107 protein-coding genes, 3 tRNA genes, 2 pseudogenes, 1 riboswitch and 4 other annotated features (1 of these 117 running past the window's edge) are annotated in these 115,343 nt (G+C 27.4%); of the genes and pseudogenes, 87 read left to right on the forward strand and 25 right to left on the reverse strand.

The genetic code is table 11. The annotated features are described in order from the left end of the window. The 3 genes and pseudogenes from DR020_RS06645 to aspS form a co-directional block, all read left to right on the forward strand. Window positions 1–432, forward strand: a pseudogene (locus DR020_RS06645) (coproporphyrinogen dehydrogenase HemZ); the annotation flags it as partial. A 19-nt stretch (window positions 433–451) separates the two neighbouring features. Continuing rightward, entirely contained in the window at window positions 452–1,699 is a 1,248-nt protein-coding gene (gene hisS / locus DR020_RS06650) for a histidine--tRNA ligase (RefSeq protein WP_112365561.1), read from the forward strand. A gap of 17 nt (window positions 1,700–1,716) precedes the next feature. Further along, on the forward strand, window positions 1,717–3,516 hold the full coding sequence (gene aspS / locus DR020_RS06655; RefSeq protein ID WP_112365562.1) for an aspartate--tRNA ligase: 1,800 nt from the start codon (window positions 1,717–1,719) through the stop codon (window positions 3,514–3,516). 19 nt (window positions 3,517–3,535) lie between these two features. On the opposite strand, the gene DR020_RS06660 is transcribed toward aspS, so the two are convergent. Together DR020_RS06660 and DR020_RS06665 are read right to left on the reverse strand one after the other, a co-directional pair. Then, a complete protein-coding gene (locus DR020_RS06660) occupies window positions 3,536–4,090 on the reverse strand; it encodes a threonine/serine exporter family protein (RefSeq protein ID WP_058992170.1) in 555 nt (184 codons plus the stop codon). Further along, a complete protein-coding gene (locus tag DR020_RS06665; RefSeq protein WP_058992168.1) occupies window positions 4,087–4,854 on the reverse strand; it encodes a threonine/serine exporter family protein in 768 nt (255 codons plus the stop codon). The genes DR020_RS06660 and DR020_RS06665 overlap by 4 nt, the downstream gene beginning before the upstream one ends. A gap of 215 nt (window positions 4,855–5,069) precedes the next feature. Here DR020_RS06665 and glyA point away from each other — a divergent pair, with 215 nt between their 5' ends. From glyA to ymfI, 3 genes are all read left to right on the forward strand, one after another. Next, entirely contained in the window at window positions 5,070–6,302 is a 1,233-nt protein-coding gene (gene glyA, locus DR020_RS06670) for a serine hydroxymethyltransferase (protein WP_112365563.1), read from the forward strand. 140 nt (window positions 6,303–6,442) lie between these two features. Continuing rightward, window positions 6,443–7,378 (forward strand): dipeptidase, encoded by a 936-nt coding sequence (locus tag DR020_RS06675; protein WP_055259222.1) that lies wholly within the window; start codon window positions 6,443–6,445, stop codon window positions 7,376–7,378. 15 nt (window positions 7,379–7,393) lie between these two features. Then, window positions 7,394–8,137 carry an elongation factor P 5-aminopentanone reductase gene (gene ymfI, locus DR020_RS06680; protein WP_112365564.1) on the forward strand — a complete coding sequence of 248 codons (744 nt, stop codon included), beginning with the start codon at window positions 7,394–7,396 and terminating at the stop codon, window positions 8,135–8,137. Between the two features lie 122 nt (window positions 8,138–8,259). On the opposite strand, the gene DR020_RS06685 is transcribed toward ymfI, so the two are convergent. Both DR020_RS06685 and DR020_RS06690 read right to left on the reverse strand, forming a co-directional pair. Next, on the reverse strand, window positions 8,260–9,774 hold the full coding sequence (locus DR020_RS06685) for a sensor histidine kinase (RefSeq protein ID WP_235804581.1): 1,515 nt from the start codon (window positions 9,772–9,774) through the stop codon (window positions 8,260–8,262). Window positions 9,775–9,776: 2 nt separating this feature from the next. Continuing rightward, on the reverse strand, window positions 9,777–10,448 hold the full coding sequence (locus DR020_RS06690; RefSeq protein WP_055259219.1) for a response regulator transcription factor: 672 nt from the start codon (window positions 10,446–10,448) through the stop codon (window positions 9,777–9,779). Between the two features lie 94 nt (window positions 10,449–10,542). Here DR020_RS06690 and DR020_RS06695 point away from each other — a divergent pair, with 94 nt between their 5' ends. From DR020_RS06695 to DR020_RS06705, 4 genes are read left to right on the forward strand one after another with little or no spacing between them, the layout of a single operon-like run. Beyond that, window positions 10,543–11,787: a M16 family metallopeptidase gene (locus DR020_RS06695; RefSeq protein WP_055259217.1), complete on the forward strand. Its 1,245-nt coding sequence runs from the start codon at window positions 10,543–10,545 to the stop codon at window positions 11,785–11,787. Window positions 11,788–11,792: 5 nt separating this feature from the next. Further along, entirely contained in the window at window positions 11,793–12,356 is a 564-nt protein-coding gene (gene recX / locus DR020_RS06700; RefSeq protein WP_265327742.1) for a recombination regulator RecX, read from the forward strand. Then, window positions 12,299–12,433 carry a RecX family transcriptional regulator gene (locus tag DR020_RS12735; RefSeq protein ID WP_265327743.1) on the forward strand — a complete coding sequence of 45 codons (135 nt, stop codon included), beginning with the start codon at window positions 12,299–12,301 and terminating at the stop codon, window positions 12,431–12,433. The genes recX and DR020_RS12735 overlap by 58 nt, the downstream gene beginning before the upstream one ends. A gap of 4 nt (window positions 12,434–12,437) precedes the next feature. Next, window positions 12,438–12,926, forward strand: a complete 489-nt coding sequence (locus DR020_RS06705) for a hypothetical protein (protein ID WP_055259213.1) — start codon at window positions 12,438–12,440, stop codon at window positions 12,924–12,926. A gap of 71 nt (window positions 12,927–12,997) precedes the next feature. Here the strand turns inward: DR020_RS06705 and DR020_RS06710 are convergent, their stop codons facing one another. Beyond that, complete coding sequence (locus DR020_RS06710) at window positions 12,998–13,351, reverse strand: tetratricopeptide repeat protein (protein ID WP_055259211.1); 354 nt, start codon at window positions 13,349–13,351, stop codon at window positions 12,998–13,000. 175 nt (window positions 13,352–13,526) lie between these two features. Then, window positions 13,527–13,751 (forward strand) — a binding site (T-box leader). A gap of 60 nt (window positions 13,752–13,811) precedes the next feature. Between DR020_RS06710 and DR020_RS06715 the strand changes: the two genes are divergently transcribed. After that, a complete protein-coding gene (locus DR020_RS06715; RefSeq protein ID WP_112365565.1) occupies window positions 13,812–16,454 on the forward strand; it encodes a valine--tRNA ligase in 2,643 nt (880 codons plus the stop codon). A gap of 71 nt (window positions 16,455–16,525) precedes the next feature. Next, complete coding sequence (locus tag DR020_RS06720; protein ID WP_112365566.1) at window positions 16,526–17,830, forward strand: bifunctional folylpolyglutamate synthase/dihydrofolate synthase; 1,305 nt, start codon at window positions 16,526–16,528, stop codon at window positions 17,828–17,830. 29 nt (window positions 17,831–17,859) lie between these two features. Here DR020_RS06720 and DR020_RS06725 read toward each other — a convergent pair whose 3' ends face one another. Both DR020_RS06725 and DR020_RS06730 read right to left on the reverse strand, forming a co-directional pair. After that, window positions 17,860–18,891, reverse strand: coding sequence for an LCP family protein (locus tag DR020_RS06725; RefSeq protein ID WP_112365567.1), 1,032 nt, complete (start codon window positions 18,889–18,891; stop codon window positions 17,860–17,862). A 106-nt stretch (window positions 18,892–18,997) separates the two neighbouring features. Continuing rightward, the gene (locus DR020_RS06730) at window positions 18,998–19,525 is read right to left on the reverse strand and encodes a DUF4364 family protein (RefSeq protein ID WP_055259203.1); all 528 of its coding nucleotides are present in this window, start codon (window positions 19,523–19,525) and stop codon (window positions 18,998–19,000) included. 98 nt (window positions 19,526–19,623) lie between these two features. Between DR020_RS06730 and DR020_RS06735 the strand changes: the two genes are divergently transcribed. Next, the gene (locus DR020_RS06735; protein WP_055259201.1) at window positions 19,624–20,382 is read left to right on the forward strand and encodes a polysaccharide deacetylase family protein; all 759 of its coding nucleotides are present in this window, start codon (window positions 19,624–19,626) and stop codon (window positions 20,380–20,382) included. Between the two features lie 146 nt (window positions 20,383–20,528). Next, entirely contained in the window at window positions 20,529–21,191 is a 663-nt protein-coding gene (locus tag DR020_RS06740) for a single-stranded DNA-binding protein (RefSeq protein ID WP_055259199.1), read from the forward strand. A gap of 49 nt (window positions 21,192–21,240) precedes the next feature. On the opposite strand, the gene dapD is transcribed toward DR020_RS06740, so the two are convergent. Then, window positions 21,241–21,951, reverse strand: coding sequence for a 2,3,4,5-tetrahydropyridine-2,6-dicarboxylate N-acetyltransferase (gene dapD, locus DR020_RS06745; RefSeq protein WP_112365569.1), 711 nt, complete (start codon window positions 21,949–21,951; stop codon window positions 21,241–21,243). A gap of 166 nt (window positions 21,952–22,117) precedes the next feature. Here dapD and DR020_RS06750 point away from each other — a divergent pair, with 166 nt between their 5' ends. Continuing rightward, window positions 22,118–22,657: a cob(I)yrinic acid a,c-diamide adenosyltransferase gene (locus tag DR020_RS06750; RefSeq protein ID WP_112365570.1), complete on the forward strand. Its 540-nt coding sequence runs from the start codon at window positions 22,118–22,120 to the stop codon at window positions 22,655–22,657. Window position 22,658: 1 nt separating this feature from the next. Continuing rightward, entirely contained in the window at window positions 22,659–23,792 is a 1,134-nt protein-coding gene (locus DR020_RS06755; RefSeq protein ID WP_112365691.1) for a pyridoxal phosphate-dependent aminotransferase, read from the forward strand. Window positions 23,793–23,862: 70 nt separating this feature from the next. Here the strand turns inward: DR020_RS06755 and dapB are convergent, their stop codons facing one another. The 3 genes from dapB to DR020_RS06770 are packed head-to-tail and all read right to left on the reverse strand — an operon-like array spanning window position 23,863 to window position 26,544. Further along, on the reverse strand, window positions 23,863–24,627 hold the full coding sequence (gene dapB / locus DR020_RS06760; RefSeq protein WP_058992146.1) for a 4-hydroxy-tetrahydrodipicolinate reductase: 765 nt from the start codon (window positions 24,625–24,627) through the stop codon (window positions 23,863–23,865). A 28-nt stretch (window positions 24,628–24,655) separates the two neighbouring features. After that, a complete protein-coding gene (gene dapA / locus DR020_RS06765) occupies window positions 24,656–25,540 on the reverse strand; it encodes a 4-hydroxy-tetrahydrodipicolinate synthase (protein WP_112365571.1) in 885 nt (294 codons plus the stop codon). A 20-nt stretch (window positions 25,541–25,560) separates the two neighbouring features. Further along, window positions 25,561–26,544, reverse strand: coding sequence for an aspartate-semialdehyde dehydrogenase (locus tag DR020_RS06770; protein WP_112365572.1), 984 nt, complete (start codon window positions 26,542–26,544; stop codon window positions 25,561–25,563). Window positions 26,545–26,798: 254 nt separating this feature from the next. Between DR020_RS06770 and DR020_RS06775 the strand changes: the two genes are divergently transcribed. From DR020_RS06775 to DR020_RS06805, 7 genes are all read left to right on the forward strand, one after another. After that, window positions 26,799–27,062 (forward strand): small, acid-soluble spore protein, alpha/beta type, encoded by a 264-nt coding sequence (locus tag DR020_RS06775; protein WP_055259189.1) that lies wholly within the window; start codon window positions 26,799–26,801, stop codon window positions 27,060–27,062. Between the two features lie 56 nt (window positions 27,063–27,118). Further along, window positions 27,119–27,859, forward strand: a complete 741-nt coding sequence (locus tag DR020_RS06780) for a class I SAM-dependent DNA methyltransferase (protein ID WP_055259188.1) — start codon at window positions 27,119–27,121, stop codon at window positions 27,857–27,859. A gap of 11 nt (window positions 27,860–27,870) precedes the next feature. Continuing rightward, window positions 27,871–28,773 (forward strand): Hsp33 family molecular chaperone HslO, encoded by a 903-nt coding sequence (gene hslO, locus DR020_RS06785; RefSeq protein WP_112365573.1) that lies wholly within the window; start codon window positions 27,871–27,873, stop codon window positions 28,771–28,773. 91 nt (window positions 28,774–28,864) lie between these two features. Further along, window positions 28,865–28,940: transfer RNA gene (locus tag DR020_RS06790), tRNA-Phe, on the forward strand. A gap of 5 nt (window positions 28,941–28,945) precedes the next feature. Then, window positions 28,946–29,020: transfer RNA gene (locus DR020_RS06795), tRNA-Gly, on the forward strand. An 8-nt stretch (window positions 29,021–29,028) separates the two neighbouring features. After that, window positions 29,029–29,103, forward strand: a tRNA-Cys gene (locus tag DR020_RS06800). Between the two features lie 130 nt (window positions 29,104–29,233). After that, complete coding sequence (locus DR020_RS06805) at window positions 29,234–29,797, forward strand: NUDIX hydrolase (protein ID WP_055259184.1); 564 nt, start codon at window positions 29,234–29,236, stop codon at window positions 29,795–29,797. Window positions 29,798–29,977: 180 nt separating this feature from the next. On the opposite strand, the gene DR020_RS06810 is transcribed toward DR020_RS06805, so the two are convergent. Next, window positions 29,978–30,685, reverse strand: a complete 708-nt coding sequence (locus DR020_RS06810) for a DUF6873 family GME fold protein (protein ID WP_055259183.1) — start codon at window positions 30,683–30,685, stop codon at window positions 29,978–29,980. Window positions 30,686–30,816: 131 nt separating this feature from the next. On the opposite strand from DR020_RS06810, the gene ytxC reads away from it, so the two are divergent. From ytxC to DR020_RS06870, 12 genes and pseudogenes are all read left to right on the forward strand, one after another. Next, window positions 30,817–31,668 (forward strand): putative sporulation protein YtxC, encoded by an 852-nt coding sequence (gene ytxC, locus DR020_RS06815; RefSeq protein ID WP_055259179.1) that lies wholly within the window; start codon window positions 30,817–30,819, stop codon window positions 31,666–31,668. A gap of 60 nt (window positions 31,669–31,728) precedes the next feature. Next, window positions 31,729–31,849, forward strand: a sequence feature (ribosomal protein L20 leader region). Window positions 31,850–31,914: 65 nt separating this feature from the next. Then, complete coding sequence (gene rpmI / locus DR020_RS06820) at window positions 31,915–32,112, forward strand: 50S ribosomal protein L35 (RefSeq protein WP_055256897.1); 198 nt, start codon at window positions 31,915–31,917, stop codon at window positions 32,110–32,112. A 27-nt stretch (window positions 32,113–32,139) separates the two neighbouring features. After that, window positions 32,140–32,499 (forward strand): 50S ribosomal protein L20, encoded by a 360-nt coding sequence (rplT, locus tag DR020_RS06825; protein WP_055259178.1) that lies wholly within the window; start codon window positions 32,140–32,142, stop codon window positions 32,497–32,499. 182 nt (window positions 32,500–32,681) lie between these two features. Then, complete coding sequence (locus DR020_RS06830) at window positions 32,682–34,025, forward strand: TrkH family potassium uptake protein (RefSeq protein ID WP_112365574.1); 1,344 nt, start codon at window positions 32,682–32,684, stop codon at window positions 34,023–34,025. An 11-nt stretch (window positions 34,026–34,036) separates the two neighbouring features. Next, a complete protein-coding gene (locus DR020_RS06835; RefSeq protein ID WP_055257346.1) occupies window positions 34,037–34,702 on the forward strand; it encodes a potassium channel family protein in 666 nt (221 codons plus the stop codon). A gap of 111 nt (window positions 34,703–34,813) precedes the next feature. Next, complete coding sequence (locus tag DR020_RS06840; RefSeq protein WP_055257345.1) at window positions 34,814–35,596, forward strand: TrmH family RNA methyltransferase; 783 nt, start codon at window positions 34,814–34,816, stop codon at window positions 35,594–35,596. 96 nt (window positions 35,597–35,692) lie between these two features. Then, window positions 35,693–35,953: a binding site (T-box leader), on the forward strand. Between the two features lie 290 nt (window positions 35,954–36,243). Continuing rightward, the gene (pheS, locus tag DR020_RS06845; protein WP_055257344.1) at window positions 36,244–37,263 is read left to right on the forward strand and encodes a phenylalanine--tRNA ligase subunit alpha; all 1,020 of its coding nucleotides are present in this window, start codon (window positions 36,244–36,246) and stop codon (window positions 37,261–37,263) included. Between the two features lie 18 nt (window positions 37,264–37,281). Continuing rightward, on the forward strand, window positions 37,282–39,660 hold the full coding sequence (gene pheT / locus DR020_RS06850) for a phenylalanine--tRNA ligase subunit beta (RefSeq protein ID WP_112365575.1): 2,379 nt from the start codon (window positions 37,282–37,284) through the stop codon (window positions 39,658–39,660). 123 nt (window positions 39,661–39,783) lie between these two features. Further along, a complete protein-coding gene (zapA, locus tag DR020_RS06855) occupies window positions 39,784–42,111 on the forward strand; it encodes a cell division protein ZapA (protein WP_112365576.1) in 2,328 nt (775 codons plus the stop codon). 126 nt (window positions 42,112–42,237) lie between these two features. Further along, window positions 42,238–43,437 (forward strand): annotated as a pseudogene (locus DR020_RS06860) (DHHA1 domain-containing protein). Window positions 43,438–43,549: 112 nt separating this feature from the next. Further along, window positions 43,550–45,898, forward strand: a complete 2,349-nt coding sequence (locus tag DR020_RS06865) for a U32 family peptidase (RefSeq protein ID WP_112365577.1) — start codon at window positions 43,550–43,552, stop codon at window positions 45,896–45,898. 25 nt (window positions 45,899–45,923) lie between these two features. Beyond that, complete coding sequence (locus DR020_RS06870; RefSeq protein WP_055257339.1) at window positions 45,924–48,284, forward strand: endonuclease MutS2; 2,361 nt, start codon at window positions 45,924–45,926, stop codon at window positions 48,282–48,284. A 141-nt stretch (window positions 48,285–48,425) separates the two neighbouring features. On the opposite strand, the gene DR020_RS06875 is transcribed toward DR020_RS06870, so the two are convergent. Continuing rightward, window positions 48,426–49,643 carry an MFS transporter gene (locus tag DR020_RS06875; protein ID WP_112365578.1) on the reverse strand — a complete coding sequence of 406 codons (1,218 nt, stop codon included), beginning with the start codon at window positions 49,641–49,643 and terminating at the stop codon, window positions 48,426–48,428. Window positions 49,644–50,003: 360 nt separating this feature from the next. Here DR020_RS06875 and DR020_RS06880 point away from each other — a divergent pair, with 360 nt between their 5' ends. The 7 genes from DR020_RS06880 to DR020_RS06910 all read left to right on the forward strand — a co-directional run bounded on the left by DR020_RS06880 (window position 50,004) and on the right by DR020_RS06910 (window position 56,559). Then, the gene (locus DR020_RS06880) at window positions 50,004–50,714 is read left to right on the forward strand and encodes an MIP/aquaporin family protein (RefSeq protein ID WP_055257337.1); all 711 of its coding nucleotides are present in this window, start codon (window positions 50,004–50,006) and stop codon (window positions 50,712–50,714) included. Window positions 50,715–50,783: 69 nt separating this feature from the next. Next, on the forward strand, window positions 50,784–51,344 hold the full coding sequence (locus tag DR020_RS06885; protein ID WP_112365579.1) for a glycerol-3-phosphate responsive antiterminator: 561 nt from the start codon (window positions 50,784–50,786) through the stop codon (window positions 51,342–51,344). 71 nt (window positions 51,345–51,415) lie between these two features. After that, complete coding sequence (glpK, locus tag DR020_RS06890) at window positions 51,416–52,915, forward strand: glycerol kinase GlpK (RefSeq protein ID WP_058992127.1); 1,500 nt, start codon at window positions 51,416–51,418, stop codon at window positions 52,913–52,915. A 189-nt stretch (window positions 52,916–53,104) separates the two neighbouring features. Beyond that, window positions 53,105–54,532, forward strand: coding sequence for an NAD(P)/FAD-dependent oxidoreductase (locus DR020_RS06895; RefSeq protein WP_112365580.1), 1,428 nt, complete (start codon window positions 53,105–53,107; stop codon window positions 54,530–54,532). 13 nt (window positions 54,533–54,545) lie between these two features. Continuing rightward, window positions 54,546–55,796: an NAD(P)/FAD-dependent oxidoreductase gene (locus tag DR020_RS06900; protein WP_112365581.1), complete on the forward strand. Its 1,251-nt coding sequence runs from the start codon at window positions 54,546–54,548 to the stop codon at window positions 55,794–55,796. A gap of 2 nt (window positions 55,797–55,798) precedes the next feature. Beyond that, a complete protein-coding gene (locus tag DR020_RS06905) occupies window positions 55,799–56,146 on the forward strand; it encodes a DUF1667 domain-containing protein (RefSeq protein ID WP_112365582.1) in 348 nt (115 codons plus the stop codon). Window positions 56,147–56,250: 104 nt separating this feature from the next. Continuing rightward, complete coding sequence (locus tag DR020_RS06910; RefSeq protein WP_058992122.1) at window positions 56,251–56,559, forward strand: rhodanese-like domain-containing protein; 309 nt, start codon at window positions 56,251–56,253, stop codon at window positions 56,557–56,559. Window positions 56,560–56,633: 74 nt separating this feature from the next. Here DR020_RS06910 and DR020_RS06915 read toward each other — a convergent pair whose 3' ends face one another. Further along, a complete protein-coding gene (locus DR020_RS06915) occupies window positions 56,634–57,026 on the reverse strand; it encodes a hypothetical protein (protein WP_058992120.1) in 393 nt (130 codons plus the stop codon). Between the two features lie 457 nt (window positions 57,027–57,483). Between DR020_RS06915 and DR020_RS06920 the strand changes: the two genes are divergently transcribed. After that, window positions 57,484–59,208 (forward strand): ferredoxin hydrogenase, encoded by a 1,725-nt coding sequence (locus tag DR020_RS06920; protein WP_055257330.1) that lies wholly within the window; start codon window positions 57,484–57,486, stop codon window positions 59,206–59,208. A gap of 58 nt (window positions 59,209–59,266) precedes the next feature. On the opposite strand, the gene crcB is transcribed toward DR020_RS06920, so the two are convergent. Then, window positions 59,267–59,647, reverse strand: coding sequence for a fluoride efflux transporter CrcB (gene crcB / locus DR020_RS06925; RefSeq protein WP_112365583.1), 381 nt, complete (start codon window positions 59,645–59,647; stop codon window positions 59,267–59,269). Window positions 59,648–59,726: 79 nt separating this feature from the next. Continuing rightward, a riboswitch (Fluoride riboswitch) is annotated at window positions 59,727–59,792 on the reverse strand. Window positions 59,793–60,083: 291 nt separating this feature from the next. Between crcB and DR020_RS06930 the strand changes: the two genes are divergently transcribed. Then, window positions 60,084–61,364, forward strand: coding sequence for an MFS transporter (locus tag DR020_RS06930; RefSeq protein ID WP_112365584.1), 1,281 nt, complete (start codon window positions 60,084–60,086; stop codon window positions 61,362–61,364). Window positions 61,365–61,444: 80 nt separating this feature from the next. Here DR020_RS06930 and DR020_RS06935 read toward each other — a convergent pair whose 3' ends face one another. Both DR020_RS06935 and DR020_RS06940 read right to left on the reverse strand, forming a co-directional pair. Further along, complete coding sequence (locus DR020_RS06935; RefSeq protein ID WP_112365585.1) at window positions 61,445–61,906, reverse strand: MarR family transcriptional regulator; 462 nt, start codon at window positions 61,904–61,906, stop codon at window positions 61,445–61,447. Window positions 61,907–62,015: 109 nt separating this feature from the next. After that, a complete protein-coding gene (locus DR020_RS06940; RefSeq protein WP_112365586.1) occupies window positions 62,016–63,692 on the reverse strand; it encodes an alpha-keto acid decarboxylase family protein in 1,677 nt (558 codons plus the stop codon). Window positions 63,693–63,923: 231 nt separating this feature from the next. Here DR020_RS06940 and DR020_RS06945 point away from each other — a divergent pair, with 231 nt between their 5' ends. After that, entirely contained in the window at window positions 63,924–64,229 is a 306-nt protein-coding gene (locus DR020_RS06945) for a DUF6483 family protein (RefSeq protein WP_055257325.1), read from the forward strand. A gap of 4 nt (window positions 64,230–64,233) precedes the next feature. Here the strand turns inward: DR020_RS06945 and DR020_RS12240 are convergent, their stop codons facing one another. The 3 genes from DR020_RS12240 to DR020_RS06960 all read right to left on the reverse strand — a co-directional run bounded on the left by DR020_RS12240 (window position 64,234) and on the right by DR020_RS06960 (window position 68,937). Next, window positions 64,234–64,647 (reverse strand): hypothetical protein, encoded by a 414-nt coding sequence (locus DR020_RS12240; RefSeq protein WP_160110453.1) that lies wholly within the window; start codon window positions 64,645–64,647, stop codon window positions 64,234–64,236. A 228-nt stretch (window positions 64,648–64,875) separates the two neighbouring features. Continuing rightward, window positions 64,876–65,898, reverse strand: coding sequence for an aspartate--ammonia ligase (asnA, locus tag DR020_RS06955; RefSeq protein ID WP_112365587.1), 1,023 nt, complete (start codon window positions 65,896–65,898; stop codon window positions 64,876–64,878). Between the two features lie 136 nt (window positions 65,899–66,034). Beyond that, window positions 66,035–66,300 (reverse strand) — a binding site (T-box leader). 63 nt (window positions 66,301–66,363) lie between these two features. After that, entirely contained in the window at window positions 66,364–68,937 is a 2,574-nt protein-coding gene (locus DR020_RS06960; RefSeq protein ID WP_112365588.1) for a YfhO family protein, read from the reverse strand. A gap of 199 nt (window positions 68,938–69,136) precedes the next feature. Here DR020_RS06960 and DR020_RS06965 point away from each other — a divergent pair, with 199 nt between their 5' ends. Next, window positions 69,137–70,003: a glycerophosphodiester phosphodiesterase family protein gene (locus tag DR020_RS06965; protein WP_112365589.1), complete on the forward strand. Its 867-nt coding sequence runs from the start codon at window positions 69,137–69,139 to the stop codon at window positions 70,001–70,003. 177 nt (window positions 70,004–70,180) lie between these two features. Beyond that, window positions 70,181–70,927, forward strand: coding sequence for a glycerophosphodiester phosphodiesterase family protein (locus tag DR020_RS06970; RefSeq protein ID WP_112365590.1), 747 nt, complete (start codon window positions 70,181–70,183; stop codon window positions 70,925–70,927). Between the two features lie 47 nt (window positions 70,928–70,974). Here DR020_RS06970 and DR020_RS06975 read toward each other — a convergent pair whose 3' ends face one another. Next, window positions 70,975–71,400 (reverse strand): hypothetical protein, encoded by a 426-nt coding sequence (locus DR020_RS06975; RefSeq protein WP_055257319.1) that lies wholly within the window; start codon window positions 71,398–71,400, stop codon window positions 70,975–70,977. Between the two features lie 175 nt (window positions 71,401–71,575). Between DR020_RS06975 and DR020_RS06980 the strand changes: the two genes are divergently transcribed. Together DR020_RS06980 and DR020_RS06985 are read left to right on the forward strand one after the other, a co-directional pair. After that, on the forward strand, window positions 71,576–72,004 hold the full coding sequence (locus DR020_RS06980) for a DUF523 domain-containing protein (RefSeq protein ID WP_058992105.1): 429 nt from the start codon (window positions 71,576–71,578) through the stop codon (window positions 72,002–72,004). A 109-nt stretch (window positions 72,005–72,113) separates the two neighbouring features. Further along, on the forward strand, window positions 72,114–73,130 hold the full coding sequence (locus DR020_RS06985; RefSeq protein WP_112365591.1) for an alpha-hydroxy-acid oxidizing protein: 1,017 nt from the start codon (window positions 72,114–72,116) through the stop codon (window positions 73,128–73,130). A 57-nt stretch (window positions 73,131–73,187) separates the two neighbouring features. On the opposite strand, the gene DR020_RS06990 is transcribed toward DR020_RS06985, so the two are convergent. Beyond that, on the reverse strand, window positions 73,188–74,033 hold the full coding sequence (locus DR020_RS06990) for a fused DSP-PTPase phosphatase/NAD kinase-like protein (RefSeq protein ID WP_112365592.1): 846 nt from the start codon (window positions 74,031–74,033) through the stop codon (window positions 73,188–73,190). A gap of 229 nt (window positions 74,034–74,262) precedes the next feature. Here DR020_RS06990 and DR020_RS06995 point away from each other — a divergent pair, with 229 nt between their 5' ends. From DR020_RS06995 to DR020_RS07005, 3 genes are all read left to right on the forward strand, one after another. Further along, window positions 74,263–75,684 carry a flotillin family protein gene (locus DR020_RS06995; RefSeq protein WP_112365593.1) on the forward strand — a complete coding sequence of 474 codons (1,422 nt, stop codon included), beginning with the start codon at window positions 74,263–74,265 and terminating at the stop codon, window positions 75,682–75,684. Between the two features lie 340 nt (window positions 75,685–76,024). Then, window positions 76,025–76,729 carry a response regulator transcription factor gene (locus DR020_RS07000; protein ID WP_112365594.1) on the forward strand — a complete coding sequence of 235 codons (705 nt, stop codon included), beginning with the start codon at window positions 76,025–76,027 and terminating at the stop codon, window positions 76,727–76,729. Continuing rightward, window positions 76,704–78,875 (forward strand): MFS domain-containing histidine kinase, encoded by a 2,172-nt coding sequence (locus DR020_RS07005; protein WP_112365595.1) that lies wholly within the window; start codon window positions 76,704–76,706, stop codon window positions 78,873–78,875. Before DR020_RS07000 ends, DR020_RS07005 begins: the two co-directional genes overlap by 26 nt. 60 nt (window positions 78,876–78,935) lie before the next feature. Here DR020_RS07005 and nudC read toward each other — a convergent pair whose 3' ends face one another. Next, window positions 78,936–79,775, reverse strand: coding sequence for an NAD(+) diphosphatase (gene nudC / locus DR020_RS07010; protein WP_055257312.1), 840 nt, complete (start codon window positions 79,773–79,775; stop codon window positions 78,936–78,938). A gap of 271 nt (window positions 79,776–80,046) precedes the next feature. Between nudC and DR020_RS07015 the strand changes: the two genes are divergently transcribed. The 7 genes from DR020_RS07015 (at window position 80,047) to DR020_RS07045 (ending at window position 86,969) form a co-directional block, all read left to right on the forward strand. Next, complete coding sequence (locus DR020_RS07015) at window positions 80,047–80,199, forward strand: zinc-ribbon domain-containing protein (RefSeq protein WP_055257311.1); 153 nt, start codon at window positions 80,047–80,049, stop codon at window positions 80,197–80,199. A gap of 129 nt (window positions 80,200–80,328) precedes the next feature. Beyond that, window positions 80,329–81,051, forward strand: coding sequence for a glycerophosphodiester phosphodiesterase (locus DR020_RS07020; protein WP_112365596.1), 723 nt, complete (start codon window positions 80,329–80,331; stop codon window positions 81,049–81,051). A 195-nt stretch (window positions 81,052–81,246) separates the two neighbouring features. Next, window positions 81,247–82,977, forward strand: a complete 1,731-nt coding sequence (locus tag DR020_RS07025) for a phospho-sugar mutase (RefSeq protein WP_112365597.1) — start codon at window positions 81,247–81,249, stop codon at window positions 82,975–82,977. A 237-nt stretch (window positions 82,978–83,214) separates the two neighbouring features. Next, complete coding sequence (locus DR020_RS07030) at window positions 83,215–84,309, forward strand: tetratricopeptide repeat protein (protein WP_112365598.1); 1,095 nt, start codon at window positions 83,215–83,217, stop codon at window positions 84,307–84,309. A gap of 20 nt (window positions 84,310–84,329) precedes the next feature. Further along, complete coding sequence (locus tag DR020_RS07035) at window positions 84,330–85,043, forward strand: WecB/TagA/CpsF family glycosyltransferase (RefSeq protein WP_112365599.1); 714 nt, start codon at window positions 84,330–84,332, stop codon at window positions 85,041–85,043. Then, window positions 85,040–86,344 (forward strand): glycosyltransferase, encoded by a 1,305-nt coding sequence (locus DR020_RS07040; RefSeq protein ID WP_112365600.1) that lies wholly within the window; start codon window positions 85,040–85,042, stop codon window positions 86,342–86,344. The genes DR020_RS07035 and DR020_RS07040 overlap by 4 nt, the downstream gene beginning before the upstream one ends. Further along, entirely contained in the window at window positions 86,313–86,969 is a 657-nt protein-coding gene (locus tag DR020_RS07045; RefSeq protein ID WP_235865675.1) for a cyclodeaminase/cyclohydrolase family protein, read from the forward strand. The genes DR020_RS07040 and DR020_RS07045 overlap by 32 nt, the downstream gene beginning before the upstream one ends. A 59-nt stretch (window positions 86,970–87,028) precedes the next feature. On the opposite strand, the gene pdaA is transcribed toward DR020_RS07045, so the two are convergent. Further along, complete coding sequence (gene pdaA / locus DR020_RS07050; RefSeq protein WP_055257306.1) at window positions 87,029–87,835, reverse strand: delta-lactam-biosynthetic de-N-acetylase; 807 nt, start codon at window positions 87,833–87,835, stop codon at window positions 87,029–87,031. A 169-nt stretch (window positions 87,836–88,004) separates the two neighbouring features. On the opposite strand from pdaA, the gene ychF reads away from it, so the two are divergent. The 20 genes from ychF to DR020_RS07145 all read left to right on the forward strand — a co-directional run bounded on the left by ychF (window position 88,005) and on the right by DR020_RS07145 (window position 107,956). After that, the gene (gene ychF, locus DR020_RS07055) at window positions 88,005–89,102 is read left to right on the forward strand and encodes a redox-regulated ATPase YchF (RefSeq protein WP_055257305.1); all 1,098 of its coding nucleotides are present in this window, start codon (window positions 88,005–88,007) and stop codon (window positions 89,100–89,102) included. A 357-nt stretch (window positions 89,103–89,459) separates the two neighbouring features. Then, window positions 89,460–90,392 (forward strand): 16S rRNA (cytosine(1402)-N(4))-methyltransferase RsmH, encoded by a 933-nt coding sequence (gene rsmH / locus DR020_RS07060; protein WP_055257304.1) that lies wholly within the window; start codon window positions 89,460–89,462, stop codon window positions 90,390–90,392. 29 nt (window positions 90,393–90,421) lie between these two features. Then, the gene (locus tag DR020_RS07065) at window positions 90,422–90,838 is read left to right on the forward strand and encodes a cell division protein FtsL (protein ID WP_112365601.1); all 417 of its coding nucleotides are present in this window, start codon (window positions 90,422–90,424) and stop codon (window positions 90,836–90,838) included. Between the two features lie 113 nt (window positions 90,839–90,951). Further along, window positions 90,952–93,153, forward strand: a complete 2,202-nt coding sequence (locus DR020_RS07070) for a stage V sporulation protein D (protein ID WP_112365602.1) — start codon at window positions 90,952–90,954, stop codon at window positions 93,151–93,153. A gap of 53 nt (window positions 93,154–93,206) precedes the next feature. Then, window positions 93,207–95,405: a stage V sporulation protein D gene (locus tag DR020_RS07075; protein WP_112365603.1), complete on the forward strand. Its 2,199-nt coding sequence runs from the start codon at window positions 93,207–93,209 to the stop codon at window positions 95,403–95,405. Between the two features lie 82 nt (window positions 95,406–95,487). Beyond that, window positions 95,488–96,951 carry a UDP-N-acetylmuramoyl-L-alanyl-D-glutamate--2,6-diaminopimelate ligase gene (locus DR020_RS07080; protein ID WP_058992076.1) on the forward strand — a complete coding sequence of 488 codons (1,464 nt, stop codon included), beginning with the start codon at window positions 95,488–95,490 and terminating at the stop codon, window positions 96,949–96,951. A gap of 12 nt (window positions 96,952–96,963) precedes the next feature. After that, complete coding sequence (locus tag DR020_RS07085) at window positions 96,964–98,325, forward strand: UDP-N-acetylmuramoyl-tripeptide--D-alanyl-D-alanine ligase (protein WP_055257300.1); 1,362 nt, start codon at window positions 96,964–96,966, stop codon at window positions 98,323–98,325. Window positions 98,326–98,371: 46 nt separating this feature from the next. After that, window positions 98,372–99,352 (forward strand): phospho-N-acetylmuramoyl-pentapeptide-transferase, encoded by a 981-nt coding sequence (gene mraY / locus DR020_RS07090; protein WP_055257299.1) that lies wholly within the window; start codon window positions 98,372–98,374, stop codon window positions 99,350–99,352. Window positions 99,353–99,380: 28 nt separating this feature from the next. Next, window positions 99,381–100,514: a putative lipid II flippase FtsW gene (gene ftsW, locus DR020_RS07095; RefSeq protein WP_112365604.1), complete on the forward strand. Its 1,134-nt coding sequence runs from the start codon at window positions 99,381–99,383 to the stop codon at window positions 100,512–100,514. Between the two features lie 103 nt (window positions 100,515–100,617). Then, window positions 100,618–101,376, forward strand: coding sequence for a cell division protein FtsQ/DivIB (locus DR020_RS07100; RefSeq protein ID WP_055257297.1), 759 nt, complete (start codon window positions 100,618–100,620; stop codon window positions 101,374–101,376). 138 nt (window positions 101,377–101,514) lie between these two features. After that, complete coding sequence (locus DR020_RS07105) at window positions 101,515–102,177, forward strand: YggS family pyridoxal phosphate-dependent enzyme (protein ID WP_112365694.1); 663 nt, start codon at window positions 101,515–101,517, stop codon at window positions 102,175–102,177. Between the two features lie 11 nt (window positions 102,178–102,188). Continuing rightward, entirely contained in the window at window positions 102,189–102,665 is a 477-nt protein-coding gene (locus DR020_RS07110; RefSeq protein ID WP_055257296.1) for a cell division protein SepF, read from the forward strand. A 2-nt stretch (window positions 102,666–102,667) separates the two neighbouring features. Further along, the gene (locus DR020_RS07115; RefSeq protein WP_055257295.1) at window positions 102,668–103,435 is read left to right on the forward strand and encodes a YlmH/Sll1252 family protein; all 768 of its coding nucleotides are present in this window, start codon (window positions 102,668–102,670) and stop codon (window positions 103,433–103,435) included. Window positions 103,436–103,450: 15 nt separating this feature from the next. Beyond that, window positions 103,451–104,080 carry a DivIVA domain-containing protein gene (locus tag DR020_RS07120; protein ID WP_055257294.1) on the forward strand — a complete coding sequence of 210 codons (630 nt, stop codon included), beginning with the start codon at window positions 103,451–103,453 and terminating at the stop codon, window positions 104,078–104,080. Window positions 104,081–104,237: 157 nt separating this feature from the next. Then, window positions 104,238–105,170 (forward strand): RluA family pseudouridine synthase, encoded by a 933-nt coding sequence (locus tag DR020_RS07125; RefSeq protein WP_112365605.1) that lies wholly within the window; start codon window positions 104,238–104,240, stop codon window positions 105,168–105,170. Further along, window positions 105,160–105,696, forward strand: coding sequence for a bifunctional pyr operon transcriptional regulator/uracil phosphoribosyltransferase PyrR (gene pyrR / locus DR020_RS07130; RefSeq protein WP_055257292.1), 537 nt, complete (start codon window positions 105,160–105,162; stop codon window positions 105,694–105,696). Before DR020_RS07125 ends, pyrR begins: the two co-directional genes overlap by 11 nt. 18 nt (window positions 105,697–105,714) lie before the next feature. Next, window positions 105,715–106,836, forward strand: coding sequence for a THUMP domain-containing class I SAM-dependent RNA methyltransferase (locus DR020_RS07135; protein WP_112365606.1), 1,122 nt, complete (start codon window positions 105,715–105,717; stop codon window positions 106,834–106,836). A 93-nt stretch (window positions 106,837–106,929) separates the two neighbouring features. Beyond that, a complete protein-coding gene (locus tag DR020_RS07140; protein ID WP_112365607.1) occupies window positions 106,930–107,361 on the forward strand; it encodes a hypothetical protein in 432 nt (143 codons plus the stop codon). 96 nt (window positions 107,362–107,457) lie between these two features. After that, window positions 107,458–107,586, forward strand: a complete 129-nt coding sequence (locus tag DR020_RS12625; protein WP_256437740.1) for a hypothetical protein — start codon at window positions 107,458–107,460, stop codon at window positions 107,584–107,586. Window positions 107,587–107,770: 184 nt separating this feature from the next. After that, window positions 107,771–107,956, forward strand: coding sequence for a hypothetical protein (locus DR020_RS07145; RefSeq protein ID WP_112365608.1), 186 nt, complete (start codon window positions 107,771–107,773; stop codon window positions 107,954–107,956). A 146-nt stretch (window positions 107,957–108,102) separates the two neighbouring features. On the opposite strand, the gene DR020_RS07150 is transcribed toward DR020_RS07145, so the two are convergent. After that, window positions 108,103–109,821, reverse strand: coding sequence for an Rqc2 family fibronectin-binding protein (locus DR020_RS07150; RefSeq protein WP_112365609.1), 1,719 nt, complete (start codon window positions 109,819–109,821; stop codon window positions 108,103–108,105). 90 nt (window positions 109,822–109,911) lie between these two features. On the opposite strand from DR020_RS07150, the gene dapF reads away from it, so the two are divergent. The 8 genes from dapF to DR020_RS07190 form a co-directional block, all read left to right on the forward strand. Further along, window positions 109,912–110,733 carry a diaminopimelate epimerase gene (gene dapF / locus DR020_RS07155; RefSeq protein WP_112365610.1) on the forward strand — a complete coding sequence of 274 codons (822 nt, stop codon included), beginning with the start codon at window positions 109,912–109,914 and terminating at the stop codon, window positions 110,731–110,733. 176 nt (window positions 110,734–110,909) lie between these two features. Then, window positions 110,910–112,292 carry a GspE/PulE family protein gene (locus DR020_RS07160; RefSeq protein WP_235865676.1) on the forward strand — a complete coding sequence of 461 codons (1,383 nt, stop codon included), beginning with the start codon at window positions 110,910–110,912 and terminating at the stop codon, window positions 112,290–112,292. Further along, window positions 112,285–113,298 (forward strand): type II secretion system F family protein, encoded by a 1,014-nt coding sequence (locus tag DR020_RS07165; RefSeq protein ID WP_160110454.1) that lies wholly within the window; start codon window positions 112,285–112,287, stop codon window positions 113,296–113,298. Before DR020_RS07160 ends, DR020_RS07165 begins: the two co-directional genes overlap by 8 nt. Then, a complete protein-coding gene (locus DR020_RS07170; protein ID WP_160110455.1) occupies window positions 113,291–113,755 on the forward strand; it encodes a prepilin-type N-terminal cleavage/methylation domain-containing protein in 465 nt (154 codons plus the stop codon). Before DR020_RS07165 ends, DR020_RS07170 begins: the two co-directional genes overlap by 8 nt. Next, window positions 113,739–114,224, forward strand: coding sequence for a hypothetical protein (locus tag DR020_RS07175; RefSeq protein ID WP_112365613.1), 486 nt, complete (start codon window positions 113,739–113,741; stop codon window positions 114,222–114,224). Before DR020_RS07170 ends, DR020_RS07175 begins: the two co-directional genes overlap by 17 nt. Then, on the forward strand, window positions 114,221–114,703 hold the full coding sequence (locus tag DR020_RS07180) for a hypothetical protein (protein ID WP_112365614.1): 483 nt from the start codon (window positions 114,221–114,223) through the stop codon (window positions 114,701–114,703). Before DR020_RS07175 ends, DR020_RS07180 begins: the two co-directional genes overlap by 4 nt. Beyond that, window positions 114,681–115,127 carry a hypothetical protein gene (locus tag DR020_RS07185; RefSeq protein ID WP_112365615.1) on the forward strand — a complete coding sequence of 149 codons (447 nt, stop codon included), beginning with the start codon at window positions 114,681–114,683 and terminating at the stop codon, window positions 115,125–115,127. Before DR020_RS07180 ends, DR020_RS07185 begins: the two co-directional genes overlap by 23 nt. Beyond that, window positions 115,117–115,343 carry the 5' portion of a hypothetical protein gene (locus tag DR020_RS07190; protein ID WP_055257281.1) on the forward strand. The gene runs 376 nt beyond the window's last position, so 227 of the gene's 603 nt are visible here — the first part of the coding sequence; the start codon lies at window positions 115,117–115,119; the stop codon falls past the right edge of the window. Before DR020_RS07185 ends, DR020_RS07190 begins: the two co-directional genes overlap by 11 nt.

The following is a 115,343-nucleotide window of genomic DNA, read 5'->3' on the forward strand; positions in this document are numbered from 1 at the left end:
GATAGTTTAACTATTCACGGAATGTCCATAAAAAGAGCATCAAGGCTTTATGAAAATCTTGTTCTTAAGAAGAGTTTAAAAATCGAGAATCAAGAGAATTTAAATATTATGTATGACATGAGTAAATCTTTATCAAAGGATTTAAATATGGAGCCATATTATATGTATAGACAAAAAAATATGGTTGGCAATATGGAAAATGTGGGTTTTTCAGTTTTAGGAAAAGAATCTGTATATAATATACAGATGATAGAAGATAGTCAAACTATAATAGCAATAGGTGCTGATGCTGTTTCAAAGGTTGTTTATCTAACTGAAGGAAAAAATCGTATAGAGAGATTTGCAAATATTAAAGATGTTAAAGAATATATAAGTAGAATAGATGATATGGTTAAAGGTAAAATAGACCTACTAAATACTTTATATAAATAAAACTTAGGAGGTAGTTTTTATGGCTATTCAAGGGCAAAAAGGTACAAAGGATATGCTACCAAGTGAAGCTTATAAATGGAATTATATAGCGGATAAATTAAGAAAGATATCAGAAGAATATGGGATTCGTGAAATAAGAACACCTATGTTTGAGGCAACAGAACTTTTTGAAAGAGGTGTTGGAGAGACTACTGATGTTGTTCAAAAAGAAATGTATACTTTTGAAGATAAAGGTGGAAGAAGTATAACACTAAAACCAGAAGGAACCGCACCAGCTGTTAGAGCTTTTATAGAACATAGTCTGTATGCTGATGCACAGCCTACAAAAATGTTTTATTTTACAGATTGTTTTAGATATGAAAAAATGCAAAAAGGAAGACTTAGACAATTTCATCAGTATGGTATTGAAGTTTTTGGATCTCAAGAAGCTTCAATAGATGCCGAAATTATATCTTTGGTTATGAGGTCATTAGATGAGTTTGGAATAAAGGGTATATCACTTAATATAAATAGTTTAGGTTGTCCAAGTTGTAGAGCAAAATATAATGAAGCATTAAAGGAATATTTAAAATCAAATTACGATGATTTATGTGAAACTTGCAAAACTAGATTTGAAAAGAATCCTATGAGGATTATAGATTGCAAAGAAAAAAAATGCAAGGAAATAGTTAAAAATGCCCCAATTATTCTAGACTTTATTTGTGATGAATGCAAAGAGCATTTTGAAAAATTAAAGAATTATTTGACTGCTATGGGAATTGAATATAATGTTGACCCTCAAATAGTTAGGGGATTAGATTATTATAGTAAAACTGTTTTTGAAGTTATAAAAGATGGCTTAACAATATGTGGTGGTGGAAGATACGACTACTTAGTTGAAGAAATAGGTGGACCCAAAACTCCTGCTATGGGATTTGGTTTAGGTTTAGAAAGACTTCTTTTAACTTTAGAAGAAGAAGGAATTAAAATAGAAGAGCCAAATAGATGTGATTTATTTATAGGTTCTATGGGAGATAATGCAAAGCTTAAAGCTATGAAACTTGCCTTTGATTTAAGAAAAGAAGGATTGAAAGTTGATATAGATCATTTAAGAAAGAGTGTAAAGGCACAAATGAAATATGCAAATAAAATAGGTGCAAGATTTACATTTGTAATTGGAGATTCTGAAATACAAGAAAATATGGTAAATGTTAAGAGAATGAGCGATGGAGAAAAATTCGAAGTTGCTTTAGATAATATAAAAAATATAGTAAATATATGTAGATAAAATAGGAGGAGTTAAAAATGGGTGAAGCTTTAAATGGACTAAAGCGTAGCATTATGTGTGGTGAAGCTAGAGAAAGTCATATAGGACAAAAAGTAACTGTAATGGGTTGGGTTCAAAGAAATAGAAATCTTGGAGGACTTCAATTCTTAGATTTAAGAGATAGAGAAGGAATACTTCAAATAGTTTTTAAAGATACTTTAAGCGAAGAAATATTAGCTAAAGCTAAGCAAATAAGACCAGAATATTGTATAGCAGTAACTGGAGAAATAGCTAAAAGAGAATCAATAAACAATAATATACCAACTGGTATAGTGGAACTTATTGCAGAAGGTGTTAAAATTTTATCTGAGTCAGAAACTCCACCAATATACATAAAGGAAGACTTAGATGCGGCAGAAAGTATAAGATTAAAATATAGATATTTAGATTTAAGAAGACCAGATATGCAAAAAATATTTGCAATAAGAAGTAAAACTACTAAGGCTATTAGAGATTATTTAGAAGAAAATAATTTCTTAGATATTGAAACACCAGTGCTTGGAAAATCAACTCCAGAAGGTGCTAGGGATTATTTAGTGCCATCAAGAAATTTTCAAGGTAAATTTTATGCACTTCCACAATCTCCACAATTATATAAGCAATTATTAATGATGTCTGGTTTTGATAGATATTATCAAATTGCTAAATGTTTTAGAGATGAGGATTTAAGAGCTAACAGACAACCAGAATTTACTCAAGTAGATATGGAGTTAAGCTTTGTTGAGGAAGATGATATTATGGCTCTTAATGAAGGATTAATTGCTTATGTATTTAAAAAAGTTGCAGGAGTAGATGTTAAACTTCCTATAAAGAGAATGAAATTTAAAGATGCCATGGAGAAGTATGGTAGTGATAAACCAGATTTAAGATTTGGAATGGAAATAACAAATATAACTCAAGATGTTAAGGATATGGATTTTGTAGTATTTAAATCTGCAATTGAAAACGGAGGAAGTGTTAGAGCTTTATGCTTAGAAAATGGAGCTTCACTTGGTAGAAAACAACTTGATAAATTGGGTGAATTTGTTAAAACTTATAAGGCTAAAGGTCTTGCATGGATGCAATTAAAACCAGAAGGAATGAAATCTTCAATAGCTAAATTTTTAACTGATGATGTTACAAATGCAATAATTAATACAATGAATGCTAAGACAGGAGATGCTATTTTAATAGTAGCTGATAAAGATTCAGTAGTATTACCAAGTCTTGGAGCATTAAGATTACATTTGGCTAAAGAGTATGATTTAATTAAAGATAAAAGTGAGTTTAATTTTACATGGGTTACAGAGTTCCCATTTTTTGAATATAGTGAAGAAGAAGAGAGATTTAAAGCTTGTCACCACCCATTTACAGCACCTATGGATGAAGATTTAGAATTTGTAGAATCTGATCCAGCTAGAGTAAGAGCTAAGGCTTATGATTTAGTTTTAAATGGTGAAGAATTAGGTGGAGGTTCAATTAGAATCCATGATACAGCTATTCAAGAAAGAATGCTTAAAGCATTAGGATTTACTAAGGAAAGAGCTTGGGAGTCATTTGGTTTCTTATTACAAGCATTAACATTTGGTGCACCACCACATGGAGGATTAGCATTTGGTTTAGACAGAATGGTAATGTTCCTTGCAGGAACTGAAAATATAAAAGATGTTATAGCATTCCCTAAAAACCAAAATGCATTCTGTTATTTAACTGAGGCTCCAAATGTAGTTGAGGAAAAACAATTAGATGAACTTGGAATTAAAGTTTCAGTAAGTGAAGAAAAGACAGTAGAAGAATAATAAAAAGACCAAGATTTAATTAATCTTGGTCTTTTTCTATAGAAATATCATTGTTATCAATAACAGCACTGTTTCTAGTTGTTATTATAATTTCATCTAATTTATCATTTAGATTTATAGTTGAGTTATTTGATGTGTTTTTTCTAGAGCGTAATATAAGTCTAGTAACAGAAGATATAAATATAACTCCAAGGGCTAATGAGCCAGCTGATAAAAGTGTAGATGAGGCTTTAGCCCAAGTAGCAGCAGCATCTCCATGAATTGCTTCATACATAGTGTAATACATGCCACCTCCTGGTACTAGTGGAATAAGAGCACATATTACAATTGTAGTTACAGGAGTTTTTAATATCCTAGCGCAAATTTCTGAATAGGTGCTAAAAACTAGTGCTGATACAAACATTGATGCAACAACAGAAAATCCAAGAAGAATTCCTCCTTCATACATAAACCAACTAATTCCACCACCAATACCTGCAAATATAAGATTTTTACCCTTTATGTTAAAAAGTATACCAAATCCCATAGTTGCTAAAAATGATGCAATAACTTCTAAAATAAATCTAATAATCATAAAGAACCTCCTAGAGCAATCCATAAGCTTAAAACAATACCAGTTCCAACTGCTATAGATATGGCAACGAAAAATGCTTCTGCGGCCCTTGTAAGCCCTGAAACTAAATCACCAGCTATAGTATCACGAATAGCATTTGTTATAGCAAGTCCAGGAACCAAAAGCATAATACCTCCAATTATTAATGTATCTAGGTTAGAACCAAAGCCAAGAGAATTAAATATAAGCGATATAAAGGCAGCGATAGCACCACCAATACAATTTATAAAAAAACCATCTATGTTAAGTTGAGCTGCTTTTTCTGTAAATAATTTTATAGCGATACCAACAAAAAAAGCTGCAATAGCATCTGTTATGTTTCCTTTAAATAAAAATGCAAAGCAACCAGCACCAACAGCTGAAGATAAAATAGTTGTGGTAAATGAATATCTTTTAATATTTTGTATTTCATTTAATTTTTCTTGTACCTCGCTAAGCGTAAAGTTATTTTTAGTTATTTGTCTAGAAAGATCATTTACAAGATGTATTTTTTGTAAGTCGATTGTTCTAGTCTTAACCCTTTTTACAAGGGTTGTAGTATATGAATTTTCATCACTTACAGATACCATAATTCCAGTTGGGGTTACAAAACTTTCAGCAAACTGAATTCCAAAGGCTGCACAGAATCTACATATGGTATCTTCAACTCTATAGGTTTCGCCACCACTTTCAAGTATTATTTGTCCAGCAAATGTAGCAACATGTAGTATTTTATTGATTTCCATTTTAACACCTCTATAAAGCCAAGAATAATAAATGTATTATAACATAGTATATATCTTTATTATAGAATAAATATAAAAATTTACATAATTATATAAAAAATAAAGGAATAATAAGATGTTATCAATAATACTATTAAGAAAATATTATGAATAAATTTATTAAATAATATGATTTTTGTTGTAATTATAGAAAAATAAATTTGAGGGGTGATTTTGTGGATTTTTCAAATGTGCAAAGAACAGATAATTTAATAAGTGAACTTATAAATAAGGAATTAAAAAGGCAACAGCAAAGTATTGAGCTTATAGCATCAGAAAATTTTACAAGTAAAGCCGTAATGGAGGCTATGGGATCATATTTAACTAACAAATATGCTGAAGGGTATCCCAATAAAAGATATTATGGAGGGTGTTCTGTTGTTGATGAAATAGAAAATATTGCTATAGAAAGAGCGAAAAAACTTTTTAATGCAGAGCATGTAAATGTACAACCTCATTCAGGATCACAGGCTAATATGGCTGTATATTTTTCAGTTTTAAAGCCAGGTGATGTAGTTTTAGGAATGGATTTAAGTAATGGTGGACATTTAACACATGGATCATCAGTAAATTTTTCAGGTAAAATATTTAATTTTGTATCTTATAAAGTTAATAAATATACAGAGGAAATTGATTATGAAGAGGTAAAGAAATTAGCATTGAAACATAGGCCTAAAATGATAGTAGCAGGAGCTAGTGCATACTCAAGAAGTATAGATTTTGAGAAATTTTCAAGCATTGCTAAGGAAATAGGTGCTTATTTAATGGTAGATATGGCTCATATTGCTGGACTTGTAGCGACAAATTTTCACAAATCTCCAGTGCCTTATGCTGATTTTGTAACTTCTACAACTCATAAAACATTAAGAGGACCAAGAGGTGGGCTTATATTGTGTAAAAAAGAATATGCAAAAGTAATAGATAAGAACATATTTCCAGGGATTCAAGGAGGCCCACTTATGCATATAATAGCAGGTAAAGCTGTGTGTTTTAAGGAAGCATTAGAGCCTGAGTTTAAGCAATATATAAATCAGGTTGTGTTAAATGCTAAAATTTTGGCTAAATCATTACAAGATTATGGATTTAAGTTGGTTTCTAATGGAACAGATAATCATTTAATATTAGTTGATTTAAATAATAAAAATATAACCGGAAAAGAAGCTGAAAATATTTTAGATAGCATAGGTATAACGGTAAATAAAAATACGGTGCCTAATGAAACTAAAAGTCCATTTATAACTAGTGGAATAAGAATAGGAACTCCTACTGTTACAACTAGAGGTTTTAAGGAAGATGATATGAGAGAAATTGCAAGCATAATAAATGATACTATAGAAAATAGAGGGAGAAATTTAAGTCAAATACAGGGTAGAGTTAATACTCTTTGCGAAAAATACCCACTTTATTAGTTAAAAAAATATTGCTTTTAGAAGAAATGAAGTAATTTTCTAAAGGCAATATTATTTTTGATAACATTAAGTCTTTAATTAAATATATTTTATTTAATGTACATATTTATAGTGTATAAATAATTTAAAAGGAATAATTTATGAAAGTTATAGATTTTCATTGTGATACAGCTTATGTTTTACTAAAAAATAAAGATAAGTCTTTAAGAGATAGTGATTTAAAAGTTAATGTAAATAGCTTAAAAAAAGGAAATTCCATTGCTCAGTTTTTTGCTTTATTTATGGATGCTAAAGAGAATAAAGATAATTTTAAAACTTGCGTTAATATGCTTAATAACTTAAAAAATGAATTTAATAAAAATAAAAATGAAATAAGCCTATGTAAAAGTTATGGTGATTATAAAAATAATAAAATGAATGGTAAAATAAGTGCTTTTTTAACTATAGAAGGAGGGGAAGCTATAGGAAATAATTTAGATAATATTAATTATTTTAAGGATTTAGGAGTATCTCTTATAACTCTTACATGGAACTATGAAAATAATATAGGATATCCTAATTGCAATGATTATTATAAAACTAGAGGTCTTAAAAAATTTGGTATAGAGGCTATTGAGAGAATGAATGATTTAGGGATTATAGTTGATGTATCGCACTTGTCAGACGGTGGATTCTTAGATGTTTTAAGATATTGTAAAAAACCATTTGTAGCATCACATTCAAATTCAAGGTATATAACAAATCATAATAGAAATCTAACAGATCCGATGATTAAATCATTAAGTAATAAAGGGGGAGTGATAGGAATAAATTTTTGTAATTCTTTTTTGGGAGATAGTAAAATTGCTAAAATAGATGATATGATAAAGCATATAGAGCATATAAAAAGAATAGGAGGGATTGATTGTATTTCTCTTGGAACAGATTTTGATGGAATTGAAAATGAAGTTGAAATAAAAAATATAGGAGAAATAGAAAAGCTTTATAATGAATTAAAGATAAGTGGATTTACTTATAATGAAATAGAAAAAATATTTTATAAAAATGCAGAAAGAATAATTAAGGATATTCTTTAAGTATTAGGAGGACATATGAACAAACTATCAGGAAAAGTAGCATATATAACAGGGGCATCAAAGGGGATTGGAGAAGCCATAGCTATAGAACTTGGAAAACTAGGTGCAAGTGTTATTGTTGGATTTAATAATGATTTAGAGGGAGCTAAAAGAGTAGTCAATAGCATAAAAGAAAATAACGGATATGCAGTAGCTTTAAAGGGAGACATTTCAAAAAGTAATGATATTTTAGATATTAAAGATTTTATAGAAAAAAAATTTGGGAAATTAGATATACTTGTGAATAATGCAGGGATATCTAATTTAGGATTATTTATGGATTACTCTCTAGACGATATTGATAATCTTATAAATGTAAACTTGACAGGAACTATGAAGCTAACAAACGCTTTATTTGATTTAATAAGAGAAGGAAAAAATCAGAGCATAATAAATATTTCTTCAATATGGGGAAATGTTGGTGCATCTTGTGAGGTTTTATATTCTGCGTCAAAAGGAGGAATAAATTTGTTTACTAAGGCTTTAGCAAAGGAAGTTGCTTCTTTAGGAATAAGGGTAAATGCAGTGGCTCCAGGGGTTATAAATACAAAAATGAACTCTTGGTTAAAAGATGAGGAAAAAAAGGATTTAGAAGATGAAATTCCATTGAATAGATTTGGAGAAACATCTGAAATCTCAAAGGTTGTAGCATTTTTATGTTCTGATGATTCTAGTTATTTAACAGGACAAATTATAACAGTAGATGGTGGTATGCTTTAAAGATATAGTTATAAAAATTAATATATTTTCTAATGTAAAATGCTGATTTTAAAAAAGTTTAAAAATTCAATTCTTGTTTAAAATCAGCCATACATTAGATGATAAAATAAATTAAATAGTCATTAATTTTGCTGTTCTAGCGTCTTTTGTAATGTGAAATAAAATTTAACTCCATTTTTAGTATTTGTAACTCCAAAGTTGCTTTTATGGAGAGTTAGTATATTTTTTACAATAGATAATCCGAGACCAAAGCTTTTGTTTGTTCTATTTCTAGATGAATCAATTCTATAAAATTGAGTCCATATTTGAGAAAGTTCATTTTCATTTATATGAGCTCCTGTGTTTTCGATAGAAAAATTCACAACAGAATCTTTCTCATAAATATCAACAATTATTTTATTTTCAGGTGGTGAATATTTTATTGCATTAGTAACAAAGTTTGATATAACCTGTTCTATCTTAAATTCATCACCAATAACTAGATAATTTGAGTTTATATTTGTTATGACTTCTAAATTATTGTTGTTTATATCAACAGAATTTTTAATCAATATTTTTTGGGTTAGTTTGCTAAGAGAAAAAGATGACAACATAATATCTGTTTTCCCATTTTCAAGTTTAGACAGTTCCAACATATCCATAACTAATTTATCCATTTTTTTTGCTTCATCTATTATTATATCAAGATAAACATCACGAGATTCATCATCAGCTATACCATCTTTAATGCCTTCTGCGTATCCTGAAATTATTCCAATAGGAGTTTTAAGTTCATGTGATACACCAGCTATAAAATCTTTTCTAAGGTTTTCAAGGCGTCTTTCCTTTTCAACTTCTTCCTTGAGTTTAGCATTTTTTATTTTCAAATCTTCTAATGCATTATAAAGATTTTGTGATAAGAAATTTAAAGTTTTTGCAAGGCTACCAATTTCATCGTCACGTTCTACAGTACATTTTTCAGAAAAATCCAAGGCACTTAATTTTTTTGCTGTTTTATTTATACTAATTAAAGGCTTTGATATAAGGTCTGAATATATATAAGATAGTATAAGCCCAAGAGCAATAACAACAATTCCTATATATTTATAAAAATCCTGTATAACTTGAGTTGCTTCAGTGATATTTTGAAAAGAAGTAACTGCAATAACTATATAAGTCTTATTATTAGAGCTTGTAAAAGGCGCCATACAAACTATATATTTTGAGTTAGTGTTTGAACTGGCTAAAACTGTTGTGAAAACTTCACTAGAGTTTAAGATACTTTTTTCATAATATGGATCATTATATAGTTGATTAAATATTTTATTTAACGTTACAGTTATTTCTGAATCAGAGTTTGTTGGATTTGCTATATATTTAACCGTACCGTCAGTTGAATATATAGCGATTTTTGAATTGTTTTGAAACTCAAAGTTATTTAATGCAGTATATAAAGCTGAAGGATCATTTATATCATTTGAATAATATGAAACAAAGGTTTTAACGCTATTTGCTAAATTTGTGCTTTTACTATTTAAATAAAATTTTTGAAAAAACATTATTTGAAATAGCATTGTAAAAATTACAATAAATAATATGGTTCCAAAACTTATTAGAAAAAGTCTTTTAGAAATACTCTTTTTCATAGTTTTTCTCATACTTATTTCACCTCAAACTTATAGCCACTTCCTCTAACTGTTGCGATATAATTTGATTTATCTAATAGTTTTTCACGAAGTCTTTTAATATTAGTATCCACAGTTCTTATATCCCCATAATAATCAAATCCCCAAACATTGTCTAAAATTTTATCACGTGAAAGGGCAATTCCTTCATTAGAAGTTAAATATATAAGAAGATCATATTCTTTTGGAGATAAATAAATTTCATTATTATTTATAGTTACTTCGTGAGATGATTTGTTTATTTTAAGTCCATTATATTCTGAAATATTCAAATCTTTAGGTGTATTAGCTCTCTTTAGTAATGCTTTAACCTTAGCTACAAGAACCTTAGCGCTAAAAGGTTTAGTTATGTAATCATCAGCACCTATTTCATAACCAAATAATTTATCCTCTTCTTGGCTTTTAGCAGTTAAAAGTATTACAGGTACGTTAGAAACTTTTCTTATAGCCTTGCAAACATTAAAACCATCTAATTTTGGCATCATAACATCCAAAACAATTAAATTTACATTATTTTGAGAAAATATATTTAAGGCTTCTTCTCCATCTGATGCTTCAAGGACAGTAAAACCATCTTTTTTTAGATAATCTCTAAGTAGAAATCTAAGTCTTACTTCATCTTCAACAATTAATATAGTATCATTCATAGTAGTACACCTCTAAAATCTTATTATTGCTTTTATTGCAACTATTATTATACAATGAAAATTAGAATTTATATAATATTTTAGGAGTGTTTTAATGAATAAATTAAAATTAGATAAAAATATCGCTCAATTACCAAATGGTATGACAGTGGTTACCATAAAAAAAGACACTATGTTAGTTGCTATAAATGTTGCTGTAAAAATTGGTTCTTTGTATGAAAAGGATGCAGAGAGGGGAATGTGTCACTTTATAGAACACATGATGTTTAAAGGAACTAAAGAAAGAAGTAATGAGGTTTTAAATGAAGAGTTAGAGTCTTTAGGAGGAGAATATAATGCGTATACTGATTATACATCTACAGTATATTCAATAAATTGTATAAATGATGAGATAGAAAATGCTATGAAACTTTTAGGAGATATGCTGATTAATTCAACTTTTCCAGAGGATGAGATAGAAAAGGAAAAGGGTGTAGTGGTTGCTGAAATTAAGTCAAGTAAGGATGATGTAGAGGAGTTTAGCCTAAATAAAACTAATGAAATAGGCTTTTCTAAATCACCTTTAAGATATGATGTAGCTGGTCTTGAAAAAACAGTAGAAAAATTTACGAAAAATAGTATAATAGAGTTTTATAATAAGTATTATACTCCAGATAATTCTGTTGTGGTTGTTGTAAGTTCTTTAGAACATAACAAAATGTTAGATATAATTTCAGATAATTTTGGAATATGGGAAGGTAAATGTCATAAGAAGATAGAAATTGTAAAAGAAAAAAATAAGCCTATAACAAGTATAACCCATAAAAAGCATATAGAACAAAGTACGATAACTTATCTTTATTCATTAGTAGATATAACAAAAGAAGATGAATTACCACTTAAAATATTAAGTCATAAATTAGGAGATAGTGATAATTCAGTGCTGTTTAGAGAGCTTCGTGAAAAAAGAGGATTTGCATATGATGTGTACAGTTATTTAGATATAGGACATGATGTAAATATAATGAATATATTTGCAGCAGTATCTAAAGAAGATTTAAAGGAGAGTCAAGATATAATAGATACATCAATATCAAATATAAAAAATGAAATTATAGATTTTGATAATAAATCTTTAGCAATAATCAAAAAGATTCATAGAACTGCTGTTATATCAACGCTTGAAGATTATAGCGACTTATGTAGCTATGCTTTAAATCAAATTTTAGAGGGGGAAGATTTAAAAGATTTAGAAAAAAGTATAGAAGAGTTGGATAAAATAACTAAAGATGATATATATAGAGTTTGCAGAAAGTATTTAAATAATCCAACAATTCACATATTAAAATCTGAAAGGTAAATTTTATGGGTAAGATTACAAAAATTGAAGTTCAAAATAAGAATAAAGAAAGAGTAAATATTTATATAGATTATAATTTTTCATTTGCCTGTGATATTGAGTTTATATATAAATTAGGAATTAAGGTAAATGATTTTTTAGATAAAAGTGATATAGATGAAGTTTTAAAAGATGATGAGTTAAAAAAATGTAAAAATTCAGCTCTTAAAATAATTGAGAAATCATATAAAAGTAAGAAGGAGATGAGAGAAAAGCTATTAGCAAAAGGATTTACAAATGATATAATAAATAGTGTTTTAAACTTTTTAGAAGAATATAAATTTATAGACGATACGAAATATGCTACTTTATATATAAAAGATAAAATTAAAAATCAAGGAAGAAATAAAATTAAATATTCTTTAATTAAAAAGGGATTAAGTGAAGATATTATAGAGGAAAATTTAGAGTGTATTGATAAGGAATATGAAAAAGAACAAGCATTAAGTATTGCTATAAAAAGATATGAGATATTAAAAAAAGAGAAGATGATAAATATAAATTATCTCAAAAACTTTTTAGATTCTTAGCTACAAAGGGGTATGATTTTGAGTGTTGTAGTGAAATTGTAAAAAAAGTTGTTAAAAGACAAGATATTTGGGAGTAGGTATATGGAAATAGTTATATTTATATTATCTGTTATTTTGTTTATATTTGTTTTAGCAGTAGAGTATAAAAAAAGATTTAACATAACAAGAATAAGAGGTAGCATTATAGAAGCACTTAATTATTTTTGCATATTTTTATCATTAATAGTTTCTTACATTATAATGAGTAATCTTAAAGAGATTGGTCAATTTATAACTTTATCTTTAGTTAGTTTAACAAGTTTAGTTAATGATTATATTTATTTTCCTTTAATATTTGCGATGATAATATTTTTCTTAATAGCATTTGCGGTTTATATTGTATTAAGGGTAATCTTAGCTTGTTTAGTTAGATTTGTAATAGGGCCAAGCTTAAATAAAATTCATCATTCACAAGAGAGAAGAACAGAAAAGTCTAAGCAAAGATTAGGCATGCTTTTAAACATTCCTAGAGCTTTATTTTATGCGTGTTTATTTTTTGTTATATTAAATGTTGTTGTGCATGTTGCATAAAAAATATGAATAAAATATATTAATTTTTATAAAGGCTGTTTTTAAATTTTATATTTTAAACAGCCTTTTAATTATTGCTTTTTAATTTTAGTTGCAATGAGCTTTATTGCTCTTTCACAGTCGGTGTCTAAATTATCTAGAGCCCAAGCTAAGTTAAAGTATCTAAGAGCTTTTATGTCATCTTTAAGCATAGAGTAGCAATAGGCTATATTAAAAAAGTATTTAGAATCTTTATGGAGTTCTAATGCTTTTTTAATCATATCGATAGCCTTTTGATAATTTTTAAGTTTTATGTAGCAAACACCAGAATTATAAAAAGCATGGTATTCACAATCTTTATTTTCAATAGCTTTTTTATAATAAGATAAAGCCTCTTTGTAATTTTCATTATTATAAAATTCATTTCCTTTTGAAAAGTAGTTCATCATATAATCCTCCAAGTTAAGCATTATATTAAAATTATTATCACTTTTACATATAATATTCATATAAATATTGTTGAAATTAACAAGTATTTTAATATAGTTTAAAAATGTAAATTGATTATAGCTATCTTGACAATGAAAATATAATATTATAATATAAACTGTAAACAATACAGAATAAACTGTGATAAAGAGAAGTAGAAATAGGAAGAGTTTTAAGAGAGAAAAACCCATAGGCTGTAAGGTTTTTTATACTTGATATTTTGAAGTAGCTTTTGAGTTTCTTTAGTGAAAAATAAAAAAGTAGCTAAAGACGGCATTTATTAGAGTCGTTATTAGTTTAAGAGCCCTTAAATATTTTAAGGGAAAAAAGGTGGTACCGCGAATCTTCGTCCTTTTATGGAGGAGGTTTTTTTTATTTTATTTGGAAATATGATAAATTTAAGGAGGAAATAACACAATGGAAGATAAAAATATCTCTACAACTTATAACCCAAAAGAATTTGAAGAAAGATTATATAATGTTTGGCAAGAAAAAAAATACTTTACTCCAAAAGTTGATAAGAGTAAAAAACCTTATACAATAATAATGCCACCACCAAATATAACTGGAAAACTTCACTTAGGGCATGCGCTTGACAATACTTTACAAGATATGCTTATAAGATTTAAGAGAATGCAAGGATATTGTACTTTATGGCTTCCAGGGGAAGACCATGCATCTATTGCAACAGAAGTTAAAGTTGAAAATGAACTTTTAAAACAAGGTCTTAATAAAAAGGAAATGGGAAGAGAAGCATTCTTAGAAAAAGTTTGGGAATGGACAGATGAGTATAGAGAAAAAATTAGAGAACAACTTAAAAAAGTTGGAGTTTCTGCTGATTTTACAAGAGAAGCTTTCACTATGGATGAAAATTTAAGCAAAGCTGTAAAGCATGTATTTGTTAAACTTTATAATGAAGGGCTTATATATCAAGGAAACAGAATAACTAACTGGTGTCCTAAGTGTCAAACAGCTCTATCTGATGCTGAAATTGAATATGCAGAAAAAGAAGGAAGCTTCTGGCATATAAAATATCCAGTTGTAGGTTCTGATGAATTTTTAGAAATCGCAACAACTAGACCAGAAACTCTTTTAGGGGATGCTGCTGTTGCTGTAAATCCTAATGATGAAAGATATAAACACTTAGTTGGTAAAATGTTAAAATTACCTTTAACAGATAGAGAAATACCAGTTGTAGCTGATGATTATGTTGATTTAGAATTTGGAACTGGTGCGGTTAAAATAACACCTGCTCATGACCCTAATGATTTCCAAGTAGGTTTAAGACATAACTTAAAACAAATAAGAATTATGGATGATGCTGGAGTTATAAATGAATTAGGTGGAAAATATCAAGGGTTGGATAGATATGAGGCAAGAAAGGCTATGGTTGCTGATTTAGAGGCTCAAGGTTTACTTGTTAAAATAAAACCTCATACACATAACGTTGGAACTCATGATAGATGCGGAACTGTTATAGAACCTATAATATCAAAACAATGGTATGTCAAAATGGATTCTTTAGCAAAACCAGCCATAGAAGTTGTTAAAAATAAAAAAACTAAGTTTGTTCCTGAAAGATTTGAAAAGATATATTTTAACTGGATGGAAAATATTCAAGATTGGTGTATATCAAGACAATTATGGTGGGGACATAGAATACCTGTTTACTACTGTCAAGATTGTGGTGAAATAATGGTATCAGAACATGATGTAACTACATGTACAAAATGTGGTTCAAGCAAAATAGAACAAGAAACAGATGTTTTAGATACTTGGTTTAGTTCTGCACTATGGCCATTTTCAACTCTTGGTTGGCCAGATAAAACAGAGGATTTAGAGTATTTTTATCCAACATCAACATTAGTTACTGGATATGATATTATATTCTTCTGGGTTGCAAGAATGATTTTCTCAGGAATACACAACATGGGAGAAACTCCATTTGACACTGTGTTAATTCATGGTATTATAAGAGATTCTCAAGGAAGAAAAATGAGTAAATCTTTAGGAAATGGTGTAGATCCACTAGAAGTTATAGATGAATATGGTGCAGATGCTTTAAGATTTATGTTGGTTACTGGAAATGCACCAGGAAATGATATAAGATATATTCCTGAAAGAGTAGAAGCTGCTAGAAACTTTGCAAACAAGATTTGGAATGCTTCAAGATTTGTTATGATGAACTTAGATAGAGATATCATGAACAAATATAAAGATTCTACAGATTATAGCTTAGCTGATAAATGGATTTTATCAAGAATGAATGGTTTGGTAAAAGAAGTTACTGAAAACATGGAAAAATATGAACTTGGAATAGCGCTTCAAAAGGTTCATGATTTCCTTTGGACAGAATTCTGTGATTATTATATAGAACTTGTTAAACCAGTTTTATATGGAGAAGATGAAAAATCTAAGGGAATAGTATTTAATGTTTTATATAAAGTTTTAAATACAGGACTTAAGCTTTTACACCCAGTAATGCCATTTATAACAGAGGAAATATATACTCACTTAAGCACAGAAACTGAATCAATAACTATAGCTTCTTGGCCAGAATATGATGAAAGTTTAGTAAATGAAAAATCTGAAAAAGATATGGAATTTATAATGGAAGCTATAAAGGCTTTAAGAAATCTAAGAGCTTCAATGAATGTTCCACCATCTAGAAAAGCTAAAATAATAGCTTATATTTCAGAAGAGGCTAAAGATGCGTTTATAAATGGTGCAGCATATTTAGAGAAGTTAGCTTCAGCATCTGAAGTAACATTTATAGATAATAAAGATAATTTAGCTGAAAATTTGGTTTCAGTAGTTGTTAAAGGTGGGGAATTATTCTTACCACTTTTAGACCTTGTAGATAGAGAAAAAGAATTAGATAGATTAAATAAAGAAAAAGATAAATTAGAAAAAGAAATAGATAGAGTAGAGAAAAAACTTTCAAATGAAAAGTTTGTAAGCAAGGCACCGGAAGCTGTTGTAAATGAAGAAAAAGCTAAAGGTGAAAAATATAAAGAAATGTTAAATGCTGTCCTAGAAAGAATAAGTGCTTTAAAATAAGTAGTTAAATATTAAAAAAATACTTCCCTACATCTTTTAAAGATGTAGGGAAATTTTATAGGAGGAATTCTATGAATTACAATGAGGCTATGGAATATATTGAAAATACAGCTAAGTTTGGAATGAATCTGGGTTTAGAGAGAATTTTAAAAATACTTGAGTATTTAGATAACCCTCAAGATAAAATAAAGTGTATTCATGTAGGTGGAACTAATGGAAAAGGATCAACTACTGCTATGATATCCTCGATTTTAATAGAAGAGGGTTATAAGGTAGGCATGTATACATCACCTTATTTAGAGGAGTTTGAAGAAAGAATTCAAGTAAATGGAGAAAATATAAAAAAGCAAGAATTAGCGTCTATAGTAACAGAGATTAAAAGTGCTATATCAAAAGTTGATGTTATAAAGTTTGGAGCTCCAACACAATTTGAAATAATAACAGCTTTAATGTTTTATTATTTTGCTAAAGAAGAAGTAGATTATGCAGTAGTTGAAGTTGGTCTTGGAGGAAGATTGGATGCAACAAATGTTATAAATCCAGTTTTAGTTGTTTTAACTTCTATAAGCTTAGATCATATGAACATACTTGGAAATACATTAAAAGAAATTGCAAGTGAAAAGGTAGAAATTATAAAAAAGGATTGTACAGTTATATCATACCCTCAACAAGAAGAAACCTTAAATGTTATAAGGTCTAAGTGTGAGGAATTAAATAATAAATTAATAGTAGTTAAAAAAGAAGATATAAGACAAGTTGTTATAGATAAAAATAATTTTACTCAAAAAATAACAGCGGATATTTTAGATGAAACTTATAGTGTAGAATTATCTCTTATAGGAGAGCATCAGATATTAAATTGTATAGTTTGTTTAAATGCTATAAAACAGTTAAAAAACAAAGGGGTAATTATTAAAGATTCTTCAATAAATAGAGGATTATCAAATGTTAAATGGATTGGAAGAATGGAAGTATTAAAAAAGAATCCATTAGTTGTTATAGATGGTGCACACAATATAGATGGCATAGAAAAATTAAGAATTAGTGTAGATAAGTATTTAAATTATAATAGACTTATTTTAATAGTTGGAATCTTAGGTGATAAAGAAGTTAGTAAGATGTTAAATGTTATAACAGATAAGGCAAGCTATGTAATAGTTACAGAACCGCATAATTATAGAGCAGAATCGTCTAGTGTTTTATATGAAAAGGTTAAGGAAAAGGGGATTGAGTGTTTTGATATAGAAGATTATGAAGAGGCTTATAAAAAAGCATTATCTTTAGGGAATGATGATGATTTAATATTAGTTTGTGGTTCTTTATATATGATTGGAGATATGAGAAAAGTTATAAGAAAGTACAAATCTTGTACTTAGAAAAAGAAAAGATAAGAAGATGAAGCTTCTTATCTTTTTTTATTACCATATTTTAAATCATATTCTTTTATTATAGATTGCATATTATTAGTGCTTGGTGTATAAAGTTTATCATTAAATATAAAATCTTTTAAGGCTTTAGATGTTTCTTTTTTATCAAAAAGTAAAACCCAACCCTTAGATGGATATAATCTTTCTTTAGAAATAGAATTTATAGGAATTTGAAGTTGCTCTATCGAAGAATTTTTAGAATAAATGGTTAACGTAGTTAAAAAATAATTTATTGCACTAGTTATGTTTATATTAGTTTTTATATAGGGAAATAAATCTTTTACAAGTTGTACTGTTTTAAAAGGAGATAAAGTTTTTATTTTAGCTAAAATTAAATTAATTAGATTTCTTTGCCTTGTAGTTCGTTCATATTCGCCATCTCCGACTTTTCTGATTCTTGCATAAGATAAAGCTTGATAGCCATTTAGAGTATATTCTCCAGAAGATAAGATTAAATCTGATGTATTTCCGCCACTATCTAAAATAAACTTATTAAGTTCTGAAACTTCATAATCGTTAATATTTGCTGTTATCCCGCCTATAGTGTCAATGATTTTCCTAAAACTGTTAAAATCAACAATAATATAATTATTGATTTTTATTCCAAAGTTATTCTCTATGGTTTCAATGGTTTTTAAAGGGCCACCATATGCAAAGGAATGATTTAGTTTTTCTTCTCCATGATTATCAATATTAACCAACATATCTCTTAGGAGTGATGTGATTTTTAGTTTTTTGTTAACATTATCTATAGTAAGAATCATTATAGAATCAGCTCTAGATGTAGTATCATAAAATCTAGCATCACTGCTTAGTAAAAGAATATTTGAAATTCCTGAAACTTCTGTAAAGGGGATTGAATCTTTATTATTTTGAACATCATAGGTATCTGAAACTACGTCATATTTAGATAAATTATTTAAATTAAAAAAAAATAAAAAAGATATAAGTAGAAATGTAAAAAAAATTAATATAGAAGAAGCTTTTGTTTTTATATTGAATTTTTTCATATGTAAAACTCCTTAGACAATAATTAATAAAATTATATATTAATATTGTTTTTAAAGAGTAAAAAAAATATACATAAACCTCCTAAAATAAAAAGGAGGTATGTATTTAAGAATTTATTAAAGCTGTTATTATTTTATTATATATTTCAGAAGAATTCTCTTTCCATTTGTTACATAAAAATTTAGCTTCTTCTTTAGATGGAACGCTTATTGTGAAATCTATGATTAAAAAATCATTTTCTTTTGCTTTTAGATTTACCAAAAATGAATTGTTATTATCTATAGTGTAATCAGAGAAAATGCTAAATTCTTTTTTTATGCTTTCTCTTTTATTATTTACGCAGTTATCTATATATTTTAATTTATTTGCTGAAATTCTATCTTTAAATAGGGATAAAACTCTATCGCCTTTTTTAGTAAGTAGAATAACTTCCTTAGAATCTTTATTTTCGTATCTAAGGAAATCAGAATTTATAAGTTCTGAAATATATTGTTGTAACATAAAATAATTTATGAAACTATTTTCTAATACAATATCAGTTAATTGAGTATTAGAAATAGGATATTTTATAGATTTTATTATGTGTAAAAGTAGCAGTTTGTTCTCCGCTAACTCTAAAGTATTATCATTCATTTTTACTCAGCCTCCATAGATACTTTTGAATAATACTCATATTATAGCATATAACTTTTACTATAATAAAGATATTTGTATTTTAGATGGGAGTAAATATGATATTTATAAGAAAAAATAAAATAATAAATATTTTACTTTTGCTTTTGGTAATTGGATTTTATACAATTTTCAAGTCAGATATAGGAATTTTTAATAGTGATATAAAATCAATGCCAATTTATAAAGTAGATACAGATAGTAAAAATATTTCTATAACCTTTGATATTAATTGGTGCGATGAAGATTATTTATATGATATTTTAGATGTTTTAGATAAGCATAATGTAAAGGCAACATTTTTTATAATGGGAAAGTGGGTTATTTATCCTGAGGGAAATTTAGAAAAGTTGCAGGAAATTTATAATAGAGGTCATGAAATTGGAAATCATAGTTATATTCATCCTAACTTTACGAATATAGATGAGCAAAGAATAAAAAATGAAATTCAAAAAACTGAAGATATAATAAATGAAGCCATAGGGATAAAAACTAATCTTTTTAGATTTCCAAGTGGAGCTTTTAATGAAAGTGCTGTAAATATTGTAGAGGGGTTAGGATATATCCCAATTCATTGGAGTTCTGATAGTGTTGATTGGAAAAATACAAGCTTAGATATAGAATATAACAGGGTGTTAAAGAGTATAGAGCAGGGAGGTATAATGCTTTTTCATAATAATGGGAAATATACTGCTCAAAATTTAGATAAACTAATTCCAAAGCTTAAATCAGATGGTTATAATTTTGTGAAAGTGGGAGAATTAATTTATAACAATAATTACATTATAGATGAAAACGGAATACAAAGAAATAAATAAAATAAATTATATAAATATCTTGAAAAGGTTGATTAAAATGTATTATAATGGAAACAGTAATCGATTTGTATTGCAATAGATAATAATAAAAAACACTTAATTTAATCTTATTTTAAACACTAATGGGGAGAGGGGTTTAAGTTAAAATGGAAAATTTAATGAAAAATAATTCAATTCATTTAGAAGGGACTTTATTATCAAAGTTAGAATTTAGTCATGAAATGTATGGGGAAAAATTCTATACTTTTGATTTAGAGGTTATGAGACTTAGCGATTCAAAAGATATATTAAGCATAACAGTTTCAGATAGATTAATAACTAATATGAGTTTAGAAATTGGAACAGAAATAATAGTAGAGGGTCAACTTAGAAGTTATAATAAATTTGTAGATGGTAGTAATAAACTTATACTTACTGTATTTGCAAGGGATATAAAGCCATGCGAGGAAAAAAGCAAAAATCCAAATGAGATTTTCTTAGATGGATATATATGCAAAGAACCTATATATAGAACTACACCATTTGGTAGAGAAATTGCTGATGTATTATTAGCTGTAAATAGAGCATATAATAAATCAGATTATATACCTACAATTGCTTGGGGAAGAAATTCTAGATTTTGTCAAACTCTAGAGGTTGGAGATAATATAAGAATATGGGGAAGACTTCAAAGTAGAGAATATCAAAAGAAAGTTTCAGATAATGAAATAGTTAAAAAAATTGCTTATGAAGTTTCAATATCTAAAATGGAAAGAGTGGTAGAACAACAAGAGCAAGAAATAGAAAATAATGAATTTGTAATTAGTTAAGTAAAAAAGCTGTAGTATATAATATATACTACAGCTTTATGTATTAAATCTATTTTCTTAAATCATCAAGGATTTCTGTTTTTCCTTTTGTTTTATCATCAACAGATTTAATTATTTTAGCTGGTGTTCCTGCAACTACAACTCCTGCTGGTACATCTTCAACAACAACAGAACCTGCTGCAACAACAGAACCCTTTCCTATTCTAACACCTTCTAATATAACAGCGTTAGCACCTATTAAAACATCATCTTCTATGATACATGGGCTTTTGCTAGGTGGTTCTAAAACTCCAGCAACAACTGCTCCAGCACCTAAGTGAACTCTTTTACCAAGTTGTCCTCTAGCACCTACAACAGCATTCATATCAACCATAGTGCTTTCACCAATTTCAGCACCTATGTTTATAACGGCTCCCATCATTATAACGGCGTTTTTACCGATAGAAACTCTATCTCTTATTATAGAACCTGGTTCTATTCTAGCATCAAATTTTAATAAATCTAACATTGGTATAGCTGAATTTCTTCTATCATTTTCTAATCTAAAGCTTTCTATTTTAGATTTGTTAGAATTTAAAAAATCTAAAATTACATCGCTTTCGCTAAATAAAACATAAGAATTGTTGCTTCCGTACCATTCTATGTTTTTTAAATCATCTTCAGAAAAAGCTCCTTTAAGATAAACTTTTACTGGAGTAGATTTTTTTACTTCTTTAATGAATCTTGCGATTTCATATGGGTCAGTGAAATTATAATCCATAAAACTTACATCCTTTCAAAAACATAATACAAAATTATTATAAACAAAAATAAACATCAATAAAAGAGTAAATATAAGAAAGGTGAAAAGTTTTTGCGAAAGTTTGGCAAAATAATGTTCAAAATAAATTTAATACTGTAAAATATTATTTAAGGAGGGGATAGTGATGGGAAATTTAGAGAAGGGATATACTCAAATCTATACTGGAAATGGAAAAGGAAAAACAACAGCAGCTATGGGTCTTGGATTTAGAGCTTGTGGAGATGGAATGATTGTTCATGTTGTACAATTTTTAAAGTCTTTTAATACAGGAGAATTAAATTCTGCTAAAATTTTAGGAGAAAATTTTAAGATATATAGATTTGAAACTCCAAAAGGTTTTACTTGGCAGCTTAGTAATGAAGAAAAAAAATTATTGCAAGAAGAAATTAAAAAAGAATATGATTTTGCTATGGAGGAGTTGTTAGGTAGAAGGTGTGATGTCTTAATATTAGATGAAATAATGGGGGTATTAAATGCAGGATTCATAAAAGAAGAAGATGTATTAAGACTTATGGATTTAAAGCCAAGTGATATGGAGCTTATTTTAACGGGAAGAAATGTTCCAGAAAAAATTTTAGAAAAGGCTGATTTAGTTACTGAGATGAAAGAAATAAAGCATTACTATAAACAAGGCGTTAATGCTAGGAAAGGAATTGAGTTTTAAAATGAATAAAAGTGTTGAAGCAATTGAAATATCAGGAATAAGAAAGTTTTTTAATAAAGTTTCTAAATATCCAAATGCAATTTCTCTAACTTTAGGTCAACCAGATTTTGATGTACCATCTAGGGTTAAGAATGCGATAATAAAAGCGGTAGAAGATGGAAAATCTAAATATACAGCTAATGCTGGTATAGTGGAACTTAGAGAAGAGATATCAAAATTTTTAAAGACTTTAGATATAAATTATGATAAAGATGAAATCATGATAACAGTAGGTGGAAGTGAAGCTCTTTTTTCTGTACTTATGGGGCTTTTAAATAAAGGGGATAAGGTTTTAGTGCCATCTATAGGTTATCCAGCTTATGAGAGTATTACAAAAATGCTAGAAGGGGAAACTGTAGTTTATAACTTAAATGACGATTTTACAATAAATATTGATAGTTTAGAAGAAGGAATAAAAAATGGAGCAAAAGTTTTAATACTTTCGTATCCAAGTAACCCGACAGGAGCTTTACTTAGCAAGGAAGATAGAGATTCATTACATAAAATTATAAAGGAAAATGATGTTACAGTAATAACAGATGAAATATATTCATCTTTATGTTTTGAGGATAATTATTATTCAGTTGCACAGTATAACGATATAAAAGATAAAATAATATATGTAAGCGGTTTTTCAAAAATGTTTTCCATGACAGGCTTAAGACTTGGGTATGTTGCGTGTAATAAAAAGTTTTTAAATGAATTTATAAAGGTTCATCAATATGGAGTATCTTGTGCACCTTCAATAGTTCAATGGGGAGCATTAGAAGGGTTAAAATATTGTTTAGATGATGTTGAAAATATGAAAAACTCTTTTAAAGAAAGAATGGAATATGTATATTTTGAACTTGTAAAAATGGGATTTGATGTTGTAAAACCTAAGGGAGCATTTTATATTTTACCTAGTATAAAAAAATTTAATATGACATCAGAAGAATTTTGTGACAGATTGTTAAGTGAGGGCGGAGTTGCTTGTGTTCCTGGAAGTGCTTTTGGAAATGGTGGAGAAGGATATATTAGAATTTCATATTGTTATAGTAAAGAGTCTTTAGAAAAAGCTCTTAAAGCTATCAAACAATTTGTAGATACCTTATAATAAAAAAGAATGTTAAACAAAAAGATATAGCTTTAAAAAATTTTATAAAGCTATATCTTTTTTTGTTATATTAAAGTTCTATATTCAAAACATCATCCATTGAATATTTTCCAGCCTTAGATACACTAGCCATATATTCGCAAGCTTTAAGAGAACCTATTGCAAAAACTTCTCTTGAAATAGCTTTGTGATTGATTTCTATAACTTCACCATCACCTGCAAATATAACTTCATGATCACCTATTATTCCGCCGCCTCTTACGGTATTAACACAAATTTCATTTTTCTCTCTTTTACCATAGCCTTCTCTTCCATAAATAAGCTTTGTTTCTTCATCTAAAGAATCTTGAATGGTATGAGCTAAATATAGTGCTGTTCCACTTGGAGAATCAACCTTTTGATTGTGATGTCTTTCCACTAATTCTATATCGAAATCTTTATATAAAACAGGGGCTATTTTCTTTAAAACTAGGTTTATTAAATTTACACCTATGCTCATATTAGCTGATTTAAATAAAGGTATTTCTTTAGAAGTTTTATCTATAAATTCTAAATCTTCTTTAGAGTAACCAGTAGAGCAAAGAACTAGAGGTTTTTTTGTTTTCTTAGAAAATTCAATTAATCCTTTAAGGGCATCTGCTCTTGAAAAATCAAGTAAAACATCATAAGAAACATTACATTCATCTAAAGTTTTAAAGATTGGATAATCTCTTTGAACTTCTGTAAAAGAATCTATACCAGCTACTATTTCTATATCTTTAAATTTAGTTTTTGCTAAGTTTGTTATAGTTGCTCCCATTTTTCCAGAACAACCATTTAAAATAACTTTAACCATTATATATTCGCCTCCTTTTTTATTTTAATTATTTTATAAGGTTATGATTTTTTAATTCTTGTTTTAAGACTTGTAAATGAGAAGGTTCCATATCGCATAAAGGAAGTCTTAAAGATCCACACTTAAATCCCATTAAGTTTGCGGCTGTTTTAACTGGAATTGGATTTGTTTCAATAAATAATGAATTAGCAAGACTTAAATATTTAAGTTGAATATCTAAAGATTCTTTAGTTTTACCATCAAAATATAATTTGCACATATCATGTGTTTCTTTAGGAATTACATTTGCTAAAACAGATATAACCCCAGCTCCTCCAAGAGATAAAACAGGAAGAATTTGATCATCATTTCCAGAATATATATCAAAATCTGTATCTTTACAAAGAGCAGCCATCTCAGCTACTTGAGATAGGTTTCCGCTAGCTTCTTTTATAGCTACAATATTTTTAAACTGCATTAATTCTTTTAAAATGCTAGGTGTTATATTCATTCCTGTTCTAGATGGAACATTATATAATATTATTGGTATGTTTACGGAATCATTAACTGCTTTAAAATGTTCTATTAGTCCTCTATTTGATGTTTTATTATAGTATGGTGTTATAACTAAAACTCCATCAACCCCAACACTTTCACACCAAGTACTCATTTCTATTGCAGCCTTTGTATTGTTTGAACCAGAACCTGCGATAACAGGTATTCTTTTATTTACTGTGTCAACTGTAAATTTTATGGCTTCCTTTCTTTCATCTAAAGTCATAGTAGAAGCTTCACCAGTTGTTCCACAAATTAATATAGCATCAGTTTTGTTCTCTATGTGCCATTCTAATATTTTTTTAAGTTCAGCAAAATTAATTCCATTTTCATCAAAGGGTGTTAATAAAGCTACACAAGAGCCTTTAAAAATTGACATAAGTTTTTCCTCCGTATCTTTTATTTAATCATAAGCTCTGCAATTTGAATTGCATTAAGTGCTGCACCTTTTCTTATATTGTCAGCAACTACCCAAATATTAAGACCGTTATCAACACTAAAATCTCTTCTAATTCTTCCAACAAATACTTCATCATGACCTGAGAATTCTAAAGGTGTAGGATATTTAAGATTAGCTGTATCATCATAAACTACAAGTCCTTTAGAAGAATTAAATAAAGAGAATATGTCTTGAAGTTCAAAAGGAGTATTAAGTTCTATATTTATACTTTCGCTATGAGCATTTAAAACTGGTACTCTAGCTGTTGTTGCAGTTATTTTTAAAGTAGAATCATGAAGTATTTTTTTTGTTTCTTCAATCATTTTAATTTCTTCTTTTGTATATCCATTATCTAAAAATACATCAATATGTGGTAGAATATTTCCAGCTATAGGATATGGGAATTTTTTAGGGGCAACCCCTTGTAAGCCTTCTTCTAAGTCTTTAATACCTTGAATACCAGCTCCTGATACTGCTTGATAAGTAGAGTAAACTATTCTTTTTATTCCATATTTATCATGAAGTGGTTTTAAAGCAACCATGGCTTGAATAGTAGAACAGTTTGGATTAGCTATTATTCCATTGTGCCATTTTATATCTTCTGGATTTACCTCTGGAACTACTAAAGGAACTTTAGGATCCATTCTCCATGCACTACTATTATCTATAACAATTGCACCTTCTTTTGCAAACGTAGGTGCAAATTTTAAACTTGTATCCCCACCTGCTGAAAATAGTGCAAAATCAATCTTCTTATTCTTTATATTTTCCTCACAAAGCTCTTCAACTATAAAATCTTGTCCTTTAAATTTCATTGTTTTACCTTGAGATTTTTTAGAAGCAAACAGAAATAATTCTTTTATTGGAAAATTCCTTTCTTCAAGTATTTCTAAAAATTTTCTTCCAACATTTCCTGTTGCCCCAACTACTGCTACGTTATACACTTTGTTACCTCCAGTTATTATAATTTTTAATATAAATGTGTTTTATTAATATTAAATAATGCTTAAATTAAAAGTACATATTATTAATATATAATATTATTATATATTAACTATAGTGCAATTTATATTTAATTATCAAGTATATATTAAATATTTTATATAAAAATGCTATTTAGTTTTAAGCTTTGAGAATAATATGTAACTAAAATTGAAATAATATATATTATTTCAATAAATAGTCAGGAGAAAAATATATGAGTAAAACACCATTAAAGAAAATAATAAAAAGTAAACTAAAGAAGCATAAAAAATTAACAGAAGCTGAGATTCTTAGAGAAAGAATGAAATATGAAATTGCACAAGAGCTTGGACTTAGTGAAAAAGTAAATGCTTTAGGATGGGGAGGACTTACAGCTGAAGAAACGGGAAGAATAGGTGGAATAATGACTAAAAGAAAAAAAGAAAGAAAAATACCAAGTAATGATGAAATACTAGGTAGAAAGAAACCCATTGACTAATAAATAAAAACTCTATAAGATTTATTTATAGAAAAATAGACTTTAGGAGTATACTTATGGAAAGTTATAAAATGATGGCTACGGTTTATGATGAACTTATAAGAGAAGATGTAAACTATGAATCTATAGCAGAGTATATTTTAGGTCTTTGTAATAAGTTTAACATAAGTTTTAGCAGTTATTTAGATTTAGCCTGTGGAACATGTAACGTAGGTTCTTATATAGGAAAAAAATTTAAAGAAAACTATTTTGTGGATTTATCTTCTGATATGCTTATAGAAGCTGACAAAAAATTAAGAGAATGTCGAATAAAAGGAAAGATAGTTTGTCAAGATATGAGTGACTTAAATTTAAATAAAACTTTTGATTTAATTACTTGTGTTTTAGATTCAACTAACTACGTTTTAGATGAGAATGATTTAACCAATTATTTTAGAGGAGTTTATAATCATTTAAACGATGATGGATTATTTGTTTTTGATATAAATTCTTATTATAAAATATCTGAAATTTTAGGAAATAATATATATAGCTATAATAGTGAGGATATATTTTATGTTTGGGAAAATATTTTCGAGGATGAAATTGTAGAGATGAATTTAAGTTTTTTTATAAAACAGCAAAATGGTCTATATAAAAGATTTGATGAGGTTCATGAAGAAAGAGGTTACAAAGATGAATTTATTGAAGAAATTTTAAGAAAAATAGGGTTTAATTTTGTAGAAAAATTTGATGGATATTCAAATCTTAAAGCCACTAATAAAAGTGAAAGAATAACTTATATAGTTAGAAAGTAGGAGGAATTTTTATGGGTGATAAAATAGTAAGAGCAACAGCAAAAGATGGAATGATAAGAATAATAGCAGCAGAAACTAGCGAATTAGTTAATGAAGGTGTGAAAGTACATGGGTGTACGCCAACAGCAGCTGCTGCACTTGGAAGAATGCTTACAGCTGGTGTTATGATGGGAGCTATGTTAAAATCAGAAAAAGAAGTTGTAACTCTTAAAATAAATGGCGGAGGAGAGGCTAAGGGAGTAATAGTTACAGCCTACTCAGATTGTACTGTAAAAGGGTATATAGGAAATCCAACAGTTGATTTGCCTCTAAACCCTAAAAATGGAAAATTGAATGTAGGAAAGGCTATTGGTAAAGATGGTACCTTAATGGTAATAAAGGATTTAGGACTTAAAGAACCATATGTAGGACAAGCTCCTATCTTTAGTGGAGAAATAGCAGAGGATTTATCATATTATTTTACGGTATCAGAACAAGTTCCATCAGCTGTAGCACTTGGAGTTTTGGTTGACAGAGATTATTCAATAAAGGTTGCTGGTGGTTTTATTATACAATTAATGCCAGGTGCAGATGAACTTTTAGGAGACCTTATAACTTACAGATTAGAAGAGTTTACATCAGTTACAGGAGAACTTGCAAAAGGGAAGACTATGGTTCAAATATTAGAGGATATATTTGATGGTATGGATTTAAAAATAAATAATGATACAGAAATTCCAAAGTATAAATGTGATTGTTCAAGAAGTAAGGTTGAAAGAGCATTAATTAGTATAGGGTATAAAGATTTAAAAGAGTTATATGATGATGGTAAGACAGAAGAATTAAAATGCCAATTTTGTAATAAGGCTTATGAGTTTACTCATGAAAATATAGGAGAACTTTTAAAAATAGCAACTCAAACTAAGAAAAATTAATATACTTTTAAAAATATTATAAAAAATATATTGACAAATAAATTTTTTATTTATATAATAATAAATATCTTCGACAAATGGAAGATATTTAGGCTCGATAGCTCAGTCGGTAGAGCAGAGGACTGAAAATCCTCGTGTCACTGGTTCGATTCCAGTTCGAGCCACCATTTTTGCGGAAGTGACTCAATGGTAGAGTGTCACCTTGCCAAGGTGAAAGTTGCGGGTTCGAGTCCCGTCTTCCGCTCCAAAAAGTATGGCGCTATAGCCAAGTGGTAAGGCAGAGGTCTGCAAAACCTTTATTCCCCAGTTCAAATCTGGGTGGCGCCTCCAAAATAAAACCTGTGAGATAATTCTTACAGGTTTTTTGTATTAACTTATAAAAATAAATATGAGAAAGAGAGGGGTAATTTACAAAAAATTGTTTAAATAAATTTAACGATTGAATTTGTAATAATATATTATGAAATTAGAAAAAATAGACAAAATAACGAACTTTAAATATTTAAACTTGTATAAATTAAAATTAAAAAATAAAAAAGGAAACCAAAAAGATTATTTTGTTGCAAGTAGGCGTGATGAGGAAGATTTAACTTGTGTGACAAAGGATCATAATAAGGCTGATGGTGTTATGATAATTCCAATAACTAAAGAAAATGAATTTGTTATAATAAAGCAGTATAGACCTGCAATAGATGGATTTATATATGAATTCCCAGCTGGTCTTGTAGATGAGGGTGAAACAGTAGAGGAAGCAAGTAGGAGAGAACTTTTTGAAGAAACGGGTTTAGAGTGTGTGTCTTTTGAATATTTGATAAAACCAAGTTATACATCAGTTGGCATGTCAGATGAAAATGTGGCTATTGTAAAAATGCTTGTAGAGGGAAGCCCAACTTCAGAAAATACAGAAGAAGATGAGGAGATAGAAATATTAAAAATCCCTGTTAAAGACTTTAAAAAATTTGCTAAAGATAATATTGTTTCAATAAAAGTTGCGATGGTAGCTGCTTTTATTGATGGTATATAGATGATTAAAAGGATGTGATTGTTCACATCCTTTTAATTTTATAGTATAAATATTTATTTTTAATTTTATTAAAATAAGGAAAATTATAAAAATGTAGTTAATTGAAAAAAGAATATATATTTATATGCTAGAGAGGTAACATTTATTACTTACTTGAGTAAAATAATACTATAATTATTGTTAAAATAAGGTTAAAATACTTCCTCTGTCTACAAGAGGTTTTTTAGATAGAAATATAGGTTTAACATCATGCTTTATCAAAAAATTTTCAATTTCTTTTCCGTATGGATGAAGATTATAGTTTCCGAAAAAAGCTATTTTATTTTCACATAAAAGCCCACAAGTGCCACCAATAAATCCATAGTTTAGATAGGGTAATGATATATCTTTTGCTGATATACCTAAAACATCTATTGGATATTTTTTAAGTTCATTATATATTCCAACATCTGAAGTTATAATAGCATTATTGCTTATAACAGCACAGGAGCATTTGGTATATCCTTGTTTTACATTTATTAAATTTTTTTCTTTAACGCTATTTAATAGGCATTCATCTGTGTATTTTAAATTATGAATAAAAAAGTCTTTTAAATTTACTGCATTTAAAGAAATATCATAAGGGTAAGTGTTTTTTAAATTTGTTTTTGCTTTTACTAGGTTTAAATTAAACTTGTTTAAAGAAGGATAGGATTTTAAATTGTTAAAGAGTTCTTCATGAGCTATTAATGTGTTATTAGACAGTATATTAAGTTGTATATCAGGATGTCCATCTATCGCTTTATATAAATTTTTAGATGGCAAAACTTTTATAATATCAAGGTTTTCAAGTGATAAGTTACTAATTTCTTCTTTAGAAATTCTATAATCTACAAAACATTTATTCATGGTCATTCTCCTATATAATTAATTATAAAAATAGTTTACTAAATATTTAAGCATTTTGTCGATTATTAAAATATTATTTTTGAATATTAGAAAAGTTTTAATACATACTAAAGGTAGAAAGGAGTGAGAGGATGCTTTTAATGAAGTTAGCTTATGAAGGTGAAGAAGCTTTTATTGATAATATACAAGAGATTAGAGAACTCTTAAAAAGTAAAGGAATAATTATTGGAATATCGGAAAGTATCGAGAAAAATACTCACTTCGTTAAAATTTTTTGCGATGATAAGGATTATAATGAAAAATTACAAAATAATATTTATTTATATATAAGTAATCTTATATATAAAACAATAATGGAGAATTTTAGAAGAAAGGAAATGCTAGAATATTTAACAGAAAATTATTTTTTCTTAAATCATGAAGAAATTATAGATATTGATAATGAAATAAATAAAATTGTATTTCAAAAAAATATTATAATGGATGAAACTTCAGTCTATTGTTTAAATAGAATTAATTCAATTGTTGAAAATATAAAAGCCTTTCTTAAAGAAACAGGTTATATAAATATAAATGGATTTATAAGATTTAGAATGAAGGCTATGATAGATACAATAGAGGAAATTATAGATAAAATTGTAGATAAATATATGGTTGAAAAAGAGTATAATGAGTTTATTAAGCTTTTAAAATATTTTGTAGATGTACAAGAATGTAAAATAGAAGAAATAGATTTAAGAATTTTGAATAATGGATTGTATGAAATAAAAAATGGTTTAGGAGAAGATGTATTTAAAGAATTTTTAAATGAAATAAAAGATAATGCTGATGAAAATACCATAAATATAGAGGATGTCATTATAAGTGGATTAATAACTAATGCACCGAGAAAGATAAAAATTTTTAACGAAGTAAAATGCAATAATAAAGAATTTTTAAGGACAATAAAGAATGTTTTTGGTGAGAGAGTTGAGGTTTATTAATAATATAACTTAAAATAACAAAATTATTTGACACAGCTTATAACTTGTGATAGAATTTTATTCGTTAAGAAGAAACAGCCGTTTCTCACCTTTCAACTTCGGTTAGTTGGGTTATTGAATTGTTTATTACGTTAAGTGTTGTAATAATAGAGGACGGCTTATGCCGTCCTTTTATTTTATAGAAGAGCAGTATTAGAAAAATCTATTAATGCTAAGAATCGTAAAGTTTGAGAGGAGGATATCACTATGCCAAAAATGAAAACTCATAGAGGTGCAGCAAAAAGATTTAAGAAAACAGGTTCAGGAAAGTTAAAGAGAGCTAAAGCTTTCAAAAGCCATATATTAACTAAGAAAAGTCAAAAGAGAAAAAGAAATTTAAGAAAAGCTGGATATGTTTCAGTAACTCAAGAAAAAACAATGAAAAAATTATTACCATACCTATAATTTATAATAAAACAGGAGGTCTAGAAAATGGCAAGAGTTAAAAGAGCGGTAAATTCTCGTAAGAATCATAAAAAAGTATTAAAACTTGCAAAAGGTTATTACGGTGGAAAAAGTAAATTATTTAAAACTGCTAACGAATCAGTAATAAGAGCATTAAGAAATGCTTACGTAGGAAGAAGATTAAAGAAGAGAGATTATAGAAGATTATGGATAGCTAGAATAAATGCAGCTACAAGAATGAATGGTCTTTCATATTCAAAATTTATGAATGGAATAAAATTAGCAGGTGTTGATATAAATAGAAAAATGCTTTCTGAAATAGCTATAAATGATGCTAAAGCATTTGCGGATTTAGTTGAATTAGCTAAGAAAAATTTAAATGCTTAATTTTATTTAAATAATGCGGAGAAATCCGCATTATTTTTTTGAGTTTATCTTCATAAATATTACATAAATTCATTTTAAATATATTTATTTAAATATAAATTATTTTATTAAAATAATGTTAAAATAATATAAAAAAGTATTTATTGTGATATAATTATTTTATTATAATTTTGGAGGAACTTATGTATATCAATGTAAGTAGAAAGATAAAATTAAGTGCTGTACAAATATTGGCTATAGGTTTTTTATCTTTAATAATAATTGGTGGAATCATATTAAGTTTGCCTATATCATCAGCTAGTGGGACAGGTACTAACATTATAGATGGTTTTTTTACATCAACTTCAGCTGTTTGTGTAACTGGGCTTATAACATTAGATACTGCTACACACTGGAATTATTTTGGAAAAACAGTTATAATAATTTTAATACAAATAGGTGGTTTAGGATTTATGTCTTTTACTACTTTATTTGCGTTAATACTTAAAAAAAAGATAAGATTAAGGGAAAGATTGGTTCTTCAAGAAGCTATGAATACCTTTGGAATACAGGGGTTAGTTAGGCTTATGAGATATATATTAATTTTTACTTTTTCTATAGAGTTTATGGGAGCTTTACTTTATGCAACTCAGTTTGTACCTCAATTTGGAGTTTTAAAGGGTATATATTATAGTGTATTTGCATCTATATCAGCTTTTTGTAATGCAGGATTTGATTTGATGGGAAACTTTTCGAGTATAACAAGTTATGCGACTAATATTACCATATTATTAAATACATCAGCTCTTATAATAATAGGAGGATTAGGGTTTGCAGTTTGGTCTGAACTTTATAGTTTTAAAAATTTAAAAAAACTATCTTTGCATACTAAGATTGTATTATTAACAACTTTCATATTGATTGTATGTGGAATGGTTTTTATATTTTTATTTGAATATAATAATTCTAAAACTATAGGTAATATGTCTATAATAGATAAATTAACCAATTCTTTTTTTGCATCAGTGACTACTAGAACAGCAGGGCTTAATTCAATACCATTAAATGATATGACTGGAGCAAGTAAATTTTTAACTATTATATTTATGTTTATAGGAGGATCACCAGGATCTACAGCAGGGGGAATAAAGACATCAACTTTAGCTATAATAGTACTTATTATTATTGCTATTATAAAGGGAAGAGAAGATACCGAAGTTTATGGAAAGAGGATATCAAAAGATACTGTACAAAAAGCAATTCTTGTATTCATGCTTGGAATTTTTATAGTTTTGGTGGTAACTTTGATTTTAACAATTACAGAGCAAGCTTCTCTTGAATCATTAATATTTGAAGCGGTATCAGCATTTGGAACAGTTGGTTTAACACTTGGAGTAACTCCACATTTAAGTATAATAGGAAAAATAGTTATAATGATAACTATGTATTTAGGAAGAGTGGGCCCTATGACAGTTGTGCTTGCTATTACAAGAAAAAAAAGGAAAAGAGATTATAGATATCCTGAAGATAAAATATTAATAGGTTAGGGGTGTATTTTTTGGCTAAAAAACAATTTGTTATAATAGGACTTGGAAGATTTGGAGCGTCAATTGCAAAGACTTTATATGCTCTTGGAAATGATGTTTTGGCTATAGATAAAAAGGAAGATTTAGTTCAAGAAATTTCAGATAGTGTAACTCATGCTATACAAATGGATGCGACAGATGAAAGTGCTCTTAGGACTTTAGGAATAAGGAATTTTGAAGTCGCAGTAGTTACAATAGGGGATAATATACAATCTAGTATAATGGCGACACTTTTAGTTAAGGAACTTGGAGTTAAATATATAATTGCTAAAGGAAATAGTGATATACATGCTAAGGTTCTTTATAAAATAGGAGCTGATAGAGTAATACTTCCAGAGAAAGATATGGGGGTTAGGGTTGCGCATAATTTAGTTTCGTCTAATATTTTAGATTATATAGAATTGTCTCCAGATTACAGTATAATAGAAATAGATAGTCCAAATGAATGGTGTAATAAAACCATGAAGGAGCTTAATTTAAGAAGCAAATATGGAATAAATGTTATAGCTATTAAGAGAAATCATGATGTTAATATCTCGCCATATGCAGATGATCAAATACAAGAGGGAGATATTATAGTAGCTATAGGTTTATCTGAAGATTTAAATAGATTAGAATTTAAAATATCATCAAAATAATAAAAAGTTTAAGGCTCTAAAATCATTATATTTAATGGCTTAGAGCTTTATTATTTTTTGCTATTAAAAATGTGATATAATTTTTTTATATGAAGAAAAGAGGAGAAAAAGTTGATAATTATAGAAAGTAAGAGTAATTCTTTATTTAAAAATTTAAAAAAACTAAAAGATAAAAAAAAATATAGAGATGAAAAAAAACAATACATAATAGAAGGATTTAGGTTTGTAAAGGAGGCTATAAAAAGTAACACCTGTTTAGAATGTGTAATATTTACGGAAGATTTTTATAAAAAAGAAAAAGAATTTATAGATTCTTTAGAAAAGTTAAATATAAAATTAGTAATAATGACAAAAATTTTGTTAGATGAAATATGTGATACTGAAAACCCACAAGGAATAATTGCTGTAGCAGAATTTAAAGATAGTGTTTTAAATTTAGGAAATATGATAATACTTATAGATAAGGTTCAAGATCCAGGAAATATGGGTACGATTATAAGGACAGCACATGCTGTTGGGGCTTCTAGTATTATAATAACTAAAGGAACAGTGGATATTTATAATGATAAAGTTTTAAGATCATCTATGGGTTCTATATTTTATATACCAATTATTGAGGATTATAATTTAGATTTAGTTAAAAAATTAAAAAATCAAGGATATAGACTTTTAGTAAGTTCACTTCAAGGAGAAAATAATTTTTTTGAAGAAGATTTAAAAGGTAAGGTTATAATAGCGGTTGGAAATGAGGGAAATGGAGTAAGTGATGAAGTTTATAATATTTCTGATGTAAAAGTTAAAATACCCATGCCTGGAAATAGCGAATCATTAAATGTAGCTATTGCAACATCTGTTATGATGTATGAAAAGTTAAGACAAGATAGTATAAAGTAGTAATATAGGTTAAAAATAATATTAAAATATGATAAATACTTGTAATATTATATATGTATTAGTATAATATTAAAATGAATAACAACTAAAATTAAAAATTAAGCGTTGATAAAGAGAGTAGCTATGAAAATCTTTTTAGGGAGAGGAAACCTAGACTGGAAGTTTTCTTAAAGAAAGTTATAGTGAAGTTCACTTTGGAGCTCTAGCTGTGAAATTTAAATTTAAGGAAATTTAACAAAAGTAGTAGCTAGCGGATTAAGCCGTTATTTAAATTAAGAGAACAAAAGATATATAAAACTTAAAATAAATGTTTTTTGTTAATTAGGGTGGTAACACGGAAAAAACCCCGTCCCTTTTGAGGATGGGGTTTTTTATGTGCTTTTTTAAAATCTACTAATTTTTAAAAGGTTGTTGATTCTAATAAAAAAATGTGTATGGTGACCTTTTAAAAAGATTTTTTAAAAATCTACAATAGATAAAGGTGGGTGAGACACACATGACAGAGATTTATGAAAATATAGTAGTTGCTGTATTTGTTGGTGGACTTGTTGCAGCATATATAGCTAATACTATAAGACTTCGTAAAATGGGAGAATAAATAAAAAAATATAATAATTTTTATATAAAATATGAAAGGAGCTTAATTTATGCAAGAGCAATTAAAAAATATAGAAAATATTGCATTAGAAGAGTTAAAATTAGCTAAAGATAGTACAACTGTAGAAAATATAAGAGTTAAGTACTTAGGGAAAAAAGGTGAATTAACAACTATTTTAAGAAGTATGGGAGGACTTTCAAAAGAAGAAAGACCTATCATGGGTAAACTTGTTAATGAAGTTAAGGCAACTTTAGAGGCTAAACTTGAAGAAGTTTTAACTCAAATTAAAATCAAAGAAAAAAATGAAAAATTAGCAAATGAAGTAATTGATATTTCAATTCCAGGAACTAAAAATCTTGTAGGTAAAAGACACCCATTAGAATTAACATTAGATAGTATGAAAGAAATATTTGTGTCTATGGGCTTTACAATAGAGGAAGGACCAGAAGTTGAAAAAGATTATTACAATTTTGAAGCTTTAAATATTCCTAAAAATCACCCAGCTAGAAGTGAACAAGATACATTCTATATAAATGATAATATAGTTTTAAGAACTCAAACATCTCCAGTTCAAGCTAGAGTTATGGAAAAGCAAGAGCCTCCAATAAAGATGATATCTCCAGGTAAGGTATTTAGATCAGATGCAGTTGATGCAACTCATTCACCAATATTCTATCAAATGGAAGGATTAGTTATAGATAAGGGAATAACTTTTGCAGATCTTAAAGGAACACTAGAATTGTTTGCTAAGAAGATGTTTGGAGACAAGGTTAAAACTAAGTTTAGACCACATCATTTCCCTTTTACAGAGCCATCTGCTGAAATGGATGCAACTTGCTTTGTATGTAACGGAAAAGGCTGTAGAGTTTGTAAGGGAGAAGGTTGGATTGAAATATTAGGTTGTGGAATGGTTCATCCTGATGTTTTAAGAAATTGTGGAATTGACCCAGAGGTTTATAGTGGATTTGCCTTTGGATTTGGTGTTGATAGAATGGTTATGCTTAAATATGGCATAGATGATATTAGATTATTATATGAAAGTGATATGAGATTTTTAAATCAATTTTAAAATATAGGAGGATAGTTTATGAAAGTACCATTTAATTGGCTTAAGGATTATGTTGATATAGATATAGATGCAAAAGATTTAGGGGATAGATTAACCCTTTCAGGTTCAAAGGTTGAGGGAGTTGAAATTGCAGGTGATACAATACAAAACGTTGTAACTTGTAAATTCGTTGAAATAGAAAAGCATCCAGATGCTGAGAGATTAAGTGTTTGTCAAGTTGATATAGGTAAGGAAGAATTATTACAAATTGTAACAGCTGCAACTAATATGAAAGTTGGAGATATAGTTCCTGTTGCACTTCATAAATCAACTTTAGCAGACGGAACAGAAATTAAAAAAGGTAAGTTAAGAGGCGTAATGTCTAATGGTATGTTTTGTTCTGAAGAAGAATTAGGAATAGCAGGAGATGAGCCAGTTCATGGTCTTATGATATTACCTCCTGATACTAAGGTTGGTATATGTATAAAAGAAGCTTTAGGGCTTAATAAGGCTATATTAGATTTTGAAATAACTTCAAATAGACCAGATTGCTTAAGTATAGTTGGTATGGCAAGAGAAACTGCTGCAACTTTAGGAACAAGTTATAAGATGCCAAATTTAAATTATACAGTTAAATCATCTGACAATATAAATAATATATTAAAAGTTGAAGTTAAAGATGATTTGTGTAGAAGATACATGGCAAGAGGAGTTAAAAATGTAAAAATAGCACCATCACCTAAATGGATGCAAGAAAAACTATTTGATGCTGGGGTAAGACCAATAAACAATATAGTAGATATAACAAATTACGTTATGTTAGAACTTGGTCAACCAATGCATGCTTTTGATAAAAGACAAATATCTTCAGGAAAAATAGTTGTTGAAAGAGCAAAAGATGGTGAAAAGTTTGTAGCTTTAGATGAAGTTGAAAGAAATTTAAATAGTGATTTTTTATGTATTAAAGATGGAGAGAATATAGTTGCTTTAGCAGGAATTATGGGTGGTTTAGATTCAGGCATAAAAGATGATACAACAGAGATTATATTTGAATCAGCAAATTTTGATGGAACTAATGTTAGAGTAAATTCTAAAAAATTAGGTTTAAGAACTGAAAGTTCATCAAGATTTGAAAAAGATATAGACCCAAATCTTGCAGCTCTTGCAATAGATAGAGCTTGTGCTTTAATTGAAGAGCTAGATTGTGGAGAAATAATAGATGGAACTATTGATATTTATAATAAAAGAAAGGAACAACATACACTAACTGTTGATTCTGTATGGGTAAATAAATTTTTAGGAACTAATTTATCTAAGGAAGAAATGAAAAGATGTTTAGATAGCCTAGACCTAAAGACAAACATAAATGGCGATAATCTTGTTATAGATGTTCCAACGTTTAGAATAGATATAAATATAAAAGAAGATATAGCAGAAGAAATAGTTAGAATATATGGATATAATAATGTTCCTGCTACTATAATAAAAACTGTAACGGAAAGAGAGCCTAAAAATAAAAAACAAATATTAGATGACTTAGTAGCAAATATTATGATAGCTTCAGGATTAAATCAATCTATTAGTTACTCTTTTATAAGTCCTAAAACTTTCGATAAAATAAATTTATCTAATGATAGTTATTTAAGGAATGTAGTTAAGATTAAAAATCCTTTAGGAGAAGACTATAGTGTAATGAGAACAACCACTCTTCCTTCAATGATGGAATCTTTAGCAAGAAACTATTCAAGGAATAATGACTTAGTTAGATTATTTGAAATAGGTAAAACATATATTCCAGATGAGGATGAAAATAATCTTCCAACTGAAAAAAATATTTTAACAATAGGTATTTATGGAGAAGCAGATTATTATGCATTAAAGGGAGTAGTTGAGAACTTGTTTGATGCTTTAGGAATAAAGAGTGCATCCTTTAAGAGAATGAGTGAAAATCCAAGTTACCACCCAGGAAAAACTGCTGAAATTGTTATAGGAAGAAATTCTTTAGGAATTTTAGGAGAAATACATCCAGATGTTGCTGAAAATTACGGAGTAGAGGTTGATTGTTATGTGGCAGAGCTTGATTTAGATAGAATATATGAGTTTGCTAAGACAGTGAAATCATATAAACCACTTCCAAAATTCCCAGCAGTAACTAGAGATATAGCTCTTTTAGTTGATGATGTTATTTTAGTTCAAGAGATAGAAAATGTTATAAAAAAATCAGGTGGAAATTTAGTTGAATCTGTAAAATTATTTGATATCTACAAAGGAGCACAAATACCAGAAGGTAAAAAGAGCATAGCTTATGCAATTATATATAGAGATCCAAGTAAAACTTTAACAGATAAAGATGTAAATAAAGTTCATGATAAAATTTTAAAATCATTAGAGCAAAAATTAAATGCACAACTTAGATAATATTAAGAGAGGGGAAACTTTAAGTTTCCCCTTTTTTCTTGTTTAAAAGCCATAGTTCACAAAGAATTATGCCTATGGTAAAATAAAGATAGTACATTTTGATAAGAGGAGTTATTAATAATTATGGTTACAAGTGTTCATGTTACAATTAATGGTTTTGAATATAATCTAAAGGGTAAAGAGAGTGAAGAATATTTAAAGCACGTTGCAAGTTTTGTAGAGGGTAAAGTTCAAGAGATAATGTCTAAAAATAAAAGTCTTACTATGGTAGGGGCTGTAACCTTAGCGGCTGTAAACATAGCGGATGAGTCTTTTAAGGGAAATAAAGAATATAATAATATTTTAGCAGAACTTGAGGAAATAGAGAGAGAAAACAAGAAGTTAAAAGAAGAGTTAGAAGAAGTAACTGAAAAATATAATAAAACAAATAGAAATTCTCCTGAATATTTAGAGGAACAAAGAAAACATGAGCTTATGAAAAAAGAATTAGAAACTCTAAAGGAAGAATTTAATAAGGCTAGTCAGCTTATATCAGAGTATGAAGTTAAGGATAAACAAAGTGAAATAACGAGAAAAGATTTAGTAGAGCTTAAAGAGGAATATAGAAAAGCTAAAGAAGTTGTTTTAAAATGTGAAAATAAAGAAAAAGAATACATAAGAATTAAAACAGAGCTTTCTGATTTTAAAGATAAATGTGAAAAATTAAATGAAAGGGTATTAGAGTTTGAGGAAAAGGAAAAATTAAATGAAATAACTAGAAATGATTATTTACAACTTAAAGAGAGATATGGAAAATCAAATAAAATAATACTCGATTATCAAACAAAACAGAGGGAAGCTAATAAAAAGCTTGTAGAATTAAAAGATAGATACGCAAAGGCTAATAAGCTTATGGCAGAGTATGTAACAAAAGAAAAACAGGCAGAGATAACTAAAAAAGATTTAGCTAACTTGAAGGAAGAATATAAAAAGCTTAATAATCGTGTAAGCGAATATGAAATAAAGGAAAAAGAGAATGAAGCTATAAAAGGTGAACTTGAAGCTTTAAAGGAACAACAATTAAAAAATAATAAACTTATAGCAGATTATGAAGCAAAAAGTAAAAAGAAAGATATGATGCTTGGACAATTAAATAAGCTTAAAGAGGATTTGAAAAAATCTCAAGATTCAATAAATGAGTATAAAGAAAAAGAAAAGAAAATGGACGAACTCTTGATTCAAATTGATTTGTTAAAAGAAGAAAACAAAAAGTCAAATAAAATTATAGAAGAATTAAAGGAAAAAGAGTTAGAGTTTAAAGAGGTTAAGGACGATTTAGATAAAGCTCAAAAGGAATATGAAGAGATAAGTAAAAAAGTATCAGAATATCAAATTAAGGAAAAAGAACATGACGTGGTTACTAAGGAGCTTGTAGATTTAAAAGAAGAATTTAAAAAAGCTCAAAGAACTATATCAAAATATGAAAATCAAGAAAAAGAGCATGATGGATTAGAAAACGAGGTTTTAGTTTTAAGAGAAGATATTGAAAATGCTAAGATGTTAATAAAAGAATATAAACTTAAAGAAGAAAAACAAGAAAATTTAGCTTATAAGTTACAAGAATTAAAGGAAAAATATGAAGATTCTAAATATCTTATAGAAGATTTGAGAAAAAAAGAGGCTGATTTTAATTCATTAAAGTTTGAAGTAAAAGATTTAGATGTTAAATATAAGGAAGCTAATGCAATAATAGCAAGATATGAGAGTCAAGAAAAAGAAAATGAATATATAAGATTAGAAGTTTCAAAATTAAGAGAAGATTATAATAGAGCCAAAAATGAAATAATAGCATATAAAAATGAGGAAGAACAAAGAAAAAGTATTGATAAAGAACTTAAGCTTTTAAAAGAAGAAAAAGAGAAATATGATGAATTAGAGAGAAAATCAAAAAATCTTACAAATGAATTGCAAAGATTAAATGAAAGATATAATATAGCTAATAAAATGGTTGAGGAGTATAGAATAAAAGAAAAACAAGAAGAGAGAAACAATAAAGTTTTAGATGAAACTAGAAATAATTATGAAAAAAAGAAAAAAGAAAATAATAAATTAAGACAAGAATTACAGGAAACAACAAATAGGTATAAAAATATTTCTAAAGAATTACAAAGATTAAAGGATAAGAATAAACGTGTAGTTAAAGATAATAACAATTTCAAAGTGTCTAATATAGATAAAAAGCAATTTGAAGATAAGGTTGATACTTTAGAAAAAGAGCTTTTGAGACAAAAAGAAATAAATAAAGGGTTGAAGTTTGACCTTCAAAGTAAAAGATATAGGGTATTAGACTTAGAAAGAAAAATTTTAAATTCTAAAGTAGAGATTATTAAAGATGCAAGATATGAAAATGCTCTTCTTTCAGAAAAAAAGATAATTGAAGAACTAAATAAAAATAAGGATGCTTTAAAATAAAAAAAGTAATTAAATGATTAAAAAATTACTTAAGGGATAGTTCATTATCCTTAAGTAATTTTTTTTTAAAAGGTACTTATAAAAAAAGGTACTTTTATGGAATAATTTTAGATATGAGGTGAAGGTATGAAAAAGCTTTATTATGAAAATCCATATATTAATGAATATAAAACTGAGATAATAGATATTAAGGAAAAAAATGAAAAATATCATGTGATTTTAGAGGAAACTATATTTTTCCCAGGAGGGGGAGGATAATTTAAAGATATTGGTTTTATAGAAAATCAGCAAGTTGTTGATGTCTATGAAGAAAATGGTGTAGTTTATCATGTTGTTGATAAGAAGCCTGCAAAAATACATAAGGTTTTCTGTAAGATAGATTGGGAGCATAGATTTTGTGGAATGCAGCAACATTTAGCGCAACATGTTTTATCTGGATGTTTTTTTACCTTATTTAATAAAAATACATTTGGATTCCACTTAGGAAAGAGTGTATCTACTGTGGATATAGAAGCTCCTTTAACTCAGGAGGATATAAGAAAAGCTGAAAAGTTAGCTAATGATATTATATTTAAGAATTTAAAAGTTAACTGTTTTTTTCCAAGCAAGCAGGAACTTAAGAAATTAAAGCTAAGGAGAGCTCTTCCAAAAACTAATGAGAAAATAAGAGTGGTTGAAATAGATGATTTGGATATAAATGCTTGTTGTGGTGTTCATCCTTTACAAACTATAGAACTTCAAATGATAAAAATTAAGGGATTTGAAAAACATAAGCAAGGTTATAGAATAGAATTTTTAGCAGGAAAAAGGGCTATAGATGATTCTTTTAAAAATGATGATTTTATAAAAGATGTATGCTCTTATTTAAAAAGTGGAGAGCAAGATGTTATAAATAGCATAAAAAAATTATCTCAAAATTTCAATGAGTTAACTAATGAAAATAGAAGACTAGTTGATGAAATAGGAGAATTTAAAGTGCGTGAAATGTTAGATAATTCCTATAAAATAGATGGTGTAACTATTGTGAAAAATATAGAATCTGATATAGAGGTTAAAAAGGCAAGTGCAATAGTTAAAAAACTTGTGGCAAATGAAAAAGTAATAGTTTTGTATGCGGTTAAAACAGATGAAAGAGTAAATATGATTTTTGCTTCATCTAAAGATATAAAAAATATAAATATGGGAGAAGTATTAAAAGATTCTATAAGTTTAGTAGACGGAAAAGGTGGAGGAAGCAAAACATTAGCACAAGGTGCAGGAAAAAATAATGGAAATTTAGAAGCTACATTAGATTATGCGGTAAGAAAGATAGAGAAATTTATATAGGGTAAAATAGCCATAGTGTATATTATGGCTATTTATATTTTATTTGTGTATAATATTTATTAGTTTATAAAAAATATACAATCTAAAATTGTATTTTAGGGGAGATAAATAAATGGAAAAAATAGAATTACTAGCTCCAGCAGGTAGTATGGATAGTTTAATTGCTGCTGTTGCAAAGGGAGCAGATGCTATATATTTAGGAGGAAGCAAGTTTTCAGCAAGAGCTTATGCTTCTAACTTTGATAATGAAGAAATGGAAAAGGCAGTAGATTATTGTCACGAATATGGCATAACTGTTTATGTAACAGTTAATACACTTTTAAAAGAAAATGAATTGCAAGAAGCAATAGATTATGTAGGATTTTTATATAAAATAGGTGTGGATGCTTTAATAATTCAAGATACAGGTCTTGTAAATAAAATAAGAGAAGAATATCCAGATTTTGAGATTCATGCATCAACTCAGCTTAGTATACATAATGGAGAGGGAGCATTATTTTTTAGGGATAATGGTTTTTTAAGAATAGTTTTATCTAGAGAACTTACTTTAGAGGAAATAAGACATATATCAAAAGATCTTAACATAGAAACTGAGATATTTGTTCATGGTGCTCTTTGTGTTAGCTATTCAGGACAATGTTTAATGAGTAGTTTAATAGGGGGAAGAAGCGGAAATAGAGGTAGATGTGCCCAAAGTTGCAGACTTCCATATACTCTAATTAGGGAGTCTGATGGCAAAGAGATTAAAGGATATTTATTAAGTCCTAAGGATACTTGTATGATAGAAAATGTGGAGGATTTAATAAAGGCAGGAACAAGTTCTTTAAAAGTTGAAGGAAGAATGAAAAGACCTGAATATGTTGCTGGAGTAACTGAAAGTTATAGAGAAGCTATTGATAATGTGTATAATAAAATAGATAAATCTCAGGAAAGTAACAAGAAAAAACTTCTTAGACTTTTTAACAGAGAGGGTTTTGCAACTGCATATCTTTATAAAAATACAGGGCATGATATGATGGCTTATAGAAATCCTAAAAATACCGGTGTGTTCTTAGGAGAAGTGTTAAAATCAGGTGAAATACTTTTAAGTGAAGATATAGCTCTTCAAGATGGCGTGACAAATGGTAATGATGGATTTACTGTAAATAAAATATTCTTAAATGGAAATGAAGTGAAAAAAGCTAAAAAGGGAAGCAAGGTTAAAGTTCTTCCAAGAAAATATAAAGCAAGTGATAAGTTATTTAAGACATTAGATAGTGAACTTTTAAATCAACTTAAAGGAGCTTATGAAAATAAATTTGAGAGAAAGATATTACTAGATGGAAAATGTACTTTTAAAGTTGGTTATCCTATCAAGCTTAGTGTTTCATATAATGGAAAAGTTTATGAAAAACAGGGTGATATAGTAGAGCCTGCTGTAAATAAACCTATTCTTAAGGAAAAGGTAGAAGATAATTTAAAAAAATCTGGAGATATAGCTTATAAGATAAATAATATTACTTTTTTAGAGTTTGAAGATGGATTTATAAGGGTATCAGCAATAAATAATTTAAGAAGAAAATTATTAGAAGAAATAAGAGCATTTGAAGTTTTAAAGTTTAAGAGAAATGAGAGAAGAAAAGAATTTAGTTGTATAAAAGATATGGACAGAGATATTCCTGGGCTTTTAGTAAACATAAATACGTATGAACAATTAAGGGCAGTTAAAGAAAAAAAAGTCGAGGCTGTAGCTTTAGATATATTTGGGAAAAATAAAGGTGCTTTGAATAAAGAATCTTTGAAAGAATTACAAGATTTTAATGGAAGAGTATATTTAAAAATACCAACTATAATTAAAGAGGAATTTGAAATTATATGTAATTTAATAAATGAGAATTTAGAAAATGTAGAAGGTATAATTACAGCTAATGCAGGAATAATAAATAGATTTAAAGATAAAACAAAAATAGTTGGGGATTATAAACTTAATATATTTAATTCAAATTCTTTAAAATTTTATAATAAGCATATAGCAGCTTCATGTATAAGTGTAGAATTGAACAGAAAAGAGATAAATTCTATGGTTAAAAAATACAATGAAGGAACGCAATTTTTAATTTATGGTAAAATAGAAGCGATGGTAAGCGAATATTGTCCAATAGGAAGTACTTTTGGAGGGAAAAATACTTTAAATGCATGTAGCAATGAATGTACAAGGAGTACCTTTATATTAAAAGATAGAGTAGGGCAAAATAATACTATAAAAACAGATATATTTTGTAGATCTCATATATTTAATACTGTTGCGATTAATTTAATTTCAGAAATAGAAGATATTAAGAGTATGGGAATAGAAAATTTTAGAATAGATTTAATTGATGAAAGTTATGAAGAGTCATTAAATGTTATAGACGCTATAAAAAATAAAAAAAGATTAGTAGGAAATTATACTAAAGGTCATTATAGAAGAGGCGTTGAGTAAGAGAAAAGGGGAATAAAAAAGTTTTATGAATGATAAAGTTTTAAGAGTTTTAGAATTTACAAAGATAAAAAATGAATTAAAACAATATGCAATAACAAAATCAGCAAAAGATATGGTTTTGAATCTTAAGCCTTATGAATCTTTTTATGATGTAGTTGAGCATCTTGAAGAAACTAATGAGGCATTAGAATTAATTACTAAAAAAGGTAATCCTCCTTTTGAAGGATTTTATGATATTAAGGATGGAATAGTTAGAGCCGAAAAGGGCGGAGTATTAAATGCTGGAACTCTTTTGAAGATAGGAAATATGCTAAGGGTTTCAAGAAGAATGTCTGAATTTTTAAATAGAAAAGAAGAAGAGGAATCTTATAAAATATTAGAAGATTTAGCGATTGGATTAGTTAGCATAAAAGGGCTTGAGAATTCAATTTCTAATGCAATAATTGGAGAAGATGAAATTTCTGATAAAGCAAGTAGTACATTATATGGTATAAGAAAAAGTTTAAAAGAAAAAAATTCATCTGTAAGAGAAAAAGTAAATGCAATAGTTAGAAGTAATTCACAATACTTGCAGGATAATCTGTATACAATGAGAGGGGATAGATATGTTATCCCTGTAAAAGCAGAATACAAGTCTCAAGTGCCAGGTCTTGTTCATGACCAAAGTTCAACTGGTGCAACTCTTTTTATAGAACCTATGAGCATTGTTAATTTAAACAATGAAATAAAAGAGCTTATGTTAAAGGAAAGGGAAGAAATTAATAGAATATTAGAGGCTTTATCTAAGGCAGTTTATGAGAATATAACAGAAATAAGCAATAACTTTAACATTTTAGTTGAGTTTGATTTTATTTTTGCAAAAGCTAAATATGGAAGTTTTATAAATGGTACTATGCCAAATGTTAATGATAAAGGAATAATAGATATTATACAAGGAAGACATCCTTTAATAGATAGAGAAAAGGTAGTATCTTCTGATATATATTTAGGAAGAGATTTTACAAGTCTAATAGTTACAGGGCCAAATACAGGTGGTAAAACAGTAACTTTAAAAACTGCTGGTCTTATTGAACTTATGGGGCTTTCAGGACTTTTAATACCTGCTATGGAGAACTCAACTATAAGCTTTTTTAAGGAGATATTTGCAGATATAGGTGATGAACAAAGTATAGAACAAAGTTTATCAACATTTTCATCTCATATGAAAAATATAGTTGAAATAATGGCAGTTGCAAATGATGAAAGTTTTGTATTATTTGATGAATTAGGTGCAGGAACTGACCCAACAGAAGGTGCAGCTCTTGCTATATCAATTTTAGAAAACTTAAGAAAAAGAGGAACAAAGTTATTAGCAACAACACATTATAGTGAACTTAAAGGTTATGCATTAAAGACTACAAATGTAGAAAATGCTTCTGTTGAATTTGATGTAGAAACTTTAAGACCAACTTATAGACTTTTAATAGGAGTGCCAGGAAAATCTAATGCCTTTGAGATATCTAAGAGGCTAGGACTTCCTGACTATGTAATAAAAGATGCGAAGGAATCTATAGATAGTGAATCTATAAAATTTGAAGATTTAATACAATCACTTCAAGATAAAAGAATAAGAGCTGAAAAAGATGCAAGAGAAAATCAAATACTAAGAAGAGAAGCTAAGGCTTTAAGAGATAAGTATAAGGAAAAACTAGATAGAATAGAAGTAGTCAGAGAAAATGCTTATTCAGAGGCAAGAAGAGAGGCTAAAGAAATTCTAAGAAATGCAAAAGAAGAATCAGATGCAATTCTTAAAAATATGAGAGAGATGGAGAGATTAGGGATAAGTAGTGATGCAAGAAGGAGGTTAGAAGAGGAGAGAAGTAAGCTTAGAGATAAGATAAATAATACTGAAAGCTCTCTTCAAAAGAAAGTAGATGATAATAAAGGAGAGGCAATAGATAATATTACTTTAGGTATGGAAGCTATGCTACCTTCGTTAAATCAAAAGGTCATAATTCTCTCAAAACCAGATGCTAAAGGAATGGTTCAAGTTCAGGCTGGAATTATGAAAATAAATGTTAAAGCAGAAGAATTAAGAAAAATAAAACAAACAAAAGAAGAGAAAAAAATTAAAAAAAGAGAAGCAAAGCTTAATGTTAAAGTTGTTCCAACATCTATTGATTTAAGGGGAATGGATTCAGAGGAGGCTTGTTATGCGGCTGATAAATATTTAGATGATGCATATGTTGGAGGTCTTGGGGAGGTTACTTTAGTTCATGGTAAAGGAACGGGAGTCCTTAGGAAAGCAATAAATGAAATGTTGAGAAAACATCCTCATGTAAAAAGTCATAGACTTGGAGAATATGGAGAAGGTGGAACAGGAGTTACTGTTGTTATATTAAAATAATGTGGGGGTTAATATAAAACAGGGATATACTATAATAAAGCTGAGGAATATCATTAAAATATAAAAAAAGAATCCTAATGAATAAGATTTTAAGTAGAAATAGAGAACTATAAATTTGACTTATAGTTCTCTATTTTTATTTTAGCAAAAACTTTTTTTAGTTCTAGATTCTTTCAAGAATGAAGGGATTATTATAACTAGAGCTATTATGCTTAAAATTAAATATGTATAACCAAATATTGATATTCCAGTATATACGCTTAAATATCCTGTGAATAAATTTAATATACTAGAAAAAATAGTTGGTACAACAACAACCTCAAATAAAAATGCAGTTGATTGTTGCTTTGTAGGAACTAATTCAGCAATTAAATTATTTTGTACTGGCATCATAATTCCAACTACTACTCCATGAACAAGCATTAAAAGTAATAAAAACATATAGTTAGGTATTGAAGCCATAAAGTACCATCTAAAACATAGAATAACCAAAGCTGTAAATGTAGCTAAGTAACTTTTTTTAGCGAATGGAAGTTTGTGAAATATAAATAAAAATACTATTTCCATAACAACCATAATAAATGGTACTGTACTTATCAAGCTAGTAGGACAACTAAGCTTTTCAAGAATAACTTGTATAGAATAATTACTTGTAGAATTACAAGTCGCCATTATTACATTTGTTGCAAATAATTGTATTAAAAATGGCTTGTTTTTTAGCAAACTAAAAAGAATTTCTTTTGCATTAATATCGTTTTTTTGCGCTTTTAAATTATTTTTTATTTGCTCTTCATTTTCTCCAGTTGTAAGCTCTGGAATAAATTGAAGTATAATAACTGTTGACAGCATTATAAAGCCACATATAAGAAGTGCGCCTGTTGTTCCCCATAAATCGATAAATACTGGAGAAATAAGACCAGAGATAGCATACCCTATAGCTCCCCATACACGAACTTTACCAAAAGGATAGCCTGTTTTCTTTTCAATAGCTAGTAGATATTCAGACATTAAACTAGTACTTGGTGCGTAAAGACAGCTTCCGGCAATGGCTATTATAAAGAATAACCAAAAATTATTAGTAAATACTAGAATAATGATAGTAAGAGCGTTAGCTATGGTTACAAGTTTAGTTAGATAGATAAGTCTTTTAGATTTATCAATAATTTTTCCCCACAAAGGTGATACTGCTAACATTACAAGAGGAGGTATACTAGATATTAATGATATTTCATCTGTTGAAAAACCTTTAACAGAACTTAGAAAAACAACAAATATACCATAATAAATACCACCAGCTAATAAGTATATAAATAAATTACTAGAGTATAGACCTATTATTTTTTTATCTTTTGCATTCATTAATCCGTCCCTTTCTTTTGTACTTAATAGTATAAATATATTACTTGTATATTTTAAGACATTTATTATGTTAATAAGTTAATTATTTATTAAGATTTTGTATATAATTAATTTTAGTATAATAGTTCATAAATTAATTATGTTAGTAATATATTTTAGTATTAAAAAAATTAATATTTTGTGTTTACTTATTAAAATATAAAAAATAATTCTTATAGACAAAATATAGTATTAGTGATAAAATTTATTTATGAAAACGAATACTCAAGTTGTGTGAAAGAGAATTAGAGTTAAGCACAAGAAAATATTTCTTGACTTAACTTTTTTTCTTTTTTTATAAAAAATAAAAGGGGGAAGTTTATGCTAGAAAAGTTTATGGCAGAGCTTATAGGAACCATGATACTTATTCTTTTAGGAGATGGGGTAGTTGCCAATGTAGTTCTTAAAAAAAACAAGGGAGAAGGTTCAGGATGGATTGTTATAACTACGGGATGGGCTTTAGCTGTTGCTATTCCAGTTTTCTTATTTGCAAACGTGAGTGGTGCACAGTTTAATCCAGCAGTCACAATAGCTTTAGCAGTAACAGGAAGTCTTCCATGGAATGAAGTATTAGTATATATAGGAGCTCAATTAATAGGGGCTTTTATAGGTGCAGTTTTAGTATTCGTATCATATTATAAGCATTTTGAAGAGACAGAAGATAAGGATTCAAAACTTGGAACATTCTGCACAATACCAGCGATAAGAAGTAAAAAATGGAATTTTATAACTGAGTTTATAGGAACATTTATACTTATGTTTGTTATAGTAGGTCTTGGAAAAGTGGACATGGTAAATGGTATATCACCTATTGCAGTAGGGCTTTTAATATGGGTGATAGGTTTATCTTTAGGTGGTCCAACTGGTTATGCAATAAATCCAGCTAGAGATTTAGCGCCAAGATTTGCACATTTTATTCTTCCTATACCAAATAAAAGAGATTCAGATTGGAGTTATGCTTGGATTCCAATAATTGCACCAATATTAGGAGGAATATGCGGAGCGATATTTTATTTACTACTATTTAAATAAATAATTTTTGAATTTATTAAAATTACAGTATTAAAGTCTTTATGAAAATGATTACAAGGAGTTAGAGTTATGATTGAATTAAAAAATATATTAGAAGAAAATCCAATAGTAGCAGCGGTTAAAAATGTTGAACAATTAGATAAGGCATTAAAAACAGATGTTAATGTTATATTTGTTCTCTTTGGAGATATTTTAAATTTAAACGAAATAAGTGACAAGATATATAAGAGCAACAAAGTAGGAATAATTCATATAGACTTGGTAGAGGGATTAACAAATAAAGAGGTATCTTTAAGATATTTAAAAAAGAATACTAAATTTAAAGGTATAATAAGTACAAAATCTCAAACTATAAAAGCAGCAAAAAAATTAGGCTTTTATGCTATACAAAGAGCTTTTATTTTAGACAGTTTATCTCTTGCAAATACTAAAACTCATTTAGTTGATGAGTGTGATGCGATAGAAATGTTGCCAGGACTTTTGTTTAAAGTTATAAAAGATTTATCCAAAACATTAAATAAACCTTTAATAGTTGGGGGGTTAATATCTGATAAAGAAGATGTTATGGAAGCTTTAAAATCAGGTGCAACATGTATATCAGCTACAAAAGAGGAATTATGGAGTATATAATTAAAAGGTATGTATAAAAAGATAAGGCAACTTTTAAAAAATATTGATTAAGATATAGAGGTGAGTGTTTTATGAAAAAATATATAGTAGCGTTAGATCAAGGTACAACAAGTTCAAGAGCAATAATTTTTGATAAAGAGCAAAACATTATAGGGATGAGTCAAAAGGAGTTTACACAAATATATCCTAAAGAAGGTTGGGTTGAACACGATCCTATGGAGATTTGGGCAACTGAGTATAGTGTACTTCAAGAAGTTTTGGCAAAATCTAATATAACCCAAGAAGATATTGCAGCAATTGGAATTACAAATCAAAGAGAAACTACGATAGTTTGGGATAAAAATACTGGGAAACCAGTTTATAATGCTATAGTTTGGCAATGTAGAAGAACAGCTCACATTTGTAATGAATTAAAAAAGCAGGGTTTAGAACAATATATAAAAGATACAACTGGATTAGTAATTGATGCTTATTTTTCAGCAACAAAAATAAAATGGATATTAGATAATGTAGAAGGTGCAAGAGAAAAGGCAAATAGAGGAGAACTTTTATTTGGAACAGTTGATTCATGGCTTGTTTGGAAGTTAACTAATGGAAAGGTTCATATAACAGATTATACAAATGCGAGTAGAACAATGCTTTATAATATAAAAGAATTAAAATGGGATGAAAAAATGTTAGAAATTTTGGATATACCAAAAAGTATGTTACCCGAGGTTAGAAATTCTTCAGAAGTGTATGGGTATGCAAATTTAGGGGTAAAAGGTGGTGTTAGAGTTCCAATAGCAGGAATAGCAGGTGATCAACAAGCAGCTCTTTTTGGACAAGCAGCTTTTAATAAAGGTGATGTAAAAAATACTTATGGTACAGGTTGCTTTCTTCTTATGAACACGGGAGAAAAGATGGTAAAGAGCAAAAATGGATTGGTCACAACGATTGCAATTGGAATGGATAATAAAGTACAATATGCTCTTGAAGGGTCTGTTTTTGTAGGTGGTGCAGTTGTACAATGGCTTAGAGATGAACTTGAAATGATATCAGATTCATCAGATACGGATTATTTTGCAACTAAAGTGGAAGATAATGGTGGAGTTTATGTGGTTCCAGCTTTTGTTGGACTTGGAGCACCTTATTGGGATATGTATGCTAGAGGTACTATAGTTGGTTTAACAAGAGGAACAAATAAGAATCATATAATAAGAGCAGCACTTGAATCTATAGCATATCAAACTAAAGATGTTTTAGATGCAATGGTTGATGAAGTTAAGGAAGATATAAAATGTATAAAAGTTGATGGTGGGGCTAGTAAAAATAAATTTTTAATGCAATTCCAATCAGACATAGTTGGTAAAAAAGTAATAAGACCTATAATAACTGAAACAACAGCACTAGGAGCAGCATATCTTGCTGGTCTTGCAGTAGGATTTTGGAAAGATAAAGATGAAATATCTAAATTTTGGTATTCATCAGAAGAGTTTAATCCAAATTTAGATGAAGAAAAGAGGGAGAAGTATTGTAAGGGGTGGAAAAAAGCAGTATATAGATCAAAAGATTGGATAGAAGAGGAATAAAACTAGATTATTAACATAAAATATGATATAATGTAAATAAGTTAATAGGTTAGTTTAATTGTGCAAGAGAAAGAGAGTCAAGCACAAAAAGGCATTTAAATATGCTTTTTTGGGTTTGGCTTTTTTTGTTTTTCCATATATTAGTGTATATTCTGATATGGATAATAAATAATTAAGGGAGAGATGGATATGTATGATGTAGTAATTATTGGAGCTGGAATTATTGGAGCTTCTATATTTAGAGAATTAACAAAATATGATTTAAGTGTTTTAACGGTGGAAAAAGAAAATGATGTGTGTATGGGTTCATCTAAAGCAAATTCAGCAATAGTTCATGCTGGGTATGATCCAAAACCTAATACATTAATGGCTAAGTATAATGTAGAAGGAAATAAAATGTTTGACAAGCTTTGTAGTGACTTATCTGTTCCTTTTAAAAGAAATGGTTCACTTATAGTAGCTTTTAATGATGAAGAGTTAGAATCTTTAAATAAACTTTATAAGAGAGGGATAGAAAATAAAGTTGAAGGATTAAAAATTTTAGACAAGCAGGAAACTTTAAATTTAGAACCTAATCTTAAAGATGATGTGAAAGGAGCGCTTTTAGCCCCAACAGGAGGAATTGTAGGTGTTTATGAACTTACAATAGCTAGTGTTGAAAATGCACTATGCAATGGGGGAGAATTAAAGTTAAATTCTAAGGTTATTAATATAGAAAAAAATAAAAATTTTGAAATCACTCTAGAGTCAGGTGAGATTATAGAAACTAAATTTGTAATAAATGCTGCTGGGGTTTATGCAGATGATATTCATAATATGATTTCTGAAGAAACATTTTCGATAGTTCCAAGAAAAGGGCAATATTATGTTCTTGATAAAAGTCAAGGTGAATTGTTTAAAAGGACTATATTTCAGTGTCCTACTAAACTTGGCAAAGGAATTTTAGTGACACCAACGGTACATGGAAACCTTTTAGTTGGTCCTGATGCTACGGATAATATGGATAAAGATAGTGTAAGTACGGAATCAGTTAACTTAGATTTAGTTAGAGAAACATCTTTAAAAACTACAAACAGAGTAAATTTTAGAGAAAGTATAAGAAATTTTTCTGGACTTAGAGCAGTTTCAAATAGAGATGATTTTATAGTTGAAGAATGTAAAGATGTATCAGGATTTTTTGATGTGGCAGGGATAAAATCGCCAGGACTTACATCAGCACCAGCAATTGCTGTAGATATTATCAAAATGCTAGAGGACAGTGGATTGCAATTAAATAAAAAAGAGAATTTTAATGAAAAGAGAGAACAAGTAAATTTTATGGAACTTTCAAGTGAAGAGAAGGATGCACTTATAAAAAAAGACAGTAGATATGGAAGAATAATATGCAGGTGTGAAAATATAACTGAAGGAGAAATTGTGGATAGTATAAATAGAACACTTGGTGCTACAACAATAGATGGAGTAAAGAGAAGGTGTAGACCAGGGTGTGGAAGATGTCAAGGAGGATTTTGTGGACCTAGAGTACAAGAAATAATAGCTAGAGAAAAAAATATGAAGATTGAAGATGTAATGTTAGATGCAAAGAATTCTTATGTTTTAGTGGGAAAAACAAAATAGGAGGTATAGGTTTATGAAATATGATTTAGTAGTGGTAGGTGGAGGACCTGCAGGTCTTGCAGCGGCTTATGAAGCTTATAATAATGGGATAGAAAATGTATTGATTATAGAAAGAGATAAGGAACTTGGTGGAATATTAAACCAATGTATTCATAATGGATTTGGACTTCATACGTTTAAAGAAGAACTTACAGGTCCTGAGTATGCTCAAAGATTTATAGATATGGTTAAAGATACAAATATAGAAATTAAATTAGATACTATGGTTTTAGATATAGAAGATAAAACTATTCATGCTGTAAATTCAAAGGATGGTTATATACAGGTAGAGGCTAAAGCTATAGTTTTGGCTATGGGTTGTAGAGAAAGAACAAGAGGAGCAATAGCTATGCCAGGAGATAGAGTATCTGGAATATTTACAGCAGGTGCAGCTCAAAGATTTATAAATATGGAAGGATATATGGTTGGAAAAAGAGTTGTTATTTTAGGTTCAGGAGATATTGGACTTATAATGGCAAGAAGAATGACATTAGAAGGAGCAAAGGTAGAAGCTGTAGTTGAACTTATGCCGTATTCTAATGGCTTAAATAGGAATATAGTTCAGTGTTTAAACGACTATAATATACCTCTTTATTTATCACATACAGTAGTAAATGTACAGGGAAATGGCAGATTAGAGAAAGTTACAATTGCAAAGGTTGATGAAAATAGAAAACCTATAGAGGGTACAGAAAAAGAATTTGATGTAGACACACTTTTATTATCTGTTGGATTAATTCCTGAAAATGAATTATCCAAAAATGCTGGGGTTGTATTGGATAAAAGAACTAATGGACTTATAGTTTCTGAAAATATGGAAACATCAAAAAATGGAATATTTGCTTGTGGAAATGTTGTACATGTTCATGACTTAGTTGATTTTGTTACAGAAGAGGCTAAAAGAGCTGGTAAAAATGCAGCGAAGTATATAAAGGGGAAAAATAGACAAGGAAGAGTCATAGAAGTTAAAAATGGTAAAAATATAAATTATACAGTTCCACAAAAAATATATGTAAATAATCTAGATGAAAATATAAATGTATTTATGAGAGTTTCTAATGTGTTTACAAATAAAATAATAGTTGTACGTGATGAAGAAAAGGTTTTACAAAGATTTAAAAGAGCACATTTAGCACCGGCTGAGATGGAGAGAATATTAATACTTAAAGATAATTTAAAAGAAGTTAATGGAGATATTGAAATTTCTTTAGAGGATGGTGAATAAATATGGAGAGAGAATTAATATGTATAGTTTGTCCTAAAGGATGTCACTTAAAGGTGGATATAAATAATGAAAATGTAACAGGAAATGGTTGCAAAAGAGGCTTTATATATGGCTTAAATGAAGTTAAGGAACCTAAAAGAATAGTAACTTCAACAGTAAAAATATATGGGATTAGTGGTAAGGTTGTTCCTGTAAAAACTGAAAAGGAAATTCCAAAAGATAAAATATTTGATATAATGAAGGAAATAAACAAAGTAGAGGTTAGACTTCCTATAAAGGTTGGACAAGTAATAATAGAAAATATTTTAGAAACCCAAGTTAATATAATAGCTACAAAATCAATAACTTAAAATGAATTAAAGGGCTTTAAAGCCCTTTTTATGTGTCTTTAATCATTGACAAAGAATTTTAGTAGTGATAAATTTTACTTAAAAACTATTAAGGAGAAGATTGAATGTTTGATAAAAAATTTGAAACAATACATGTAGATGATTTAGATGAAATAATAAATGATATAGAATTAATAGATATTAGAGAAACATATGAATATAGAGCAGGGCATATTAAGGGAGCTAAGAATATTCCAATGTCAGAGCTTTTAAAAGATACGGGGAATTATTTAAAAAAAGATAAAGAATATCATATAATATGTCAAGGTGGATCAAGAAGTAAGATGGCTTGCGATAAGTTAGCACAAGATGGGTTTAAAGTTGTTGATGTAGCAGGAGGAACTGCTTCATATTTAGGTTCTTTAGAAGTTTAAGATAATTAATTGTAATTTTAAATGAATAATAAGAAGCTGTTATAAGATAATTTTATAACAGCTTTTTTTAAATATTATTTTTCAGTTTTTTCATTTTCTAAAGTTGTTGCAACTTCTTTATTTAAATTAACATTTGAATTTTTAGAATTTAATACTCTAAATACCTTAGTGTTAATAATTCCAGCAGCGAATAAAAGTACTGCAATTCCTAAATAAGTAGCAACATAACTGCATAATTGAATAATTAAACTAGGAACTAAAGAATTGAAAACAGTATCGTATGGATAACCACTTGCTAAGTAAGTACTAAATTGGTTAACAAATATCATTAAGTAATCAACTAATGATATTATTCCAACTATAGCAACAATAATTCCTATAATATATAAGAATATTGAACTTTTAGGAGTAACTTTTTTTTTCTTTACTAGTGCTTTTGATTTTGATTTTTTGGTCTTATCAGCCATAGTATTACCTCTTTTTCTTAAATATTTTATAATTACCAGTAAAAAATAATTTTTTATTTAAAGTTATATTTTACTATGTAAATATAACACTAGTATGTGACAGTTTAGTGTTAAAATTGTATTTAAAATGAAATAAATATTGTTAAAAAGAATGATTGGTAAAATATAAATGGAGGGAATTTTATATAATGACATCGTAATTATTATATGATATAATCTTAATGGTGATTATATCATATTTTTAAAAGTTAAGTAATTAACAATAATAATGAAAATAGTGAAGAATAAATATAAATTCTAAATATTTTTTAATTATTTATATTAATGTATTAATGCGAATATTTAAGTATATTGTTGCTTATTATTTGTAATATTATGTATATTATGTATTTATATATTAAACTTATATTGAATTTGGAGTTTTATATTGTTAGGCTTATTGGAGGTACAGGTACGGATGAAAACTTTGATTATCAACGACAAGAAAATAGGATTTGAAGAAGGAAGAACCATATTACAAGTGGCTACAGCAAATGGTATACACATACCATCTCTTTGTTGTCTTGAAGATTGTAAAAATGGTGGACAATGTGGAATTTGTGTAGTTGAAATAGAAGGACAAGATAGATTAGCAAGATCCTGTTGTATAAAAGCTAAAGAAGGAATGGTAATTAAAACTGACAGTGAAAGGGTTCAAAATGAAGTAAAGTTTTTAATGACTAAACTTTTAGATAATCATGAATTCAAATGTGGTCAATGTAGAAGAAAAGAAGATTGTGAATTTTTAAAGCTTGTTATAAAGACTAAAGCTAGAGCATCAAAACCTTTTATAGTAAAGGATAAGTCAGAATATGTAGATAGTAGAAGTAAATCAATAGTTTTAGATAAAAGTAAATGTGTAAATTGTGGTAGATGTGTTGCAGCATGTAGAACAAAGTCTGGAACAAAGGTTATGAAATTCCATAAAGAAGATGGAAGAAGAATTGTAGGTCCAGATGAACTTAAGTGTTTTGATGATACTAATTGTATTTTATGTGGACAATGTATAATAGCGTGTCCAGTAGATGCCCTATCAGAAAAACCTCATATAGATAGAGTTAAGGAAGCTTTAGCAGATGAAAATAAACATGTTATAGTGGCTATAGCACCTTCTGTTAGAACAGCATTAGGTGAAAGATTAAAAATGGGTTATGGAGTAGATGTAACAGGAAAAACTTATGCCGTTTTAAGAAAGTTAGGCTTTGATAAGGTGTTTGATATAAATTTTGGTGCTGATATGACAATAATGGAAGAAGCAACAGAGCTTGTTGAAAGAATAAAAAAAGGTGGACCATTTCCAATGTTTACATCATGTTGCTCAGGTTGGGTGAGACAAGCTAGAAATTATTTCCCAGAGTTTTTAGAAAATTTATCTTCAGCTAAATCACCACAACAAGAATTTGGTGCAGCAAGTAAATCATATTATGCGACAATTTCTGGTATAAATCCTGAGAATATATTTACTGTAACTGTTATGCCATGTGTTGCTAAAAAATATGAAGCTGATATGCCTGAGATGCAAAATGATGGATTTAGAAATATAGATGCAGTAATAACAACAAGAGAATTAGCATTAATGATTAAAAATAATAAAATAGATTTTGCTAATTTGGAGGATGAAGAGGCAGATCCAGCTATGGGTGAATATACTGGTGCTGGAACTATTTTTGGAGCAACTGGTGGAGTTATGGAAGCTGCTTTAAGATCAGCTAAGGATTTTGTTGAAGGAACTGATTTAGATAAGATAGACTATAGAGAAGTAAGAGGATTAGAAGGAATAAAAGAGGCAACAGTTAATATTGGTGGAAATGATTATAATGTTGCTGTAATAAATGGTGCGGCTAATGTATTTAAATTTATGGAAAGTGATGCTTTAAGCAAAAAGCAATATCATTTTATAGAAGTTATGGCATGTCCTGGAGGATGTGTAAATGGTGGAGGACAACCACATTTAAGCTCTCATGATAGAAAGCATATGAATATAAAAACAGTTAGAGCATCAGTTCTTTATAATCAAGATAAAAATTTAGAGTATAGAAAATCTCATAAAAATAGAGCATTATTGAAAATGTATGAAACATATATGGGAGAACCAGGATGTGGAAAAGCTCATGAATTATTACACTTTAAATATACAAAATAATTTAAGTACAAATAGAGATAAAAAAGATACCTTGAATCAAGGTATCTTTTTTTTGAAATTAGATAGCAGAGGCTAAAAATTGACCAACGACTACTCCTCCAAGGCTTAAGAATAAATTAAGTGCAGCATTTAGTGATCCAAGACCAATACTACCTGCTGAAAATAATGATATTGTTTCATAAGAAAATGTTGAAAATGTAGTAAGTCCACCCATAATACCAGTTGTTATAAATAGTTTAGCATTTGGTGATACAGTTCCTTTTAGGCTTAATGTCATTACAAATCCTATTAATATAGCACCTAATATATTTACTATTAATGTGCCATAAGGAAAAGCACTACCAAAAAGTTTAACTGCGTAGTTAGATATAATATATCTAGAAGCAGCACCTAAAAATCCTCCACATCCGACTAATAGTATTAAGTATAATTTTTGCATTTATTATTCCTCCTCTGTAATTATGTAGAAAATAAAAAAACTCCTACACAAAATATTTTATCGATAATTAAATAAAATATTTTGTGTAGGAGTCATTAGCTTTAAAATAAAGCGGTTTAGGGTTAACTCCATAACCCATTAAATTATACGCTTATATGATACTATGCTTATCAATTTATGTCAATAGAATTATATTGATATGTAATTATGATGGATTTGATAATAATTTTACCAATATATTTCATAAGAAATATAATACAATTTAACTATAATATACTTATTTATGAAATTTATAAACAAATTATAAATTATCAATAAAACGTGATTAATATCACAGTTTGAAAGATTTTTGTATGATACCATCTAGTGGTAAAAGTTAATTTTTAAACAATAAAGTTAAAAAAATAACAAAATATAAAAGAAATGGAGGAAAATAATGAGTAATTATAATTTAAGAGGAAGCTCAACTAGAGGTCTTGTAGGAACGACTTTAGGGTTTTTTGTAGGATTTGCAGCAGTAGCTCTTTATGGTTCAACTGCAACTGTTTTTAAAGGTGTATTTCAAGATTTAAATCCTATATTATTGGCATTATTAGTAGCTGCACCTAACTTATCTGGTGCCCTTCTTAGAATTCCTTTTGGGGCTTGGGTTGATACAACGGGTGGAAAAAAACCGTTTATAGTATTATTTATATTATCAATTATAGGAATGTCAGGCTTATATATTCTAGTTGCTTTCTTTGGAGATAGTTTGGGTAATTATTATTCATTATTATTTATATTTGGTATATTATCAGGATGCGGTATAGCAACATTCTCAGTAGGAGCTAGTCAAACATCATATTGGTTCCCTAAAAGTAAGCAAGGTGTAGCGTTAGGCGCTTATGCTGGATTTGGTAACTTAGCTCCAGGAATATTTTCTCTTATTTTACCTATAATAGCATTACCGTTATTAGGATTATCAGGATCTTATTTAGCATGGTTAATATTTTTAATATTGGGTACAATAGCATATTGTTTTGTAGCAGAGAATGCTTGGTATTTTCAATTAATAAAAAAAGGTGTATCAAAGGAAAAAGCTAAGGAAATAGCTAATAAAGAATACGGTCAAGAGTTATTTCCAAATGATAAAGTAAGTGAAAGTTTAGTAACATCAGCAAAAACATGGAAAACATGGGCTTTAGTTATAATATATTTTGCAACTTTTGGAGGATTTTTAGCTTTAACAAGTTGGTTCCCAACTTATTGGACAAGTTTCTTTGGAACTAAAACAATTACAGCAGGTGTACTGACTGCAATGTATTCACTTTTAACTTCACTTATAAGAGTATATGGTGGAAAACTAGCAGATAAAAAAGGTGGAGAAAAGGTTACAATAATAGCATTAGTTATTGCACTTATTGGAGCAATCTTTATGACATTTGCAGGTTCTATAGGATTTGCAATAGTAGGTATTGTAATTTTAGCTATAGGAATGGGTATTGCCAACGGTGGAGTATTTAAAATAGTTCCAAATGCTGTTCCACATGCTGTAGGAGGAGCTACAGGATGGATTGGAGGTCTTGGAGCATTAGGTGGATTTATAATACCAATTGTGATGGCAAGTTTTGTGTCAGAAACTGAAGGATATTCAACAGGATTCTCTGTGTTTATAGTTCTTATGGTTATATCTATTATAATAGTAGGTGTTTTAAGCAAGGGAAAGAAAAAAGCATAGATTATATGAATTAATAAGTATTAAAAAGGTAGTATCAATTTACTTTGATACTACCTTTTTATATTGAAATATAATTATTTCTAATGTTTATATGTATTTTTTTTCCATATAGAATATCCATCTATATCAGAAGCTAATTTTTTCATAACAGTTTTCCAATTCTCTTTATATTCATCACCTAAAGAGTTAAAGATAGCATTCATTTTTTTATTTTGTACTTTTGTTAATTCGTTAGCAAGTTTAGTTCCAGAAGAGGTTAGACGAAGTTCTTTTATTCTTTGGTCTTTTTCAGATTTAGAGCTTTCGACAAGATTCATATCAATAAGTTGTTTTAAAGGGGTTTGAAGGGCTTGCTTGCTTATATCTAAAAGTTTTAAAAGTTTATTAACACTAATTCCAGGAAATTTATTTATAAAAAATAAAATCCTATGATGAGTTCTTTGTATTTTATATTTTTCTAAAATTCTATCTGGTTCGCTTGTGAATGTTTTATATCCGTAATAGAATAAAACTAATAAATCATCTAAATCATTATTATTCATTATTTTCTCCTAAAATTCACATAATAAATAATTATTAAAAGTAATATAGCCCCACTTATATGATAAATGGGGTTTATAAATTTTACAACTATTTTTGTTATTTTATATTTTAATATTGATTTTGCTTAGAAAATTTCTCTGATAAATTCTTTAATAATTTTGGTGCGTCCATTTTTCCCATAACTACTTCAACCAATACAAGTTTATCTTTTATGTTATTTATTTTGTTTAAAACAGTATCTAATTCTTTAGCACTTGTAACCTTAAATGATACACTTTTAGAAGAACCATTAAATACTTGAGGAAGTGATTTATAATCCCACATATTTATATCATTATAGTGCCTATTTGCCCCATGTATATATCTTTCAACAGTATATCCATCATTATTTATAATAAACAAAATAGGGTTTAAGTTATTGTATAGTATAGTTGATAGTTCTTGCGCAGTCAATTGGAATGATCCATCGCCTATTAAGAGAATATTACGGCGAGTTTTATCAGCTATTTGAGTTCCAAGTAGTGCACCTAAAGTGTATCCAATTGAACCCCAAAGAGGTTGTCCAACAAACATACAATTTTCCTTAAGATTTAATGTACAAGCTCCAAAAAATGAAGTTCCTTGTTCAGCCAATAGTACATCATTAGGTTTAATAAAATTATTAATCTTGTTAAAGAAAGATTTTTGAGTTAAGATTTCACTAGAATTTAATTCGTCACAAGGAACATCTTCTTCGATATTAATATTTTCCTTTTTAAAATTTCTAGATGCAACATTAGATGCTAATTTTGTTAATATGTCTTTCATGTAAATATTACTAAAGGTTTTATTATCAAGAGTTGAAAATAGTGGATGAATATTTATTATATCAATATCGTTTAGATTATGAATGAAGCTAAATCCAGCAGTAATTGAATCTGTAAGTTTTACTCCAATAAGTATAAAGCAATCAGCTTTTTCAACTATAGATTTTATGTAATCATTGCTTAAAGTTCCATTGTATGTTCCGATAAATTGGGAATGAGTTTCATCTATAACTCCTTTTCCAAGTCCTAAAGAGGCAACAGGTAAACCTGATTTTTCAATAAAATTTAAAAGTTCATTGTTTAGACCATATCTATTAACTTCAAAATCAGTTAAAATCATAGGAAATTTAGCATTATTAATTTTATTAAGTAAGTTTTCAGTGAATTTTTCTAGAGTTTTTTTATCGCTTTCAAATTTGCTAAGAGAAAGTGGAGAATCATTATCTAAAATTTCAGTACCACTAATGTCGATAGGAAGACCTATATAAACTGGCTTTTTTTCATAATAACATTTGCAAAGAATAGAATCTATCTCTTTAGAAGCTTTATCTAGGTCATCTAATATACAAGTTCCAACAGTAACTTGTTTAAAGGCTTCAGAAAAATTATTAAATATTCCTTCACCTAGAGTGTGATGAACTAGTTTTTTATTATTCATAACTGTAGTAGAAGGCATTCCGACAATTTTTATAACAGGAACATGTTCCGCATAAGAACCTGCTATTCCATTTATGGCACTAAGTTCTCCTACACCAAAAGTTGTAACTAATGCTCCCATTCCATTTATTCTTGCATAACCATCAGCTGCATAAGAAGCGTTTAATTCGTTACAATTTCCTATCCAATTTAGGTTTTCAGCATCATCTATTTGATCTAAAAATAGAAGATTATAATCACCTGGGACACCAAAGACATCTTTAATTCCTAATTCTTTTAGTCTTTTTATTAAATAATTTCCAACTGTTATTTTTTTTGTCATATTAACACCCCATTTTGTAGTTTTATGCGTTAACTTATCTTATATGCAATAAAAATAAGTTTAAATTTCATATTTTATATATTGGACAAAATTTAATTCAGTTTAAATTATAGCAATATCGATTATAATAGTCAACAATGTTGACCTAAAAATTATAATTACTATTTGAATAAAATAAAGGTTTTGTATAAAATATTTTTATGTAATAAAAATTAAAAGGAAGTGAAAAAGATGGGTCTTTTTTATAAACAAAAACAAGATAAATTCTTAGATTTTGAGAGTTTATCTGGGGATGATATGATATATATTGTTTTAAAAAAATTAGTAGCAGAGGGAAAGTTTAATGAAGGAGAAAACTTTCTTTTTGAAGAAGCTAAAAAAAATATTACACCAAGAGTTTTTAATATAGGAACTTGGTTTTATGAAACATTAAATGAGAAAGAAGATGAAGAATTATTAAAAGCAAATTTCACAAGAGAAGAAATAGAAGATGGCTTAAAAGATTTTAAAAAAATCTTTAAAGCCATGAATAAGTAAAAAGTTATTTAAGTTTTCCATCAACTGAAACAATAGATACTTTTAATGGGATATTTTTAGTGCTGTTTTCTATGGCTTTTTTCACTACATTAACCATGTTAGCACAGCATGGAACTTCCATTCGTAGAACTGTTATAGATTTTATAGTATTTTTAGTAAGTATTTCTGTAAGTTTTTCAGAATAATCAACTGCATCTAATTTAGGGCAGCCAATAAGAGTAACTTTACCCTTTATAAACTCATTATGTATGTTAGCATAAGCATATGCTGTACAATCAGCTGCGATTAAAAGATCGCAATTATCAAATTTGGGGTTTATAGTTCCTATAAGTTTAATTTGTATTGGCCATTGCATAAGAGTTGTGCTTTCAGATGGATTATTTAGTTTATTATTCATTAATGACAAATTACTGTTCATAATTAGTACTCCTTTTTTTAGTTTTTATATTTAATCAATGTAATTTCTATTTAACATGAGTTAATTATAAAACTTAAAAAAAAAAAAAACGGTAATTTAAGTTACCATTTAATTTAAGGGGTATCTAAAATAAATGTTGATTTTAGAGAGATTGAATTAAATATTAAAGTATTTTATTAATGCTTTTATTCTTTCTAAAATCAGCATTTTATAAAAGATAAATATATTTTAAAGCAGTTTAATGTTATTTTGTGAGCATTTTTCTAAAGTGAAATCATCCCAGACAGTTGCTTGAACTTCTCCGATATGTGCTTTTCTTAAGAAAAACATACATATTCTAGATTGTCCGATACCTCCACCTAATGTTTGAGGTAGCTTATCATTTAAAAGAAGACTGTGAAATTCAAGATTAGCTCTATCCTCACAATTAGCTTTTTTTAATTGAGATAAAAGAGTGCTTTTATCTACTCTTATTCCCATAGATGATAGTTCAAAAGCCTTGTCTAAAACTGGATAATAAAAAAGAATATCTCCATTTAAATTCCAATCATCATAATCAGGGCTTCTATCATCATGCTTATAACCAGATGTTAGAGTGTCTCCAATACCTATTAAAAATACAGCTTTTTTTTCTCTGCAAATAGCATTTTCTCGTTCTTTAGGTGATAAATTAGGATACATATTATAAAGTTCTTCAGTCGTTATAAATGTTATTTCTTCTGGCAATATTTTTTCTATATGGGGATAAAGTGTAGCTACATAATTTTCTGTATCTTTAAAAACTTTATATATAGCTTTAACGCTATCTTTTAAATAAGATAAATTTCTATCTTCGTTAGTTATTATTTTTTCCCAATCCCATTGGTCAACGTATATTGAATGAAGGTTATCTAAATCTTCATCACGTCTTATAGCGTTCATATCTGTATATAAGCCTTCATATGTTTTAAAATCATATCTTTTAAGCGCAAGTCTTTTCCACTTAGCTAAAGAATGAATTATTTCAACATCACTTTTGGTAGCCTTAATATCAAATAAAACAGGGCGTTCTACACCGTTTAAGTTGTCATTAAGTCCAGAACCGTATGGTAAAAATAGTGGAGCTGATACTCTAGTTAAATTTAAAGCTTTAGATAAAGAATTTTCAAAAAAATCTTTAACCTTTTTTATTGCGATTTCTGTTTCTTTTAATGATAAAGTTTGTACATAACTATCAGGAATAAATACTTTTGATGTTGTTTGTTGTTTCATAAATTATCTCCTTTAAAATGTTTAATTATTAAATCTTAAATATATTTTTATATTCTATTTATTGCAAATATAACAATAATTATGCTTTTACAATATTATTTTATGTGGAAATTAAAAAAGACCTATTCATCCTATATAATAGGACGAAAGGTCTAAAAGTTTTCCGCGGTACCACCTAAATTAGCTAAAAAGCTCTCTTAAACAATATTGAAAGAAATGTAATTATTCAATATATCTCTTTTTTAACGGTAAGACACCGTCTAAGCCTACTATCTAATGGAGAGATTTCGGTTAGAAATTCAAGGATGTTCTTCATAAAAGTTGCCTTTATGAGGCTTACACCATCCCTCACTCGCTTAAAAGGTTTATAACTTAAATTACTCTTCCCATCAATATTTTTACGTTTTAAAATTATTATATACAATATATCTTTAATAAATAAATTTGTCAATAAATTTTATAATACTAATTTTCAAAAATAATAATAATAAATAGAAGTACCAAACCTATAATACATGAAATTATCCCTAAATAAATGCCTTGAGGAACAAATTTAAGTAAAATATTTTGTGTTCCTTTTTGAAGACGAATTTCAGTTAAGTAATTGAAATTATAAGTTTTTACTTGTTTTCCGTTAATATAAGCTTTCCAACTAGTATCATAAGGAATTGATAAAAATAAAGCTTGATTATCATTTGATGCAGTTACATTTCCGCTAACTGTGGTATTAGTAACTTTTAAGTTTTGAATTTCTTGTTTTTTTAGTGTTGATATTGTTTTGTTAAATGTTTCTAAATTAAGACCATATAATTCTATACTATCAAGATTAAAATCTACATCTTGATTAAAGTCTATGGCAAGTGTCATTTCCTGACCTTTTTTTAGATATCCAAGGTCTAAAACACTCCTGCAAAAGAAACTACCATAATCACCTAGATATTTGTTGTTAGCATAAACATATGATGTTAATTTATCCGAGTTTGGAATATTTAAATAAAATTCTCCGCTGTAAGGAGCTGTATATTTTATTATAATGTTGCTTGATTTATTAGGATTTATATCCGTAACCATCTTATCATTGTATTTAGCTAGATTATTCAGTTCAAGTGAATAATTAGTAATAGGTGACATATAATTTATAAAGTTAGGATTTGAAAGATTTATTCCTTCAAAAGCATTTAAAAGTATATTATCATTTTCTAAATAATTATTAGTAAAGGTTAGGCTATTATTTAATGTATAATCGCTTACCACAAAACCTAAAGAAAGAGCATAAGGATTTTCATTTATAACTCCAACTGGGCTATTTAGTTTTATGTAAGATGACCCTAAATAATCATTAGATAAAACATATTTCATATTTAAAACAGAATCTAATAAAAGATTACTATTCCAGTGCATAAGTGTTGTATATGAGTTATCATTTTGAACACCAAAATCATTTGTTAGAAATTTGTTTAATCCTTGATTAGAAAAAGTTGTGCTTATAGATAAACCATTTGCATTAAGAGCCATACCTGTATTTAAATCAGTAGTATTTGTAGTTGTTCTAAAAAATTCATTATTATTTAGATTATTTAAATAAGAAACATCATCTCTGTACTTAATTAAATCACTGTAAGTGTCACTTTTATAAGAGCCAACTTCCCTATGTACATCAACTAAGTAGCATCTACAAGCTATAGTAGTTTCACATAAAACAGCAACAAATATAAGAGCTGAAATTATAATTATATCAGGTTTTGATAAATGGTTCTTGTTTTTATAAAGCAACAATAAAAACATATATATAATTATAAAAACAATATTTATAAGAATTATCAAGCTGTCATCATATATAAAAAATATACCAATGAGCATGCTAAGCAATATTGCACAAGATATAATGATAACTTTATTTGTTGTATATTCTATATTTATAAAAGCTTTGTACGCTATAATTAACACCACAAAAGAAAATATAAACGAGTACCTAAACATATACCAAACAGGACTATTAAAACAATGCCAAGCAAAATTTATAATAGGCGTAGAAAAACTAAGTATAAATATAGCTAGTATTATAAAGTAAGTTAATTTTTCTTTATAAGATATTTTTTTATTTAAGAAAAATGGTATTACTAAAATAAGGGGGATAAGCCCACAATAAATATTAGGAGCGCCAAAGGATATTTCATCATAAGTTCCTAAAAATAACTTTTCCGCAAATGTACTAAATCTAAAGGTATTTATAATAGGATTAGATTCAAGTCCTCCACCATTTTTAAGAGAAAAGTAAGCAGGTATTAATAAAATACAAGATATAAGTGCAGCTATTATTGCTCCTAACATAAATTTTAAAAAGTATCTAAGAAAATTCTTAAAACCTTTTTTAGATGTATCGTCTCTATTTATGTATATAGCTATAAAATATATAAAAGTAAAAATTCCTATCATATAAGATAAGTAAAAATTAGATATAAACATTATTGTTAAGAAAATAATAAAGAATCTAATTTTTTTAGTTTCTATGATTTTATGTACTCCAATTAAAATTAATGGCATAAAAATGAGTGCATCAAGCCACATAATGTTTAAAAAATATACTATTACATAGCACATAAGTGAATACATAACTGCAAACATTACAGTAAATATGTTTATATTTTTATGTACATATTTTATGTAAAGAGAGAAAGTTAATCCTTCAAAAGCTACCTTTACAAGAGTCATAACCAATAATGCAGTAGACATCATGCTACTTGGAAATAAAAGTACAATTAATGAAAATGGACTTGCTAAAAAGTAAGCAAAATTTCCTACAAAGCTTTGGCCGAGACCTATTTTCCATGTATAAAATATTTGAACAAAATTACCAGTTCTAAACATATCCTGATAACCAGTATAAAACTTAGCATATATTTTATACATATCGCCAACTAAAATACTTTCTTTACCTAAAGGGCCTATATTAGCAAAAGATAAGGCAATAAAAAGTATAATAGGAGGAATAACGAAGCTTAATAATAAATAAAGTTTTGTGTTTTTATTATTAACCATGTTTTAATCCTTTCAAGAATAATTAAATTTTTATAATAAACTATCTTTAAATTATACTTATTTATCAATAAAATTGCAAAAGAGTATGGAAAAATTCATCGAATTTTAAGAAAGAATATAAACTTATTTCATTATTAAAATTTATATAATATGTTAATAATTATAAATAATTTAGTTTGAAATTGTAGGTTAATATAATATGAGAAAAAATGTTATAAAGGTCATAAATTTTAAAAGTAAAGTTAGAAAAAAGCTATTTAAAATAGTGGCTATAATTACTTTAATATATTTTTTATTTTTTACTGTCTTTACTATAATGAGAAGAGAAGAAAAAGTGCTTTGGCTTAGAAATTGTTATTTTGCTCATAGAGGACTTTTTAACAATGATGATTTACCTGAAAATTCTATTAAAGCTTTTAAAAATGCGATAAAAAATGGTTTCGCAATAGAATTAGATGTTCAGTTTACAAAGGACAAAAAGGTTATCGTGTTTCATGATTATACATTAGAAAGACTTACAAAAGATTTAAGAAAAGTAGAAGATGTAACATATGAGGAATTAGAAAGTTTAAATCTTTTAAATAGTAAGGAAAAAATCCCACTTTTAGAAGAAGTTTTAAATATAGTAAATGGAGATGTTCCTCTTTTGATTGAAATAAAAAATTGCAGTAATATTTTAGAACTTGGGGCGAGTGTAGCTGATTTGCTTGAAAATTATAATGGAAAATATGCTATACAATCTTTTGATACATGCGTGTTAAAATGGTTTAAAGAAAATAAGGGATGTAATGTATTAACAGGGCAATTAATAGGAAAGTACACAGGGATAGAAACGTTTAGACATTGTGAGAATTTAGTTTTGGATTTTAAAAAATTTTTTTTAGAATACAAGGTGGATTTCTTATCTATAGATAGTTATGATGTAGATAATTTAGCGATAAAAATATTTAGAATTCTAAGAGTTCCTATATTGTCTTGGACAATAAGAAATAATGATGAATTAGAAAATATAAAGGATTTGGCAGATGGATATATATTTGACAGTTTTGTTCCTGTAAATAATTAAATAGAAATTTGGAATGGAGATTATTTTATTAGTAAAATAACACCATATTTAAAGTGAATTTTATGATAAAAATTATTATCAATTAAATGTTGTGATAAAATATAATTAAAAAATTTTATAAGTTTACAAATAAAATATTCTTTAGTGAATAGCACATTATATTTTAGGAGAATTAAGATGAAATTATTAAAAAAAGATATGACTTGGCTTTTAAATGGATATTTTGCGCATAGGGGATTATTTAATAAAGAATTCCCTGAAAATTCTATGGAAGCTTTTGATAATGCAATAAAATATGGATATGGAATAGAACTTGATGTCCAATTTTCAAAGGATGAAAAATTAGTAGTTTTTCATGATGATAATTTAAAACGTGTTACAGGAGATAATAGGAATGTATGTGATGTAGAGTATAGAGAACTAAAAACTTTAAAACTTAGTAATACAGAAAAAACTATTCCGCTTTTTGAAGATGTTTTAAAAAAAATAGATGGAAAGGTACCATTAATAGTTGAAATTAAGCATGGAAATCAAAGTGAAAAATTAGCAGAGGAAACATTTTTGCTTTTAAAAAAATATAAAGGTAAATATGCTATACAATCCTTTGATCCATTTATATTGAATTGGTATGTTAAAAATCAACCACAAATTATAAGGGGACAATTGTCTGCAAGTCCAAAAAATTATGTAGGATTTAAAGGATACGAAAAATTTATTTTAGCAAATCTTTTACTTGATTTTAAGAGTAAACCAGATTATATTTCTTATGAATTAAAAGGATTGCCTAATTTTATGGTATCATTTAGTAAAAAAATTTTTAAAACTCCTATACTTGTTTGGACTATTAAAAATGAAAATGAGCTTAGTAAGGCTAAGATATGTGCAGATGGTTATATATTTGATAGCTTTGTTCCTAGAAAATAGAATATATGGATTGTAAAAATAAATCACAATCCATATAGTGTAAAAAATTATTGCATAGAGTTGTTATTAGTTTGGCTAGTTATAGAATTTTCATTTTTATTTAATGAAAAGTTGTTGTCACTATGTGTAGCTGTAGGTTGTTGATGTTGGTTTGGCATAGAAGTATTTTTTATATTGTTAGTTATTGAATTATTATATTGATTTTCTTTTGAATTAAAGATTTTTTTTACTTCACTAGTAAAATCTTTAACTCCTTCGGCAGTATTACTACTAAATTCTTTAATTCCTTCTGTAATATCATGCTTAGCGGCAGAGGCACCGTTTTTTATGTGTGTCATAGCGTTAGCTGTATTATTTTTAATATTTTGAGCTGAGTTTTGCATTTGATTTTTTATTAACCTAGAGCTATCTTTTATATCTTGTTTCATGTTGTTTAGATTATTTTTTATTTCATTCATATTGTTCTTTTTCATAATTTTAAACACCCCTAAACTTATATTTTTATTTCAATGCTTATTTAAATAAACTAGAAACATTTGTTAGAAAATATAAAACTTATTTAAGATATTTAAGCATTGTGTAATAATATTTTGTGTTTATTGTATTTTTATATTCTATGTAGACATAAATTTTAAGAGGTGATAATGGATGTTTTTAGTAAGTGCTTGTCTTTTAGGGATTAATTGCAAATATAATGGTGGCAATAATAAAAATAAAAAGGTTATAGAATTTTTAAAGAATAAAAAATTTATTATGGTATGCCCTGAGGAATTAGCTGGTTTAGGCACTCCAAGAATTCCTTGTGAATTAATTCAAAAAGAGAATGGAGATATTGAAATAATAAATAAAGAAGGTAAAAATTTAACAAAAAAATTTTTAAATGGTGCTAATGAAGTATTAAAGATAGCAAAAAGTAATAATGTAAAAAAGGCTATTTTAAAAGCAAAAAGTCCTTCTTGTGGAAATGGTTTAATATATGATGGTTCCTTTACATCTACGTTAGTAGTAGGGGATGGTATAACTACTAAACTTTTAAAAGAAAATAATATAGAAGTGTTTACAGAAGATGAAATTTAAGGAATGATTAAAAAGGAAAATTATGAGTTTTATAAATAGAAAAAACTAAAATTATAATTAAATTTGATATAATAAGATTAATATTTAATAGTTTAGGAGTGGTATTAAAATGAAAGAAGAACAAATAAAAAAAGCAAGAGAATTATATAATGGAACTTGTAGAGTATGCAAAGTTTGTAATGGAGTAGCTTGTGCAGGTGAGGTTCCAGGAGTTGGTGGAAAAGGAACAGGAGATTCTTTTAAGGAAAATGTGAAGGCATTAAATGATATAAAAATAAATATGAGAGTTATACATAACGCTAAAAATCCAAATACTGAAACAGAATTGTTTGGGAAAAAAATGAGTGTACCAATATTTGCAGCTCCAATAACTGCGACATCCCTTAATATGGGAGGAATAGTTTCAGAGGAGGAATATATAATATCTGTTATTGAAGGATGTTTGGATTGTGGGATTTATCCAATGGTCGGAGATACCGCCATAGATGAATGTTTAGTTACGAATTTAGAGATATTAAAGCAACATAATGGACAAGGTATAGTATTTATTAAGCCAAGAAAAAATAATGTTATAATTGAAAAGATAAATATGTCCAAAAAAGTCAATGTTTTTGCTATGGGAATTGATATAGACGGTGCAGGGCTTTTAACTATGGCACTTCATGGGAAAGATGTAGAACCTAAAACTGTTGAAGAACTTAAAGAGCTTAAGGCAAGTACTAATGTTCCATTTATATTAAAAGGAATAATGACAGTAGAAGATGCTAAGTTTGCGGTAGAAGCTGGAATGGATGCTATTGTTGTGTCAAATCATGGAGGACGTGTTTTAGATCAAACACCTGGAACAGTTGAAGTTTTGCCTAAAATAGCTAGAGAGGTAAAAGGAAAAATTAAGATTTTAGTGGATGGAGGAATTAGAAGTGGAGTGGATGTATTAAAATGCTTAGCACTTGGAGCTGATGGCGTTTTAATAGGACGACCTTTTGTAACAGCAGCATTTGCAAATGGAAAAGAAGGGGTAAAAGAATATGTAGCCTCACTTCAAAGTGAATTGAAATCAGCTATGATACTTACAGGATGCAATACAATTTCTGAGATAGATGAAAAAGTTATATATAAAAAATAGTAAAAATAAAAGATTAATTACAGTCTTATTTTGAGATGTAATTAATCTTTTTATGTTTTATAAATTATTATTAGTAGTCCATGTAGAATAAGGAATTTTATAATTATTTTCTTTGTTTTCTTCGACGTATTTATAAAAGTTATTCAAAAATTCAGCACGCTCTTTAAGGTTTGTTAAATCTGCTCCGCCTTTTTTTATTTGATATTCTAATATTTCTTTTAATGATAAATTATCATCATTATTCATAATTTGATAAAGAACCATAAATTGGGTTGTTCTACCTATTCCGTGAGCACAATGAAAGTGAATATGTAAATTTTTCGATTTATCTTTTATAAGGCTAACAAAATTATCAACTATTTCTAAAGATGGAATACCTTCATCTTTAACAGGAAGTCTTAGATAAGTAGAGTTGGAGTTTGTTATTAAAGTTTCTTCATCAAATACAGTTTTAGATTTTATGATTTTATATATTTCGCCAGTTTTTTTATAGATAGTAACATTAGTGTTGATAGGTACAGAGGATAAGAGGATTTTTTCATTCTTTAAAACATTTGTAGTATTTAATCCACAATTTAGAATATCTGAATTGCCAAAGTAACTAAAAGCTAGGTTATTTATAAAGCCATGAGATTCCTGTCTTAAATCCACAAATAAAATATCTTTAGCATTAATATCTTTTATTATGTGATTAACTTGTTTAGGGGTAAATTGGGCACTTCCTGATATATTTAAATTTTTTATGTTCCTATAATTAGCAGGTAAACTTTTTTTAGAATCAGTATCTATTATCTTTAAAGGTTCAGATATATTATTCGTTTTAGCAAATGTAATATTGGAAAAGCAAGAAAAAAATGTTGATATTATTATAAAGGTAGATAAGTATTTTAAAAATTTTTTCATAATATTCTCCTATATAGTTTAGTATTATTGTTAGTTTTTCTTATAATGCTTTTAGATATACAAATTGTATGATTTATTAAGAATTATTTTATAAATAATATGAATTAAAATATATTTGAGATAGCTAAGAAAAACAATATTATATTTTGTTTTTAATATTTAAATATAGAAAAATATAGTTTTATATAGTATTATTGTAAATAAAGATGTGTTTTAGGGGGAGTGAATTATGGTGTATTTAGAAAAATATTTAATTTTTTTGGTACCAATAATAATTATTATAGCTTTGATTTTAGCTACATGGAAGAAAGCTCCACAGGATAAAGCTATAGTAGTAACTGGGTTAAAGAGAAGGGTTATAAGTGGAAGAGGAGGAATTGTGATTCCGTTTTTTGAGCAATGCGATAGAATATCATTAGAGAATATGAAAGTTGAAGTTAAAACTCATGAATCATTAGATAAAAATGGTGTTCCTATTGATACAGATGGTGTTGCAATAATTAAAGTAAAATCAGATACAGAAGGTGTTCTTTCAGCTGTAGAGCAATTTAATACAGGTAGAGAAAAGGAAACCATAGAAGTGATTAAAGAGACCGTTCAAGATGTTTTAGAAGGAAAGCTTAGAGAGATAGTTTCAAAAATGTCTATTGAGGAAATTTATAAGGATAGAGAGATGTTTGCAAATGAGGTAGAGGATGTTGCTAAATCAGATCTTCAAAAAATGGGTCTTGAAATTAAAACATTTACTATTAGAGATATAGATGATACAAAGGGATATTTAACAGCACTTGGAGCAAAGCAAATAGCAGAGGTTAAGAAAAATGCACCAATTGCAGAAGCGGAAGCAAGACGTGAAGAGATGGAAAAAACTGCAGAAGCTAAAAAAAGAGGAACAGAAGCTCAACTTAAAGCAGAAACTGAAATTGCAAGAGCTACTAAAGAAAAAGAATTAAAGATTCAAAGTTACAAAGAAGAAGAAAAAAAGGCACAAGCAAAAGCTGATTTCGCTTATGAAGTTGAGAAAAATACTGTTCAAAAACAAGTTATAGAGGCTCTTAAAAATGCGGAGCTTTTTGAAGAACAAAGGCAAACAGAAATAGCTAAGCAACAAGCAATTAAAAAGGAAAGAGAGCTTGAAGCAAATATTAAAAAAGTTGCAGAAGCAGAAAAATATAAGGAAGAGCAAGAAGCAGATGCTGACAGATATAAGCTTATAAAACAAGCAGAGGCGGAGGCAGAATCAATAAAGATAAAAGGATTAGCAGAGGCTGAAGCTATAAGGTTAAAAGGTGAAGCAACAGCAGATGCTATGAAAGCAGAAGCTAGTGCCATGAAAGAAAAGGCTGAAGCATATAAAATGTATGGTGAGGCAGCTATAGTTCAAATGTTGGCAGATAAGTTGCCTGAGGTTGCAAAATATATTTCAGAACCAATAGGTAAAACTGAAAAAATGATAATTATTGATAATGGAGGAGATGGAGGAGCATCAAAGATAACTAAAAATGTTACTAGTATAATATCAGAAATTCCAGAAGTTATAAATTCATTAACTGGAATAGATATGATTGACATAGTTAAAAATTTGAAAAATAATAATGTGGAAAATAGTATTGATGCAAAGGACAACATAGATTGTAAAGAAGAGATTTAAATAAAATTATAAGATAATATAAGTTAGTTAATATTTTAGTATTAGATTAATATATAATTTTAATGAAATATAGGTAAATCTTTAGAAATTCTTTAGATTTACCTATATTTTTTATTTATTATTAACGATTATTATATTAATAAGAGATATTTAAGAAGGATATTAAAGGGGTGTGATACATTTATTAAGTTTTAAAATTTCAATGTATAACTATAACATTGAAATATATTTTTAAGCATAAATAGTTAAAAGCATCTACTTCAAACATGTATAAATATGGTATTATATATTATTATGTAATTAAAGGAAATAAAAGAAAAATAATAATATGGGGGATTAAATGAATAATTATAGTGTTTTAGTAGTTGAAGATGAGAGGGATATAGCAATAGCTTTAGAAGCCTATCTTTTAAACCAAGGATATAAGGTTTTGCTTGCTCAAAATGGAGTTGAGGGACTTAAGGCGGTTAAGGAAAATGAAATACATTTAGCTATTGTTGATGTTATGATGCCTAAAATGGATGGAATAACTTTTACAATGAAGCTTAGAGAAGAGTATTATTTTCCTGTTATAATGCTATCTGCAAAATCTGAAGATATTGATAAGATAATGGGGCTTAATATAGGTGCAGATGATTATATAACTAAACCATTTAAGCCTTTAGAACTTTTAGCAAGGGTAAATTCTCAGCTAAGAAGATACTCAAGGTTTTTAAATATGGTTGAAAAAAATCAAAAGAATTCTAAATTACATGTAGTTGGTGGTTTAGAGATTAATGAAGAAACTAAGGAAGTTATTTTAGATGGAGCAAATGTAAAGGTAACACCTAGTGAATTTAAAATATTATTACTTTTAATGAAAAACATAGGTAGAGTTTTTTCATCAGATGAAATTTATGAGAGAATTTGGGAAGAAAAGGCTGTTAATACAGATACTATAATGGTTCACATAAGAAATATAAGAGAAAAGATTGAAATAAATCCGAAAAATCCAAAATATTTAAAGGTGGTATGGGGCGTTGGATACAAAATTGAGAGGCAATGATGATAAATTAAGTAAAGATAAAGAAAAAATAATAATAAATTTAGTAGTTTTAATTTTGATAGTTATTATATCTGTTGGAATATGTCTTTCTTACAATCTTATAAAAGAGATGGCAAGAAGAGAAAAATCAGAAATAAATATTTTTTCACATTATAATTTTATTCAAATGTTGGAAGAGGATAGTTATGCGTTATATTATCAATTAGAGAATAAAAAATCAGAAGAGGATAAAACTCCAAGTGATATTTTGCTTAAAAATGATTTGAGCAATGAAGGAGAATGGGAAGAGGTAAAGAATGAGGTGAATAGCAATATTTATTCATATGGAAATCGACTTCTAAATGGTATAAATAATATAGAATATTACGCCTTTCAAAAAACTGTTGATAAAGAGAATGATGAACAGATTAATGTTGTAAATAATAATGATGAATTGCAAATTTTAAATAGTAATGATGAAGATAATGAATTGTTAAAAAAATTAGATGATGAATATGATTTTTATATAGTTATGAATTATGATTCTCATGGAAATTTAAGTATACCAAAGATTAAAGGTACAGATAAATCTGAAATTTACTCTAATATTTCAAATTATACAACACATGATGGCGTGGATTATGTAAATTATATTAAGGATACCAATTTTATTTATGCAATAAAGGATATTGACAGTACAATAGCAAATTACTATGATTTAGGGAATTATTATCACTATAATTATATAACGATAATATTATGTATTGCATCAATGTTTATAGTGTTTTGTTCTCTTATAATTCCTTATAAATTTACAAAAAAATTAGTAGGAATTAAGTCAATAGTAAAAATTCCTTTTGAAATATTATTTATAGGATTTACTTGTATAATGAGCATATTTTATCTGCTAGGCAGTCAATTAGCTGTTAATACTATGCAAGGCGTATTGATTTCTATATTTCAAAATTTTTATGCTAATTATACATTTAATAGTATAATAATAGGTACGTTTAATATATTATGGTGGATGATAGGTTTTTATATTCTATTTAGTTTTGTAACTTATACCAAATTTATATTCAATACAGGACTGTTAACCTTTATAAAAGAACATACTATAGCAGTTAAAATATTTGTAGGAGTAAAAAAAATTATAGAATATGTTATTAATAATGTAGATATAAGAGAAAAAAATACTAAAAAACTTATAATAGTAGTTGTTATAAATGCTATTATTTTAAGCATAATGTCGATGTTTAGGTTCTTTGGTGTTTTTGGAATAATAATATACTCAATAATAGCATTTAGTTTTGCAAAGAGATATATAGATGATATAAATATTAAATATAATAAGCTTTTAAAATTAACAAATTCCATAGCAGATGGGAATTTAAGTGTAGAAATAGATGAAGATTTAGGAATTTTGAACCCGTTAAAGGAGCAGGTCGAAAAAATTAAAAAAGGATTTAAAAAGGCAGTAGAAAAAGAAGTTAAAAGTGAAAAAATGAAGACTGAACTTGTATCTAATGTATCACATGATTTAAAAACACCATTAACATCTATAATTACCTATGTGGATTTGTTAAAGGATAGTACTTTGGATGAGGAAAAGAAAAAGCAATATTTAGAAACTTTAGATAGAAAATCTCAAAGTTTACAGAATCTAATAGAAGATTTATTTGAAATAAGTAAAGTAAATAGCGAAAATATAAATTTAAATTTAAGTAAAGTAGATTTAGTTTATCTTATGAAACAAACACTTTTAGAATTAGATTATAAAATAAAAGAAGCAGATTTAAGGATAAAAACTAGTTTTAATAAAGATAAAATTATATATTCTTTAGATAGTCAAAAAATATTTAGAGTTTTTGAAAATCTAATAATTAATATAACTAAATATTCTTTAGAAGGGTCTAGAGTTTATATAGATATTTATGAAAGTGATAAAGATATAGAACTAACTTTAAAAAATATAGCAAAAGAAGAAATAAAGTTTAATTCTAAAGATATAATGGAGCGATTTGTAAGAGGAGATAAATCAAGAAATGCAGAGGGTACAGGTCTTGGGCTTGCAATAGCAAAGAGTTTTATCGAAGTTCAAGGTGGAACTTTTAATATAGTGTTAGACGGAGATTTATTTAAAGTTATAATAAAATTTAATAAATAATTTTATAAAGTAAAAGCTATGTTTTAATTACGATTATTTAAAGCATAGCTTTTTATAATGTTAATCAAATAATTTACCTTCAATATATTTATCTATTATTTTTCTAGCAATAGTAAATTTAGGTGGTAAAACAGGTAGATTATTTTTATCAAACCAAGCAGCATGAGATATCTCAATACCATCAACATTTATTTCACCACTAGCATATTCAGCTAAAAATCCAACCATTAATGAATTAGGAAAAGGCCAAGGTTGGCTATTTAAATATTTTATATTTTTAATTTTTATCCCTATTTCTTCAAAAACTTCACGTCTAACACAATCTTCTAAAGTTTCGTTAGAATCAACAAATCCTGCTATAAGACTATATCTATTATTATTAAATTTAGAATTGTGAGCTAATAAAAGTTTGTCATTTTTGATAACTGCAACAATAATAGCTGGAGAAATTCTTGGGTAGTCAATAAGATTGCATTCTGGACAAATTTTAGCTCTTTCATCATTTTTAAAATATGTTTTAGAACCACATCTTCCACAATAATTGCTTTTATTATCCCAATCAAGAATTTGAGATGATTTTCCAGCCATAGAAAAAGAAATATCATCTAAGTAATTACTGGCTTCTCTAAGGTTTATTTCAATTAAATTATTATTAATAGAAATATTAGAATTTAATTCTCCACAAAAATAAGAATTATTTCCTAAAGAACCTATTGGATATTTTCTGTTTAGGTAAGGAAGTAAATTTTTTATATCAAAAAAAGTAGTGAATGTTAAGGTGTTATTTTCTAAAGATTTTAAGATAAGTTTATTATCCTTAAATATAAACCATATATCGGAAGGATTGTTTTTTTCATTAAACAATATTTGGGGTTTAAATATTTCGTAATTATTTTCCATAAAAGATTATAGCAATTAAAGTAAATTGCTAAATGCACCTACCTTTCTATTTATAATATTTATTGTATAATATCTCTTAAAAAATAAAAAGTCTATAACATTAATTACAAGTATTTAAAAAAATATGTTGCATATTTTAGGTTGCTATGTTATTCTTAAGAGGCAAGGAGATACCTTGTATAATAAATTATAAAAATTTAAGGTAGATAACTAAATTTCTCCATTAAGAGAGTTTGTTCATCGAAGTAAATTTTTAAATGGAGGAATTAAAATGGCAGATAAAACAATAGTATGCAAAGATTGCGGAAAAGATTTCGTATTTACTGAAGGAGAACAAGCATTTTACAAAGAAAAAGGATTTGATAATGATCCAGTAAGATGCCCAGAATGCAGAAGAGCAAGAAAGCAACAAAATAGAAGATAGTTAATTCAGACCATCTAAAAATTAGATGGTCTTTTTTATATTAAGATTATTTTAAAAGAGAAAATATTATTATATAATTGAGTAAATCTTATTTATATAATATTAATTTAGAGAAAAGGAGAAAATTTCATGAGAATATTTGCACATAGAGGATATAGTGGGAAATATCCAGAAAATACAATGTTAGCTTTTGAAGGAGCTTTAAAACTTAATGTTAATGGCATAGAATTAGATGTACATAAGACTAAAGATGGAAAATTAGCTGCTATTCATGACGAGAGCATAGATAGAACATTTTTAGGAAATGGATTAGTTAAAGATTATGATTTAAGAGATCTTAAAAAATTAGAAAACAGGGATGAAAAATTTAGAGAGAATATAGATTCTATAATAGGAACTTTAGAAGAAGTTATACTTCTTGTAAGTTTTAAAGATGATTTTGTCTTAAATATAGAACTTAAAACAGATGTAATTCATTATAATGGAATTGAAGAAGATGTATTAGAGATGTTAGATAGCTATGATATGATAGAAAATACAATAATATCTAGCTTTAATCATGAATCATTAAAGATATGCAAAAAAATAAATAAAGATATAAAAACAGCAGCACTTTATAGTGAACCAATAGAGGATATAGTAAATTATGCAAAAGAGTTAGGAGTTTATGCAATACATCCTGATTATAAATTAGTTGATAAAAGTTTAATTAAAAAGTGTCATGAAAATAATATATTAGTAAATGCATATACAGTAAATGAAAAAGAAGATATCGAAAGACTTATAGAAGAAGGAATAGATGGAATAATTACAGATTATCCTAATATTGCTTTAGAAATTTTAAAGAAATAAGATAAAAAATATATTATTAAATTCAAAAAAATGGATTTTTGGATGATTTTTAAACTATTAAGTTTAAATTAACGTTTTCTAACAACGTTTTCTAAGTAAAAAAATATAATATTTGGAAAATAAATATTTTCAAGCATTATATTTTTGTAGTATAATGTTTTAAAAAGATATTATGTTATGAAAAGGGGAGCAAAAGTGGTGTACAGAGAAAAGTATAATGAATGGATAAGCTCAAGTACAATTTCAGAAGAAGTAAAAGAAGAATTAAGAGCGATAAAAGATGAAAAAGAAATAGAAGATAGATTTTATAAAGAATTAGAATTTGGAACTGGTGGCTTAAGAGGAATAATAGGTGCTGGAACTAATAGAATGAATGTTTACACTGTTGGGAAAGCTACTCAAGGATTTGCAGATTTTATAAATGACACATATAAAGGTGAGAAAGCAATTGCAATAGCATACGATTCAAAAAATATGTCTAAAGAGTTTGCAAAAGCTGCTGCTTTAACTCTTTGTGCAAATGATATAAAGGTATATCTTTATGAAAGTTTAAGACCAACACCTATGCTTTCTTTTGCGGTTAGACATTTAAAATGTAAAGCGGGTATTGTTATAACAGCTTCACACAATCCAAAAGAATATAATGGATATAAGGCTTATGGAGAAGATGGATGTCAGTTAACTGATGAACCAGCAAAGGAAGTAATAGGTTATGTAAATAGAGTTGAAGATTATAGCAAAATAAAGACTATGAGTGAAGAGGAAGCTTTAGAGAAAGGTCTTTTAGTTTATATAGGAGAAGATGTTGATAAGGCTTATATAGAATCTTTAAAATCTTTGACTATAAGAGAAGAATTAGTAAAAGACCATGCTAAAGATTTAAAAATAGTCTATACTCCAATACATGGTTCAGGAAATGTTCCAGTTAGAAGAGTTTTAAGTGAATTAGGATATGAGAATGTTTTAGTAGTTAAGGAACAAGAATTACCAAATGGAAACTTCCCAACAGCACCATATCCAAATCCAGAAAATCCGGATGTATTTAAAATAGCTATGGAAATGGCAAACAAGGTTAATGCAGATGTTATATTTGGAACTGATCCAGATTGTGACAGAATCGGTGTTGTTGTTAAGGATAATAAGGGTGAATTTAGAGTATTAACTGGAAATCAAACAGGAATGCTTTTAGTTAATTATGTATTGGGTTCATTAAAAGAGCTTAACAAACTTCCTAAAAATGGAGTTGTAATAAAGACAATAGTTACAACTGAATCAGTAAGAAAAATGGCAGAAGCATATGGCGTTAAGCTTATTGATGTTTTAACTGGATTTAAATACATTGGAGAAAAAATTAGAGAGTTTGAAGAAACAGGATCTAATGAGTATTTAATAGGTTTTGAAGAAAGTTATGGATATCTATTTGGAACATTTTCTAGAGATAAAGATGCAGTTGTTGCATCAATGCTTATAGCTGAAATGACTTTATATTATAAAAAGCAAGGAAAAACTTTATATGATGCTTTAGTAGAAATATATGAACAATATGGATATTTCAAAGAATCTTTAGTATCTGTAGAACTTAAAGGAAAAGAAGGTCAAGAAAAAATAGGAAGATGTTTAGACCTTTTAAGAGCAGACGAAATAACAGAAGTTAATGGAGTTAAAGTTGTTAAGTCTTTTGATTATAAATCAAGTACAGAAAAAGATTTAATAGCAAATACAACTTCAAAGATAAATCTTCCAAAATCAAATGTTTTAAAATACATTTTAGAGGATGATTCATGGTTTGTTGTTAGACCATCAGGAACAGAACCTAAAATGAAAGTTTATTTAGCTGTTAAAGGAAATAGTCTAGAAGATGCTGATAAACAAACAGAAAGATTTAAATCATCTGTAATGGCTATTGTGAATGAAAAATTAAACTAATTTAGCATGCTTATATAAGTTGTATAAATTTTAAATTTTAATTTGACCTATGGGATTTTCCATAGGTCATTTTAAATTTAGATATTATTAGTGACATCATTTTAAATGTATATTAATAACATTTCACATTATAGGTGATTTAGTTTATAATTCCATATGTAGATTTGTTATGATGCTTATTTTCAGTAGAAGATTAATAAGTATGAAGATAATTTTTAAAGAAATGGAGAGATATTTATGGAATTTGATGTATTATGTAAAGAAAAACTTTCTAAATTATTATTTTTAGAAATTGATAAAGATAAATTTATAAATATGTTAGGAGCGGATTCTAAGAATATTAATATAGATGAATTGTATATCCCTATAAATCCTAAATATATATCAAAAGATGTAGCAAAAGGATATAGTTTAGATAAACTTCCTATGAATTATTTACTTGAAGGGATGTTTTTTGCTTTAGGTGCTGATGAAAATTTAAGATTTAATAAAGAGTATAAAAAGATAATACCATTTATAAAAGACGCTATTTTATGTATTAAAAAAATTATATCTGACAAAATAAAAGAGAAAAGTTTAATAGAGGCTTTAATTCTTTTAAAAGGATTAAGTGAAATTGTAAAGGATGAGGAAGTTTATTCAAAACTTTTACTTGTTTGTGAAAGCATAAGGGAAAAAAATAAAAATTATAATATGCTTCAGCTAAGCTTAAGTGAAAAATATAAAGAAGCATGCCCAAAGAGTGCTATGCCATATATATATGCTTCTTTAGCTTACAATGACTTAGAAAATTATGATAAGGCTTATTTGGAAATAAATGAATATTTATCAAAAGGTGGAGAAAAAACAGAAGAGATTCAAGTGTTATATGATGAAATAAAAGACTCTTTAGACTATGAAAAAGGAAAAGATGAGCTTTTAGAAGAACCAGAAATTGCACTTAAAAGACTTTTGCCACTTTCTGATAAATTCCCTGAAAATGCAATAATAAAGTATTATATAGCAACAGCTTATAGAAGGCTTGAAAATTTTGAAAAAGCAATTTATTACTTAAATGAAAGTATTGCTCTTGATAACAATATGGTAGAGCCAATAAATGAACTTGGAATCAATTATGCTTATTTAGGGGATTTTGAAAATGCTTTAAAATGCTTTAAAAAAGCCTTCGAAGCAACAAGAGATATAGAAATTTGCACAAACATAATAATGTGTTATTTAAATTTAAATAAATTAGAAGAAGCTAAACAACATTTAAATATAGCAAAGGCAATAGATAAAGATGATGAGGTTTTAGTTGATATAGAAAGGTATATGAAAAATTTAAGTAAGTAATCTTAAAAGGGAGGGCTTATGTGTATCGAAAACTATTAGATTATAATATATTTTCAGGAAATAAAAGTGAACTTATGGATGAAATTTTAAAAAAAGCTAGAGTTAACATAATATCTGGAAATCCAGAAGTTTTATATAATGGATTAAATAATGAATTTTTGAAGGAAAGTTATAATTCAAAGGATAGTATAATAATACCTGATGGGATAGGAACAATAATAGCATCTAAAGTATTTGGGAAAAAAATAAAAAATAAAATTGCTGGTATAGAAGTTATGGATATGTTATTAGATTATTGTGATAAGAATGAAAAAGCAATATATCTTATAGGAGCTAAAGATAATATTGTTAATAAATGCACTAAGAATATAAAAAATCTATATCCCAAATTAAATATTTTAGGCTGTAGCAATGGTTTTTTTGATATTGGAAGTTGTGATAGTTTAATTGATGATATTAAAAAATTAAAGCCTTTTGCGTTGTTTGTGGCTATGGGTACTCCAAAACAAGAATTGTTTATAGAAAAATACAAAAATAATTTACCATGTACTGTTTTTATGGGGGTTGGTGGAAGTTTTGATGTGTTAGCAGGAACTACTAAAAGAGCACCTCGTTGGATAATAAATATTGGGTTAGAGTGGTTTTACAGAGTGATTAGGGAACCAAAAAGAATAAAAAGATTAAAAGTTATACCCCAATTTATATTTTTATCATGGAAAAATAAAGATAGATGAAAATATTATTTATTGCATGTTATTCACCACTTATAAACAATTCAGCATCCATAGAAGCTTTAATGTATTTAAACAACTTATCAAAAAAAAATGAAGTGCATCTTTTAACAGTTAATTTTCCTAAGGAATCTGTTTATTATGATAAAGAAATTTTATCACTTTTAAACAAAAATATTGTTATTTATAAAATAGGAATAGGAAAAATTTTTGAAAAATTAATGCCTAAAAAAATAAATGACAATAAATTAAAAACAAAAAAAATTACATTCTTAAAGAAAGTAAAAAGTAAAATAATATTTCCTGATATTTATTATTATTGGAGTTTAAAAGCTTCAAAGTTTGCAATACAGCTTATAAAAAAAGAAGGTTTTGATTTAATGTTTTCGATGCATGAGCCACCATCTAGTCATCTTTGTGCTTTGAGAATAAAAAAGATATATAAAAATATTCCATGGATTCTTTATTGGAGTGACCCGTGGATTATGGATGTATCTAGAGAAAATATAGGATTTATAAGAAAAACGTTAGAGGGATTGCAAGAAAGACTAGTAGCAGAGTTTGGGGATAAACATATTTTTGTAACGCAAAAAAATAGAGATTATTTTAAGAAAAAGTATAATTTAAATGAGAGGAATCTTTTTATAATATCTAGAGGTTATGATAAAGAACTTTATGATAAGATAGAAAATGAAAAAAAACCTAAATTATTACTTGAAAATAAAATAAATATTGTATATACAGGAGAAATAATAGAGAATATTAGGGATATAAAGCCTTTTATAGAAGCTATTAAAATGTTAGAGAGCAAAGAGAGTAAGTTATTTAACAGATTAAATATATTATTTTTTGGAAATATAGACAATAATTCATTAATTGAACAACTAAAAGAGTTTAAAAATATTAAAATTAATAAAAGAATAGATTTTAAAGAGGCTTTAAGATACATTATACATAGTGATATTCTATTGTTTTTGGGCAATAAATCATCTATGCAAATACCAGCTAAAATATATGATTATTTAGGTGCTAAAAATCCTGTAATAGTTATTAAGGGGAATAAATATGATAAAATAGAGGAATTAACTAAGGATTTAGAGAAATGTTTTATTACAGAAAATGATTCTTGTGAAATTATAAGGACATTAAAAGAAGTTGTACACAAGATAGACAATGGAGTTAATTTTAAAGAAGAAGAAAAATATAGTTTAACTAATATTAATAAAAATTTAAACAATATTTTTTTATTTTGTAAGAATGGAGATGGTAGTAATGGAAGAAAATATTCAAAAACAATCAACTAAGGAAATGAAGATAATTGATTTTATAGAAGATTTAGCTTCTAGTTCACCAGCCCCAGGTGGAGGAGCAGTAGCGGCTTTATCAGGTGGACTTTCAGTTGCATTAGCTTCTATGATATATAATCTTACAATAGGAAAAAAAATATATAGCAACTTAGATGAAGATATAAGAAATAAATTAGATAAGAATCTAGAAGAATGTAAAACTCTGTGTACACAAATGTTAAATTATATAGATAAGGATAAGGAAGCTTTTTTAAACCTTATGGCGTGTTATAAAATGCCTAAGGAAACACAAGAGGATATAGTTTTGAAAAATGAGGCTATGGAAAAGGCTACTTTAGAGGCTATGAATGTACCATTAAATTTAGCAAAATTAGCTATGAAATTTTATGATAATATATATTTTGCAGTAAAGTATGGAAATAAAAATCTTGTATCAGACGCTAAAATTGCTGCTATAATGTTAAATGCTTGTATAGAAAGTTCAATGGTGAATGTTGAAATAAATTTAAGTTTCTTAAAAAATCAAGATATTAAAAGAAAAATAGAAAAAGAAATGGCACAATTAAACTCAATAAATAATAGTTTGAAAAAAGATATAATGGCTGTACATTATTATAATTAAAAAATAAAAATTCTTAGGGATCATTTTCTCTAAGGATTTTTATTTTTAAAATTTTTTACTTAAGAAAAATCGTTTAATGATTTAAATTCATAACCTTGATTTTTAAGTTCTTTTATAATATCACCTAAGATAGCTAAATTAGTATCAGATACAGCATGAAGAAGCATAACCTCCCCATTATGAGCTTTTTCTAATATTTTCTTTTTACCATCTTCTTTTGAAGGTTGATTATCTGTAAGCCAATCTTTATAAGCAAAGCTCCAAAATACAGAAGTATAGCCTAAATCATCAGTATATTTTAAGGATAAATCACTGTATTTACCCATAGGAGGTCTAAAAAATTTTGGCATTTCTTTGTTTGTAACTTTAGTATACTCTTGTTCGACATCGGTAAATTCTTTATTAAATTTTTCTTGATCTGTAATTGATGCCATAGATGGATGATGTGATGTATGATTGCAAACCAGATGTCCTTCATTCTCCATTCTTAAAATTAAATCTGGATAATCAACTATATATGGCTTTGTAACAAAAAAAGCTGCTGGTACATTATTTTCTTTTAATACATCTAATATTTTTCCTGTATTTCCATTTTCATAACCTTCATCAAAGGTTAGAAATATTTGTTTTTTTGTTTGGTCGCCCACAAAATATACATTATGGTTTTTTAAAAAAGGAGTTTCTTTTGGTGGCGTAACTTCTTTTGTATCTTTATTTAAATTATAGTACCAATTAAATTCTTTACTATCGTATTGTTCTATATTATTTAAATATAGAAAGGCAGATTTATTTGTATGTAATATCCCTAAAAGAGGATTTAATAACATAGAACTTGATAATAAAAAAGCTATTAGTCCATTAAACATAAAATATCACCTCAAGGTTATTATGCCAATAAAGCTAGAATAAATTTATATAATTTTATGGATTAATAGTAAATAAAATGAAAATGAGTTGAAATAAATAATAACCTAGAGTATAATTTTAACGTATAAATTAGAGATAATTACTTTATGAAAGAGAGGATTTACATATATGAAGCTTGGAATAGTTGGATTGCCTAATGTTGGGAAAAGTACTTTATTTAATGCTATAACTAAAGCTGGAGCAGAGTCAGCAAACTATCCATTTTGTACGATAGAACCTAATGTTGGAGTTGTTAGTGTACCCGATAAGAGGCTAGATGTTTTAGAAAAAATATACCAAACAAAGAAAAAAGTTTATACAGCCATAGAATTTTATGATATAGCAGGTCTTGTAAAAGGTGCTAGTAAGGGAGAAGGTTTAGGAAATAAATTCTTATCCCACATAAGAGAAGTTGAAGCAATAGTTCATGTTGTAAGATGCTTTAATGATGAAAATGTTGTTCACGTAGAAGGTTCAGTAGATCCAATTCGTGATATAGAAACAATAAACTTAGAGCTTATATTTGCAGATTTAGAAGTTTTAGAAAGAAGAATGGAAAAATCAATTAAACTTGCAAGATCTGGTGATAAAGTTGCTAAATTTGAATATGGTGTGATGGAAAGAATAAAAGCACAATTAGAAGCTAATAAGCCAGTTAGAACTTTAGAGTTTACAGAAGATGAAGAAAAGTTTGTAAAGACATTGTTTTTAATAACATCAAAGAAGGTTTTATATGCTTGCAACATATCAGAAGATGATATGGTATCAGGTAATATAGAGAATGATTTTGTTAAAAAAGTTCAAGGGTATGCTAAAGAAGAAAATTCAGGATGCATGGTAGTTTGTGCAAAACTTGAAGAAGAATTATCAGGTTTAGACGAAGAAGAAAAAAGAGAAATGCTAGAAGAGTATGGATTAGAAGAATCAGGTCTTGATAAACTTATCCAAGCAAGTTACACTCTTTTAGGTCTTATGAGCTTCTTAACAGCAGGGGTACAAGAAGTTAGAGCTTGGACTATAAAACAAGGTACAAAAGCTCCTCAAGCTGCTGGTAAAATTCATACTGATATAGAAAGAGGTTTTATAAGGGCAGAAATCGTAAGCTATGATGATTTAGTTGAATGCGGATCAGAAGCTGCAGCTAAAGAAAAAGGCCTTTATAGATTAGAAGGTAAAGAATATGTAATGAAAGATGGAGACATTGTTAACTTTAGATTTAATGTATAGAAAAACTTTTTATCCATTTTGAATTTATACAAATGAAAATTTACCACAATGTATTGAATTTATAAAATAAAAAATTTCAATATGTTGTGGTTTTTTATTAGTTTAATGTATAAAGATTCTCTATGTTTAGACAAAATAAAATAGATTATATTAAAATATATAATAAAAAAATAATATTTAGTAATTAGAAGACTATATATGTTGTAATTTATTTAAATTTGGTTAAATATTTGGATTGAAAATTTTAGATTAATAAAGGTTTTAACTTATAAAAATAGAATTAAATTATATCTAATTTAATTAATATGAGTAATAAATAAAAATATGATAAAAAACTAATGATTTAAGGAGAAAAATATGGAGTTTAAACATATTTCAGTTTTATTAAATGAATGTATAGAAGGTTTAAATATAAAGGAAGATGGAATATATGTAGATGGAACGCTAGGGGGAGCAGGTCATTCTAGTGAAATTGTAAAAAATCTTTGTGAAAGAGGAAGATTAATTGGTATAGATCAAGATAAAGATGCATTAAAGGCAGCAAAAGAAAAATTAAAAGATTATAATAATGTAACATTTGTTCATAGTAACTTTTATAATATTGAAAATATATTGCATGATTTAAATATAGCAGGGGTTGATGGAATACTTATGGATCTTGGTGTGTCTTCTTATCAATTAGATAATGGTGAGAGAGGATTTAGCTACATGCAAGATGCACCTTTAGATATGAGAATGAACAGAGAAAATTCATTATCAGCTTATGAAGTTATAAATAGTTATTCAGAAGAAGATTTGTTTAGAATAATAAAGGATTATGGTGAGGAAAAATTTGCCAAAAGGATTGCTAATTTTATAATTAATAAAAGAAAAGAAAAAAATATAGAATCCACTTTAGAATTAGTTGATGTAATAAAGGCGGCAATTCCTGCTAAGGCAAGACGTGAAGGACCACATCCGGCTAAGAGAACATTTCAAGCTATAAGAATAGAAGTTAATAAAGAACTTGAAATAATAGAGAAAACTATAAGAGATGGTGTAGAAAGGTTAAATGTAGGGGGAAGGATGGCTATAATAACATTCCATTCTTTAGAAGATAGAATTGTAAAGACAGTTTATAAAAATTTGGCTAACCCATGTACGTGCCCAAGTAGTTTTCCTGTATGTGTATGTAATAAAAAGCCGATAGTCAAGATTATTACTAGAAAGCCAATAGAAGCATCAAAGGAAGAATTAGATTATAATCCAAGAAGTAGAAGTGCAAAACTTAGAATAATAGAAAAAATTTAATTAAATGTATTGGTCAAGGGGGGACTTATATGATTTTTAAAGATTATGATTACGTAGATGAAAATTGTTTTTTAGATAATGGAAGCAATGCTGTTAAAATACAGGAAAAAAGCTATATAGATAAGAAGCAGGGTGGAAAAAGAACTAATAAAAATAAAAAAAAGAAGGGGTTAATATATTTTTTAATAAAGAATAATATGTTAATAATAATATCTTTAATATTTGTTTTAGGTTTCACTATAATATCTAGGGATGGGAAAGTTTATCAAATGCAAAATCAACTTTCAAAAATAAATAGAGATATATCTAGTACAATTAGTGATAATGAGGCTTTAGAAGTGAAAATATTAAAGTCAATTTCTTTAGACGACATTGCAAGTATAGCTAAAAATAGATTAAGCATGATATTTCCAACTAAAGATGATATTTTAAATTTAGAAGGATAAAAGTTAAATAGTGTTTTATTTTAAAGCTTAACATATTGTTATGCAACTTAACATATTAATTAGGGATGGTTTATTAAATCCCTAATTTTTTTATTTTATGGAGGTTGCAATTTATGAGAGGAAATTATACTGACAGTGCGAAGATGAAAAAGAGAATGTATATAGTTTTATGTTTTGTATCCGTTGTTCTTTTAGTTTTAACAATAAGACTTTCTTACATAATGATATTTAAAAGTGATGAATACTCAGAACTTGCTGTAGAACAATGGACGAGTGAAGTTAAGATATCAGCTAAAAGAGGAAAAATTTTAGATAGAAATGGAGAAGAACTTGCTATAAGTGCTAATGTATATAGAGTGGATTTTGATTTAAATGCCATAAGAGATTATAACAAAGAAAATGGAACAACTAATGAACAATTAGCAGAGAAGATAGCAAATGCTTTAAATGTTGAGTATGATACTGTTTTAAAAAAATTAGAATATAGACTTCCGTCAGGAAAAGCGGCAGGTGCTGCAATAATGTCTAGGAGAATTGAAAAAGAGTATGCAGATAATGTTAAGGCATTAGATATAACAGGGGTTATAGTTTCACCAGATACTAAAAGATATTATCCTAAAGGTGCTTTTTTATCCCATGCTTTAGGAACAACAAATTCAGATGGGGTAGGGTTAAATGGAATAGAACTTCAATATGATTCAATTTTATCTGGAACGCCAGGAGTTAGAATAACTGAAATTGAAGATAGTAATTTAGAAACAACGAGTATAATATCTAAATTTACGGCACCAGTGGATGGAAAGGATGTGGTTTTAACTATTGATAGTACCATTCAGTATTTTGCAGAAAAGATAGCTGAAATAGCCTTAAAAGAGCATAATGCAGATGCGGTAACAATATTAGTTATGAATCCTAATAATGGAGAGGTGTTAGCTATGGCTAATATGCCAGATTTTGATCCTAATAAGCCTTATGAGGGAGCAGAAAGTTTTACTGGAGAAACGGTAGCTGAAAAGGTGCAAAAAATGTGGAGAAATAGAAGTGTTTCAGATTCTTTTGAGCCAGGTTCAATATTTAAGATAGTTACAGCTTCAGCAGCTCTTGAGGAAGGTCTTGCAGGTGAAGATGAAACATATGAATGCAGTGGAGGAACTCATATTTTAGGGAAATACGTTAGATGTTGGAAACATGGAGGACATGGAACACAAAGTTTTGATGAAATCCTTCAAAATTCATGTAATGTTGCTTTTATGCAACTTGGAGAAAAACTTGGAGCAGAAACTTTGAATAAATATATAAAGTTATTTGGTCTTGGATCTAAATCAGGTGTTGACCTTCCAGGAGAGACACCAGGTATAGTTAAAAAAACTGAAAAGATAACAGAACTTGATTTAGCAACGATAGCATTTGGACAAACAAACACAGTAAATTGCATTCAGTTTTTAAGTGCAGTTAATACAGTTGCAAATGGAGGAAATTTAATCCAACCTCATTTAGTTAAAGAAATAAGTCATATAGATTCAACTGGAAATACTGTTACAGATGAGACTTTTGAACCTAATATAACTAGTGGTTTTTTAAGTGAGGAAACTATAAATAGAATGAGAAGTGCTTTGGAGAAAACAGTTCATTACGGTTCACCAAAAGCAACCTATATGGAGGGGTATGGAATAGCTGGAAAAACAGGAACAGCCCAAAAGGTAAATTCTGAAACTGGAGGATATGGAGCAGGGTATATAGCATCATTTGTTGGTTTTGCACCATATAATGATCCACAAATTTCTGTATTGATATCAGTTGACAATCCAAAAAATGGAGAATATTATGGAGGAAGAGTTGCAGCACCACTTGCAAATATGTTATTTACAGAATTATTTAATTATATTGATTTAACAAAGTTTAACTTAGATGAATCTTTAAAAATTGAAAAAGCAGTAGTTCCTGAGGTTAGAGGTCTTGATTATAGTGAAGCTAGGAAGATGTTAATGGACAATGGATTTGAAGTTGAATTGGGTGAAAATGATGGAGAAGATGCAGGAAGTGTGGTCACAGATATGTTGCCAAAGCCAGGATATTCAATAAGCTCAGGATCTAAGATAACACTTTACACAGGTAGTGGTACAACATATAATAAAGATATTATAGTTCCAGATTTTACAGGGTATTCTAAAGAAGAGGCTCAAGAAATATTGCAATCTCTTGGAATAAAAGGGGAATTTCAAGGAGAGGGAACTGTTATAGTGGGGCAAAACGTAGAGTTTGGAGAAATAGTAAAGGATGGAGATACAATAAACTTTACTTTGGGGAAATTATAATAAACATTTAGTGATAAATAAGGGGTTAAGGTTAGGTGAAGCTAGTGAGTAACATGAATAAAAAGAAGACAAATAAACATCCAAAAAAGCACAAAAATATAAAAAAAAGGCGCATAGCCATTGTATTAGCTAGTTGTGTATTAACATCAAGTGCTCTTATTGTGAGGCTTGGGTATATTATGACTAGTAAGCAAAAGGTGTATGCAAGTATGGCTAATGAACAGTGGACAAGTGAGGTGAAAATTAATGCTAAGAGGGGTAGAATACTAGACTCTGAGGGTAATGAATTAGCCGTAAGTGCAAATGTGTATAGGGTGGATTTGGATTTAAATACATTAAGAAGTTACATGAAAAAAAATAAATTAAGCAATGATGATATATCTAAAGCTTTAAGTGAAGCTTTAGATATGGAATATAATAGTATACTAGATAAGTTAGATTTAAAATTATCAAGTGGAGTTCCAGCAAATTCGGCAACATTAGCTAGGCAAATAGAAAAAGATAAGGCAGATAAGGTAAAACAGTTGAATTTTTCGGGCGTTGTTATATCAGAAGATATAAAAAGATATTATCCTAATAATAATTTTTTATCTAAAGTTTTAGGTGTTGTCAATTCAGATGGGGTTGGTATAACTGGAATCGAGGCTTATTATAATACACATTTATCGGGAACTCCTGGAATACTTATAAGTCAAGTTGATAAAATAAATAATGATATACCATATGATACTTCAAAACTTACAGATGCTGTAGATGGAAAGGATATAAATCTTACTATAAACAGTAAAATACAATATATTTGTGAAGAGATTGCACAAGAAGCAGCAAATGAGCAAAAAGCAGATGGAGTAACAATAATAATTACAAATCCAAAGACTGGGGAAATAATAGCAATGGCTAATAAGCCAGATTTTGATGCTAATCACCCATATAGTGTTCAGGAAAATTTTTTAGGAGAAACAGTAGCAGAAAAAATTCAAAGTATGTGGAAGAATAACGCAGTTTCTTTTTCGTTTGAGCCAGGATCTATATTTAAAATGTTATTAGGTGCAATTGCTATTGAAGAGGGGATTGTGGGAGATAATGAAACATATACTTGTAATGGAGGACTAAATATAGATGGAACTTACGTGAAATGTTGGAAAGAAGGGGGACATGGGATTCAAACTTATGCACAAACTCTTCAAAATTCATGTAATGTAGCCACTATGCAAATAGCTAGTAAACTTGGGAAAGAAACTTTAAATGAATATTTAGAAAAATTTGGACTTGGGCATTCTTCAGGTGTTGATTTACCAGAAGAAGTAACAGGAGTTATAAAAAGTAATGAAGATATTACAAACCTTGATTTAGCAACAATCTCTTTTGGTCAAACCAATACAGTAAATCCGATTCAATTTATGGCTGCTTTAAATTCAGTTATAAATGGTGGAAGATTAATTCAGCCACATCTTATGAAAAATATAAGTCACTTAGATAAAATAAGTGGAGCTTGTGTTATTGATGAAAAGTTTGAACCTAATATTAAAGAAAATGTAATAAGCAATGAAACATCTGAAAAATTAAGAGAAATTTTAAGAACTGTGGTTACTGAAGGAACTTGTAAAAATGTTGAAGTTTCAGGTCTTGAAATTGCGGGTAAGACAGGAACAGCTGAAAAAATAAATTCAAGTACTGGAACTTATGGAGCAGGATATGTATCATCATTTGTTGGATTTGCACCATATAATGATCCAGTAATATCAGTAATGGTTATGATTGATAATCCTAAATCTGGAGAACATTTTGGAGGAGTAATAGCAACGCCAGTTGCACAAAAAGTTTTTAACTCCATATCAGATTATATCGAAAATATTGAATTAAATAGTAAAAATGGTACTAATGATGTTATAATTCCTAATATTATAGGTAAAGATGTTGAAAATGCTGAGAAAATTTTAGAAGATTTAAATATTCAATTTACAGCGGAAGGAGATGGTGGTAAGATTGGTAATGTAAGTCCTATACCTGGGGCTTTAGTTAGTTTAGGTTCTAAAATAACTATAGAGACAAGTGATACTTCATATTATAATAACTCTGTAATTATGCCTGACTTTACAGGATATAGAAAAGATGAGGCAGAAGATATTTTAACATCTTTAGGGTTAAAATGTTATTTTAAAGGTAATACAGATGGAGTGGTTGCAGGGCAAAATATAGAGGCTGGAAGTCTTATAAAGACTAGTTCATATATAAAATTAACATTACAATAAAAAATAGCATGTGCTTTTTAGGTCACATGCTAGTATTTTGAATAGATATTTTGCTTTACTAAAACTTTAAGGAGTGGATTAAATGATTTTAAAAGATGTACTAAAAGGATTAGATTATATTGTATTAAATGGAGATATAAATAGAAAAATTAATAAAATATGTTATGATAATAGAAAAATAGAGCAAGAAGATGTTTTTGTATGTATTAAAGGATTTAAAGTAGATGGACATTCTTTCGTAGAAGATGCTATAAAAAAAGGTGCTAAAGCTATTATAGTTCAAGAAGATGTAAGTACAACTTCTGATGTTTCTGTAATAAAGGTGAAGAATACTAGACAAGCTTTAGCAGTAATTGCTTCAAATTTTTATGATAATCCAAAAGATAAGCTAAATATAATTGGAATAACAGGGACTAATGGAAAAACAACATCAGCCTTTATAATAAAATCTATATTAGAAAAGGCAGGATATAAGACAGGTCTTATAGGAACTATTGCAAATTATATAGGAAATGAAAAAATAGATTCTGTAAGGACAACACCAGAATCCTTAGAACTTCATGAATTATTTAATGAAATGGTACAAAAAGGTGTAAAATATTGTGTTATGGAGGTATCTTCTCATTCTTTAGCACTTGATAGGGTTTATGGGGTCAAGTTTATATGTGGAATATTTACAAACCTTACACGTGATCATTTAGATTTCCACAAAACATTTGAAAATTATTATATGGCAAAAGCAAAACTTTTTGAAAGATCTAATTATTCAATAATCAATATAGATGATTCATATGGTAGAAATCTTATAGAAGATATAAAAAAGAAAAATATAAATACTTTGATAAAAACAATATCAATAGAAAGTGAAGCAGATTTTAAAGCTTGTAAAATAAATGGAGATTCTTTAGGTTCTAGGTTTAAAATGGAAGCTGAAGGGAATATTTATAATATAGAAATAAATATTCCAGGACTTTATAATGTGCACAATGTTTTAGGATGTATTGCATGTGCAAGAAATTTAAATATATCTATGGAAACTATAAAAGAAGCTGTTTTAGATATAGTAGTTCCAGGTAGATGTGAAATGGTAGCAAAAAATAAAAACCTTCCATATACAATAATTGTAGATTATGCACATACTCCAGATGGATTAGAAAATATACTAAATACTATAAGAGGATTTGTTAAAGGAAAAATAATTACAGTCTTTGGTTGTGGAGGAGATAGAGATAAAGTTAAAAGACCACAAATGGGTGAAATTGCTTGTAAACTATCAGATATAGCAATTATAACTTCTGATAATCCAAGGAGTGAAGAACCTATGGCAATTATAGAAGATATTAAAAATGGTTTAGCTTATAATAATTATATTGTAGAAGAAAATAGAGCAAAAGCTATAGAAAAAGCAATAGATATGGCTAAACAAAATGATGTGATATTAATTGCTGGAAAAGGTCACGAGACATATCAAATACTAAAGGATAAAACAATACACTTTGATGAGAGAGAAGTTATTGTTGATATATTAAATAAAAAAGAAAAATAGAGGTGTTTACAAATGTTAGAATTAAGTCTAGACGAAGTAGTAAAAGCAGTAGATGGTGAACTTTTAAAATCACCAAAGGAATACACTGTAAAAAAAGTTTCAACAGATACTAGAAAGATAGAAAAGGATACTCTCTTTGTAGCATTAAAAGGTGCTAAATTCAATGGAAATACTTATGTTAAAGAGGCTTGTGTAAAGGGCGCTAATCTTTGCATAGTTGATGAATTACTTTTTGATTTAAAGGAAATTGGAGATGATTCTGGAATAATAATAGTAAAAGATACAAGAAAAGCTCTTATGAATCTTGCTAAGTTTTATAGAGAAAAATTAGGGCTAAAAGTTATTGGAATAACAGGTTCTGTTGGTAAAACATCTACTAAAGACCTTTTAGCTGCACTTTTAAGTAGTAAATATAAAGTGTTTAAAACTAAAGGAAATTTCAATAATGACATTGGTCTTCCACTTATGGTTTTAGAACTTGATAAGAGTTATGATATCGCTATTTTAGAAATGGGAATGAGTGCTTTAGGAGAAATTGAAACATTAGTTGATATAGCTAGACCAGATATGGCGGTAATAAGCAATATAGGGATATGCCATATAGAGCATTTAAAAACTAGAGAAAATATATTAAAAGCTAAAATGGAAATTACAACATTTTTTAATGAAAATAATGTGTTAGCTATAAATGGTGATGATGATATGCTTTCTAAAGTCTCAAGTAATAAGTTTAAAGTTATAAAGGCTGGAATGAATGAAGAGTTTGATATTTATGCAAAAGATGTGGTTGTAAATCAATTATCTTCAGATTTCACAGCAGTAACTCCAGAAGGAAGTATAAGGCTTCATTTAGACATGCCAGGACTTCATAATGTTCAAAATATAATGCCAGATATTGCAATAGCTAGAGAACTTGGTGTTACTTTAGAAGAAATGAAAGATGGATTAAATAACTTAGAAGCAACTTCAATGAGATTTGAGATTATAGATATGAAAGATTATAAAGTAATAGATGACTCCTATAATTCAAGTCCTATAGCTTGTAGAACTTCTACAGATATAATGATGAATCTTCCAGGAAAAAGAAAAATATGTGTTTTTGGAACAATGAAGCAACTAGGGGATGAATCTGAAAAGGAGCATAGAGGAATTGGAGAGTATGCTAAAGAAAAAGGAATTGACTTAATGTTATGTTGTGGTGATTTCTCAGAAAATATAGCAGAAGGATTTGGAGATAGATGTAAAGTTTATAAGGACAAATTATCTTTAATACAAGATTTAAAATCTATAATTGAAAAAGATGATTTAATATTAGTTAAAGCATCTAGAGGAATGCATTTTGAAGATATTGTTAAGGAAATATGTTCTAAATAAATTTTACAAAGGAGGTATAGCTACTTAGATAGTAGTAATTAGGATTATGGAATTAAAATCATTAATAGACCCTAATATAATAATAGCACTAGTTATAAGTTTTGTTATAGCGTCGATACTTGCGCCAATTATAATACCAGTGCTACATAAACTTAAATTTGGACAAAACATAAGAGAAGAGGGACCAAAAAGTCACCAAAAAAAATCAGGAACTCCAACTATAGGAGGAGTAATATTTATAGCATCAACTATTATAACGATGATTATAATGACATTTGTTATGAAGGGTACTTTTAATAATGAGGCGATGGTTGCCTTATATGCATTTATAGCTTTTGGAATCATAGGTTTCTTAGATGACCTTTTAAAGATAGTAAAAAAGAAAAACGAAGGGTTAACGTCAAAACAAAAGATGGTATTACTTTTAGTAGTGTCAATTGTATTAGCATTCTATTGTTATTATACTTTTGGAAGCAGTATAAGTTTCCCATTTACAAGTTATCATATAAATCTAGGTTGGATTTATATACCATTTGTGATAATATACTTTGCTGGTGCAACTAATGCTGTTAATTTAACAGATGGTTTAGATGGTCTTGCAACATCAGTTACAGTTTTAGTAATTACATTCTTAGCAATTGTTTCTTATAGTATGGGACACGCAGAACTTGCAGTATTTTGTGTAGCAATAGCTGGTTCACTTTTAGCATTCTTAAGATTTAATGCATTTCCAGCTAGAGTATTTATGGGGGATACAGGTTCATTAGGTCTTGGAGGTGCAGTTGCAGTAGTTGCATTAATGCTTAATATGCCTTTTGTTCTTGTTATAATTGGGATAGTCTATGTAATAGAAACATTATCTGTAATATTACAAGTTTGGTCTTTTAAAACAAGAAAGAAAAGAATATTTAAAATGGCACCAATACATCATCATTTTGAAGCCTGTGGATGGAGTGAAACTAAAGTTGTCGCAGTGTTTTCAATAGTAACAGCAATTTTTTGCTTCATAGGATTTGCATCTATATAAAATATATTAGGAGGCGTTACGTAAATTAATGGTAAAACAAAGGGGTAAAAATGGTTCAGTAGATATTTACTTAGTATATGCTGTAATGTTACTTTTAGCCGTAGGAATAATAATGGTTTATAGTGCTAGTTCCTATGTAGATATGATTAATCATAATGGAAATAGTGCATATACATTTACAAGACAATTAATATTTGCAACTTTAGGTTGTATAGCTATGTATATTATGTCTAGATATGATTATCATAGGCTAAAAAATAAAAGATTAGTGTTTATTTTGATGATAATAACAGTGATATTGCTATTTGCAGTATTTTTGTTTCCTGGAGTAAATGGTGCTAAAAGATGGATAATGCTTGGTCCACTATCTTTCCAACCTTCAGAACTTGCTAAATATGTAGTTGTTATTTATTTAGCTATGGCATTAACAAATAATATGAAAAATATAACAAGTTTTTGGAAGGGGATAGTTCCTGCTCTTATGATGGGAGGAATATTTGCAGCTATTATACTTAGTCAAAAAAACTTAAGTATAGCAAGTGTAACATTAATAGTTACATTTATAATGCTTTTTGTAGCTGGCGGAAGGAAAAAGCATCTATTTGGAATAGTAGCACCAGCTATGCTGTGTGCTGCTACAACATTTACGTTGATAGAGCCATATAGAAAGGCAAGGCTTTTAAACTTTATAAACCCTTGGAAAGATGCTGCAGGAAATGGATATCAGCTTATTCAATCATTTTATGCATTGGGGGCTGGAGGGCTAACAGGTCTTGGTCTTGGGCAATCAAGACAAAAAACTCTGTATATGCCAGAACCTCATAATGATTTTATATTTGCAATAATAGGAGAAGAGTTAGGTCTTGTAGGATGTGTTGTAATAATTGCCTTATTTATATTCTTTATAATAGCAGGAATAAGGATTGCTATGAGGGCAAAAGATAACTATGGGACACTTTTAGCTATTGGAATAACATCTATAATAGCTATTCAAGCAATTATAAATATAGCTGTTGTAACAGGGTCAATGCCAGTTACAGGAGTTCCACTCCCATTTATAAGTTATGGAGGTTCTTCACTTGTTGTAAATCTAATGGCAATGGGGATACTTATGAATATATCACGACAAATAGATAAAAAACCCAAAAAAGGTGCTATATAAATAGCATCTTTTTTATTTAATAAAATAATAAAAATATAATGCAAAAAATGTAAAAAAATGATATTATTTAAATATAAAACAAATTTAAGGGGTATCATTGAAGATGAGAATAACACCTAAAGAATATCTAAAAAAAAATAAAACTAAAAAAAATAAAAGAAGTATATTAATACTAGGTATTTTTATAATTTCAATAGGATTATTTGTTCTTTTAAAAGCTGAAATTTTTAATATAGTGGAAGTAAATGTTGAAAATAATAAAATTCTTTCAAAGGAGGATATTTTAGATGAAAGTAATCTTTTAGGAGATAATATATTTTTGGTAAAATTAAATGAATTAGAAGATAAAATTTTGCTTAATCCATATATAGAAGAAGTTTCTATAAGGAGAAGAATTCCAAATAAAATATCTGTAATTGTCAATGAGAGAGTAGCATCTTATAAGATTATTGAAGATAATAAGAGTTATATATTAAATGATGATCTTGTTATAATGGAAAAAAGAGAAGATTTAGATGGAATAGTCCTTCCAATTTTAGAAGGAGTGGATATAGAGGGGAGAGAACTTGGTGATAGTGTTACTAAAAATAAAGAAAAAGCAGAATTTTTAAAATTACTAAAGAATGCATTAGATACTAATGATATGAAAATAGATAGTGTAAATGTATCTGATATAAATAACATATATTTATATTTTGATGATTGCAAAGTAATATTAGGGGCAAATAATAATATAGAAAATAAGTTAACTAAAGCTATAAATATATTAAAAAGTGATAAAGTTAATATTTCTAATGGATATATAAATGTAAGTTTTAGTGGAAATCCTGTTATTTATGAGAAGCAAGATGCTAATAATTAATTATAAAATTAATCTTGTGAACTATTCCTGATAATGATATTATAAACTAGTAAACGAATTAAAAAATAGTAATTTTGCAGAATAGTTGATTTGAAAAATAATTTATAGGTTAATAAAGAGGGTGTGATAAGATTGAATATTGATATTAAAAAAAGAATAGAAGATTTAAATAATAAAGTATCAGATAAGGTAAAAATTATTGCAGTATCTAAAACTAAGCCTATAGAAGATATGGAAGTTGCGTATAATTGTGGAATACGTGATTTCGGTGAAAATAAAGTACAAGAAATATTGTCAAAGTATGATAATTTTCATAAGGATGTTAGATGGCATCTCATAGGACATCTTCAAACAAATAAGGTTAAATATATAGTTGGAAAGGTAAGTTTAATACAATCTTTAGATAGTATAAACCTTTTAAAAAAAATAGATAAAGTTTATGGAAACAATGGAAAAATAGCTAATGTACTAATACAGATAAATATTGGACATGAAGAACAAAAGTATGGAATTTTAGAAGAGGATTTAGATGAACTTTTGCAAGAAATAGAAAAATGTGAATTTGTAAGAGCAAAAGGAATAATGGTTATAATTCCAAAAGGGAATACCGAAGAAAATAGAATGTATTTTAAAAGGACATATGATATTTATAATAGACTGAAGACGAAATCTTATAAAAATACTACTATGAACATACTTTCTATGGGAATGTCAGGCGATTATGAAGTTGCTATAGAAGAAGGAAGTAATATGATAAGAATTGGTCAAGGAATTTTTGGGAAAAGAGATTATAATAACTAGGAGGATAAAAGATGTTTGAAAGAATTAAGGGATTTTTAGGATTTAATGATGCTATGGATGATGAGATTGAGGATATAGAAGAGGCAGTTGTAGAAGAAAAAGAACAACATCACCATCATCATGTACAGACAGCTAATGCACTTGCGCAACAACAAAGCCAACCTGTAAAGAAGCAACCTAAGGTTGTTAATATTCATAGTACAAGCCAAGCAAAGCTTACAATAACTAAACCGCTAAAATATGATGATGCAACAGAAATATGTACAGCTTTAAAGAATAGAAAAATAGTGGTTGTAAATACAACAGCCTTAGAACTTAAAGTAGCACAAAGACTTATTGATTTTATAAGTGGTGCATGTTATGCATTAGAAGGTGACTTTCAAGAGGTTGAAAAAGGGGTATTTATAGTAACTCCATCTAATATAGATGTAAGCAATGAGTTTAAAAATGAATTAACAAATAAAGGCTTATTTAATTGGTCTAGATAGAAATGAAAAAAGAAGAATTTTTAGGTCTTTTAAGAAATAGTTTAGATGAGTATAGTTTGCTTAAGCTTTATAATAAAATGCAATTAGCTATAAATAAAGGAATAACAGTTTTTACTGATGAATTTTATACACCTGATGTTTGGATGGTTTTAGAGGAAAAATTTAAAAATATAGTTAAGGTAGATAGTTATGGCATATTTTTAGATAGTGATAGGAGAATTATAGCATTTAATAAAGAAGAATATAATGAATTTCCTATAAGGTTAGTGGAAATAAAGTGTAATACCAAGTTTTCTAAATTAGCTCATAAAGATTATTTAGGAGCATTAATGTCTCTTGGAATAAACAGAAATAAAATGGGCGAAGTTATTTTAAGTTGTGATAGAGCTTTTGTTGCGGTGTCTTTAGACATGGTTGACTTTATTATAAATAACTTAGATAGAGTTAAAAGTTTATCATGTAAATGTACAGTAATAGATGATTTTACTAATCTTCCTACAATTAACTATGAAGAAAAGTTAGTAATATCAACATCAAAGAGGTTAGATTCTATAGTATCTGCTATTTCAAATATATCAAGAAGTAAGGCATGTGACTATATAGAAAACCAAAGAGTTTTAGTAAATTACGTTATGATAAGAGAGAAAAGTTATTGTATTAATGAAAATGTAAAAATAACAATAAAAGGAATTGGTAAGTTTAAAATAGGTGAAATTTTTGGTACAAGTAAAAGTGGTAGATTAAAAATTAAAATATATAAATACACATAGGAGTGAGGGGAACTTATGAGACTTATGGCAAAGGAAATAACTAATAAAGAATTTAAAAAAGTGGTAAGAGGATATGATGTAGAATCTGTTGATGAACATTTAAATCTTATTGAGGAAAGTTATCAAGCTTTATTTCGAGAAAATCAAGATTTAACTAAGAGGGTCGAAATTTTAAATGAAAAGATTGAGCATTATGTAAAAATAGAAGATACTATACAAAGCGCATTAATACTTGCTCAAGATACATCAAAACAGGTAAAATTAAGTGCAGAAAAAGAAGCAGAACATATAATTAAAAATGCTAATGAGTCAGCGCAAAAAATACTAGATAAAGCTCAAGAAGATATAATAAAATTAAAGTATGAGTATGATAAAGCAAAACAAGAATTTAGTTTGTTTAGGGCAAAATTTAGAAGCTTTATGAGTATACAAATGGAATCATTTAATGATTTAGAGAAAGATTTTTATAAGGATTTTAATATATCCAAATTAGAAGAACCAGAATTTGTTGAAAGTATTCATTTAGTTGAATCGGCAAATACTGTTGATACACAAAAAGAAGATAATGATATATACGTAAAAGATATATTTGATGATGAGTATAGTGATGTAGATGATATAAAGAGCTTTTTTGCAGAAGGCTAAATAAAAGAAATCTCACTTAAAAATAGAGTGAGATTTTATTATTTTTTATTGCAAAAAATGTAATATTTATATAATATAAAGTAAGATAAAATTTTTAAATACAAGTTAATGTAACAGGGTGTTTTTTATATTATTTTAGATTGGAGAAATTAAAATAATGACTATTGAAATAAAGGAAATTGTGATAGAGGAAAAATACAACAATGTTAGGGCTGATAAGGCTTTATCTGTTATTTTTGATAATCTATCTAGAAATTTCATTCAGAATTTGTTTGAAGAAGAAAAAGTCTTAATAAATGGGAAAATTGCAAAGAGTAAGGTTAAATTATTGACTGGCGATATGATAAAAATAGATATACCAAAACCGAAAGAGTTAAAAGTAGAAGCAGAAAATATCCCTCTTGATATAATTTATGAGGATAAAGATATTATTATAGTAAATAAACCTAAGAATATGGTGGTTCATCCAGCACCAGGGAATTATGAAGGAACTTTAGTAAATGCACTCCTTTATCATTGTACTGATTTATCAGGAATAAATGGAATTATAAGGCCAGGGATAGTACATAGGATAGATAAAGATACATCTGGTATATTAGTTATTGCTAAAAATGATTTAGCTCATAATGATCTAGCAGCTCAGTTTAAAGAACATAGCATAAAAAGAGAATATTATGCATTAGTTGAAGGTAGAATTAAAAAAGATGGTGGAACAATAGATGCGCCTATTGGCAGACATGTTAATAATAGATTAAAATTTGCTGTAAGCGATGGTGGAAAAAGAGCAGTTACGCATTATAAAGTGTTGGATGTTTTTAACTCTTGTACTTTAGTTAAATGTACTTTGGAAACAGGAAGAACTCATCAAATAAGAGTTCATATGGCGTTTATTGGTCACCCTTTAGTTGGGGATACTGTATATGGGCTAAAAAAACAAAAAATAACTAATAATGGGCAAGTGTTGCATGCAAAAACTTTAGGATTTATTCATCCAACTAAGAAGGAATATATTGAATTTAATTCAGACCTTCCAAAAGAATACAAAGAAATTTTAAAAAAATTAGGAGGAAAAGAAGAATATGAAACTTAAAGCAATGTTATTAGATGACAATTCTATAAGAAGAGCTTTAGTTAGGATATCTCATGAGATTATAGAAAAAAATAAAGGTGTTGAAGATATTGTACTAGTAGGTATAAAGAGAAGAGGTTATCCACTTGCTAAAAGAATAGCAAGTCAAATAGAAAAAATAGAAAATGTCAAAGTGCCTGTAAGTTGCGTTGATATAACTTTATATAGAGATGATTTGACGAGTTTTGGTGATTTACCAAATATAAATCATTCGGAATTAGATATTTCCATAAAAAATAAAAAAGTAATATTAGTTGATGATGTTTTATATACTTGTAGAACTGTTAGAGCTGCGATAGAGGCAATTATAGACCAAGGTAGACCACAGTTTATACAATTAGCTGTTTTAGTTGATAGAGGTCATAAAGAGCTACCTATAAGAGCAGATTTTGTAGGAAAAAATGTACCAACATCAAAAGATGAGATAGTAAATGTGATGATTACAGAAATAGATGGAGAAGATTCTGTTAAAATATATGAAAAATAAACTTAAGGAGAAGCTTTAATGAATTATAAGTTAATTGCTACCACAACTTTTGGTATAGAAGCTGTTGCGGCAAAGGAATTAAAAAATTTAGGTTATGAAAATTTAAAGGTTGAAAATGGAAAAGTCGAATATGAAGGCGATGAAATGGATATAGCTATTTCTAATGTTTGGCTTAGAACAGCTGAGAGAGTGTTAATAAAGGTTGCTGAATTTAAGGCTGAAAGTTTTGAAGAATTATTTAATGGAACTAAGGATGTGGATTGGGGTAAATATATTCCAGTTAATGGTAAAATGCATGTAGTAGGAAAGTCTATTAAATCAAAACTTTATAGTGTACCAGATTGTCAATCAATTGTAAAAAGGGCAATTGTTAAAAGTATGGAAGAAACTTATAATAGAGAGTGGTTTTCAGAAGATGGTCCAGTTTATAAAATTGAGGTAGCTATATTAAAAGATATTGTAACTTTAACAATAGATACATCTGGAGAAGGTCTACATAAAAGAGGATATAGACAAAATTCTGGAGCGGCTCCAATTAAGGAAACATTAGCAGCAGCTATGGTTTTATTATCTAGATGGAATAAGGATAAAGTTCTTATTGATCCATTTTGTGGATCTGGAACTATTTTAATAGAAGCCGCACTTATTGCAAACAATATAGCACCAGGTTTGAAAAGAAGATTTGTCTCAGAAACATGGCCTTCTATGAATAAAGTTATGTGGATGCAAGTTAGAGAGGGTGCTCTTAAAGCTGTTAAAAAGAGTCCGGCTAAATTTATAGGGTATGATATAGATAATTGGGTTTTAAAAACAGCTAAAAATAATGCTATAAAGGCAAGTGTAAGTAATTTTATTGAATTTCATAAATTAGATTTTAATGAATTCTCTTCAAGTAAAAAGGATGCGATAATAATAACTAATCCTCCTTATGGGGAACGTTTAGGGGAAAAGGAGCAAATAGAAAAACTTACTAAAAAAATGGGAGATGTAATAAGAGAACTTAACACATGGGATATAAATGTGTTTACTGCATATACAGATTTTCAAAAAGTAGCTAAAATTAAAGCTTCTAAAAATAGAAAATTATATAATGGAAGACTATTATGCTATTATTATCAATATTTAACAAATAATAAATAATTCAATTAGGATATCTTATGTAATCAATAAAGGTTTACAAGATATCCTGTTTTTATGGTATATATGTTAATAATTTACTAAAGGAGAATAATTATGATATGCACATACTGTGGTAAAGACATAAAAGATTTAGATAATTTAAAAACATTAGAATATGAGGAGGATAAAGTTTTAGTTTGCTCTGATAAGTGTGCTAATGATTTTAGAAAATATAAAAAAATTAGTGAGAGGAATAGGATTAAATTTCTAGGGTTGACGATATTAAATTCTGTAATTGCAATTATTTTATATATTATAGGGTTATTTTTTAATGATATATTAGATGTTATTGCAACATTTTATATATTTGAAAGTATTGGAGTAGTGAGCCTTAAATATCCTCATGTATCTATAAGTAAGGTAAAAAATTATGGCATGACAAATGGGACAAAAGTTGTAAAGAAAAGAGGAATTATATTATTAGTATTAGGCTTTTTAGTTTCTATAGGGATGTTTTTCTTTATAAGGGAATTTAAATTTATATAATTATTAAGTTTTTCAATTGTTGAAATAAAGCTATATAATAGTATAATAGAGTTAACTATATAGATGAAGTATTTTTAAAGAGGGAGAAGAGGTATTATGGGCAGCAATAAAAATATCGATCCTGTAAAAAAAAGAAGAGTTTTGTTAACAAGACTTATAGGACTTTTTTTAATAATAGCAATGACAGCACTATTTACAGCAGGTATAATGTTAGGTGGAAATTAATAAATTCAAGGTTATAAGATATGCTTAAATTTACTTAGGTATATCTTTTTATTTATAGTTTTAATATTTAAATATATTATGATAAAAAATTTCTATTGTTATTTTAGATTAATTATTTCACTTTAATACAAAAAGTAGTAAAATGATATTTAAGTATTTAAAATATAGATAAGGGAGTGTAATAATGAAAAATTATAAGAAAAGAATAATGTCTGAAGGACTCTTTATATTATTATTCTTAATACTTTTAGTTGGTGCTAGGGGAAAAGCTAGTATTGTTACCGTAGCTGTAATTGGTCTTGTTATATCATTTGTAATATCTACATGGTGTATAGTTAAAGAAAGTAAAAGAAAAAAAGTTACTAATTAAAGCTTGTGTATAAATTAAAATTAAAACAATTACAATTTTAAATAAGATTATTAAATTTTAAATATTTTTAGTAAATAAAACAACTTAGATAGTGTTAATTATAGATAAAAGATAAAAGATATTATGTGTATCTTTTATCTTTTTTATTAATTTTCCTTAGTTAAATTTATATTTTTAGGTGGATCTATATAAAGTGTTTTATTTGTTGAGTAAATTACCATACCAGGCTTTGCACCAGATGGTTTTTTTACGTTTTTAACTAAAGTGTAGTCAACAGGAACTTTAGTAGAATTCTTTCCTTTGCTGTAAAAGGCAGCTAAAGTTGCAGCTTCTAAAAGAGTAGATTCAGGAATGTTTTTTCCTTTAATTATCACATGGGAACCTGGAATTATTTTTGTATGAAGCCATGTATCAGTTTTTTCAGCAAATTTTAAAGTTAGATAATCATTTTGTATATTATTTTTTCCAACATAAATATCTATTCCATCAGAAGATATAAAGTGAAGAGGTTTATTAGTTTTTATTTTGTTTTTATTTTTTTCCTTTCTAAATCTAACATATCCAGTTTCAATAAGTTCCTTTTTTATTTCTTCTATATCAGCGTAATTATCAGCAGTTTCAAGACTTGTTAGGACAGAGTTTAGATAATTTAGCTCATCCTCATTTATTGAAAGTTGATTTATAGAAGCTTCTTCAGCATTTTTAAGCTTGTTATATTTTTTAAAATAGAATTGAATATTTTCAGAAGGAGTTTTATTTTCATCTAAAGATATTTTTAAATATTCTTCATTTTCACTATAATAATTTAACACAGAAACATCTTTATCGCCTTTTTTAAATCCATATATATAAGAGGTTAAAAGTTCTCCCTTTATTCTATAATCTTCTTTTGCTTCACATTCTTCTAAAGTTTTTTCTAAGATTTTGATTTTTTTTAAGCATCTTTCGATATTAGTATTTATAAGCCTTTGAATATCCAAGCCTTTGCTGTGAAGTCTATCTTGTTTGTCTTTTGTAGCGTAAAAATTATCTAAAGTATCGCTATGACTTTCAAAATATTTTTTTTCACAATTGTTTAATGATATGAGGTCTTTAAAATAAAAATCAATAACTTTTCCATCTTTAAAAAATAAAATATTTTTATTATCTTTTAATATATTTTTGAAATAGTCAGTAATAAATACTGATAAATTATCAATAGTTAAATCATTAAATTTATTTTTATATTCTATAAATAAGTCATTTGAAAGATTTTTTCCAACCCCTGTTATAATTTTAGAAAATATACTTTCATTAAAGTTTATATTTTCTTTTAAAAGATTTTTAAGCTCTTCTTTAGTAAAAGAAAAGGGATTTAATTTGTTAGATGTAGGTGGCATTATAAATGTAGCACCAGGATATAACACTCTATAACTATTTTTATTAGAATGAATATGCTTTATAGATTCCATAATTTTATTATCTCTTTTTCTAACTAAAGTAATGTTGCTATGCCTTGCCATTATTTCAACTATTAAAGAATATTTGCTATCAAACCCTAGTTCATCTTTATTTTCAATATCTATTGAGATTATTCTGTCCGTAGAATATTGAGTTATATCAATAATTTTACCACCTATTAAATATTTTCTAAGTACCATACAAAACACAGGAGCTTTTAATGGATTAATTTTGTTTATTGTAGTAAAATGTAGTCTAGGATAGTTTGAACTTGAGGAAATTAGTAGTTTTTTTGTTCCTTTACCTCTAAGTGTTAAAATTATTTCATCCTTTTCAGGTTGGTTTACTTTATCTATTTTAGAGTTTATAGCAAAATCTTTAAGTTCATTTATTAAACTATATAAGTAGATTCCATCTAAAGCCATATATAATCTTCCTTTCTATATGTTAAGTTAAAGATAGTATAACATTTTAAAGGAAAGTCTATCAACAAGTATAATTTTAGAGGTGATGTTATGAATTTTGTTAAAATGCATGGAAACGGTAATGATTTTATAGTAATTGAAGATTTAAATAATAAATTAAAGGGAAAAGAAAGTTCTTTAGCAAAGAAAGTTTGTCATAGAAGATATGGAATTGGTGCTGATGGAATATTATTAGTTAGAAGACAGAATGCAACAATTGAGATGGTAATAATAAATTCAGATGGTTCTTATGCTGCTATGTGTGGTAATGGAATAAGATGTTTTGCTAAATATGTTTATGATAACTCTTTAGTAAAAGATAAAGAATTTGATGTTATAACAGGAGCTGGAATAAAGAAAATATCTTTAACAGTAGATGAAGATAATAAGGCATTTGAAATAAAGGTTAATATGGGGTTCCCAGAATTTAAACCAGAATTAATTCCATGTACTGTTAAGGGTGAAAATGTTATAGGAAAGGTAATAAAAGCAAACAATAAGGAGTATAAAATAAACTCATTGCTTATGAATATTCCTCATACAGTAATTTTTGAAGAAGATGAAACACTAATAAGTGAAGGTAATGAGATAGAACATCATGAAATATTTCCTGAGAGAACAAATGTGAACTTTTGCAAAGTTTTAAATGAAAATACTATAAGAGTTAGGACATGGGAAAGAGGTGCAGGAGCAACTTTAGCTTGCGGAACAGGAAATTGTGCATCAGCAGTTATTGCTAATAAATTAGGTTTTGTAGGGAATAAGGTAAACATCATAGTACCTGGTGGAAAGCTTAAGGTTTATATAGAAAATGATGGTGTTTATATGATTGGAAATGCAGAGTATATATGCAAAGGTGTTTATAATTTATAAATTTTAATAACATTTAAAAGGGAGTATTCTTAAAATATTTAAGGATACTCCCTAATTTTATTTCATAAACCTATATCCAGTATCCAAATTCAATAAGACTATATAAAATGTAAAAAATAATTATAGTTTATTGATTAGTAAATAAATTATAAGGATATAATTTTTTTATAGAGGAGGTGGGTGTTATAAAAATAGATTTAAAAGATATAGATTTATCCTTTATGAAAGGTATAACAAAAGAGATGGCAAGAGATATGAATATAATATCGGCAAGGGGAGAGAAAAATAAAATATATTTTTATACTGATAAAGAAACAGAAGTGAAAAAGAGTTATTTAGGCCTTTTATTTGATAAAAAAATTGAATTTATAAAAGGAGATAAGGATGAAATAAAATTCCTTATAAATAAATGTTATAGCATAGAAGCTTCAAAAAACATAAAAGAGGATAATTTTTATATTTTAATAGAAGATGCTATAAAAATGAGGGCTAGTGACATTCATATAGAACCCAAAAGTCAATGGACAAATATTAGATTTAGGATAGATGGGGATTTAAGATTAATAAATAAGATTCAAAAAACTGAATATGAAATTTTAGTAAATAAGATAAAAGTTAAAGGAAATATGAATATATCAGATAAATTAAAAGCCCAAGATGGGAAAATATCTTTTTTTAGTAATGGAAATTTAAGTTATGATTTACGAGTATCATCACTTCCCACGGTTTATGGAGAAAAAATAGTTATAAGAATTCTTTATAAAAGAGAAGATCTTTTATCTATAGAAAAACTAAATTTTACAGATTATCAAAAAGAAAAGATAAAAAGAATTTTATCTTTTAAAAATGGAATGGTAGTTATAAATGGTCCAACAGGAAGTGGAAAATCTACGACATTATATGCGCTTTTAAATTCTATAGATAAGGATGGCATAAATATAAGTACAATAGAAGACCCCATAGAGTTTGAATTAGATGGAGTAACTCAAACTAATGTAAATGAAAAGGTGAACCTAACTTTTTCAACAGGGTTAAAATATATATTAAGACAAGACCCTGATGTAATATTAATTGGTGAAATAAGAGATGAGGAAACAGCTAAAATTGCAGTAAGAGCATCTATAACAGGACATAAGGTTTACTCAACTATTCATGCAAATAATAGTTCTAATATTTTTAGTCGCCTTTTAGATATGGGAGTTGAAAAATATTTATTAGATGAGGCGCTAAAAGGTGTTATAACTCAAAGGTTAGTTAGAACATTATGTGAAAAATGCAAAGAAGAAGTCTGTATAAATGATGATAAATATAAATTTTTAAGAGGAAAAACTATATTTAAAGCTAAAGGATGCATGGAATGTAATTATACAGGAATTAAAGGTAGAACTATGGTATCTAAAGTAACTATAAGTGATAAAAAGTTAAGAAAACATTATAAAAATGATGAAAATGAACTTTTAGAAAGTTGTAAAAATCTTTTGTTACAAGGACAAATATCTTTAGAAGAATATATTCTATTTAAAGAAAGTGAGATGTTAAATGAGGAAGTTTTTGCTTGATAATAGCCTAATTGTATTTTGTTCGAATTTAAATAGTTATATATCTTCAGGGATACCTATAAAGAAAGCACTAAGCCTTGTAAAGCTTTCCCTTAAAAATAAAACTTATAAAGAATCAATGGATAGAGTAATAGAGGGGATAAGCCAGGGTAAAACATTATCTAAAAGCATTAAAGATGAAGGGGATATATATGATGATATTTTAGGTCATTTAATAAGCATTGGAGAAGAAAGTGGAAATTTAGAACTGGTTTTAAAAAAGCTTAGTAATCATTATGTAAGGCAAAAAGAGTTTTTTAATAAGCTGATGAAAATATTAATATATCCGATATTTTTAACATTTATCGTAATCTTTGTTATCATATTTTATTTACTTGTAATATTGCCAAGCTTTAAAAGTCTTTATGATGATTTAGAAGGTGAACCATCTAAATTTTTAAACATAATAATTAACTATTTAAACTTTATAGAGAATGTTAAATATTCTAAATTTATAGTTTTAATTTATGGAATTATATCTTTAATGCTAGTAGGTATTATTCTTAATTTTATAAGAAAAAGAGAATTTATAAGGAACAATAAGTTTTTAAAGCTTTATTATGAAAATAATCTTATTTTTATAATTGAACTTATAGTTACAAGTGGTGTTTCACTTAATAAAGCATTAGATTCATTAAGTTATAGTTTAAAATCAATTTATTTAAAGGAAAATATAATTTTATTAAAGGAGGCTATAAATAAGGGGGAAACTTTAAGTGGAGCTTTAAAAGATTTAAATTGTATATCGGATATAACTACAAGTTTTATATTTAGTGGAGAAGAGTCTGGAAGATTGGAAGAAAATATAAAAACTTTAAGTAACATATTAGAAAAAGATTTTGATGAAAAAATAAATATAATTACAAAACTTTTAGAGCCTATGGTAATGATTTTTTTAGGAGGTATAGTGGTTTTTATGATGATACTAATATTTGTTCCTGTATATGAGTGTATTAAATATGTATAAAAAGAAAAGAGGTTTTACCTTAGTTGAAACAAGCATTTATTTAAGTATTTTAGCGGTAGTATTAACTATTTTTCTTCAAAGCTTTAATTTTTTGAAAGCCATTAAAGATAACATTATTATAGAAAAAGATATAAACAAGATACATTCTTTTTTGATGCTTGGCAAATCTATATCAAAAGAAAAAGAGGTGGGAGGTAAGATTGAGTATGATGAAGAAAAGAAAGTTTTATTATACAAAACAAGATACTCCTTTGATGAAAGAGATGAACAAGTATCTGTATCAGAAAGTTTAGAAAATGTAACTATAGAAAACATAAATGGAAAAGCTAAATCTCTATTGATAAATGAAAAAGGTTCGATTACAACACCTTGCACTATAAGTATTAAAGACAATAGAGGAATAGAACATAAAATAACAATTAATATAGGAGGAGGAAGCATTGACGTCAAAGAGTAGGGGATATCTTTTGGTAGATTTATCAATAGCTTTAAGCATATTTTCTATATTATCCTTTGGGATTTTTACATTTTATAGAACCTATAAAAGAATAGATAAAGATAATAAGAAAAAAATAGAGTGTTTAAACTATATAGACTATATTTCTATGGAGTTAAAGTATAATTTAGATTTTAGTATCTTAGAAAGAAGATTAGATAAGGAATATATCTTAGATATCACAAATATCTCAAGTATAAATGAATTAATAGAAAAAGGTGAATTGTTAATTGAAAGTATTGAAGAAATAGATAAAACAATAAATGATAATCATGATTTAAATGGATATTATATGATACTTAGTATAGTTAATGAAAGCAGTAATAATAGCATTAATAAAGATATTTTAAATATTAAAGTTAGATTTATGAAAAATAAAGAAGAATGTATTTATGAAAATATTATAAAAAAATATAGGTATATATTATGAAAAAGAAAGGATACTTATTAGTTGAATGTGCTTTATATATTTGGTTTTGTGCCATATTTAGTACTATGATTTTAACTCTTTTTTTACCTTATATAAAGGAATTTAGAAATGAAATAAAGGCTTCTACTAGTTATAATTATATGTTATCTGCATCTATCTATATAGAAAGTGTTATATATAGTGATAATGTACATGATATTTTAGTAAATGATAATAAACTTAAAATATATATCGATAATGAAGGCAGTTTAGAAATAAATGAAATAAAGATAAAGGAAATAGGTAAGGTTAATAAACTTGTAGTTGAACGTTATAGATTAAATAGTAGTGGAATTTATGAAAGAGTAGCAACTAATACTATTTTAAAAGATATAGAAAGTTTTTTTGTTGCACAAAATGGAAATGTTATTTCTATTGTTATAAAGCAATATGATGGTGAGGAGAGGGTATTTTGTTATGAGAATAGATATAGAAAGTAAAAAAAGAGGTTATGCATCTTTAGAGGTTATAGCTATGTCTTTAATAGGGTTTACTTTAGTACTAGCTCTTTTAAGTATTACACTTAATAAAAGAATACTTATTAAAAATGAAATAAAAACTTATGAGAAGAAATTAGATAATGATGATGAGAGAACTAGATTTTTAGCAGAGATATTATCTTCAATTAATAAAGAAAATTATAGTGATGAAGAGAGTTTGAGGGTATCAGAGGATAATAATGTAGAAGATAATGGTTTGTATAAATTAAGTCTTTTAACACGGAAGAATGATAAGTTTAATTTATATTTTAATGAGGAAAATAATATTTTTATGTTAGAAGACAATACCAATATTTATTATTATGATTATGAAATAAGAAATACAGATGTTTATTTAAGGGAAAGGAGTCTTTATGTTAAATAGAAAAACTCTTTATGTGTGTAGTGATAATGAAGAAGATTTAGTATACCAAAAAGAAAAAAGAAAGTTAAGTATAATATTGTTAAAGGAAGATGTATTTATAAAGATAATAAAAATAAATAAAGGAGATAGATTAGAAAAACTTTTAGAAGAAAATATAAGCAGTACATTTAGCTATTATGATATTCTAACTCATTATGAGAGGGTAAAGTATAATGG

The organism is Sarcina ventriculi, from assembly GCF_900456775.1.
In the GTDB taxonomy this organism is placed as follows: domain Bacteria; phylum Bacillota; class Clostridia; order Clostridiales; family Clostridiaceae; genus Sarcina; species Sarcina ventriculi.

Bases quoted from the DNA above. Each gene is read 5' to 3' on its own strand.
- hisS (WP_112365561.1), top strand. From the start codon at position 452: ATGGCTATTCAAGGGCAAAAAGGTACAAAGGATATGCTACCAAGTGAA.
- aspS (WP_112365562.1), top strand. From the start codon at position 1,717: ATGGGTGAAGCTTTAAATGGACTAAAGCGTAGCATTATGTGTGGTGAA.
- DR020_RS06660 (WP_058992170.1), bottom strand. From the start codon at position 4,090: ATGATTATTAGATTTATTTTAGAAGTTATTGCATCATTTTTAGCAACT.
- DR020_RS06665 (WP_058992168.1), bottom strand. From the start codon at position 4,854: ATGGAAATCAATAAAATACTACATGTTGCTACATTTGCTGGACAAATA.
- DR020_RS06675 (WP_055259222.1), top strand. From the start codon at position 6,443: ATGAAAGTTATAGATTTTCATTGTGATACAGCTTATGTTTTACTAAAA.
- ymfI (WP_112365564.1), top strand. From the start codon at position 7,394: ATGAACAAACTATCAGGAAAAGTAGCATATATAACAGGGGCATCAAAG.
- DR020_RS06685 (WP_235804581.1), bottom strand. From the start codon at position 9,774: ATGAGAAAAACTATGAAAAAGAGTATTTCTAAAAGACTTTTTCTAATA.
- DR020_RS06690 (WP_055259219.1), bottom strand. From the start codon at position 10,448: ATGAATGATACTATATTAATTGTTGAAGATGAAGTAAGACTTAGATTT.
- DR020_RS06695 (WP_055259217.1), top strand. From the start codon at position 10,543: ATGAATAAATTAAAATTAGATAAAAATATCGCTCAATTACCAAATGGT.
- recX (WP_265327742.1), top strand. From the start codon at position 11,793: ATGGGTAAGATTACAAAAATTGAAGTTCAAAATAAGAATAAAGAAAGA.
- DR020_RS06705 (WP_055259213.1), top strand. From the start codon at position 12,438: ATGGAAATAGTTATATTTATATTATCTGTTATTTTGTTTATATTTGTT.
- DR020_RS06710 (WP_055259211.1), bottom strand. From the start codon at position 13,351: ATGAACTACTTTTCAAAAGGAAATGAATTTTATAATAATGAAAATTAC.
- DR020_RS06715 (WP_112365565.1), top strand. From the start codon at position 13,812: ATGGAAGATAAAAATATCTCTACAACTTATAACCCAAAAGAATTTGAA.
- DR020_RS06720 (WP_112365566.1), top strand. From the start codon at position 16,526: ATGAATTACAATGAGGCTATGGAATATATTGAAAATACAGCTAAGTTT.
- DR020_RS06725 (WP_112365567.1), bottom strand. From the start codon at position 18,891: ATGAAAAAATTCAATATAAAAACAAAAGCTTCTTCTATATTAATTTTT.
- DR020_RS06730 (WP_055259203.1), bottom strand. From the start codon at position 19,525: ATGAATGATAATACTTTAGAGTTAGCGGAGAACAAACTGCTACTTTTA.
- DR020_RS06735 (WP_055259201.1), top strand. From the start codon at position 19,624: ATGATATTTATAAGAAAAAATAAAATAATAAATATTTTACTTTTGCTT.
- DR020_RS06740 (WP_055259199.1), top strand. From the start codon at position 20,529: ATGGAAAATTTAATGAAAAATAATTCAATTCATTTAGAAGGGACTTTA.
- dapD (WP_112365569.1), bottom strand. From the start codon at position 21,951: ATGGATTATAATTTCACTGACCCATATGAAATCGCAAGATTCATTAAA.
- DR020_RS06750 (WP_112365570.1), top strand. From the start codon at position 22,118: ATGGGAAATTTAGAGAAGGGATATACTCAAATCTATACTGGAAATGGA.
- DR020_RS06755 (WP_112365691.1), top strand. From the start codon at position 22,659: ATGAATAAAAGTGTTGAAGCAATTGAAATATCAGGAATAAGAAAGTTT.
- dapB (WP_058992146.1), bottom strand. From the start codon at position 24,627: ATGGTTAAAGTTATTTTAAATGGTTGTTCTGGAAAAATGGGAGCAACT.
- dapA (WP_112365571.1), bottom strand. From the start codon at position 25,540: ATGTCAATTTTTAAAGGCTCTTGTGTAGCTTTATTAACACCCTTTGAT.
- DR020_RS06775 (WP_055259189.1), top strand. From the start codon at position 26,799: ATGAGTAAAACACCATTAAAGAAAATAATAAAAAGTAAACTAAAGAAG.
- DR020_RS06780 (WP_055259188.1), top strand. From the start codon at position 27,119: ATGGAAAGTTATAAAATGATGGCTACGGTTTATGATGAACTTATAAGA.
- hslO (WP_112365573.1), top strand. From the start codon at position 27,871: ATGGGTGATAAAATAGTAAGAGCAACAGCAAAAGATGGAATGATAAGA.
- DR020_RS06805 (WP_055259184.1), top strand. From the start codon at position 29,234: ATGAAATTAGAAAAAATAGACAAAATAACGAACTTTAAATATTTAAAC.
- DR020_RS06810 (WP_055259183.1), bottom strand. From the start codon at position 30,685: ATGAATAAATGTTTTGTAGATTATAGAATTTCTAAAGAAGAAATTAGT.
- ytxC (WP_055259179.1), top strand. From the start codon at position 30,817: ATGCTTTTAATGAAGTTAGCTTATGAAGGTGAAGAAGCTTTTATTGAT.
- rpmI (WP_055256897.1), top strand. From the start codon at position 31,915: ATGCCAAAAATGAAAACTCATAGAGGTGCAGCAAAAAGATTTAAGAAA.
- rplT (WP_055259178.1), top strand. From the start codon at position 32,140: ATGGCAAGAGTTAAAAGAGCGGTAAATTCTCGTAAGAATCATAAAAAA.
- DR020_RS06830 (WP_112365574.1), top strand. From the start codon at position 32,682: ATGTATATCAATGTAAGTAGAAAGATAAAATTAAGTGCTGTACAAATA.
- pheS (WP_055257344.1), top strand. From the start codon at position 36,244: ATGCAAGAGCAATTAAAAAATATAGAAAATATTGCATTAGAAGAGTTA.
- pheT (WP_112365575.1), top strand. From the start codon at position 37,282: ATGAAAGTACCATTTAATTGGCTTAAGGATTATGTTGATATAGATATA.
- zapA (WP_112365576.1), top strand. From the start codon at position 39,784: ATGGTTACAAGTGTTCATGTTACAATTAATGGTTTTGAATATAATCTA.
- DR020_RS06865 (WP_112365577.1), top strand. From the start codon at position 43,550: ATGGAAAAAATAGAATTACTAGCTCCAGCAGGTAGTATGGATAGTTTA.
- DR020_RS06870 (WP_055257339.1), top strand. From the start codon at position 45,924: ATGAATGATAAAGTTTTAAGAGTTTTAGAATTTACAAAGATAAAAAAT.
- DR020_RS06875 (WP_112365578.1), bottom strand. From the start codon at position 49,643: ATGAATGCAAAAGATAAAAAAATAATAGGTCTATACTCTAGTAATTTA.
- DR020_RS06880 (WP_055257337.1), top strand. From the start codon at position 50,004: ATGCTAGAAAAGTTTATGGCAGAGCTTATAGGAACCATGATACTTATT.
- DR020_RS06885 (WP_112365579.1), top strand. From the start codon at position 50,784: ATGATTGAATTAAAAAATATATTAGAAGAAAATCCAATAGTAGCAGCG.
- glpK (WP_058992127.1), top strand. From the start codon at position 51,416: ATGAAAAAATATATAGTAGCGTTAGATCAAGGTACAACAAGTTCAAGA.
- DR020_RS06895 (WP_112365580.1), top strand. From the start codon at position 53,105: ATGTATGATGTAGTAATTATTGGAGCTGGAATTATTGGAGCTTCTATA.
- DR020_RS06900 (WP_112365581.1), top strand. From the start codon at position 54,546: ATGAAATATGATTTAGTAGTGGTAGGTGGAGGACCTGCAGGTCTTGCA.
- DR020_RS06905 (WP_112365582.1), top strand. From the start codon at position 55,799: ATGGAGAGAGAATTAATATGTATAGTTTGTCCTAAAGGATGTCACTTA.
- DR020_RS06910 (WP_058992122.1), top strand. From the start codon at position 56,251: ATGTTTGATAAAAAATTTGAAACAATACATGTAGATGATTTAGATGAA.
- DR020_RS06915 (WP_058992120.1), bottom strand. From the start codon at position 57,026: ATGGCTGATAAGACCAAAAAATCAAAATCAAAAGCACTAGTAAAGAAA.
- DR020_RS06920 (WP_055257330.1), top strand. From the start codon at position 57,484: ATGAAAACTTTGATTATCAACGACAAGAAAATAGGATTTGAAGAAGGA.
- crcB (WP_112365583.1), bottom strand. From the start codon at position 59,647: ATGCAAAAATTATACTTAATACTATTAGTCGGATGTGGAGGATTTTTA.
- DR020_RS06930 (WP_112365584.1), top strand. From the start codon at position 60,084: ATGAGTAATTATAATTTAAGAGGAAGCTCAACTAGAGGTCTTGTAGGA.
- DR020_RS06935 (WP_112365585.1), bottom strand. From the start codon at position 61,906: ATGAATAATAATGATTTAGATGATTTATTAGTTTTATTCTATTACGGA.
- DR020_RS06940 (WP_112365586.1), bottom strand. From the start codon at position 63,692: ATGACAAAAAAAATAACAGTTGGAAATTATTTAATAAAAAGACTAAAA.
- DR020_RS06945 (WP_055257325.1), top strand. From the start codon at position 63,924: ATGGGTCTTTTTTATAAACAAAAACAAGATAAATTCTTAGATTTTGAG.
- DR020_RS12240 (WP_160110453.1), bottom strand. From the start codon at position 64,647: ATGAACAGTAATTTGTCATTAATGAATAATAAACTAAATAATCCATCT.
- asnA (WP_112365587.1), bottom strand. From the start codon at position 65,898: ATGAAACAACAAACAACATCAAAAGTATTTATTCCTGATAGTTATGTA.
- DR020_RS06960 (WP_112365588.1), bottom strand. From the start codon at position 68,937: ATGGTTAATAATAAAAACACAAAACTTTATTTATTATTAAGCTTCGTT.
- DR020_RS06965 (WP_112365589.1), top strand. From the start codon at position 69,137: ATGAGAAAAAATGTTATAAAGGTCATAAATTTTAAAAGTAAAGTTAGA.
- DR020_RS06970 (WP_112365590.1), top strand. From the start codon at position 70,181: ATGAAATTATTAAAAAAAGATATGACTTGGCTTTTAAATGGATATTTT.
- DR020_RS06975 (WP_055257319.1), bottom strand. From the start codon at position 71,400: ATGAAAAAGAACAATATGAATGAAATAAAAAATAATCTAAACAACATG.
- DR020_RS06980 (WP_058992105.1), top strand. From the start codon at position 71,576: ATGTTTTTAGTAAGTGCTTGTCTTTTAGGGATTAATTGCAAATATAAT.
- DR020_RS06985 (WP_112365591.1), top strand. From the start codon at position 72,114: ATGAAAGAAGAACAAATAAAAAAAGCAAGAGAATTATATAATGGAACT.
- DR020_RS06990 (WP_112365592.1), bottom strand. From the start codon at position 74,033: ATGAAAAAATTTTTAAAATACTTATCTACCTTTATAATAATATCAACA.
- DR020_RS06995 (WP_112365593.1), top strand. From the start codon at position 74,263: ATGGTGTATTTAGAAAAATATTTAATTTTTTTGGTACCAATAATAATT.
- DR020_RS07000 (WP_112365594.1), top strand. From the start codon at position 76,025: ATGAATAATTATAGTGTTTTAGTAGTTGAAGATGAGAGGGATATAGCA.
- nudC (WP_055257312.1), bottom strand. From the start codon at position 79,775: ATGGAAAATAATTACGAAATATTTAAACCCCAAATATTGTTTAATGAA.
- DR020_RS07015 (WP_055257311.1), top strand. From the start codon at position 80,047: ATGGCAGATAAAACAATAGTATGCAAAGATTGCGGAAAAGATTTCGTA.
- DR020_RS07020 (WP_112365596.1), top strand. From the start codon at position 80,329: ATGAGAATATTTGCACATAGAGGATATAGTGGGAAATATCCAGAAAAT.
- DR020_RS07030 (WP_112365598.1), top strand. From the start codon at position 83,215: ATGGAATTTGATGTATTATGTAAAGAAAAACTTTCTAAATTATTATTT.
- DR020_RS07040 (WP_112365600.1), top strand. From the start codon at position 85,040: ATGAAAATATTATTTATTGCATGTTATTCACCACTTATAAACAATTCA.
- DR020_RS07045 (WP_235865675.1), top strand. From the start codon at position 86,313: ATGGAAGAAAATATTCAAAAACAATCAACTAAGGAAATGAAGATAATT.
- pdaA (WP_055257306.1), bottom strand. From the start codon at position 87,835: ATGTTTAATGGACTAATAGCTTTTTTATTATCAAGTTCTATGTTATTA.
- ychF (WP_055257305.1), top strand. From the start codon at position 88,005: ATGAAGCTTGGAATAGTTGGATTGCCTAATGTTGGGAAAAGTACTTTA.
- rsmH (WP_055257304.1), top strand. From the start codon at position 89,460: ATGGAGTTTAAACATATTTCAGTTTTATTAAATGAATGTATAGAAGGT.
- DR020_RS07065 (WP_112365601.1), top strand. From the start codon at position 90,422: ATGATTTTTAAAGATTATGATTACGTAGATGAAAATTGTTTTTTAGAT.
- DR020_RS07070 (WP_112365602.1), top strand. From the start codon at position 90,952: ATGAGAGGAAATTATACTGACAGTGCGAAGATGAAAAAGAGAATGTAT.
- DR020_RS07075 (WP_112365603.1), top strand. From the start codon at position 93,207: ATGAATAAAAAGAAGACAAATAAACATCCAAAAAAGCACAAAAATATA.
- DR020_RS07080 (WP_058992076.1), top strand. From the start codon at position 95,488: ATGATTTTAAAAGATGTACTAAAAGGATTAGATTATATTGTATTAAAT.
- DR020_RS07085 (WP_055257300.1), top strand. From the start codon at position 96,964: ATGTTAGAATTAAGTCTAGACGAAGTAGTAAAAGCAGTAGATGGTGAA.
- mraY (WP_055257299.1), top strand. From the start codon at position 98,372: ATGGAATTAAAATCATTAATAGACCCTAATATAATAATAGCACTAGTT.
- ftsW (WP_112365604.1), top strand. From the start codon at position 99,381: ATGGTAAAACAAAGGGGTAAAAATGGTTCAGTAGATATTTACTTAGTA.
- DR020_RS07100 (WP_055257297.1), top strand. From the start codon at position 100,618: ATGAGAATAACACCTAAAGAATATCTAAAAAAAAATAAAACTAAAAAA.
- DR020_RS07110 (WP_055257296.1), top strand. From the start codon at position 102,189: ATGTTTGAAAGAATTAAGGGATTTTTAGGATTTAATGATGCTATGGAT.
- DR020_RS07115 (WP_055257295.1), top strand. From the start codon at position 102,668: ATGAAAAAAGAAGAATTTTTAGGTCTTTTAAGAAATAGTTTAGATGAG.
- DR020_RS07120 (WP_055257294.1), top strand. From the start codon at position 103,451: ATGAGACTTATGGCAAAGGAAATAACTAATAAAGAATTTAAAAAAGTG.
- DR020_RS07125 (WP_112365605.1), top strand. From the start codon at position 104,238: ATGACTATTGAAATAAAGGAAATTGTGATAGAGGAAAAATACAACAAT.
- pyrR (WP_055257292.1), top strand. From the start codon at position 105,160: ATGAAACTTAAAGCAATGTTATTAGATGACAATTCTATAAGAAGAGCT.
- DR020_RS07135 (WP_112365606.1), top strand. From the start codon at position 105,715: ATGAATTATAAGTTAATTGCTACCACAACTTTTGGTATAGAAGCTGTT.
- DR020_RS07140 (WP_112365607.1), top strand. From the start codon at position 106,930: ATGATATGCACATACTGTGGTAAAGACATAAAAGATTTAGATAATTTA.
- DR020_RS12625 (WP_256437740.1), top strand. From the start codon at position 107,458: ATGGGCAGCAATAAAAATATCGATCCTGTAAAAAAAAGAAGAGTTTTG.
- DR020_RS07145 (WP_112365608.1), top strand. From the start codon at position 107,771: ATGAAAAATTATAAGAAAAGAATAATGTCTGAAGGACTCTTTATATTA.
- DR020_RS07150 (WP_112365609.1), bottom strand. From the start codon at position 109,821: ATGGCTTTAGATGGAATCTACTTATATAGTTTAATAAATGAACTTAAA.
- dapF (WP_112365610.1), top strand. From the start codon at position 109,912: ATGAATTTTGTTAAAATGCATGGAAACGGTAATGATTTTATAGTAATT.
- DR020_RS07170 (WP_160110455.1), top strand. From the start codon at position 113,291: ATGTATAAAAAGAAAAGAGGTTTTACCTTAGTTGAAACAAGCATTTAT.
- DR020_RS07180 (WP_112365614.1), top strand. From the start codon at position 114,221: ATGAAAAAGAAAGGATACTTATTAGTTGAATGTGCTTTATATATTTGG.
- DR020_RS07185 (WP_112365615.1), top strand. From the start codon at position 114,681: ATGAGAATAGATATAGAAAGTAAAAAAAGAGGTTATGCATCTTTAGAG.